This is a genomic window from Curtobacterium flaccumfaciens, assembly GCF_013359815.1.
GTDB classification, from domain to species: Bacteria; Actinomycetota; Actinomycetes; order Actinomycetales; family Microbacteriaceae; genus Curtobacterium; species Curtobacterium flaccumfaciens.
Genome location: NZ_JABMCF010000033.1, coordinates 225,825 through 321,433, shown reverse-complemented (window position 1 = coordinate 321,433; position 95,609 = coordinate 225,825). Strand labels below are relative to the sequence as shown.

Annotated in this window: 81 protein-coding genes and 2 tRNA genes (1 of these 83 only partly in view); 45 read left to right on the top strand and 38 right to left on the bottom strand. The window is 71.1% G+C overall.

From position 1 onward, the window contains the following. Positions 1 to 47: 47 nt before the first annotated feature. Entirely contained in the window at positions 48 to 1,046 is a 999-nt protein-coding gene (locus HP445_RS05970; RefSeq protein ID WP_128780859.1) for a LacI family DNA-binding transcriptional regulator, read from the bottom strand. Positions 1,047 to 1,210: 164 nt separating this feature from the next. Here HP445_RS05970 and HP445_RS05965 point away from each other — a divergent pair, with 164 nt between their 5' ends. The 4 genes from HP445_RS05965 (at position 1,211) to HP445_RS05950 (ending at position 6,526) form a co-directional block, all read left to right on the top strand. Then, positions 1,211 to 3,217 carry a glycoside hydrolase family 127 protein gene (locus HP445_RS05965; protein ID WP_128780858.1) on the top strand — a complete coding sequence of 669 codons (2,007 nt, stop codon included), beginning with the start codon at positions 1,211 to 1,213 and terminating at the stop codon, positions 3,215 to 3,217. Continuing rightward, complete coding sequence (locus HP445_RS05960; RefSeq protein WP_241660431.1) at positions 3,214 to 4,530, top strand: ABC transporter substrate-binding protein; 1,317 nt, start codon at positions 3,214 to 3,216, stop codon at positions 4,528 to 4,530. Before HP445_RS05965 ends, HP445_RS05960 begins: the two co-directional genes overlap by 4 nt. A gap of 69 nt (positions 4,531 to 4,599) precedes the next feature. Next, the gene (locus HP445_RS05955; protein ID WP_071247863.1) at positions 4,600 to 5,568 is read left to right on the top strand and encodes a carbohydrate ABC transporter permease; all 969 of its coding nucleotides are present in this window, start codon (positions 4,600 to 4,602) and stop codon (positions 5,566 to 5,568) included. A gap of 4 nt (positions 5,569 to 5,572) precedes the next feature. After that, positions 5,573 to 6,526 (top strand): carbohydrate ABC transporter permease, encoded by a 954-nt coding sequence (locus HP445_RS05950; protein ID WP_128780856.1) that lies wholly within the window; start codon positions 5,573 to 5,575, stop codon positions 6,524 to 6,526. Between the two features lie 252 nt (positions 6,527 to 6,778). On the opposite strand, the gene HP445_RS05945 is transcribed toward HP445_RS05950, so the two are convergent. Then, on the bottom strand, positions 6,779 to 7,828 hold the full coding sequence (locus HP445_RS05945) for a LacI family DNA-binding transcriptional regulator (protein WP_071404246.1): 1,050 nt from the start codon (positions 7,826 to 7,828) through the stop codon (positions 6,779 to 6,781). 179 nt (positions 7,829 to 8,007) lie between these two features. Here HP445_RS05945 and chvE point away from each other — a divergent pair, with 179 nt between their 5' ends. The 3 genes from chvE (at position 8,008) to mmsB (ending at position 11,959) form a co-directional block, all read left to right on the top strand. Continuing rightward, a complete protein-coding gene (gene chvE / locus HP445_RS05940; RefSeq protein ID WP_111029920.1) occupies positions 8,008 to 9,135 on the top strand; it encodes a multiple monosaccharide ABC transporter substrate-binding protein in 1,128 nt (375 codons plus the stop codon). 102 nt (positions 9,136 to 9,237) lie between these two features. Further along, on the top strand, positions 9,238 to 10,791 hold the full coding sequence (mmsA, locus tag HP445_RS05935) for a multiple monosaccharide ABC transporter ATP-binding protein (protein ID WP_027466161.1): 1,554 nt from the start codon (positions 9,238 to 9,240) through the stop codon (positions 10,789 to 10,791). Beyond that, on the top strand, positions 10,778 to 11,959 hold the full coding sequence (gene mmsB, locus HP445_RS05930) for a multiple monosaccharide ABC transporter permease (protein WP_027466160.1): 1,182 nt from the start codon (positions 10,778 to 10,780) through the stop codon (positions 11,957 to 11,959). The genes mmsA and mmsB overlap by 14 nt, the downstream gene beginning before the upstream one ends. A gap of 80 nt (positions 11,960 to 12,039) precedes the next feature. Here mmsB and HP445_RS05925 read toward each other — a convergent pair whose 3' ends face one another. After that, a complete protein-coding gene (locus HP445_RS05925) occupies positions 12,040 to 13,380 on the bottom strand; it encodes an alpha-amylase family glycosyl hydrolase (protein ID WP_241660430.1) in 1,341 nt (446 codons plus the stop codon). An 81-nt stretch (positions 13,381 to 13,461) separates the two neighbouring features. On the opposite strand from HP445_RS05925, the gene HP445_RS05920 reads away from it, so the two are divergent. Next, a complete protein-coding gene (locus HP445_RS05920; RefSeq protein WP_128780855.1) occupies positions 13,462 to 13,860 on the top strand; it encodes a DUF3253 domain-containing protein in 399 nt (132 codons plus the stop codon). Between the two features lie 22 nt (positions 13,861 to 13,882). Here the strand turns inward: HP445_RS05920 and HP445_RS05915 are convergent, their stop codons facing one another. Both HP445_RS05915 and HP445_RS05910 read right to left on the bottom strand, forming a co-directional pair. Next, the gene (locus HP445_RS05915) at positions 13,883 to 14,239 is read right to left on the bottom strand and encodes a hypothetical protein (RefSeq protein ID WP_128780854.1); all 357 of its coding nucleotides are present in this window, start codon (positions 14,237 to 14,239) and stop codon (positions 13,883 to 13,885) included. Between the two features lie 41 nt (positions 14,240 to 14,280). After that, on the bottom strand, positions 14,281 to 14,874 hold the full coding sequence (locus HP445_RS05910; RefSeq protein ID WP_164941202.1) for a nucleotidyltransferase domain-containing protein: 594 nt from the start codon (positions 14,872 to 14,874) through the stop codon (positions 14,281 to 14,283). A gap of 122 nt (positions 14,875 to 14,996) precedes the next feature. Between HP445_RS05910 and HP445_RS05905 the strand changes: the two genes are divergently transcribed. Next, positions 14,997 to 16,097 carry an SDR family oxidoreductase gene (locus tag HP445_RS05905; protein ID WP_128780852.1) on the top strand — a complete coding sequence of 367 codons (1,101 nt, stop codon included), beginning with the start codon at positions 14,997 to 14,999 and terminating at the stop codon, positions 16,095 to 16,097. A gap of 16 nt (positions 16,098 to 16,113) precedes the next feature. Here the strand turns inward: HP445_RS05905 and HP445_RS05900 are convergent, their stop codons facing one another. Beyond that, the gene (locus HP445_RS05900) at positions 16,114 to 17,187 is read right to left on the bottom strand and encodes a spore photoproduct lyase family protein (protein ID WP_128780851.1); all 1,074 of its coding nucleotides are present in this window, start codon (positions 17,185 to 17,187) and stop codon (positions 16,114 to 16,116) included. A 44-nt stretch (positions 17,188 to 17,231) separates the two neighbouring features. Here HP445_RS05900 and HP445_RS05895 point away from each other — a divergent pair, with 44 nt between their 5' ends. Then, positions 17,232 to 17,537, top strand: a complete 306-nt coding sequence (locus HP445_RS05895; protein ID WP_128780850.1) for a biopolymer transporter Tol — start codon at positions 17,232 to 17,234, stop codon at positions 17,535 to 17,537. A gap of 134 nt (positions 17,538 to 17,671) precedes the next feature. Here HP445_RS05895 and HP445_RS05890 read toward each other — a convergent pair whose 3' ends face one another. The 4 genes from HP445_RS05890 to HP445_RS05875 all read right to left on the bottom strand — a co-directional run bounded on the left by HP445_RS05890 (position 17,672) and on the right by HP445_RS05875 (position 22,950). Further along, positions 17,672 to 19,501: a glycoside hydrolase family 35 protein gene (locus HP445_RS05890; RefSeq protein ID WP_128780849.1), complete on the bottom strand. Its 1,830-nt coding sequence runs from the start codon at positions 19,499 to 19,501 to the stop codon at positions 17,672 to 17,674. A gap of 104 nt (positions 19,502 to 19,605) precedes the next feature. Further along, a complete protein-coding gene (locus tag HP445_RS05885; RefSeq protein ID WP_171907769.1) occupies positions 19,606 to 20,940 on the bottom strand; it encodes an ABC transporter substrate-binding protein in 1,335 nt (444 codons plus the stop codon). Positions 20,941 to 21,037: 97 nt separating this feature from the next. Then, complete coding sequence (locus tag HP445_RS05880) at positions 21,038 to 22,009, bottom strand: carbohydrate ABC transporter permease (RefSeq protein WP_111032862.1); 972 nt, start codon at positions 22,007 to 22,009, stop codon at positions 21,038 to 21,040. Then, entirely contained in the window at positions 22,006 to 22,950 is a 945-nt protein-coding gene (locus HP445_RS05875; RefSeq protein WP_027466150.1) for a carbohydrate ABC transporter permease, read from the bottom strand. The genes HP445_RS05880 and HP445_RS05875 overlap by 4 nt, the downstream gene beginning before the upstream one ends. Positions 22,951 to 23,146: 196 nt before the next feature. Between HP445_RS05875 and HP445_RS05870 the strand changes: the two genes are divergently transcribed. Beyond that, entirely contained in the window at positions 23,147 to 24,172 is a 1,026-nt protein-coding gene (locus HP445_RS05870) for a LacI family DNA-binding transcriptional regulator (RefSeq protein WP_164941222.1), read from the top strand. Between the two features lie 314 nt (positions 24,173 to 24,486). Here HP445_RS05870 and arfA read toward each other — a convergent pair whose 3' ends face one another. Next, positions 24,487 to 25,992: an arabinosylfuranosidase ArfA gene (gene arfA, locus HP445_RS05865; RefSeq protein ID WP_128780848.1), complete on the bottom strand. Its 1,506-nt coding sequence runs from the start codon at positions 25,990 to 25,992 to the stop codon at positions 24,487 to 24,489. Between the two features lie 295 nt (positions 25,993 to 26,287). On the opposite strand from arfA, the gene HP445_RS05860 reads away from it, so the two are divergent. From HP445_RS05860 to HP445_RS05850, 3 genes are all read left to right on the top strand, one after another. Further along, the gene (locus HP445_RS05860; RefSeq protein WP_027466147.1) at positions 26,288 to 27,643 is read left to right on the top strand and encodes an extracellular solute-binding protein; all 1,356 of its coding nucleotides are present in this window, start codon (positions 26,288 to 26,290) and stop codon (positions 27,641 to 27,643) included. An 84-nt stretch (positions 27,644 to 27,727) separates the two neighbouring features. Beyond that, the gene (locus HP445_RS18535) at positions 27,728 to 28,699 is read left to right on the top strand and encodes a carbohydrate ABC transporter permease (RefSeq protein WP_027466146.1); all 972 of its coding nucleotides are present in this window, start codon (positions 27,728 to 27,730) and stop codon (positions 28,697 to 28,699) included. A 1-nt stretch (position 28,700) separates the two neighbouring features. After that, positions 28,701 to 29,612, top strand: a complete 912-nt coding sequence (locus tag HP445_RS05850) for a carbohydrate ABC transporter permease (RefSeq protein WP_027466145.1) — start codon at positions 28,701 to 28,703, stop codon at positions 29,610 to 29,612. 685 nt (positions 29,613 to 30,297) lie between these two features. On the opposite strand, the gene HP445_RS05845 is transcribed toward HP445_RS05850, so the two are convergent. Continuing rightward, positions 30,298 to 31,128 carry a siderophore-interacting protein gene (locus tag HP445_RS05845; RefSeq protein ID WP_128780847.1) on the bottom strand — a complete coding sequence of 277 codons (831 nt, stop codon included), beginning with the start codon at positions 31,126 to 31,128 and terminating at the stop codon, positions 30,298 to 30,300. 28 nt (positions 31,129 to 31,156) lie between these two features. Between HP445_RS05845 and HP445_RS05840 the strand changes: the two genes are divergently transcribed. The 4 genes from HP445_RS05840 to HP445_RS05825 are packed head-to-tail and all read left to right on the top strand — an operon-like array spanning position 31,157 to position 35,389. Next, entirely contained in the window at positions 31,157 to 32,260 is a 1,104-nt protein-coding gene (locus HP445_RS05840; RefSeq protein WP_241660429.1) for a FecCD family ABC transporter permease, read from the top strand. Between the two features lie 11 nt (positions 32,261 to 32,271). Continuing rightward, a complete protein-coding gene (locus tag HP445_RS05835) occupies positions 32,272 to 33,426 on the top strand; it encodes a FecCD family ABC transporter permease (protein ID WP_128781077.1) in 1,155 nt (384 codons plus the stop codon). Continuing rightward, complete coding sequence (locus HP445_RS05830) at positions 33,423 to 34,358, top strand: ABC transporter ATP-binding protein (RefSeq protein ID WP_128780846.1); 936 nt, start codon at positions 33,423 to 33,425, stop codon at positions 34,356 to 34,358. Before HP445_RS05835 ends, HP445_RS05830 begins: the two co-directional genes overlap by 4 nt. A gap of 11 nt (positions 34,359 to 34,369) precedes the next feature. Continuing rightward, complete coding sequence (locus tag HP445_RS05825; RefSeq protein ID WP_111032867.1) at positions 34,370 to 35,389, top strand: ABC transporter substrate-binding protein; 1,020 nt, start codon at positions 34,370 to 34,372, stop codon at positions 35,387 to 35,389. 81 nt (positions 35,390 to 35,470) lie between these two features. Here HP445_RS05825 and HP445_RS05820 read toward each other — a convergent pair whose 3' ends face one another. Continuing rightward, positions 35,471 to 37,525, bottom strand: coding sequence for a transglycosylase domain-containing protein (locus HP445_RS05820; RefSeq protein WP_241660427.1), 2,055 nt, complete (start codon positions 37,523 to 37,525; stop codon positions 35,471 to 35,473). Positions 37,526 to 37,683: 158 nt separating this feature from the next. Here HP445_RS05820 and HP445_RS05815 point away from each other — a divergent pair, with 158 nt between their 5' ends. The 3 genes from HP445_RS05815 to HP445_RS05805 all read left to right on the top strand — a co-directional run bounded on the left by HP445_RS05815 (position 37,684) and on the right by HP445_RS05805 (position 38,812). Beyond that, the gene (locus HP445_RS05815) at positions 37,684 to 37,920 is read left to right on the top strand and encodes a hypothetical protein (RefSeq protein WP_071414700.1); all 237 of its coding nucleotides are present in this window, start codon (positions 37,684 to 37,686) and stop codon (positions 37,918 to 37,920) included. Positions 37,921 to 37,995: 75 nt separating this feature from the next. Further along, the gene (locus HP445_RS05810) at positions 37,996 to 38,565 is read left to right on the top strand and encodes a GNAT family N-acetyltransferase (RefSeq protein ID WP_206647618.1); all 570 of its coding nucleotides are present in this window, start codon (positions 37,996 to 37,998) and stop codon (positions 38,563 to 38,565) included. Between the two features lie 55 nt (positions 38,566 to 38,620). Then, positions 38,621 to 38,812, top strand: coding sequence for a hypothetical protein (locus HP445_RS05805; protein WP_111023553.1), 192 nt, complete (start codon positions 38,621 to 38,623; stop codon positions 38,810 to 38,812). Positions 38,813 to 38,842: 30 nt separating this feature from the next. On the opposite strand, the gene HP445_RS05800 is transcribed toward HP445_RS05805, so the two are convergent. After that, positions 38,843 to 39,337, bottom strand: a complete 495-nt coding sequence (locus HP445_RS05800) for a MarR family winged helix-turn-helix transcriptional regulator (protein ID WP_111038361.1) — start codon at positions 39,335 to 39,337, stop codon at positions 38,843 to 38,845. A gap of 103 nt (positions 39,338 to 39,440) precedes the next feature. Here HP445_RS05800 and HP445_RS05795 point away from each other — a divergent pair, with 103 nt between their 5' ends. Then, positions 39,441 to 40,373 (top strand): NADP-dependent oxidoreductase, encoded by a 933-nt coding sequence (locus HP445_RS05795; protein WP_128780845.1) that lies wholly within the window; start codon positions 39,441 to 39,443, stop codon positions 40,371 to 40,373. A gap of 55 nt (positions 40,374 to 40,428) precedes the next feature. Next, positions 40,429 to 41,418, top strand: a complete 990-nt coding sequence (locus HP445_RS05790) for an alpha/beta hydrolase (RefSeq protein WP_128780844.1) — start codon at positions 40,429 to 40,431, stop codon at positions 41,416 to 41,418. A gap of 32 nt (positions 41,419 to 41,450) precedes the next feature. Here HP445_RS05790 and bla read toward each other — a convergent pair whose 3' ends face one another. After that, entirely contained in the window at positions 41,451 to 42,395 is a 945-nt protein-coding gene (bla, locus tag HP445_RS05785; RefSeq protein ID WP_164941201.1) for a class A beta-lactamase, read from the bottom strand. A 60-nt stretch (positions 42,396 to 42,455) separates the two neighbouring features. Here bla and HP445_RS05780 point away from each other — a divergent pair, with 60 nt between their 5' ends. Next, the gene (locus HP445_RS05780) at positions 42,456 to 43,013 is read left to right on the top strand and encodes a GNAT family N-acetyltransferase (protein ID WP_128780842.1); all 558 of its coding nucleotides are present in this window, start codon (positions 42,456 to 42,458) and stop codon (positions 43,011 to 43,013) included. Between the two features lie 160 nt (positions 43,014 to 43,173). On the opposite strand, the gene HP445_RS05775 is transcribed toward HP445_RS05780, so the two are convergent. Next, entirely contained in the window at positions 43,174 to 44,655 is a 1,482-nt protein-coding gene (locus HP445_RS05775) for a mannitol dehydrogenase family protein (protein WP_128780841.1), read from the bottom strand. A 161-nt stretch (positions 44,656 to 44,816) separates the two neighbouring features. Between HP445_RS05775 and HP445_RS05770 the strand changes: the two genes are divergently transcribed. The 5 genes from HP445_RS05770 (at position 44,817) to HP445_RS05750 (ending at position 50,194) form a co-directional block, all read left to right on the top strand. Next, a complete protein-coding gene (locus HP445_RS05770; protein WP_027466131.1) occupies positions 44,817 to 45,455 on the top strand; it encodes a TetR/AcrR family transcriptional regulator in 639 nt (212 codons plus the stop codon). Between the two features lie 86 nt (positions 45,456 to 45,541). Beyond that, positions 45,542 to 48,193 carry an MMPL family transporter gene (locus tag HP445_RS05765; protein WP_128780840.1) on the top strand — a complete coding sequence of 884 codons (2,652 nt, stop codon included), beginning with the start codon at positions 45,542 to 45,544 and terminating at the stop codon, positions 48,191 to 48,193. A 134-nt stretch (positions 48,194 to 48,327) separates the two neighbouring features. Continuing rightward, positions 48,328 to 48,771 (top strand): MarR family winged helix-turn-helix transcriptional regulator, encoded by a 444-nt coding sequence (locus HP445_RS05760; RefSeq protein WP_128780839.1) that lies wholly within the window; start codon positions 48,328 to 48,330, stop codon positions 48,769 to 48,771. A gap of 51 nt (positions 48,772 to 48,822) precedes the next feature. Next, positions 48,823 to 49,035, top strand: coding sequence for a hypothetical protein (locus HP445_RS05755; RefSeq protein ID WP_027466129.1), 213 nt, complete (start codon positions 48,823 to 48,825; stop codon positions 49,033 to 49,035). A gap of 37 nt (positions 49,036 to 49,072) precedes the next feature. After that, on the top strand, positions 49,073 to 50,194 hold the full coding sequence (locus tag HP445_RS05750) for an alkene reductase (protein ID WP_111087305.1): 1,122 nt from the start codon (positions 49,073 to 49,075) through the stop codon (positions 50,192 to 50,194). 93 nt (positions 50,195 to 50,287) lie between these two features. Here HP445_RS05750 and HP445_RS05745 read toward each other — a convergent pair whose 3' ends face one another. Then, on the bottom strand, positions 50,288 to 51,370 hold the full coding sequence (locus HP445_RS05745; RefSeq protein ID WP_128780838.1) for a hypothetical protein: 1,083 nt from the start codon (positions 51,368 to 51,370) through the stop codon (positions 50,288 to 50,290). Between the two features lie 81 nt (positions 51,371 to 51,451). On the opposite strand from HP445_RS05745, the gene HP445_RS19125 reads away from it, so the two are divergent. From HP445_RS19125 to HP445_RS05720, 5 genes are all read left to right on the top strand, one after another. Beyond that, a complete protein-coding gene (locus HP445_RS19125) occupies positions 51,452 to 53,566 on the top strand; it encodes an acyltransferase family protein (protein WP_164941200.1) in 2,115 nt (704 codons plus the stop codon). A gap of 172 nt (positions 53,567 to 53,738) precedes the next feature. Beyond that, a complete protein-coding gene (locus tag HP445_RS05735; protein WP_128780836.1) occupies positions 53,739 to 55,409 on the top strand; it encodes a glycoside hydrolase domain-containing protein in 1,671 nt (556 codons plus the stop codon). A gap of 29 nt (positions 55,410 to 55,438) precedes the next feature. Then, positions 55,439 to 55,660 (top strand): hypothetical protein, encoded by a 222-nt coding sequence (locus HP445_RS05730; protein WP_071406470.1) that lies wholly within the window; start codon positions 55,439 to 55,441, stop codon positions 55,658 to 55,660. Next, positions 55,657 to 56,337, top strand: a complete 681-nt coding sequence (gene aroQ / locus HP445_RS05725) for a gamma subclass chorismate mutase AroQ (RefSeq protein ID WP_241660425.1) — start codon at positions 55,657 to 55,659, stop codon at positions 56,335 to 56,337. Before HP445_RS05730 ends, aroQ begins: the two co-directional genes overlap by 4 nt. 92 nt (positions 56,338 to 56,429) lie before the next feature. Beyond that, a complete protein-coding gene (locus HP445_RS05720) occupies positions 56,430 to 57,062 on the top strand; it encodes a TetR/AcrR family transcriptional regulator (RefSeq protein ID WP_128780835.1) in 633 nt (210 codons plus the stop codon). A gap of 158 nt (positions 57,063 to 57,220) precedes the next feature. Here the strand turns inward: HP445_RS05720 and HP445_RS05715 are convergent. The 3 genes from HP445_RS05715 to HP445_RS05705 all read right to left on the bottom strand — a co-directional run bounded on the left by HP445_RS05715 (position 57,221) and on the right by HP445_RS05705 (position 59,640). Beyond that, positions 57,221 to 57,293 (bottom strand) — tRNA-Arg (locus HP445_RS05715). A gap of 110 nt (positions 57,294 to 57,403) precedes the next feature. Then, positions 57,404 to 58,189, bottom strand: a complete 786-nt coding sequence (locus HP445_RS05710) for a dienelactone hydrolase family protein (protein ID WP_128780834.1) — start codon at positions 58,187 to 58,189, stop codon at positions 57,404 to 57,406. A gap of 29 nt (positions 58,190 to 58,218) precedes the next feature. Continuing rightward, positions 58,219 to 59,640 carry a glucose-6-phosphate dehydrogenase gene (locus HP445_RS05705; protein ID WP_128780833.1) on the bottom strand — a complete coding sequence of 474 codons (1,422 nt, stop codon included), beginning with the start codon at positions 59,638 to 59,640 and terminating at the stop codon, positions 58,219 to 58,221. Between the two features lie 76 nt (positions 59,641 to 59,716). Here HP445_RS05705 and HP445_RS05700 point away from each other — a divergent pair, with 76 nt between their 5' ends. The 4 genes from HP445_RS05700 (at position 59,717) to HP445_RS05685 (ending at position 66,227) form a co-directional block, all read left to right on the top strand. Next, on the top strand, positions 59,717 to 60,874 hold the full coding sequence (locus HP445_RS05700) for a Gfo/Idh/MocA family protein (protein ID WP_035808774.1): 1,158 nt from the start codon (positions 59,717 to 59,719) through the stop codon (positions 60,872 to 60,874). Beyond that, positions 60,871 to 61,797 carry a sugar phosphate isomerase/epimerase family protein gene (locus HP445_RS05695; RefSeq protein WP_111055161.1) on the top strand — a complete coding sequence of 309 codons (927 nt, stop codon included), beginning with the start codon at positions 60,871 to 60,873 and terminating at the stop codon, positions 61,795 to 61,797. The genes HP445_RS05700 and HP445_RS05695 overlap by 4 nt, the downstream gene beginning before the upstream one ends. Positions 61,798 to 61,931: 134 nt before the next feature. Beyond that, a complete protein-coding gene (locus tag HP445_RS05690) occupies positions 61,932 to 63,746 on the top strand; it encodes a thiamine pyrophosphate-requiring protein (protein ID WP_111029891.1) in 1,815 nt (604 codons plus the stop codon). 102 nt (positions 63,747 to 63,848) lie between these two features. Then, positions 63,849 to 66,227 carry a bifunctional metallophosphatase/5'-nucleotidase gene (locus tag HP445_RS05685; RefSeq protein WP_128780832.1) on the top strand — a complete coding sequence of 793 codons (2,379 nt, stop codon included), beginning with the start codon at positions 63,849 to 63,851 and terminating at the stop codon, positions 66,225 to 66,227. 321 nt (positions 66,228 to 66,548) lie between these two features. On the opposite strand, the gene efeB is transcribed toward HP445_RS05685, so the two are convergent. Genes efeB through efeU form a run of 3 tightly spaced genes read right to left on the bottom strand, consistent with a single transcriptional unit; the run spans position 66,549 to position 70,670 of the window. Next, complete coding sequence (gene efeB / locus HP445_RS05680) at positions 66,549 to 67,853, bottom strand: iron uptake transporter deferrochelatase/peroxidase subunit (RefSeq protein WP_128780831.1); 1,305 nt, start codon at positions 67,851 to 67,853, stop codon at positions 66,549 to 66,551. After that, entirely contained in the window at positions 67,850 to 69,073 is a 1,224-nt protein-coding gene (efeO, locus tag HP445_RS05675; protein ID WP_128780830.1) for an iron uptake system protein EfeO, read from the bottom strand. Before efeO ends, efeB begins: the two co-directional genes overlap by 4 nt. Then, complete coding sequence (efeU, locus tag HP445_RS05670; protein WP_128780829.1) at positions 69,060 to 70,670, bottom strand: iron uptake transporter permease EfeU; 1,611 nt, start codon at positions 70,668 to 70,670, stop codon at positions 69,060 to 69,062. Before efeU ends, efeO begins: the two co-directional genes overlap by 14 nt. Positions 70,671 to 70,739: 69 nt before the next feature. On the opposite strand from efeU, the gene HP445_RS05665 reads away from it, so the two are divergent. Together HP445_RS05665 and HP445_RS05660 are read left to right on the top strand one after the other, a co-directional pair. Next, entirely contained in the window at positions 70,740 to 71,501 is a 762-nt protein-coding gene (locus HP445_RS05665; protein ID WP_071406483.1) for a trimeric intracellular cation channel family protein, read from the top strand. Positions 71,502 to 71,747: 246 nt separating this feature from the next. Continuing rightward, the gene (locus HP445_RS05660) at positions 71,748 to 72,350 is read left to right on the top strand and encodes a TetR/AcrR family transcriptional regulator (protein ID WP_128780828.1); all 603 of its coding nucleotides are present in this window, start codon (positions 71,748 to 71,750) and stop codon (positions 72,348 to 72,350) included. Positions 72,351 to 72,460: 110 nt separating this feature from the next. Here HP445_RS05660 and HP445_RS05655 read toward each other — a convergent pair whose 3' ends face one another. The 5 genes from HP445_RS05655 to HP445_RS05635 all read right to left on the bottom strand — a co-directional run bounded on the left by HP445_RS05655 (position 72,461) and on the right by HP445_RS05635 (position 79,599). Continuing rightward, a complete protein-coding gene (locus tag HP445_RS05655; protein WP_128780827.1) occupies positions 72,461 to 74,812 on the bottom strand; it encodes a transglutaminase TgpA family protein in 2,352 nt (783 codons plus the stop codon). Between the two features lie 5 nt (positions 74,813 to 74,817). Beyond that, a complete protein-coding gene (locus HP445_RS05650) occupies positions 74,818 to 76,149 on the bottom strand; it encodes a DUF58 domain-containing protein (RefSeq protein ID WP_111032893.1) in 1,332 nt (443 codons plus the stop codon). Then, positions 76,149 to 77,153, bottom strand: a complete 1,005-nt coding sequence (locus HP445_RS05645; RefSeq protein WP_071406487.1) for an AAA family ATPase — start codon at positions 77,151 to 77,153, stop codon at positions 76,149 to 76,151. Before HP445_RS05645 ends, HP445_RS05650 begins: the two co-directional genes overlap by 1 nt. Before the next feature lie 161 nt (positions 77,154 to 77,314). Further along, positions 77,315 to 78,361, bottom strand: coding sequence for a sugar phosphate isomerase/epimerase family protein (locus HP445_RS05640; protein ID WP_128780826.1), 1,047 nt, complete (start codon positions 78,359 to 78,361; stop codon positions 77,315 to 77,317). Continuing rightward, positions 78,358 to 79,599 carry a Gfo/Idh/MocA family protein gene (locus HP445_RS05635; RefSeq protein WP_128781074.1) on the bottom strand — a complete coding sequence of 414 codons (1,242 nt, stop codon included), beginning with the start codon at positions 79,597 to 79,599 and terminating at the stop codon, positions 78,358 to 78,360. The genes HP445_RS05640 and HP445_RS05635 overlap by 4 nt, the downstream gene beginning before the upstream one ends. Before the next feature lie 116 nt (positions 79,600 to 79,715). Between HP445_RS05635 and HP445_RS05630 the strand changes: the two genes are divergently transcribed. Next, the gene (locus tag HP445_RS05630) at positions 79,716 to 80,720 is read left to right on the top strand and encodes a LacI family DNA-binding transcriptional regulator (protein ID WP_128780825.1); all 1,005 of its coding nucleotides are present in this window, start codon (positions 79,716 to 79,718) and stop codon (positions 80,718 to 80,720) included. A gap of 38 nt (positions 80,721 to 80,758) precedes the next feature. Here HP445_RS05630 and HP445_RS05625 read toward each other — a convergent pair whose 3' ends face one another. The 3 genes from HP445_RS05625 to HP445_RS05615 form a co-directional block, all read right to left on the bottom strand. Beyond that, the gene (locus HP445_RS05625) at positions 80,759 to 81,406 is read right to left on the bottom strand and encodes a hypothetical protein (protein ID WP_128780824.1); all 648 of its coding nucleotides are present in this window, start codon (positions 81,404 to 81,406) and stop codon (positions 80,759 to 80,761) included. 148 nt (positions 81,407 to 81,554) lie between these two features. Further along, the gene (locus tag HP445_RS05620) at positions 81,555 to 82,556 is read right to left on the bottom strand and encodes a type IV toxin-antitoxin system AbiEi family antitoxin (RefSeq protein WP_128780823.1); all 1,002 of its coding nucleotides are present in this window, start codon (positions 82,554 to 82,556) and stop codon (positions 81,555 to 81,557) included. 73 nt (positions 82,557 to 82,629) lie between these two features. After that, positions 82,630 to 83,079 (bottom strand): MarR family winged helix-turn-helix transcriptional regulator, encoded by a 450-nt coding sequence (locus HP445_RS05615; RefSeq protein WP_128780822.1) that lies wholly within the window; start codon positions 83,077 to 83,079, stop codon positions 82,630 to 82,632. A gap of 127 nt (positions 83,080 to 83,206) precedes the next feature. Here HP445_RS05615 and HP445_RS05610 point away from each other — a divergent pair, with 127 nt between their 5' ends. Beyond that, positions 83,207 to 84,397, top strand: coding sequence for an MFS transporter (locus HP445_RS05610; RefSeq protein WP_128780821.1), 1,191 nt, complete (start codon positions 83,207 to 83,209; stop codon positions 84,395 to 84,397). A 65-nt stretch (positions 84,398 to 84,462) separates the two neighbouring features. Here HP445_RS05610 and HP445_RS05605 read toward each other — a convergent pair. The 4 genes from HP445_RS05605 to HP445_RS05590 form a co-directional block, all read right to left on the bottom strand. Continuing rightward, a tRNA-Ser gene (locus tag HP445_RS05605) sits at positions 84,463 to 84,552 on the bottom strand. A 508-nt stretch (positions 84,553 to 85,060) separates the two neighbouring features. Continuing rightward, positions 85,061 to 86,362: an LCP family protein gene (locus HP445_RS05600; protein ID WP_254699451.1), complete on the bottom strand. Its 1,302-nt coding sequence runs from the start codon at positions 86,360 to 86,362 to the stop codon at positions 85,061 to 85,063. Positions 86,363 to 86,564: 202 nt separating this feature from the next. Continuing rightward, positions 86,565 to 87,245, bottom strand: a complete 681-nt coding sequence (locus tag HP445_RS05595) for a GntR family transcriptional regulator (protein WP_111029874.1) — start codon at positions 87,243 to 87,245, stop codon at positions 86,565 to 86,567. 169 nt (positions 87,246 to 87,414) lie between these two features. After that, entirely contained in the window at positions 87,415 to 88,869 is a 1,455-nt protein-coding gene (locus HP445_RS05590; protein WP_308201621.1) for an MFS transporter, read from the bottom strand. A gap of 224 nt (positions 88,870 to 89,093) precedes the next feature. Between HP445_RS05590 and HP445_RS05585 the strand changes: the two genes are divergently transcribed. Continuing rightward, complete coding sequence (locus HP445_RS05585; protein ID WP_128780819.1) at positions 89,094 to 90,479, top strand: MoxR family ATPase; 1,386 nt, start codon at positions 89,094 to 89,096, stop codon at positions 90,477 to 90,479. Continuing rightward, a complete protein-coding gene (locus HP445_RS05580; RefSeq protein WP_128780818.1) occupies positions 90,472 to 92,490 on the top strand; it encodes a vWA domain-containing protein in 2,019 nt (672 codons plus the stop codon). The genes HP445_RS05585 and HP445_RS05580 overlap by 8 nt, the downstream gene beginning before the upstream one ends. A 70-nt stretch (positions 92,491 to 92,560) precedes the next feature. Here the strand turns inward: HP445_RS05580 and HP445_RS05575 are convergent, their stop codons facing one another. From HP445_RS05575 to HP445_RS05565, 3 genes are read right to left on the bottom strand one after another with little or no spacing between them, the layout of a single operon-like run. Continuing rightward, positions 92,561 to 93,319 carry an SCO1664 family protein gene (locus tag HP445_RS05575; RefSeq protein ID WP_128780817.1) on the bottom strand — a complete coding sequence of 253 codons (759 nt, stop codon included), beginning with the start codon at positions 93,317 to 93,319 and terminating at the stop codon, positions 92,561 to 92,563. After that, the gene (locus HP445_RS05570; RefSeq protein ID WP_071406497.1) at positions 93,316 to 93,843 is read right to left on the bottom strand and encodes a DUF3090 domain-containing protein; all 528 of its coding nucleotides are present in this window, start codon (positions 93,841 to 93,843) and stop codon (positions 93,316 to 93,318) included. The genes HP445_RS05575 and HP445_RS05570 overlap by 4 nt, the downstream gene beginning before the upstream one ends. A 33-nt stretch (positions 93,844 to 93,876) precedes the next feature. Then, the gene (locus tag HP445_RS05565) at positions 93,877 to 94,656 is read right to left on the bottom strand and encodes an MSMEG_4193 family putative phosphomutase (RefSeq protein WP_128780816.1); all 780 of its coding nucleotides are present in this window, start codon (positions 94,654 to 94,656) and stop codon (positions 93,877 to 93,879) included. Positions 94,657 to 94,724: 68 nt separating this feature from the next. Between HP445_RS05565 and HP445_RS05560 the strand changes: the two genes are divergently transcribed. Continuing rightward, positions 94,725 to 95,609 carry the 5' portion of an MFS transporter gene (locus tag HP445_RS05560; protein WP_128780815.1) on the top strand. Its footprint extends 333 nt past the window's final position, so the window shows 885 of its 1,218 coding nt (coding positions 1-885); the start codon lies at positions 94,725 to 94,727; its stop codon lies beyond the right edge, outside the window.

Genomic DNA, 95,609 nt, shown 5'->3' with positions numbered 1-95,609 from the left:
CGCGACCTCGCGAGCCCCGAGCCCGAGCGCCGAGCGCCGACCGCGCCCTACGCGCCGACGGTGCTCTCGCGGATGACGAGCGACGGGGTGACAGCCGCCGACGACGCCGTCCCGCCGTCGATCAGAGCGAGGAGCGCCTGCCCCGCGACGCGTCCGAGCTCCTCGAGCCGCAGGTCCACGGTGGTCAGCGGCGGCCTCGAGGCGAGCGCCATCACGTCCCAGTCGTCGAACCCCGTGACCGCGACGTCTCCGGGCACCGAACGCCCGAGCTCCCGCAGCCGGTCGCACACGCCCCGGGCGATCTGGTCGCTGCCGCAGACGATCGCGTCGACGTCGGGCGACTCCCGAGCCAACACGTCCACGGCCTGCCGTCCCCAGCGCTCCGACCACTCGCCGTACAGCGGGTCGGTGACCAAGTGCGACCCGAGAACCGACGAGGCACCTGCCACCCGTCGCGCCGCGGACCGGTGTCGTGCCGGCCCCGTCACGATCGCGACCCGCTGCCGCCCGAGCGAGCGCACGTGCGAGGCGACCAGTGCCGACCCGGCGGCGTCGTCGAGGGTGATCGACACGTCGGCGTCGTCGGTCGAGGGCGTGAATGCGTAGACGACGGGGATCGACACGTCGATCGGGGGCCGGGCGTCGGCGGAACGGCCGGTCACGATGATGCCGTCGACGCCGCGGGCCGCCAGGGAGCGCAGGTAGTGGGCCTCGCGCACGTGGTCGTCGCGGGTGTCGCACAGCAGGACGGCCATGCGCCCGGCGGACAGGGCGTCCTCGGCGCCGAGCAGCACCGGGATCGAGAACCGGCCGAACGAGTCGGTGGTGATCATGCCGACGGTGTAGGTCCGCCCCGACGACAGCGCACGGGCCCGGGCATCGCCGACGAACCCGAGCTTCTCGGCGGCTTCCTTCACCCGCAGCCGGGTGGCGTCCCGCAGCTGCCCGGTGCCGTTCAGCGCCTTCGACGCGGTGCCGATCGACACCCCGGCGAGCGCCGCCACGTCGGTGATCCGGATCGGCTGTCCGGTGCGTTCGAGCGTCACGGCAACCACCTTTCCGACGACCAGGACGTGCCGATGACCTTACACAAAACCGCCGGAATGGTCTTGCGCGACGTGCGCCCCGTGTCGTAGCGTCCACCGCAGAAACCGTTTTCCGGATGGCCAGCTCCATCCGGACGGTGCCAGTCACATCGCAAGGAGGCGACATGACCACCACGCTCGCGACCGATCGCGGCGCGCACACCGCGACCCCGGTCCTCCCGACCGCCGACGCACGCCTGACGCTCCGGCCGCTGCCGACCGGCGACGCCCGGATCACCGGCGGCTTCTGGGCGCTCCGCCAGGAGCGCAACGGCCGTGACGCCGTCCGCAGCGGCTACCAGCAGCTCGAGACGGCCGGCAACTTCCGCAACCTCCGCATCGCCGCGGGACTCGAGGAGGGCGAGGCCGTCGGCCCGATCTTCATGGACTCCGACGTGACGAAGTGGCTCGAGGCCGTTGCGTGGGAGTACGGCCGCGCCCCTGCCGAGGACCTGCTCGACCTGCAGCGCGAGGTCACCGCCCTGTACGCCCGGGCCCAGGCAGACGACGGGTACCTGGACTCCGTGCAACAGGTGCGCGGGAAGGGTGAGCGGTACACGGACCTCAAGTGGAGCCACGAGATGTACTGCGCCGGGCACCTGTACCAGGCGGCCGTGGCCCAGCACCGTGCGACGGGCGACACCGGACTGCTCGACGTCGCGATCAAGAACGCCGACCACCTGGTCCGCACGTTCGGCGACGGCGCCGCACCGGACGGCACGCCGAAGACGCGCGACGTCGACGGCCACCCCGTCGTCGAGATGGGCCTGGTCGAGCTGTACCGCGAGACCGGCAACCGTGACTACCTCGACCTGGCGCACTGGTTCGTCGACGCCCGCGGGCACGGGATCATCGAGCGCGCCGGCGGCGAGCCGACGTACTTCTCCGACCGGGTGCCGAGCCGGCAGGCCACGACGGTCGAAGGCCACGCCGTGCGCGCCGTGTACCTGGCGGCGGGCGCCGTGGACGTCGCGATCGAGACCGGGGACACCGAGCTCCTCACCGCGAGCGAGACGCAGTTCGCGGACATGATGGCGACGAAGGCCTTCATCACCGGCGGACTCGGGGCGCGCTGGGACTGGGAGGCGTTCGGCGACCCGTACGAGCTGCCGACCGACCGCGGCTACGCCGAGACCTGCGCGGCCATCGGCGGGGTGCAGTGGGCCTGGCGGCTGCTGCTCGCCACCGGCAAGCCCGTCTACGCCGACGCGATCGAGCGTCTGCTGTACAACGCGTTCCTCGCCGGGGTGAGCCTGGCCGGCACCGAGTACTTCTACGTGAACCCGCTGCAGCAGCGCGACCACGCCCACCAGGACGAGAACCGCTCCCCCGCCCACGGGCGCCGTGGATGGTTCGACTGCGCCTGCTGCCCGCCGAACATCATGCGCACCTTCGCGAGCCTCGACGGCTACCTGGCGACCGCGACCGACGGCGGGCTGCAGGTCCACCAGTACGCCACCGCCGACCTCGGTCCGGTGCGGGTCGAGACCGACTACCCGCACGAGGGCCGCGTCCGTGTCACGGTCACCGAGGACGGCCCGCTCGCCCTGGGTCTGCGGATCCCGGCCTGGTCGGACACCACGACGGTCACGGGTCCGGACGGGTCCGCGAACCCCACGGCGGGGACGCTGCACGTCGTCGACCGCGAGTGGTCGGCGGGCGACACCGTCGAGCTCGTCTTCGACACGACGCCGCACCGCTACGTCGCCGACGCCCGCATCGACGCCGCCCGCGGGCAGGTCGCGGTCGAGCGCGGCCCGCTCGTGTACGCGGTCGAGCAGGCGGACCAGCAGGGCTTCACGGTCGACGACCTGACGGTCGACGCGGACGCGCCGATCACCGAGGAGCGCCGCGACGACCTGCTCGACGGCGTCGTCACGCTGCGGATCCCGGGGCACGCCCCGGCCGAGCACGTGCAGCCGGCCTGGCCGTACCAGCGGCTGGACGCGACCCGGTCTGGAGGATCGGATAACGCCGGAAACGCGGCCAACGTCGACGACGTGGCCGGTCCGCAGGGCGCCACCACGGGCCTCCAGGCCGGTCGCGACGTCACCGCGATCGCCGTCCCGTACTACGCGTGGGCCAACCGGGGAGCCGCGCCGATGCGCGTCTGGCTCCCGTTGGCTCGGTGACCGGCGTGGACCGCCGAGCGTTCCTCGTCGGCGGCGTCGCCGGCGGGGCAGCCCTCGCCCTGGCCGGGTGCTCCGGCACCCTGCCGAAGGTCGTCGCGAAGCCCGCGAGCTTCGGGAAGAACGCGACCGGCACCGTGCAGGTGTGGTGCCGGTCAGCGACCCAGGCCGGCCTGACGTCGGCCGTCGCCGGGTTCAACAAGGCGAACCCGGCGCTGCAGGTCCAGCTGACGCCCGTGCCGGACGCGCAGTACGTGACCAAGCTCGCGACCGCGATCCGCGGGGGTGAGCCGCCGGACGTCGTCGACATCGACGACATCAACTCGCAGCTGTTCATCTTCCGCGAGGCGTTCGCCGACCTGACCGATGTGGTCAAGGACCTGGACTACTTCGACGCGATCTCGCCGGGGCACCTGCGCCTGCTCGAGTACCGCGACCGGTACTACGGCCTGCCCTACCTGGCCGACAACTCGCAGCTGTTCGTGAACACCGAGCTGTTCGAACGTGCCGGGCTCGACGTCGAGGAGTCGACGAAGGACCTGTCCACGCTGCTCGACGCGGCGAAGGCCATCCGGAAGCTCGACGACGACGTGTACGGCTGGTCGATCTCCGGCAACGCCGCCGGCATCATCGGCTTCGTCACGCAGCCGCACGTCTGGGCGACCGGGGTCGACATGATGACCGGCGAGGTGGGCTCCCAGCGGGCGAACATCACCGGCAACGAGGCCCTCGAACGCATGCTCGAGTTCTACCGGCAGCTGTGGAAGGACGGCGTGCTGTCGAAGGCGACCTACTCCGACGCCGGCACCACGTGGGGTGCCGACTTCCGGGCCGGCAAGGTGGGGATCTTCCCGACCTCGTACGGGGCGACCGTGCCCGCGGCCACCAAGGCGATGCGGGCGAAGATGCAGACGGTGCTCATCCCGTCGTGGGACGGCCAGCGGTCGTTCTTCGACGGCGGCGACAACATGTGCATCCCGAACGGGGCGGCGAACCCGTCCGGTGGGTGGGCGTTCATGCAGTACGCGAACGGCCTCCAGCAGCAGCAGGCGCTGCCGGACGGCGGGTACTTCCCGACGCGGTCCGACGCCGCCACCCCGGAGTACCGCAAGCGGTTCCCGCTGGCGTACGGGCCGCTCGACGCCATCGAGAAGGGCTACGCACCGCAGACGCTGGCGTACAACCTGCTCAACAACCAGCCGTCGTCGCCGTACTTCGCGATGTTCCGCGAGGCCGTGTTCGGGTCGGGGAGCGCTGCCGCCATGCGGACGGCGCAGTCCGACTACCAGCGGATCCTCGACCAGGTGCAGGCCTGAGCCTGCCTGCCTGTCTTCTCCGCTCGTCCCGCTCGTCTCGCTCTTGTTGATGCACAGAGAGGTGCACGCATGTCGACCATCTCCACCCGGCGCCCCGCCGGCCGGACCGGCCCGGGCCGTCCCACCGTGGGCCGCGGCCCGGGGCGTGGCGGCTCCGTCCGGACCCGCAACTCGCTCACCCACCCGCCGCGCACCGGCGCCGTCCTCGTCGCCCCGGCGATCCTGTTCGTCGCCGTCTTCGTGCTCGTCCCGCTCGTGTTCGCGCTCTACATCTCGTTCACGAACTGGCCCCTGATCGGCCCGTACCGGTTCATCGGGCTGCAGAACTACCTGACGCTGTTCCAGGACCCGACGTTCGTGCACGCGATCGGCTACACGCTGCTGTACACGGCCATCGTGACCCTGCCGATCCTGGCGCTCGGGTACTTCCTGGCCGTGCTCGTCCGCGCACGACGCCGTGGCAGCACGATCCTGCGGACGGTGTTCTTCCTGCCGTACGTGGTCGGGCTGACGACGCTCTCGTTCATGCTCGTGCTCGAGGCGCAGCCGAACTCCGGGGCCGTCAACATGGTGCTCCGCTGGCTCGGGATCACCGACGGCAGCACCGCGTGGCTCGTGAACGGCCCGCTGGCGACGCTGCTCATCTGCGTGCTCGTGGTCTGGGCGGTGTCCGGGCTGACCATGGTGCTGCTCATGTCGGCGATGCAGGGCGTCCCCGACGAGGTCTACGAGTCGGCGCAGCTCGAGGGAGCCTCGTGGTGGCAGACCGAACGCCTGATCACGTTCCCGATGATCCGCTCGACCGTCGCGCTGAGCGTCATCATCTCGGTGATCGGCTCGCTGCTGGCCTTCAACCAGTTCTACATCCTGACCCAGGGCGGGCCGGGCACCGAGACCACGACGATCGTGAACGCGATCTACAACCGCGGGTTCGTGAACCTGCAGCTCGGGGCCGCGACGGCCCAGTCGATCGCCCTCGTCGTGGTGATCGCCGCCGTGACGGTGTTCCAGTTCTGGGCACTGCGAGAGAAGGACTGACGCCATGAGCACCACGACCTCCCGTGCGGCCCTCGCGGCGCCGGACCTGTCCACCAGGACCCTGACCACCACGGGCGACGGCCGACGTCGGCGCCACCAGCAGGGCAGCGTCCAGCACCCCCGCGACACCACCGTCAAGCGCACCCTGTACGCCATCGCCGGCATCGGTTCCGCGCTCGTGTTCGGCGTCCCGCTCATCTGGTCGATCCTGCGGGCGTTCCAGTCCGAGGCCGTCATCACGCAGGCCCCCGACCCGGCGACGTTCTTCCAGCTCGGGTGGCAGAACTTCGCCGCCGTGTTCGCCTCGTCGTCGCACCTGCTCACCGGCGTCGTGAACTCGCTCATCGTGTCGATCGCCACGGCGGTGCTGACCGCGGTGATCGCGACGATGGCCGGCTACGGCTTCGCCCGCTTCCGGTTCCGGGGATCCGGGCTCGTGTTCGGCCTGGTGCTGCTGACGATGATGGTGCCGTTCCAGGCCATCCTCACGCCGCTGTACCTCGAGATGAACGCCATGGGGCTGACGAACTCGCTGCTCGGACTCGTGCTGTTCTACACGACGGTGAACCTGCCGTTCGGGGTGTTCGTGATGCGGAACGCGTTCGAGTCGATCCCCACCGAGCTCGAGGACTCGGCCTTCGTCGACGGCGCCTCGCGCTTCCGGGTCGTCGTGTCGGTGCTCCGCCCGCTGCTCCTGCCCGGGGCGGCGACCGCGGCGCTCTACGCCTTCCTGGCGTCGTGGACGGAGTTCCTCGGAGCCCTGACGTTCCTGACGAAGGACTCGCTCTACACGCTGCCGGTCGCGCTGCTCAACCTGCAGACCGGGGCGTACGGGCAGGTGTCGTACGGCAACCTCGTCGCCGGGTCGGTGGTGGCGATGATCCCGTGCATCGCGCTGTACGTCGGGTTGCAACGGTTCTACGTCGCCGGGCTGTCGTCCGGGGCGTTGAAGGGCTGACGGTCGGGTCAGCTCGGGGTCGTGCACGGTCTCGCACCGTGCGCGGCCGCTCGGCCGGTGCGGGGTTGTGCGCGGCCTCGCACCGTGCGCGGCCCCTCAACCGGTGCGGGGTCGATCGCTCGGTGCGGGGTTGTAGCGCCGCACCGAGCGATCAACCTCGCACCGGCCGCACAACGCTGCACCGTGCGCCGCGGCCCCGCGCACGGGAGAACCTCGCACCACCTGCACACCGCCGCACGGTGCGAGGGGGCGCTACGTGCTGCGCCGCACCACCAGCTCGGGCGCGAGCAGCGTCTCGTCGCGGGGCTCCCCCTCGACCAGGGCCCGCACGGTGTCGAGCACCCGCTCCCCCATCGCCCGGAAGTCCTGCCGCACGGTGGTCAGCGGCGGCGTGAAGTGCGCGGCCTCGGGGACGTCGTCGAACCCCACGACCGCGATGTCGTCGGGCACACGCAGCCCCTCGTCGGCGAAGGCGTGCAGCACCCCGAGCGCCATCTGGTCGTTGCCCGCGAAGACGGCGTCGACCGTCCCCACGTCGATGTGCCGGGCGGCCGCGAAGCCGCTCGCCGGGGTCCAGTCGCCCTCGAGCACGACCGGTTCCAGCCCGGCGTCCTGCATGATCCGCACGTATGTCGCGCGGCGCACCTCGGACTCCTGCGACACGTGCGGCCCGGCGATGTGCACGATCCGGCGGTGTCCGCGGTCGAACAGGTGCTGCATGACGAGCGAGGTGCCGGCCGCCTGGTCGATGGCGACGGCGGCGACGCTCGGCGCGACCGGGGTCCGGACGGCGTCGCGCTGCACGGCGTTCGACACCACGACGGGCACCGTGACCGGCACGGTGAGCGAGGCGAGGGCGTCGAGCACCCGGTTGTCGGCGGCGACGAGCACGATCGCGGCGACGTCCTGCGCCAGCAGCGTGGTGAGCGCCCCGGACAGGTCGGACGGCCGCGGTTCCTCGGGCAGGGTCGACAGCAGCACGTGGTACCCGGCGGAGCGGGCGGCCCGTTCGAAGCCGATCGAGGTGCTCGACGGGCCGTACAGCGCGTCGCCGGCGGTGATGATGCCGAGCGCCTTGCTCCGCCCACCGGCGAGCGCCCGGGCGGCGGCGCGGGGCCGGTACCCGAGCTCGGTGACGGCGTCGGTGACCTGCGTCCGGAACTGCTCGCGGACGGTCGGGTCGCCGTTGATCACGCGGGAGACGGTCTGGTGGGACACGCCGGCGCGTTCGGCGACGTCGAAGATCGTCGGGGCCTTCCGGCGCTTGCCGCCCCTGCCCTCGGGGGCGGTCGTGGTGCTCACGCGCCAACCGTACCGCTCGGTCCGGTCGCCGCGGCAAGATCACGAAACGGCGGTGTTGAGTTGACACCCCGTCACGGAACCCACAAGATGTGAGCGCTCACACGAGCGCATCCCACGGGGCACAGCAGCCCCGGCACCCGACCGCGTCGAGGACGACGCGAAGGAACAGAGGTACTTCGATGATGAAGCGCAGGATCATCGCGGGCGTCGCAGCCGTCGGCATCGCGATCTCGCTGGCCGCTTGCTCGGCCGGCGGCCGTGCGTCCACCGATGGTGGCGGCAGCGGCGACAACAAGGGCGCCCTCGTCGGCGTCGCCATGCCCACCAAGGTCTCCGAGCGGTGGATCAAGGACGGCAACGCCGTCAAGAGCGACCTCGAGAAGGCCGGCTACAAGGTCGACCTCGAGTACGGCGACAACAAGGTCCAGCAGCAGGCCCAGCAGGTCAGCAACATGATCACCAAGGGCGCGAAGGTCCTGATCATCGCGTCGATCGACGGTGGCGCGCTCTCCGACCAGCTCGACGCCGCCGCCAAGGCCGGCATCAAGGTGATCTCGTACGACCGCCTGCTCACGGGCAACAAGAACGTCGACTACTACGTGTCCTTCGACAACGAGAAGGTCGGTGTCGACCAGGCGAACAGCCTGCTCACCGGCCTGGGCGTGCTCGACGCGGACGGCAAGAAGACCGGCGAGAAGGGCCCCTTCAACATCGAGGTCTTCGCCGGCTCGCTCGACGACAACAACGCCGGGTTCTTCTTCAACGGCGCCATGAAGACGCTCAAGCCGTACCTCGAGGACGGCACGCTGAAGATCCAGTCCGGCCAGGACGAGCTGTCCCAGGCCGCGACGCAGCAGTGGGACCCGGCCACGGCCAAGGCCCGCATGCAGAACCTGATCGCGAAGTCCTACTCCGGCGGCACCACGCTCGACGGCGTGCTCTCGCCGTACGACGGCATCTCGATCGGCATCATCTCGGCGCTCCAGGGCGCCGGGTACGGCACGAGCGACCGTCCGCTCCCGACGGTCACGGGCCAGGACGCCGAGGCAGCCTCGGTCAAGTCGATCATCGCCGGCCAGCAGTACTCGACGATCTACAAGGACACGCGCAAGCTCGCCAAGCAGTCCGTCACCATGGCCGAGGACCTGCTCACCGGCAAGGACCCCGAGGTCAACGACACGAAAAGCTACGACAACAAGGTCAAGGTCGTCCCGACCTTCCTGTTCCAGCCGACGGTCGTCACGAAGGACAACTACAAGGAAGTCCTCGTGGACTCCGGGTACTACACCGAAGCCGACCTGAAGTAGTCAGGCCCATCTCACGGACCGGAGGCGCGGTGCCAGCCCGCACCGCGCCTCCAGTCCGTCTCCACCAGCGCGCGCACGCGCGCACGACGGAAAGGCGTCCACATGGCGGACACCATCCTCGAGATGCGGGACATCACCAAGACGTTCCCCGGCGTCAAGGCCCTGCAGGGTGTCTCGATCGAGGTCGAGCGCGGCCAGGTCCACGCGATCTGCGGCGAGAACGGCGCGGGCAAGTCGACGCTCATGAAGGTGCTGTCGGGTGTCTACCCGGCCGGCTCCTTCGACGGCGAGATCCTGCTCGACGGCGAACCCGTGCGGTTCGCGAACATCAACGACTCCGAGGCTGCGGGCGTCGTCATCATCCACCAGGAGCTGGCGCTCAGCCCCTTCCTGTCGATCGCCGAGAACATCTTCCTCGGCAACGAGCAGTCCAAGGGCGGCTTCATCGACTGGAACAAGACGAACCTGACGGCCGCCGAGCTGCTCAAGCGCGTCGGGCTGAAGGACAACCCCGTCACCAAGGTCGTCGACCTCGGTGTCGGCAAGCAGCAGCTCGTCGAGATCGCGAAGGCGCTCTCGAAGGAGGTGAAGCTCCTCATCCTCGACGAGCCCACCGCCGCGCTGAACGACGACGACTCCGCGCACCTGCTCGAGCTCATCCGCTCGCTGCAGGCCGAGGGCATGACGGCGATCATCATCAGCCACAAGCTCAACGAGATCAAGGCGATCGCGGACAAGGTCACGATCATCCGCGACGGCAAGACCATCGAGACACTCGACATGCGGGCCGATGACGTGTCCGAGGACCGGATCATCCGCGGGATGGTCGGCCGTGACCTGTCGAACCGGTACCCCGAGCGCGAGAACCCCGTCATCGGCGAGGAACTGCTGCGGATCGAGGACTGGACCGTCCACCACCAGCTCGACTCGTCGCGCGAGATCATCCACCAGGCCAACCTCAACGTCCGCGCCGGCGAGGTCGTCGGCATCGCCGGGCTCATGGGCGCCGGCCGCACGGAACTCGCGATGAGCGTCTTCGGTCAGTCCTACGGCACCGGCATCAGCGGCACCGTCTACAAGCGCGGCACCCCGATCAAGACGCACACCGTCTCGCAGGCGATCGACAACGGCATCGCCTACGTCACCGAGGACCGCAAGCGCTACGGCCTGAACCTGATCGACGACATCAAGCGGAACATCTCCGGGTCGGCCCTCGGCAAGCTCGCCAACTGGGGCTTCGTGAACTCCTCGGAGGAGACCACCGTCGCGACCCAGTTCCTCAAGAGCCTGAACATCAAGGCGCCGAACGTCGACGTCGTGACGGGGAAGCTCTCCGGCGGGAACCAGCAGAAGGTCGTCCTGTCGAAGTGGATGTACGCCGACCCCGACGTGCTCATCCTCGACGAGCCGACCCGCGGCATCGACGTCGGCGCGAAGTACGAGATCTACACGATCATCAACCAGCTCGCCGACCAGGGGAAGGCGGTCATCGTGATCTCCTCCGAGCTCCCCGAACTGCTCGGCATCTGCGACCGCATCTACACCCTCTCCGAGGGCACCATCACGGCCGACGTCCCGCGCGCCGAGGCGACGCCCGAGGTCCTCATGCAGTACATGACCCAGGAACGGGAGACCCCTGTCAATGAACGCGCTTAAGTCCGCCGTCGGCTACCTCACCGGGCAGCTCCGACAGATCGGCCTGTTCATCGCGCTGATCGTCATCGTCATCTTCTTCCAGGTGACCACGAACGGCATCACGCTGGCCCCGATCAACGTCTCGAACCTGATCGTCCAGAACAGCTACATCCTCATCCTGGCCATCGGCATGGTCATGGTCATCATCGCCGGCCACATCGACCTGTCGGTCGGGTCGGTGGTCGCCTTCACCGGTGCCATGGCCGGCGTGATGATCACGCAGTGGAACATCCCGTGGCCGATCGCGGTCGTGCTCTGCCTGGTGGTCGGTGCACTCGTCGGCGCCTGGCAGGGCTTCTGGATCGCGTACTTCGGGATCCCGGCGTTCATCGTGACGCTGGCGGGCATGCTCGCCTTCCGCGGCGCGGCCCAGATCGTCCTGCAGAACCAGCAGATCTCGCCGTTCCCCGCCGGCTTCCGCTCGCTCGGCTCCGGCTTCCTGCCGTCCTTCGGCACCACCGGGTACGAGCCGCTCACGATGATCCTCGGCTTCGCCGCCGCGGCCGTCATGGTGATCGCGGCGTTCCGCGGTCGCATCACGCGTCGCAAGTACCAGCTCGAGAGCGAGCCGTTCGCCTGGTTCATCGTGAAGACGGCCTTCGGCGCCGTGCTCGTGATCTACGTGGCGCTCCTGCTCGCCAGCTACAACGGCACCCCGATCGTGCTCGTCGTGCTCGGCGCCCTCGTGGTGATCTACTCGGTCGTCATGCGGAGCGCGGTGTTCGGCCGTCACATCTACGCGATCGGTGGCAACGCCCTGGCCGCGCAGCTGTCGGGTGTGAAGACGAAGCGCGTGACGTTCCTGCTCTTCGTCAACATGGGTGTCATCTCGGCCCTGGCGGGCGTGGTCTTCACCGGCCAGCTCAACCTGGCGGCACCGGGCGCGGGCAACGGCTTCGAGCTCGACGCCATCGCCGCCGTCTTCATCGGTGGCGCGGCCGTCACCGGTGGCATCGGCACCGTGCCGGGAGCCATCGTCGGCGGTCTGATCATCGGTCTGCTGAACAACGGCATGTCGATCCTCGGTGTCGGCACCGAGTTCCAGTCCCTGATCAAGGGCCTGGTGCTGCTCGCCGCCGTCGCGTTCGACGTGTTCAACAAGCGCCGGGCGGCGTCCGCGCGCAAGTAGCGGGGCGCGCGTGCGCGTGCGCGTGTTCGCTTGGTGAGCAGAAACGGTCGGGTCCTCGATGGGGACCCGACCGTTTCTGCTCACGAACGCGACAGGACGGCCCAACCCCCGGCCGGGAGGCGCAGGGTCCCGTCCCCGAGATCGGCCCCGCCCGCCTCGACCTGCGTCGCGTCGGCCACGGGCACCTCGACGGGGTCGTCCGACAGGTTCAGGGCGGTCACCACGGCGGCGTCCGCCGTCGCGGTCCGCAGCACCACGGCGGTGTTGGTCAGGTGCACGACGTCGGTGTGCGCGCGGTGCAGCCACGGGTTCCGACGGCGCAGGGCGATGAGCGCCTCGTGCGCGTGGGTCAGGTCCGTCGGCGCCGGCACCTCGGCTGGGAACTCCGGGCGGACCGCGTCGTCGCCGCCCTCGCGTTCCTCCTTCACCCCGGTCCAGCCGTACTCGTCGCCGGCGTAGACCACCGGGGTCCCCGCCACCGTGAACAGCACCGCGGCGGCGTGCCCGGCGAACCGCTCCCCCACCGCGCTCGCGATCCGGGTGACGTCGTGGTTGCCGACGAACGTGGTCGGGGCGAAGGTCGACAGCAGCGCGTCGTGCCGCTCGACCGCGTGTGCGAGCTCGTGGCCGTTGCGGTCCGCGATGCCGTGCCAGATCCCCTGCCACAGCTCGTACTGGGTCAGCGAGTCCATCGTCGAGTCGCGTGCGATCGCGGCCGCGTCGCCGTGGATCACCTCGCCGCTGAACCAGGCGTCCGGGAAACGCTCCCGCACCCGCGGCAGGACCCGCGCCCAGAACGCCGGCGGCACCGCGTACGCCGCGTCGAGCCGCCAACCGTCGACGCCGCGGGCCAGCCAGTGCGTCATCACCTCCACCACGAGGTCCTCGGTGGCACGGCTGCCGTGGTCGAGCGCGACGAGGATGTCGTGGCCCTCGAACAGTCCGACGGGCACGGGCTGCCCCGACTGCCACCCGGACCAGTCGATGGCGAACAGGTCGGCGGTGGGCGCCTCCGGGCCCTGGTCCGACAACGCACGGAACGCCGGGTGCTCACGGCCGACGTGGTTGAACACCCCGTCCAGCAGCACCCGCACGCCCCGCTCGTGCGCCGCGGTGACCAGGGCGTCGAAGTCGGCGTCGTCGCCCAGGCGCGGGTCGATGCGGAAGTGGTCGACCGTGTCGTACCCGTGGGTCGAGCTCGCGAACACGGGGCCGAGCAGCAGGCCGTTCAGACCGAGGTCGACGACGTGGTCGAGCCAGCCGGTCAGGCGGTCGAGGCGGTGTTCGAGCGGACGCTCCCCCACCGGTGACGCGGGGCGGACCTCGGCGCCGACGAAGCCGAGCGGGTAGACGTGCCACCACATGACGTGCTGGACCCAGGCCGGCTCGGACGGACGGGCGGGGGCGGTGTCGGGATTCACTGCTCCGATGCTGCCAGGCGCACCTGGACCGTGCGCGTGGTGGCTGTGGACCGCCCTGCCGAGCAGGACGAGGATGGGGCCATGGGACGGGCGATCAGGACGGAAGCCGATGCGTCGGCATCGGAGTCGGCACACGCCGAACGGACCTGCGCCTCGTGCGGGCGACGGATGCCGTCCTCGGCGGCACCGGAGGCGAAGCGGTGTTCGGCAGCCTGCCGCCGACACGGTCTCGACGACACCGACCGGGCCCTCGAGCAGCGCATCGACGAACTGCTCGCGGCACGGGCGCGGACCTCGAGCATCTGCCCGTCCGAGGTCGCACGCTCACTCGCCCCGGACGACTGGCGACCGCTGATGGAGCCGGCACGTCGAGCCGCCCGGCGCATGGTCGCGCGCGGCGAGGTCGAGATCACCCAGGGCGGGTCCGTCGTCGACCCGTCGACCGCCAAGGGCCCGATCCGCATCCGCCGTCCGCGGTGATCCGGGTCGCGGCGCGCCTGTTTCAGGTGCGCTCGTGAACCGTGCGGATGAGCCGCTCGAGCGCGGTCACCAGCGCCCGTGTCTTCTCCTGGGTCACGCGCGACGTCGAGTACTGGAAGTTCGTCTTCTCATCGGTCAGACGCTTGAAGTGCAGGCCGGGTCGCGTGTCCGGTGCGCAGGCCTGGTCGAGCAGCCGACGAGCGGCGGCGTGGTCGTCACCGAGGTGGTGGTAGCCGAGGATCGCACCGCAAAGAGCGTCCGACGCCGCGATCCCGCCGAGCACAGCGTTCGCACCGGCGGCCTTCCAGTCCGCGTGACTCGTCGACTCGACGGAGAGGAGCGCGACCTCGAGGTAGGACTGCGCTTCGTCTCGGCGCATCGCGACTGCGGCCCTGTCGACGGCGCGCACGCGGGCGCCCATCAGAGGTACGTCCTGATCTCCTCGCCGAAGACTGTTCGGGCTTCTTCTCGCCACGACCCGACGAGCGGGTCTCCCTCGGCCACGAACCGACGGAGATCAGCGCGGGTCACGTCGAACACCTGGCACTCGTTGCCGGTCCACCGCCGGACGAGGTCACCGAGGCGGACGACGACGTCGGTGTCGACGGTCTGCTCGAAGACGACGAGGAGGTCCAGGTCGGACGCCGGCGTCGCGGTGCCCCGGGCGACTGACCCGAAGATCGAGACCGAGAGGACCCCGGCCTCCGCCGACTCGACGTAGGCGCCGATCCGACGTTCGAGTTCGTCGCCTGCTTCGAGGCCGAGTTCCACCGCTGGCCAGAGCAGGTGTTCCCGGTTGACCCGGTAGGCCGAGTGCTGCAGACCGCGCTCGACCTGCACGAGCCCTGCTGCCTCGAGCTTGTCGAGCGCGCGTTTGATGCCGGTGTGCTGCGCAGCGCCCGCGACCCGCGCCACCTGGCGTCCGGTCATGCCGGAATCGGTCCGGGCGAGGACGCGGAGCGCGTCAGCTTGCGTGGCCCCCAGCAGTGTGGCGAGTGGTTTCACGAGTTGCATGTCGATGCCTCCGCAAGAAGTGTACCGATCAGCGGTACACATGGGGCGTTTTTGTGCACACTCAGCGCGCGACGGTACGTGAGGAGGGAACACGTGTCGTCCAACGTCGGTTGCATCGAAGGATGACTGCAACCGGATCGACCGCACAGACCTCTGCCCGCCGCGAAGCCCTGGTCGTCGGAGCCAGTGGCATCACCGGTTCCGCCCTGGTGCGCCACCTGCTCGACCTCGGCTGGGCAGTGACGGCACTCTCCCGCCGACCGCTCGCTGAACAGGGCGTCCGGACCGTCGCAGCCGACCTGCGCGACCCGGAGAGCCTGGCGGCCGCACTCGCCGACGAGCACCCGACCCACGTCTTCTTCACCGCCTGGCAGCGGCAGGACACCGAGGCGGAGAACATCCGCGTCAACGGCGGCATGGTCCGCGACCTGCTCGCGGCGCTGTCGCACGCTCCGCTCGAGCACGTCGCCCTGGTCACCGGCCTGAAGCACTACCTCGGCCCGTTCGAGGCGTACGCCGCGGGCGAGATGCCCGACACCCCCTTCCACGAGGAGGAACCGCGCCTCGACACCCCGAACTTCTACTACGCGCAGGAGGACGAGCTCTTCGCCGCTGCCAAACGCCAGGGGTTCACCTGGTCCGTGCACCGCTCGCACACCGTGATCGGGCACGCGGTCGGCAACGCCATGAACATGGGCCTCACACTCGCCGTGCAGGCCACGCTGGCGAAGGAACTCGACCTGGACTTCGTGTTCCCGGGCAGCGAGGCACAGTGGAACGGGCTGACCGACATGACCGACGCCGGCATCCTCGCCGAGCACATGGTGTGGGCCTCGACGTCACCCGAGGGTGCGGACGAGCCGTTCAACATCGTCAACGGTGACGTCTTCCGGTGGCGCTGGATGTGGCCGCGCCTGGCCGCGCACCTCGGCGTCGACCCCGCGCGCGTGGTGGGCTACGAGGACGCTCCGCGACCGCTCGAGGAGCAGATGGCGCCGTATGAGTCCGAGTGGGCCGGCATCGCCGAGCGCCACGGTCTCGCCGAAGCCGACATCACCCGGCTCGCCTCGTGGTGGCACACCGATGCCGACCTCGGTCGTGCGATGGAGGTCGTCACCGACATGGGGAAGAGCCGCGACGCCGGGTTCACGGCGTTCCGGCGGACCGAGCAGGCCTTCGCGGACCTGTTCGCCCGGTACCGGGCCGACCGCCTCATCCCCTGATCGGTCGGGGGGCCGGTCAGAAGGCGTACCGGATCCGGCAGGACGGCAGGTGCTCGGCCACGAGTTCGCGGAAGCGCTCGACGAGCTGCCCCTTCATGCCGGACCGGTAGCGCACGTTCACGGCACCGTTCTGGGACACCTTCTGCTCCTGCAGGTCCGGACGCCAGAGCAGCTCCTCGGCCTTGGGGTGCCACCCGAGGTTGACCTCGTGCAGGGGCTGGTTGTGGGTCAGGAAGATCACCTCGGCCGCGATCTGCGCCTTGGCGGCCGGGGACAGCACGTCGTCGACCTGCCGGAGCAGCTCGGCCCAGTCCGACTCCCACGTCGGCGTGAGGATGACCGGCGAGAAGTTCAGGTGGACCTCGTAGCCGGCGTCGACGAAGTCGTTCACCGCGGCGATGCGCTCGGCGATCGGGCTCGTGCGGATGTCGGTGACCTTCGCGGTCTCGTGTGGCATCAGCGAGAAGCGGATCCGGGTCCGGCCCATCGGGTCCCAGTCGAGCAGGTCGCGGTTGACGTACTTCGTGGCGAACGAGGCCTTGGCCGTCGGCGTCATCCGGAACAGGTCACAGAGGTCGCGGACGTTGTCGCTGATCATCGCGTCGACCGAGCAGTCGCTGTTCTCGCCGATGTCGTAGACCCAGGCTTCCGGGTCGCACTGGTTCGGTTCGGTCTTCGGCCCCTGCTTGGCGATGTTCCGCGCCACGTGCTTGGTGATCTGGTCGATGTTCGCGAACACCGTCACGGGGTTGCTGTAGCCCTTGCGCCGCGGCACGTAGCAGTAGGCGCACGCCATCGCGCAGCCGTTCGCGGTGGACGGTGCGATGAAGTCGGCGGAGCGACCGTTCGGCCGGGTCACCAACGACTTCTTCACGCCGAGCACGAGCGCCTCGGTCTTGATCCGCACCCAGCGCTGGACGTTCCGTTCGTCGCCGTGCACCTCGGGGATGTTCCAGTGCGACTCGACCGGGACGATCTCAGCGTCCGGCCAGCGCCCGACGATCTCCTGCCCGCGCTGGAGTTCGAGGGCGGCCGGCTCGGCGTAGATGCGTCGGACGTCGAGCATCGGGCGGACGCGTTCGTGGCTCATCGGCTCCTGTCTACCCGGCACCACCGACGGTGCAGACTCGGACCATGACCGCCGAACCCGACGACCACTTCTTCGTCGTGGACGGCCGACGCTGGCGCCGCACCGACCCCGCCCTGCCCGAAGAACTCGCCGCCGCACTCCGCTCCCACCTGGGACGCGGGCGCAACGCCGTGAAGACCGCGAAGCGCGCGGGCGACGAGGAGGCCCTGGCGGCGGTCCGGCACCGGAACGGCCTGGCCAAGCACGGCCTGGGCGAACGCGGCCCCGAGTGGTGGACCCGCCCCGAGGCCGACCGGATCGCCGATGCCGAGCAGGCCCTCGCCGACCTGGACGCCCTCGACCACGACTGATCCTTCCCATGACGCCCGCGATGGAAAGCAGAATCGGGCGTACCTGGTCGAAACTTCCGACCGGGTACGCCCGATTCGACCAGGGACGCCCGATTCGACCAGGTACGCCCGATTCGACCAGGCCGCGCGCCCGACTAGGCCTCGGTGTGACCCAGGTCGGGCTCGACGAGCAGGCACGCGGTGCGGGACGCGGCGGCGTGCAGCTCGAGCACGACGAGCTCGTTGCGACCGTGGCGGAGCACCGGCCCCGGGATCGCCAGGGTCTGCTGCGGGCCTCGCGACCAGTACCGACCGAGGCAGAACCCGTTGACCCAGGCGACACCCTTCCGGAACCCGTCGAGCGACAGGTACCGGTCGTCCACGGTGTCGAGGTCGAACGAGCCAGCTGCGAACGTCGGCCCGGCGAGCACGTCGCCGCCGGTCGGAGCGACCTCGGACAGCGCGGTCACGGCGGCCGGTGCGATGGGGTCGAGGGCGAGCGGCGACGCCGTCCACCGGGCAACCGGGACGCCGTCGATCGAGACGCCCCCGATCAGGCCCTTCGGCTCACCGATGCGGACGCCGTAGTCGACGCGCCCCTGGTCCTCGACGAGGAGCTCGAGCGTGCCGGTCACCGGCGGCAGGGTGATGGCGCGGTCGTGGTGCTCACGCTCCAGGACCCCGACGACGACACCGTCGGCCGACACGATCGCTCGGTCGCGCACCTCGGTGCCGACGGTCAGCACCCCTCCGGTGGGCAGGTCGACCTCGGCACGGTAGGCGACGAAGCCGCTCGCGGCTCCGAGGGCGTCGAAGGTCGGCGGCTCGTCGTGCGCGGACCACGTCGTGAGCGTGGGCAGCAGGGAACGGAGCGACGCGACGCGGTCCAGCCGGACGGCGAGGTCCGTGGCGGGGGTGATCCGGGCCTCCAGGCCGTCGCCGGACGCGGCCACGGGACCGAGGCGACCCGATCCACCCGGCTCCATCGTCGCGGGCAGCGGCGGGACGGGCGCGTAGCGCGCGATCACCGCGCGGAAGGCGTGGAACTTCTCGGTCGGCCGACCGGCCTCGTCGAGCGGGGCGTCGTAGTCGTACGACGTCGCGATCGGACGGTAGACACCCTTGTCGTTCGCGCCGTTGGTGAAGCCGAAGTTCGTGCCGCCGTGGAACATGTAGATGTTCACCGAGCCGCCGGCGGCGAGCAGGACGTCCAGGTCCTCGGCGCTGGCGGACGCCGGCGTGGTGTGGTGGTGCTCGCCCCAGCTGTCGAACCAGCCGTCCCAGAACTCCGAGCACATCAGGGGCCCGGTGGGCTGTGCCTGCCGCAGGCGCTCGAGGCGGGCGGCGGAGCGTGAGCCGAACGAACCGGTCTTGTGCAGCGAGGGCAGGGAGCCGTCCTCGAGCATCGTGCCCATCGGCTGGTCGACGCTCGTGAAGGGGACGGTCAGCCCGATGTCGCGGTGCATCTGCTCGAGTGCGCGCAGGTATTCGGGGTCGGACCCGTAGGCGCCGTACTCGTTCTCGACCTGCACCAGGACGATGGGCCCGCCCTGGTCGATCTGCCGCGGGACCAGCACGGGGGCCAGGTGCTGCAGGTACGTCTCGACCGCTGCGAGGAACCCGGGCTCGTTGCGCCGGACACCCACGGAACCGTCGGCGAACAACCAGTACGGCAGGCCGCCGTTCGTCCACTCGGCACAGATGTAGGGGCCGGGGCGGACGATGGCGTGCATGCCCTCGGCGGCGACGAGGTCGAGGAAGCGGCCGAGGTCCAGGCCACCCGACAGGTCGAACACCCCGGGCGACGGCGCGTGCGCATTCCAGGCGACGTAGGTCTCGATGGTGTTGAGGCCCATCAGCTTCGCCTTGCGGATCCGGTCGGCCCACAGGTCGGGGTGGACGCGGAAGTAGTGGATCGCGCCGGACAGGACCCGGTGCGGCTCGCCGTCGAGCAGGAAGTCGGTGTCGCCGATGGCGAAGCGCATGGTGTCATTCTCTCGTTGCCGGCCGGGCCGGGCGTGGAGCCGGGCCGGGCGTGGAGCGGGGCCGTGCGGACGTGTCCGCACGGCCCCGCGGGGATGCTGTCGAACTACTTCGACGAGACCGTGAAGCCCTGGTCCTTGCCGTACTTGGCGAGGGCCTTCTGCCATGCCTGCAGGCCGGCGTCGAGCGAGGTGCCGTTCTCGTACGCCTGACCGACGGTGTCGGCGTAGACGCTGTTCGCGTACACCTGGTACGGCAGGTAGGTGAAGTCGTTGTCCGAGGACTTCGACGCGTCGACGAGCACCTTGTTGATCTGCTGGCCGCCGAAGTACTCCGGCTTCTCGTCGAGGAACGCCGATGAGTCGAGGTCAGCGGTGGTCGACGGGAAGCCGCCGGACTCCATGAAGACCTTCGTGGACTCCTTCGAGGAGTTCAGCCACTTGAGGAAGCCCGCGGCGAGGGCCGGGTTCTTCGACTGCTTCATGACGACCTGGGCGCTGCCGCCGTTGTTCGCGGTCTGGGCGGTGCCACCGTCGTAGGTCGGCATCGGGGCGACGCGCCAGTCACCCGAGGCCTGGGCGACGCCGGACTCCAGGTTGCCGGGCATCCAGGCGCCGGTGATCATCGTGGCGATCTCACCGTTGCCGAGCTGCTTGTACCAGTCGTCGGTCCAGCCGACCGTCTTCGACAGCAGGCCCTGCTCGACGAGCTCGTTCCAGGTGCTCGTCCACTTCTTGGTGCCCTCGTCCTGCAGGTTGATGGTCACCTTGTCACCGTCGGTGGTGAAGGGGGTGCCACCGGCCTGGGCGATCATGCTCGTGGTGAAGCCGGCGTCGCCGGAGTCCGCCGCGATGTAGGCCTTCGGGTCCGCCTCGTGCAGCTTCTTGGCCGCGGTGACGTACTCGTCCCACGTCTTCGGCACGGCGATGTCGTGCTTGTCGAAGACCTTCTTGTTGTAGAACAGCGCCATGGGGCCGGAGTCCTGCGGCAGGCCGTAGACCTTGCCGTCGATCGACACCGAGCTCCAGGTGCTCTTCGCGAAGTCCTTCTCGAGCGAGTCGAAGCCGTAGCTCGACAGGTCCAGCAGCGACTCCGACAGCGCGAACTGCGGCAGGGCGTAGTACTCCACCTGGGCGACGTCGGGGGCACCCGAGCCGGCCTTGATCGTGTTCTGCAGCTTCGTGTACTGGTCGGCACCGGTGCCGGCGTTGACGAGCTTGACCTTCACCTTGGGGTACTGCTTCTCGAACGCGGCGACCTGGGCCTTCGCCGACGGGGTCCACGACCAGTAGGTCAGGGTGCCACCGTCCTGCAGGGCCTTGTCGATGTCGTCGGCCGATCCGCCGGAGCCGGAGCCGCCGGAGGCGCACGCGGCGAGGGCGATCGCGGCGGTGACGCCGATGGCGAGGGCGCTGAGCCCACGCCGGAGACGCTTGTTCATGGGAGTGCCTTTCACTTCTTCGTGGAGGGGGTGGTGCTGCTGTGTGCCGGACCAGGCGGCGCGTGGCGGGGTCGCCGTGCGCCTGGTGTCCGAGGGGTCAGGCCTTGACCGACCCGGCCGCGAGGCCGGACTGCCAGAAGCGCTGGAGGAAGAGGAACGCGACCACGATCGGGATGATCGTGAGGAGCGATCCCGTGACGACGAGGTTGTAGATCGGCTGCGCGCCGGACCCGGTGGCCTGCGCGTTCCACTGGTTCAGGCCGACCGTCAGCGGGTACCACTTCGGGTCGCTCAGCATGATGAGCGGCAGGAAGTAGTTGTTCCAGGTGGCGACGACCGCGAACAGCAGGACGGTGACGACACCGGGCGCGAGCAGGCGGAGCGCGATCGTGAAGAAGATCCGGAACTCACCGGCGCCGTCCATGCGGGCGGCCTCGAGCAGTTCGGCCGGGATCGCGTCGACCGCGTAGGTCCAGATCAGGTACATGCCGAACGGGCTGATCAGCGAGGGCAGGATGATCGCCCACGGGGTGTTGGTCAGGCCGACCTGCGAGAACAGCAGGAAGGTCGGGACCGCCAGGGCCGTGCCGGGGACCGCGATGGCACCGAGGACGACGGCGAAGACCGCGCGGCGACCGGGGAACTGGAACTTCGCCATGCCGTAGCCCGCGACGGTGGCGAGCAGGGTGGCCCCGCCGGCACCGACGACGACGTAGAGCAGCGTGTTGCCGAACCACTGCAGGAAGATGCCGTCGTTGTACGTCAGCGTGTCGACGATGTTCTGCCAGAGGTTGAAGTCCCCGCCGAACCACAGACCGAACGTCGAGAGCAGCGACGCCTGCGTCTTCGTGCTGTTCACGAGCAGGTAGAACAGCGGCGCGAACGAGTACACGACGAAGACCACCATGACCGCGGTGAGCAGGCCGGAACGCTTCGGCTTGCGTCCGCCTTCCGTGGTGCGGAGCTGCCTGGAGGCGCGGATCGAGCGGGTGCGCGGCGCACGTTGCGTCGTGGTCGCCTCGGTCACCGTGGCCGCTGCGGGCCCGGCAGGGTGCTGGATGGTGCTCATCGGTTCTCCTCGCGGGTGCCGCGGACCTGGACGACGTAGGCGATCACCGCGGTGATCACGCCCATCACGATCGCGACCGTGGCGGAGTAGTTGAACTGCTGACCGCTGAAGGACAGCGAGTAGGCGTACATGTTCGGGGTGAAGGCGCTGCCGATGACGTTCGGTGCGAGCGTCTTGAGCAGGTTCGGCTCGTTGAAGAGCTGGAAGCTGCCGATGATCGAGAAGATCGTGGCGATGACCATCGGGCCGCGGAGCGCCGGGAGCTTGATCGAGAAGACCGTGCGCATCGGGCCGGCACCGTCGAGCTCGGCCGCCTCGTACAGCTCACCGGGGACGGTGCGGAGTGCGGCGTAGAAGATCAGCATGTTGTAGCCGAGGAACTCCCACGTGACCACGTTGCCGATCGACGTCAGGACCCAGCTCGGGCTGAACGGCTGCAGCAGGTCGATGCCGAGCGCGTCGTTGGCGGCGCCCGTCAGCCCGAACTGGTTGCCGTAGATGAAGCCCCAGATCAGGGCTGCGACGACCCCGGGGACGGCGTAGGGCAGGAACACCGCGATGCGGAAGAAGCTCGTCCCCCACAGTCGGGCGCTGTCCAGGGCGAGGGCGGCGACGAGCGCGAGGCCGAGCATGATCGGCACCTGGACGACCAGGAAGATCGCGACCCGACCGAACCCGGACCAGAACTTGGCGTCCTGGAAGAGCTGCACGTAGTTGGCGAACCAGACGAACTGGTTGCCGCCGATGAGCTGGTCGCGGAACAGGCTGAGCCAGAGCGCGTAGCCGATCGGCACGATGAGCATCAGGACCAGGACGACGACGAACGGGCCGACGAACAGCCATCCGGTGAACCGTCCCCGCGGCTTGGGGCGGCGACCGGCCGGGCGCTCGGCGGTGGGGCGCGGTGCTGCCTCACCGGGGCGCGCTGCGAGCGTGCTCATGTGACTCCTTCGTCTGCTGCGTTCGGGTGGTCGATGTCGGCGGCTCGGCCCGGGCCGGATCAGGGTGTCCGGGCGGTCACCGATGTTGACGTCAACATCGAACGACGCGACGATAGCATGGCAACGTCAACATGCGCTAGCGTCCGGGGAGGCCGACCGCTCGGCCCCTCGATCCGGAAGGAGCGCCAGCGTGACGATGGAGTCCCCCGCCGGCACCCGCCGCGCCCCCTCGATGGCCGCAGTGGCCGACGCCGCCGGGGTGTCGATGCAGACGGTCTCGCGCGTCGCCCGGGGCTTCGACAACGTCAGCCCGGAGACCCGCGACCGCGTCCAGCGCGCGATGGAGTCCCTGGGCTACCGACCCAACCGTGCCGCCCGTGCCCTGCGCTCGGGCCGCTTCCGCACCATCGGCGTGATCATGTTCACGCTCGCGTCCTTCGGCAACATGCGCACGCTCGAGGCGATCGCCGACGCAGCCGGGGTCGCCGACTTCACGATCACCCTGCTGCCGATGGCATCGCGCACCGAAGCAGGCGTCCGCTCCGCGTTCTCGCGCCTGCACGAACAGGCCGTCGACGGCGTCGTGATCATCATCGAGTCGCACATCATCGACACCGCCGAGGTCGTGCTGCCCGACGGCGTGCCGATGGTCATCGTCGACTCCACGGGCAGCACCGACCACCCCGCGATCGACACCGACCAGGCCGACGGCGCCCGGCAGGCCACGCAGCACCTGCTCGACCTGGGGCACGAGACCGTCTGGCACGTCGCCGGTCCGGAGTCCTCGTACTCGGCAGCCCGTCGCCTCGCCGCGTGGCAGGACACCCTGACGCGCGCCGGTCGACCGGTCCCCCCGGTGTTCCGCGGCGGCTGGACGACCGAGCACGGCTACGAGGCCGGGCTCGAGATCGCTGCACGCCCGGAGATCACCGCGGTGTTCGCCGCGAACGACCAGACCGCCCTCGGTGTCCTGCGCGCCGCACACGAGTCCGGACGCCCGGTGCCGTCGTCGCTCAGCGTGGTGGGGTTCGACGACTCCCCCGAGTCCGACTCGTTCTGGCCGCCGCTGACCACCGTGCACCAGTCCTTCGACGAGGTCGGCCGCCGAGCGGTCGCGAACCTGCTCGCCCAGATCGACGGCGAGCGGGTCAGCGTCGCGGCCGACCTCGTGCCGGTGCGGCTCGTCGAGCGGGCGAGCACGGCGGCGCCGCCGGCGCGCTGACGCGGCGCGCGTTTCGCGCTCACCGACACCTCACGCTCGCACGGCCCCGTGAACTGTCGTCCAGCCCGTGAACTCGCGCCCGGGCCGGACAGGAGGCCCGGTGCCAGGCCGCCACGCGCCTCCCGGCCGCCGCGCCGGCCGCGTCACGGGCCCAGCGACAGTCCACGCGCCCGTCGCCCCGCGAACTGTCGCCCAGCACGTGAACTCGCGCCCGGCCGCCGCGCCCCCACAACGAGCAGAGGACGTCGGGCGCGAGCGCCCGACGTCCTCTGTGCTCACTCGACGCCCGCCGTGGCGTGCGCCGAGGCGCCTTGTCAGCCGATCGAGACGGCGGTCCAGGAGACCGGCGGGAGCTCGATCGTGACGGTGTCGCCCTCGCGGCGGACCGACTCGTTCGTGCGGAGCCCCACGCGCGAGGTGTTCTCCAGGTCGTTCACGGCGTGCAGGTCGTCGTCCCAGACGCCCTCGGCGTGGACGTCACCCGTCGCACCGATGCCGGCCAGGTCGATCGTCACCGTGGTCGGCTCGGACGGGTGGCGGTTGATCAGGAAGACCGCGGCCTTGCCGTCCTCGGACACGGTGGCGGCGGAGTCCACGACCGGGACCTCGCCGTGCTTGCCGCCGTCGACCGTGTCACCAGAGGCCTTGACCTGCAGCGAGGTGCCCTGCGCCAGGCGCGAGGTGACCGAGAACGGGAAGAAGGTCGTCTGGCGCCAGGCCGGGCCGCCGGGCTCGGTCATGATCGGGCCGATCACGTTGACGAGCTGGGCGAGCGAGGCCGAGGCGACGCGGTCGGCGTGCCGGAGCAGCGAGATGAGCAGGCCACCCACGACGACGGCGTCGGCGACGGTGTAGACGTCCTCGAGCAGACGCGGGGCGACGGGCCACTCGTCGAGCGTGAAGGTCTTGGCCTTCGCTTCCCACTTCTTGATCGACCAGACGTTCCACTCGTCGAACGAGATGTCGATGCGCTTGTCGGACTTCTTCTGCGCCTGGACGTGGTCGGCGGCCGTGGTGACCGTCTTGATGAAGTGGTCCATGTTGGCGCCCGAGGCGAGGAACGACGGCAGGTCGTCGTCCTCCTCGTAGTAGGCGTGCGCGGAGATGTAGTCGACGTCGTCGTAGGTGTGCTCGAGGACGGTGCGCTCCCACTCGCCGAACGTCGGCATCGACGCCCCGGAGGAACCGCAAGCGACGAGCTCGAGGTCGGGCTGGATCTGCCGCATGGCCTTGGCGGTCATGGCGGCGAGCTTGCCGTAGTCGTCGGCGTTCTTGTGGCCGAGCTGCCACGGGCCGTCCATCTCGTTGCCGAGGCACCACATCTTGATGGCGAAGGGTTCCTGGCGACCGTTCGAACGACGGTATTCGGACAGTGCGGTCCCGGCGTCGATGTTCGCGTACTCGAGGAGCTCGATCGCCTCCTGCGTGCCGCGGGTGCCGAGGTTCACGGCGAGCATGAGCTCCGAGCCGACCTGGTCGAGCCAGTGCTGGAACTCGTGCAGGCCGACCTCGTTGGTCTCGGTCGAGTGCCAGGCCAGGTCGAGGCGGCGGGGGCGCTGCTCGACGGGGCCGACGCCGTCCTCCCACTTGTAGCCGGAGACGAAGTTGCCACCGGGGTAGCGGATGGCGGAGACGCCGAGTTCCTTGACGAGTTCGACGACGTCCTTGCGGAAGCCGTGCTCGTCGGCGCTCTCGTGGGTGGGCTCGTGGATGCCGTCGTAGACGTGGCGGCCGAGGTGCTCGACGAACCCGCCGAACAGGCGACGTCGCACCGGCCCCACGGTGAACGCGGCGTCGAGGACGAGGTGTGTGCGGGGCATGGATCTCCTTCGATCGTGGCAGTGCGGTTCGTGCGGGGAGCGGGTGGGGCCACGGACGGGAACCGAAGCGGGCCGTCACGAAAGTGAGCGCTCACCTGACGGAAACGCTACCGGGTTCCACGCCGTCGCGAAAGGGGTGGCGGATGCCGGGAGCGAGCGCTAATGTGAGCGCTCACGGAGCACCGGAAGGTCGTTCCGTGTCCGGAGCAGCAGTGCTCCGGGTCCGGAGCAGCGATGCTCCGGCGGGAGCACCGACCCTGTTCCCGAGCCCGGCCCATCCCGATGGAGTGATGCCATGCCGATCCCACCCGCAACACCCGCGTCGCGCCTCTCGCGCCGGGGCTTCCTCGCCGCCGGTGCAGCGGCCGCGACGGTCCTGCCGCTCGCCGCCTGCTCGAGCCCCCTCGCCGCCGGCCTCGCCGGCAGCGCACTCAACCCCGAGACCCTCGTCTTCTGGAACCTGTTCGGCGGCGGCGACGGCGTCCGCATGCAGGCCATGGAGGACGGCTACGCGAAGCAGCACGGCGGCTCGAGCGCGCTGCAGGGCACCACGTTCGCGTGGGGCAACCCGTACTACTCGAAGCTGACACTGGCGACCGTCGGGAACAAGCCGCCGGACGTCGCGGTCGCGCACCTGACCCGCGCGAAGCCGCTCTGGGACGGTGACCTGCTCGACCCGATCACGTCGGACGACCTGGCGAGCGTCGGCCTGAGCGCCGCCGACTTCAACCAGAAGGCCTGGGCGGCGCAGAAGACCGACGGCAACAACATCGCGGTCCCGCTCGACACACACCCCTTCGTCCTCTTCTACAACGTCGACGTCTGCAAGAAGGCCGGCCTGATCGACGGCGACGGCAACCTCGTCGACCTCAACGGCATGGACAACTTCGAGAAGGCCCTCGCCGCGGTCGCCAAGGTCACCGGTGGCACGGCGCTCAACGTCGCGAACGTGGTGCCGGAGACGGCCACCCCGTGGCGCTTCTTCTGGACGATGTACAACCAGCTGAAGGACGCCACCCCCTTCATCAGCGACGGCGGGTCGAAGCTCACCGTCAACGAGGACGCCTACAACGAGGTCACGAGCCGCACCCAGAAGTGGGTGAAGGAGGGCTGGCTGAACAAGGCCCTCGACTACGCCACCGCGCAGTCGCTCATGTTCGACGGCAAGGCCGGCTTCTTCATGCAGGGCGAGTGGGAGATCAGCACCGCGCAGTCGATCAAGGGCCTGAACTTCGGCATGGCGCCGATCCCCCAGCTCTACGACAAGCCGGCGACCCAGGCGGACTCGCACACGTTCGTCCTGCCGAAGAAGGCCCGCACGCCGGAGCAGCGCAAGCAGCACATGCTCTTCATCAAGCAGATGCTCGAGCAGAGCCTGACGTGGGCCGAGGGCGGGCACGTGCCGGCCTACATCCCGACGTTCGACAGCGCGGCGTACAAGAAGCTCACGCCCCAGTCGAACTACGCGGCCGCAGCCGAGACCGCCGTGTTCGACGACGCCGCCTGGTACGGCGGGTCGGGTTCGACGTTCGAGGGCACGGTGGGCGCCCAGCTCGCCCTCGTGCAGCAGGGCAGCTCGTCCCCAGCGCAGGCCCTCAGCGCCATCAAGTCGCAGCTCGCGACGTACCTCAACACCCCGAGCCCCCTGTGACCCGGCACGCAACCGCCCGGCCGGACCACGCCGGGCAGACGACCCCCGCGATCGCCGTGAACACCGCGCGAAAGGCACGATGACGTGACCACAGCACCTGTCCTCGACCGGCCGACCGACGCGGCCACCGCGCCGCGTCTCCGCCGGAACCGCTCCTACGGCTCCAGCGTGAACCGCGGCCAGGGCCGCAGCGGCTGGCTGTTCCTCGCCCCGTTCGGCCTGTTCTACGTGGCCTTCCTGCTCGGCCCGACGGTCTGGATGATCGTCACGAGCTTCTTCAACACCTCGACCGTCCGCACCGGGCTCGGCAGCTTCGCCGGGTTCGCGAACTACGCCGAGATGCTCGGGCGCAGCGACTTCTGGTCGTCGCTCTGGCACACGCTGCAGTTCACGCTGTACACGACCCCGCCGCTCGTCATCCTGGCGTTCGTGTTCGCCGTGCTGACGAACCGGATGAACCGCGGGCAGTGGTTCTTCCGTCTGGCGTTCTTCCTGCCGTTCATCCTGCCGTCGGCGACGATCTCGCTGATCTGGGTGTTCATCTTCACGCCGAGCACCGGTCTGTGGGCGAGCCTGCAGTCGGCGATCGGCATGACGCCCGGCTCCGGCATGCTGTCGAGCCCGAACACGGCCATGATCGGTGTCGCGATCGCCACCGTGTGGTGGACCCTCGGCTTCAACTTCGTGCTCTACCTGGCCGGTCTGCAGGAGATCCCGCGCGAACTGTACGAAGCAGCCGCCGTCGACGGTGCGTCGAACTGGCAGCAGATCAAGTCGATCACGCTCCCCCTGCTCGGCCGCACGACGACGCTGGTCGTCCTGCTGCAGATCATCGCGAGCCTGAAGATCTTCGACCAGGTCTACCTGATGACGAACGGCGGGCCGGGCATCTCGACCCAGGTCTCGCTGCAGCTCATCACCGGGGTCGGCTTCACCGACAACCGGCTCGGTGCCGCATCGGCCGCGTCGGTCCTCCTGTTCATCGTGATCGTGGCGATCGCGGTCATCCGGCAGCTCGTCGAGCGCGCTGCCGCCAAGCGAGAGATCGGGGCCTGACATGACCGCCACCGAGAGCATCACCACCGGCCGCAAGCTCCGCACCGGCGTCTCGTCCGCCGCTCCGACGAGCGCCGCGAAGATCGGCGTCAGCGGTCGCGGCTTCACGATCGCGTCGGGGATCGTCCTGACGATCTTCGCGATCATCTGGCTCATCCCGAGCGTGTTCGCCCTGAAGACGTCGCTGTCCGACAACGGCGTCGCCGCACTCGGCGCGAACGCGATCCTGTCGAACTGGAACCCGACGCTGCACTCGTACTCGTCGCTGTTCCAGGCCGGCGACATCTGGAACTGGTACCTCGCCAGCGCCATCACGAGCGTCGTCACGGCGGCACTCACCGTGCTGTTCGCGTCGATGGCGGCGTTCGCGCTGTCGCGGCTGGTGTTCCGCGGCCGCAACATCGCGTTCCTGCTCATCATCCTCGGGATCATGATCCCCACCCAGGTGCTGATCATCCCGATCTTCCAGGAGCTCAACGCGGTCGGCCTGCTCAACACCTACTGGTCGGTGATCTTCCCGCAGGTGCCCGCCGTGATCGCGGTGTTCATCTTCAAGCAGTTCTTCGACGGCATCCCGAAGGAGCTGGAAGAGGCGGCGCGCATCGACGGCGCCGGCATCTGGAAGGTCTACTGGTCGGTCATCCTGCCGCTGTCGCGTCCGGTGATCGCGGCCGTGACGATCCTGACCTTCGTCGGGGTGTGGAACAACCTGCTGCTGCCGCTGTTCGTGCTGTCCAATCCGGACCTCATGACGATCCCGGTCGGGCTCGCCACGGTCCAGGGCAGCTTCGGGCAGCGCTACGCCGACATCCAGGCCGGTGCGATCCTCGCGGCGCTGCCGCTGATCATCCTCTACCTGATCTTCCAGCGGCAGATCGTGGAGGGCGTGACGGGCTCGGGCCTCAAGGGCTGACGCGACCCCACCACGGACGGGAGGCCCGGTGCCAGCTGGCACCGGGCCTCCCGCCCGTCCGTCCGTCCGTCGCGGGCGCGGCGCGGCTGGCGCTTTCGGGCGTCCCTGGCGGAACCGGGCGTACCCGGTCGGAAGTTCTGTGGCGGTACGCCCGAAAGCACCAGGCACCGCGCCCGCCAGTGGAAGGACCGGGCGTAGCGGGCGGAACCGGGCGTGCCTACCGGAACCGGGCGCACCGGGCGGAACCGGGCGCACCTGGCCGGAACGGGCGTAGCTAGGGGGAACCGGGCGTACCTGCCGGAACCGGGCGTACCTGGCGGAACCGGGCGTACTCGGTCGGAAGTTCTGTGGCGGTATGCCCGAAAGCACCAGGCATCGCGCACGCCAGGGGAAGAACCGGGCGTACCTGGCGGGAACGGGCGTACCTAGGGGGAACGGGCGCGCCTGGCGGAACCGGGCATACCCGGTCGGAAGTTCCGTGGTGGTACGCCCGAAAGCACCAGGCATCGCGCACGCCAAAGGAAGGACCGGGCGCACCTGGCCGAACCGGGCATACCTGGCGGAACCGGGCATACCCGGTCGGAAGTTCTGTGGCGGTACCCCCGAAAGGACCAGGCATCGCGCGCGCAAGGGGAAGGATCGGGCGTACCTGGCGAGAACGGGCATACCTGCCAGGCAGCGCGGGTCAGGCGGGGATGGAGACCTTCGTCTCGTGCTTCCAGAAGCCGGAGAACGTGATGCGCGACTTCGGCAGGCCCGCACGGTGCAGGTGGCGGCGGCCCTCCGTTGCGAGTCGTGACTCCCCCACGACGAACGCGTACCCCTGGTCGTCGGACGGCACGTGCCGCTGCAGTTCGGCGAGGGCGCCACTGCCGGGGACGGCGCCGGGCTGCCGGACGATCCACGTCACCTGCACGCCGGTGGGGGCGTCGAGGTCACGGATGTCGGCGGGGGTCGGGACCTCTTGGATGATGCGGCCGACGGTGTCGCGCGGCAACGACGCGGCGATGCCGACGACGCCGGGCAGGCCGGTCTCCTCTGCGGCGACGACGACCTCGCTGGTGCCGGCGGGGACGTCGAAGATGCAGCCCTGGTCGAGCATCGCGAGCTCCTCGCCGGGGCGTGCGGCGCAGGCCCAGATCGCGGCGCGGCCCTCGAGCTCGCCGCGGTGGTCCAGGTGCACGACGAAGTCGATGTCGAGCTCGGCGGTGCCGTCGGCGAGCAGGCGGTAGGCGGCGACGGTGTAGTTCGCGCAGTGGGGGCGGATGTCCTCGGGGATGCCGAGGAACGTCGGCCACCACTTCTTGCCGTCCAGGTCGGGCATCCGGAAGGTGTCCTGGTCGGGGCGTCGGACGAACAGGCGGAACCAGTGGTCGAAACCGAGGTAGCCGAACTCGTGCAGGTCGTCGCCTGTGACGGTGACGCGCTGCATCGAGGGGGTCACCCGCTGGGTCCGGAGGACACGGGCGCGGAAGAGCCGGGGGTTCGTCGGCAGGAGCCGCGGGGTCTTCGCCATGAGGCAAGGCTAACCTAAGATGACTTCCGTGCCAGCCCCCAATCCCGTTCTGGCTTCCGGTCCGGAGGCCCCCGAACCCGTCGCGTCCAGCGCCCGAGACGGCGACGCGTCCCGCGCCCTCGGTGTGCACCGGACCGCGATGCGGCGACGGACCGCGGTCATCATCGGCCTCGTCGTCGCCCTGGTGCTCGTCGCCGTGGCGAGCATGCTGCTCGGCAGCAACCGCATCGGTGTCGCCGAGGTGTGGGCTGGGCTCACCCGCTCCGGGTCGAGCACCGACGAGGCGATCGTGTGGGGGTCCCGCATCCCGCGCACGCTCATCGGTGCTGCGGTCGGGGCGGCCCTCGGCATCGCCGGGCTGCTCATGCAGGGACACACCCGAAACCCACTCGCCGACCCCGGCCTGTTCGGGGTCTCCTCGGGTGCGGGACTCGCGGTGGTGCTCGGCGTCTACGTGTTCGGGGTGACGAGCACGAGCGCGACCGTGTGGTTCGCGCTGGTCGGGGCCCTGGTCGCCAGCGTCGTCGTCTTCTCGGTGACCATCGCCGGCAGTGGCACCGCCAGTCCGGTGCCGCTCGCCCTCGCCGGGGCCGCGGTCTCGGCGCTGCTCGCCGCCCTGACCTCCTTCGTCGTGCTGACCGACCAGGCCTCGCTCGACGCGTACCGGCTCTGGGTCGTCGGGTCCCTCGCGGCACGGCAGCTCGACATCCTCGGGGCGGTGTGGCCGTTCCTGGCCGCCGGGCTCGTGCTCGCGGTGCTGAACGTCCGCGCCCTCGACGCCCTCGGGCTCGGGTCCGAACTGGCGAAGGGGCTCGGCGAGAACGTGCTCGTCGCCCGGCTCGTCGGCCTGGGCGGGATCACGCTGCTCGCCGCCGGGGCGACCGCTGCTGCCGGCCCGATCGGCTTCGTCGGCCTGACGGTGCCGCACGTCGCCCGCGCGCTCGTGGGCACCGGACACCGCTGGACCCTGCCCGTGTCCGGTCTGGTCGGCGCAGCCCTCGTGCTGCTCGCCGACGTCATCGGTCGCCTGATCGGCGGGTTCTCCGAGGTCGAGGTCGGCATCGTGCTCGCCGTCATCGGTGGCCCCGTGTTCGTCGCCGTGGCCCGTCGCCGATCGCTGGTGTCGCTGTGAGCGGGGCAGCGGTGCGCAGCACCGGCAGCACGCCCGGCAGCGCGCCCAGCAGCACGCCCAGCAGCACGCCCGAGACCACCACGCCGAGCACGCCCGCCCCGGCTGCACGAACCCCCGGCCGCGCCGGCATCCGCATCGGCCCCGTCGGCCTCGCCTGGCGCCCCCGGGTGTTCTGGTACACGGTCGGGTCGCTCGCCACAGTCCTGGTGCTCATCGTCCTCGGCACGGCGGTCGGATCGACGTGGATCGCACCCGGGGTCGTCATCCGGTCCCTGCTCGGCCTGGAGTCCGGGCCGGACGCCTTCATCATCACCACCCTGCGCCTGCCCCGCGTGCTCACCGGCGCACTCGTCGGCCTGACGCTCGGGGTGGCCGGCGCGCTCACCCAGACCTTCACCCGCAACCCCCTCGGCACCCCGGACATCATCGGTGTCACGGCGGGCGCCAGCGTCGGTGCCGTCGCGGCGATCGTGCTCGGCGGCGGGACGTACTCGGTGTCGTCCCTGGTGCTCGGCGGCGGGATCCCGGTGGCCGCGACGATCGGCGCCCTGGTCGCCGCGGTCCTGGTGTACGGCCTGGGCTGGCGCGGCGGCGTGCAGAGCTACCGGCTCGTGCTGGTCGGCATCGGCGTGAGCGCGACGCTCGACGCGGTGACGAGCTACCTGCTCGTCCGCGCGAAGATCACCGTCGCCACCGCGGCGTCGCAGTGGCTCGTCGGCAGCCTGTCGAGCACCTCGTGGGAGAGCGTCTGGCCGCTGCTCGTGGTGGCCGTCGTCGCGGTGCCGATCGCGCTCGCGACGAGTGCCGCGCTCGGCATCGGGCAACTCGGCGACGAGGTCGCGACGGGCGTCGGACTCGGCGTCCAGCGGCACCGGCTGCTCGTCATCGCGCTCGCAGTCGTGCTGACCGCCGCCGCCGTGGCCGCCGCGGGACCGGTCGGCTTCGTCGCGTTCGTCGTGCCGCAGGTCGGGCTCCGGCTCGCCGGCACGAACCGGCCGCCGCTGCTGCTCGCCGGTGCCCTCGGCGCCGTGCTCGTGCTCGCCGCCGACCTGCTGTCGCGTTCCGCGTTCCCGTGGCAGGTGCCGGTCGGCATCATCACCACCGTGATCGGGGCACCGTACCTGATCTGGCTCCTCGTCCGTCACCGCAAGGAGATGTCCCGATGACAACAACGCACCCGCAAGACAGCGTGCTCGAAGCCACGGGCCTGTCCGTCGGCTACGACCGCCAGCCCGTGCTGCGCGACCTCGACCTGCGCATCGAACGCGGCACCGTCACGACGTTCCTCGGGGCGAACGGCTGCGGCAAGTCGACCCTACTCAAGGCGTTCGGCCGCGTGCTCAAGCCGCAGGCCGGCGAGGTCATGCTCGACGGCACCCCGATCCGCAGGGAGCCGAACCGCCAGGTCGCCCGCAAGCTCGCGATCCTGCCGCAGTCCCCCGTCGCGCCCGCGGGCACCAGCGTGCTCGACCTGGTGATGCGCGGCCGGAACCCGCACCAGTCGTGGGCGAAGCCGTGGACCGCCGAGGACGCCGCCGTCGCCGAAGATGCCATCGCCGCCACCGGCCTGACCGAGGTCGCGCACCGCGACGTCACGAGCCTGTCCGGCGGGCAGCGCCAGCGCGCCTGGATCGCCATGGTCGTCGCGCAGCAGGCCCAGACGCTCCTGCTCGACGAACCGACCACCTACCTCGACCTCGCGCACCAGCTCGAGGTCCTGCGGCTCGTCCGGCGGCTGAACCGCGAGCAGGGGTCGACGATCGTGATGGTGTTGCACGACCTGTCGCTCGCGGCGCGGTACTCCGACCGGCTCGTGGTGCTGCACGACGGCGGGGTCGTCGCCGACGGCACACCGCACGAGGTCCTCACCCCGGCACTGCTCGAGCACGCGTTCGGCCTGCACGCCCGGGTGTTCCCCGACCCGGTGACCGGTGCACCGATGATCGTGCCCGAAGCAGACGAGCACGACCCCGTCCCGAGTGCCCCGCCGGAGCACCCGAGTGCCCCGACGGAACACACGGCTCCCAGCGCCCCGACCGAGCACACGGTCCCGACGAAAACCGAAGACGTGCTGGCGAGTACCGCGAACTTAGGTTAGCCTCTCCTAACGTGAAGACCTCCCGACGTGGCCACCTGCGCGCCGCCCTCCTGACCTCCGTGACCGTCTCGGCACTCCTCCTGACCGGCTGCTCGAGCACCGGCAACTCGAACGACTCCGACTCCGACGGCGGCACCGCCGCGTCGAAGGCATGGTCGTACGAGGACGCCACGGGCGCCACCGTGAAGGTCGACCACACGCCGAAGCGCGTCGTCGTGCTGAACGACATCGCCCTGTCGTTCATCGAGTACGGCCTGAAGCCCGTCGGCACCTTCGGGCAGCTGACGATGGCGAAGGACGCCCGGTTCAAGGGCCTCGACACCGACGGCATCACGCAGCTCGGCACGGCCTACGGCGACATCGACCTCGAGCAGCTCGCCGCGCTCAAGCCCGACCTCGTCGTCACCTCGGTCTACCCGACCGACGCCAAGGGCACGCTCGACACGAAGCAGCCCGGCTACGGCTTCAAGGACAAGGCGCAGGAGAAGCAGATCGAGGCCATCGCGCCGGTCGTCCAGGTGAAGTGGGGCGGCAAGGGCGAGGACGTCATCGAGAAGATCGCCGAACTGTCCGAGTCCCTCGGCGCGAAGGAGTCGACGGTCGACGCCGCCGAGGAGCGCTTCGACACCGCGGCCGACGAGCTCGAGAAGGTCTCGAAGGAGAAGGACCTGTCGGTCGTCTCGATGTACGCCGACGGTGACGGCGCGTACGTCACCCGCCCGACCGACGAGCCGTCGCTGCAGATGTACGCGTCGTACGGGGTCGACTTCGTCAACCCGAAGCCGGAGGGCTTCTACTGGGGCATCTACTCGTGGGAGAACGCCGGCCAGATCACCGGTGACGTGCTGCTGCTGTCGCAGCAGGGCTACCAGGTCGCCGACCTCGAGAAGCAGCCGACCTTCGCCGACAACGCCGCGCTCGAGGCGGGCCAGGTCCACAGCTGGACGTTCCCGGCCCTCGACTACGCGTCGCAGGCCGACTACATGACCAAGCTCGCGGGCTGGCTCGAGGACAGCAAGAAGCTGTCGTAGGACGCAACCGAGAACCGGCCTGGAGGCGCGGTGCCAGCTGGCACCGCGCCTCCAGGCCGTTGGTGGTTGCGTTCCGGGCCGTCAGCCGACCGGCAGCGCCGCGTTCACCGCGGTCTGCGCGTAGCGCCAGACGGCCGCGCGCGACCCCGCGTAGGTGCCGCCCTGACCGTTGGAGAACGACCGCAGGTTGTGCTTCGCGCCGTCCGTGTTGCCCTGCCAGTAGGCGGTGACGGCACGCGAGGTCCCGCCCACCAGCCACACCTGGTCGGCAGCGTCCGTGGTGCCGGTCTTGCCGAACAGGGTCGCGCCGTCGGGGGTCTGCCCGCCGCTCGCCGTGCCGCCGCGGAACGCGCCCTGCATGACGTCGAACGCGGTGGCCGCGGTCTGCGGCGACACCGCCTGCGTGCACGTGCGGGGTTGTCCGCCGAGTTCCTCGCCGTCGGGTGCGACGACCTGGTCGATCACGACGGGTGCACAGAACCGCCCGCCGTTCGCGATGCCGGCGTAGGCCGACGCCATCGTCAGCGGGGCGATGCTCTCGGTGCCGAGCAGGGACCCCGGGTTCCAGGGCAGCTCGCCACCGGTCGCCAGGTGCACCCCCAGCCGCTCGGCCACGTCGCGGATGTCGCACAGGTCGAGCTGTTCGGCCATCGACTGGTACGCCGCGTTCACGGACTGCGCCGTCGCCGACCGGACCGAGTACGGACCACGCTGCCCGGGTGAGTCGTTCTTCGGCTGCCAGAACGCCGAGGCGGGTCCGCCGCAGGCGGTCCACTCGCTGTGCGGGTGCGGGGTGCCGTTGACGACGGTGTCCGGGCTGCGGCCGGCCTCGATCCACGCCAGCAGGGTGAACATCTTGTAGGTCGACCCGGTCTGGAACCCCGTCGAGCTGCCGTCCGCCTGGTCGGTGGCGTAGTTCAGCGAGGTCGCGGTGCGGGGCGCGTCGGACGACCGGTCGTGGTCGGTGTTCTGCGCCATCGTCAGCACGCGGCCCGTCCCGGCCTCGACCGTGTTGAACGTGGCCCCCAGCGCCAGCCGGGTCTCGGTCTTCGGGTCGTACTGGTCGAGCAGCCGCTTCTGTTCCGCGTTCAGGTCGAGGTCGAGCGTGGTCTGGATCCGGTACCCGCCGGTGCGCCAGGCGTCCGCCCGCTGCTGCTTCGTCGCGCCGAGCTGCGGGAGCCGCTGGGCGATGGTCTCCGCGTGGTCACAGAAGAACTCCGCGCCCACCTCGACCGCCTCGCACCCCTGCTGCGGGGCCGTCAGGTGGACGGAGTCGGCGACACGGGACAGCCGAGCCGTGCGGTACTCCTCGGTCGACAGGTGCCCCTGCTCGTGCATCGACCGCAGGATCACGTTCCGCCGGGCGGCGTTGTCGCGGTGGTGGTCCGGCGTCGACAGGTCCCGTCGCTCCGGCCACTGCACGATCGCGATGAGGGACGCCGCCTCGGCCGGGGTCAGGTCGGTCGCCGACTTGCCGTAGTAGTGCTGCGCCGCCGACTGCACCCCGTAGGTCTGGTCGCCGAAGTAGGCAATGTTCAGGTACGCCGCCAGGATCTGCTGCTTCGTGTACTGCTTCGCCAGGCTGATGGCGAGCTTCATCTCGGCGAGCTTGCGCTGCGGTGTCCGCCGGGTCGCATCCTTGTACGCGGCCTCGCGCTCCTCGGCGGTGGGCAGTTCGCTCGCCTGCTGGATCTTGATGTTCCGCACGAGCTGCATCGTCAGGGTCGAACCACCCGACCCGCCCTCGGTCCCGGACGTGGCGACGCTCACGAGCGACCGGACGACGGACGTCGCGTCGACACCGCCGGTCTCGTAGAACCGCTTGTCCTCGCCGTCCACCGCGGCGTGCTCCAGGTGGTCGCTGATCTGGTCGAGCGTGAGCTCCTGCCGGTCCTGGTCCCACACGTTCGCCAGGTGCACCGGCTCGCCGCCGCGGTACGCCCAGATCTGGTTCCGCTGCGGCAGCTGCCCGATCTCGATGTCCTCCGGCAACGTCTCGAACACCCCGATCGCCGAGGTCGTGCCGACGCCGGCGACCGCGATCACCGGTGTCACCCCGACGCTCACCAGTAACCCGGCGAGCACACTGCCACCCACGAAGCCGAGCGCGGCTCCCCCTGCACGTCGCATCGTCATGTCGTCCGTTCCCCCTCGGTCGCACCGCCATCGGCGCGGTCCGGAGAGGCTCCCAGTCCTGCTCGGGCGGTCGCCGTGACTTCCCCGCGGAACACCGTCGTGTCCGCTGGGAAAGTGCCGGTGCGATCCGCTCCCCGCCGCCGCGCTACGATCCGGGCATGACCCCGATCGCGCCGCGTGTGCTGCACATCCTCTGCACGGCGTTCCTCGTCGTGGCGTTCCTGGCCTCGTTCGTCGGTGGGTACGCGAACGCGAACGACTCCGGCGAAGGCGGCGCGAACATCGGTGCCGGGGCGCTGATGTTCTTCGGTGCACTCGCCGGCGTGGTCGGCATCGGGCTCGGCGTCGCGGCGCTCGTCTCCGGCCTCGTCGCCGCCCGGCGCAGCGCGGCCTGACACCGGTCCCGCGCCGATACGAGCACCACGGTCGCGGTGGTGGCGGGATCGCCAGGACCGGAGGATCATCGGCCCATGGAGTACTCGACGGCGATGCTCACCGAGGAGACGTGGCCCGACTTCGCCGCGCTCGTGACCCGCAGCAACGGTGTGTGGGGCGGGTGCTGGTGCATCGGGTTCCACCCGGACGGCCCACGCGGGACGCCCGACCCGACGGTGTCCCACCAGGAGGCGAAGCACCGCCACGTGCGGAACGGCACGAACCACCAGGTGCTCGTCTATGCCGACGGCACGGCGGTCGGCTGGTGCCAGTTCGGGCGGCCGGTCGAGCTGCCGACGATCCTGAACCCCGGCGCGTACGCCCGCGACGCCTCGACGCCGCCCGACTGGCGGATCGGCTGCGTGTTCGTGGAGTCCCGGCACCGCGGCCAGGGGGTCGCACGCGCCGCGGTCACGACCGCACTCGACCAGATCCGGCGGGCCGGCGGCGGGACCGTCGAGGCCTACCCGGAGCAGACGGTCGAGCGGAAGCCGCAGCGCGGGGCCTACCTGCACACCGGGCCGGAAGCACTGTTCACGCAGTTCGGGTTCGTGCGCGACCGCCGCATCGCCAAGTGGCGGTGGGTGATGCGCACGACGGTGTGACCGGCGCACCCGCTCGACGCCGCACTGCCAGCCCGTCGCGCGTACCGTGGGAACCGTGACACGCACCGCTCCGGTACGACCGCACCGCCTCGCCCTCATCGGCGCCGCCGTGGCCCTGGTGATCGGGGTCGGACTGCTCTTCACCCCCTGGGACGGGCCGGTCATCGTGCTCGCCTGGGCGCTCATCGTCGCCGCGGTCGTCCTCGGCGCCATCACGCTGTTCCTGGTGCGGGCGCCCCGCAGCTAGGCCGCGCTCACCCGCCGGCGCGACCGCCGGTCAGCCGCGCCGCCGCGCGCCCGCGGAGCGTGGCGGGTTCGCGCGCAGGTGCTCCGCCGCTCCCCCGAGGATCCGCGCCAGGTCGTCGACGTCCGCGCCCGACATCGACGCGAACAGCAGGGTGTGCAGCGCCTCGATGTGTCCGGGGAAGACCGCGGCGAGGACGTCACGACCAGCCCGGGTGATCTTCACGACCGTGCTGCGTTCGTCGTCGGGCGAGGGCCCACGGGTGACCAGCCCACGCTGCTCGAGCAGTTGCGCCTGGTACGTGAGCCCGCTGCGGCTGTAGACGACCCCGTCGGCGAGGTCGGTCATGCGCTGCTGCCCGCCCGGAGCGTCACCGAGCCGGGCGAGCAGCTGGAACTGCACGTAGCTCAGGCCGCCCACGTCGCGCAGCTGCCGCTCGACCGCGTGGCGCAGCAGGCTGCTCACCTCGGTGAAGGCGAAGTACGCCCCGAGCTGCGTCGGGGTCAGGGAGTTCGGCGCATCGGTCACGAGATCCATCCTACCTGTTGCTTCGAGTTCGAAGCAGTGCTAGCGTCACCGTCGGTTGCTTCGAACTCGAAGCACACGAGCAACACCGACGAAGGGCACGATCATGCAGGCAGTACGGTTCCACGAGGTCGGCGGTCCCGAGGTGCTCCGCACCGAGGACGTCGAGCAGCCCACCCCGGGCGCCGGGCAGGTGCGACTCCGCGTCGCCGCCTCGGCGTTCAACGCGGCGGACAACGGGATGCGGGGCGGGTTCCTGCCGATCCCGGTCCAGCTGCCGCACGTCCCCGGCTACGACGTGTCCGGCACCGTCGACGCGCTCGGCGACGGTGTCGAGGGGATCGCGGTCGGGGACGCCGTCGTCGCGTTCCTGCCGATGGAACTCGACGGCGGGGCGGCCGAGTACGTCATCGCCCCGGCGGACGCGGTGGTCGCGGCACCGACGAGCATCCCATTGGCCGACGCGGCGGCGCTGCCCTCCGTGGCACTCACCGCGTGGCAGGCACTGTTCGACGACGGGCGGCTCGAGGCAGGCCAACGCCTGCTGGTCGTGGGAGCCGGCGGCGTGGTGGGCAAGTACGCGATCCAGCTCGCCGTCCGCACCGGGGTCCACGTGATCGCGACGGCGAGCCCGCGCAGCATCGAGGCCGTCCGGGCAGCCGGCGCGCACGAGGTCATCGACCACACCACGACCGACGTCCGTGCCGCCGTGACGGAGCCGGTCGACGTGCTGCTCAACCTCGCCCCGATCGACCCGCAGGACTTCGCGGCACTCGTCGACGTCGTGCGTGACGGCGGCGCGGTCGTCAGCACCACGGCGTTCATGGCCACGCCGGACGACGAGTCCCGCGGGGTCCGGGCGGCGACGGTGTTCGTCCTGCGCAACCGCGAACGCCTGGCGGAGCTGGTGTCCCTGGTCGACGCCGGGGCGCTCACGGTCGAGGTCACCCGGCGCATCCCGCTGACCGAACTGCCGTCCCTGCACGCCGAGGCGGCCGCGGGACGGATCAGCGGCAAGGTCGTGGTCCTGGTCGGGTGACGGCCGCACACCCCACACCAGCACCGCCCGCACCAGCGCCGGATACGCTCGGCGCATGACGGACCAGGGGTGGCACGAGGACGTGCTCGGAGCACCGTACGAGCGGCTCGAACTGCCGCTCGGCACCGACTCCGAGGGGCCCGTCGTCGCCACCCTGGTCCGCCGCCGGCACACCCCGACGGACCTGCTGCTGCACGGTCGCGGGCCACTGCACGGGGTCGACGTGCTCTACGTGCACGGCTGGTCGGACTACTTCTTCCAGGTGGAGCTCGCCGAACGCCTCGAGCGGCTCGGTGCCCGGTTCCACGCGCTGGACCTGCGGAAGTACGGTCGGAGCCTGCGTCCGTACCAGACCCCGGGCATGGTCGACGACCTGGCGGTGTACGACGAGGACATCGCCGCAGCGCTCGACGCGATCTCGGCCGAGCACCCCGGCTCGGACCGCCGCCGACTCGTCCCGATGGGCCACTCCACCGGCGGCCTGACCCTGTCGCTCTGGGCAGCTCGGCACCCGGAGCTCGTGCACGGCCTCGTGCTGAACAGCCCGTGGCTCGAGTTCCAGGCCACCGCGGTCGGCCGGGCCATCGTCGCACCGGTCATCAAGCTCGGTGCCCGCCGGAACCCCCTCGCACCGATGCCCGCCGTCGACCCCGGCTTCTACACCCGCACCGTCTCGGCTGAGGGCGAGGGGTCGTGGACCTACGAGCAGCAGTGGCGGCCGGAGCGTGGCTTCCCCCTGCACCCCGGATGGCTCGCAGCGGTCTTCGACGGCCAGGCACAGGTCGAGAAGGGCCTCGGGATCGGGGTCCCGACCCTGGTGATGCTGAGCGACAAGAGCATGCTCCAGCCGCGGTGGGACCCGGGCATGGCGCGGGCCGACGTCGCCCTGAACGTCGACACGGTGGCGCACCGCTCGCTCTCCCTCGGCGAGGAGGTCACGGTCCGCCGACTCGCCGGCGCCCTGCACGACGTGGTGCTGTCCGCGCCGGACGTGCGGGAACGGGCGTACGACGCCATCGGGCGCTGGGCGACTACCCTCCGGTAGTCCCGCGACGACAGTCCCGCGACGCTGGCGACTCAGTCGGACAGCCCGGCCACCGCGGTGCGGGTCGCCGCGGCGACGAGCGCGTCCGACGGCTCCGCACCGGGATCGGCGCGGCTCGTCATCACCACGAGCACGACGGGGTCGCGCCCCGGCGGCGTCACGACCGCGATGTCGTTCCGCACCCCGTAGGACGCCGTGCCGGTCTTGTCGGCGACCCGCCACGACGGGTCCACCCCGGCACGGATCGTCGCGTCCCCGGTCGTGTTGCCGAGCATCGCCTCACGGAGCACCCGCCGGTCGGCGGCGTCGAGGGCGTCCCCGAGCAGCACGGTCCGGAGGTCCGCCGCGAACCGCTCCGGCGTCGTCGTGTCCCGTGGGTCGCCCGGGGTCGCCTCGTTCAGGTCGGGTTCGACCCGGTCGACACGCGTCGTCCGGTCCCCGATGCCGCGCAGCCACCGCTCGACGGCGTCCGGCCCGCCGAGCTGCTCCACCAGCAGGTTCGCCGCGGTGTTGTCGCTGGAGCGGAGCGCCGCGTCGACGAGCTCGCGCACCGTCATCCCGGTGTCGACGTGCTCGCTCGTCACGGGCGCGTACTCGAGCAGGTCGCCGCGGTCGTAGTGCACCACGGTCGCCAGGTCGGCGTCGGAGGAGGCGTCGAGGACCGCGGCCGCGATGAACACCTTGACGGTCGACGCGAACGCGAACCGCTCCCCCGCACGGTGTGCGATCGTCCGACCGCTCCCGGTGTCGATCGCGGCGACCCCGAGCCGTGCGTCGTACCGCCGCTCCAGCGCAGCGAAGGCCCGCGCGGTGGCGGGGTCGGTCGCCGGATCGGTCGACGGCGCCACCGAAGCCGACCCAGACGCAGAAGCCGACACTGACGTGGACGACGTCGGCCCGGTCGTGTCACCACCCGGCGCACCGGAGCACGCCACCAGCCCGACCAGCACCAACGCCGTCAGAGCAGCGGCCGTCATCCCCGTCACACCTCGCACGCCCCGAGCCTGCCCGACGACCGTGCAACTACCCTGAGCGGCATGCCAGCCCCCGCCGTCCGCCTCACCCGCCTGGACCCCACCGGCACCGACCGCCAGGAGCTGCTCGCGTTCCTGACGTCCGAGGAGTTCCCGTTCCACGTCCGACGGCGCATCAGCGCGGCCGACGCGGCGAGCGCCGTCGACTCCGGCGCCTACCGCGACGACGAGCACGACACCTCCTGGCTCGACCACGACGAGCACGGGCGGATCGGACTGGTCCGCCTCGAGGACCTGGCCGACCCCGTCCCCCTGTTCGACCTGCGCCTGGCCGGTCGCTTCCGGGGCCGCGGCCTCGGGGTCCCCGCCCTGCGCGCGGTGACCGACCACGTGTTCACGACGATGCCGGCGATCACGCGCTTCGAGGGCCAGACCCGCGAGGACAACACCGCCATGCGCCGGGTCTTCATCCGTGCAGGCTGGGTGCAGGAGGCCCACTACCGCGAGGCGTGGCCCGTCGACGGCGGCCCGGCCGTCGGGTCGGTCGGCTACGGCGTGCTGCGCCGCGACTGGGAAACGGGCGAGACCACTCCGGTGCCGTGGGACGACGTTGCGCGGTGAGCGGCTGACGGTTCTGGTTCACGATCCTCGGGGTTCGCGAACCGGAACCGTCATCGCGCGGACACGAACCGCCGTCCCGCGCCCGTCCCGTGGGCAGCAGGCGGACGGGAGGCCCGTGGCGGCGCCGCCACGGGCCTCCCGTCCGTCGGTCGGTCGCGTCTCAGGACCGTGACAGGCGCTCCACGGTGGCGTTCGCGCCGTCCGCGATGAGCCCGTCCAGGGCGTCGCGGTACGCGGCGACGAACCGTTCGTCGTCGACCAGGTCGCCGAAGACCTGGCGGTTCGCGATGAAGGCGAGGCGGTCGTCGCGCTGGGTGAGGGCGATGCGCTGCAGGGGCTCGGCGAGCCGGTCGACGATCTCGATGCGCTCGCCGGACTCGTCGGTGCCCTCGTCGTAGCGGGCCCACGACGCGACGATGCCGGCGGACAGCGTGACGGGTCGGCCGGCGGCCAGGTTCTCGCGCACGACGGGGAGCAGCCACTTCGGGATCCGGTCGCTCGACTCGGCGCAGAGCCGGGCGAGGGTGTCGCGCACCTCGGGGTTCTGGAAGCGCTCGATCAGGGTCGACTTGTAGTCCTCCAGGTCGATGCCGGGCACCGGGTGCAGCGTCGGTGTGCCCTCTTCGTCCATGTAGCGGCGCAGGAAGGTCGCGATCGCCGGGTCCTGCGTGGCCTCGTGCGCGTAGCGGTACCCCGACAGGTACCCGAAGTAGCAGAGCCCCTGGTGGCTGGCGTTGAGGAGCCGGAGCTTCATGAGTTCGTACGGCTCGACGTCGTCGACGAGCTGGACGTCGGCGTCCTCGTAGGGCGGGCGGCCGGCGGGGTGGGCGTCCTCGAGCACCCACTGGAAGAACGGTTCGGCGACGACGGGCCAGGCGTCGTCGATGCCGAGCTCGTCGCGGACCCAGGCGCGGTCCTCGTCGGCGGTGACCGGGGTGATGCGGTCGACCATCGAGTTCGGGAACGCCACGTGCTCGTCCATCCAGTCCGCGAAGGCCGGGTCCTGCAGCCGGGCGTAGGCGGTGAACATCGACCGTGCGACGTGCCCGTTGCCCTGGATGTTGTCGCAGGACATCACGGTGAACGGGTCGAGGCCGCGGTCCCGTCGGCGGCGCAGTGCCTCGACCACCAGGCCGAAGACCGTGCGGCGCGGGCCGTCGCCGCGCAGGTCGGCCGCGACGCCGGGCTCGTCGGCGACGAACTCGCCGGTGACGTGGTCGAAGTTGTAGCCGCCCTCGGTGATGGTCAGGCTGACGATCCTGGTGTCCGGGTGCGCCATCTTCTCGACGACGGCGTCGGGGTCGTCGACCGCGAGCAGGTACTCGACGATGCTGCCGACGACGCGTGACTCACGGGTGCCGTCCGGGTGCTTGAGGACGAGCGTGTACAGGCCGCCCTGCTCGGCCATCGCGGTCGCCATCCGACGGTCCTGCTCGAGCACGCCCACGCCGCAGATGCCGTACTCGCGGGCCTCGCCTCGCTGCAGGAGCCGGTCGATCACCATCGCCTGGTGCGCGCGGTGGAACCCGCCGACGCCGAAGTGGACGATGCCGGCGGTGATGCCGTCGCGGTCGTAGGTGGGCACGGCGACGCCGCTCGCGGCGATCTCGTCGAGGGTCTCCGGGGACAGGCGGACGGGCATCGGTACTCCTTCGTACGGTGGCGGTTCGTCCGGCCAGTCTGGCACCCGGTACCTCCGACTGAACAGCGGTGCAGCACAGACGTTCTGCACCGGGGGACGAACCTGGGGATGCACTCAACCTCGTTGCACCGAGTGCATCGATGCACCTAGTGTTCCATCTCGTGACCATCGCGACCGACCGCCGTGCTGCCCTCAAGGCGAAGCACCGTGCGGCGATCCTGCAGGCCGCTCGCGACTTGATCGACGAGCGCGGCGGCCGCGACTTCAGCGTGGACGACCTCGCCGCCCGGGCCGACATCGCCCGGCGCACCGTGTTCAACCACTTCGCCTCGCTCGACGAGGTCCTGCTGGCCGTGTGCGAGCAGGAGCTGTCCGTCATCATCGACCGGTTCCTCGCCGACATGGCCCGGACCCCGGTGGGCGACGGCAGCCGGGCCTCGATGTTCGACGAGCTCGAGTCCGCCGCCCGCGGTGCCGACCTGGCTCCGGCGATCGCCAGCATGTACCGGATCCTCGGCGACCCGGGCAAGGACGACCCGAAGGCCGCGGTGCTGACCCAGACGGCGTTCTCGCGGGTGACCGAACGGCTCCGGCACGAGGTCGCCCGGCGATACCCGGCCGCCGACCCCCTCGATGCCGCACTGCTCGTCGAGTCGCTCATGAGCGGCATCGTCGTCATCGCGGAGCACTGGCTGGCGACGTCCGGCCCCGAGCTCGACCAGCCGGCGCTCGACGCCTGGGACGACCTGCTCGCACGACTCGTGCACAGCGTCCGCAGCGGCTACATGGCCGACGACTGACACCGCCCCACCTCCTCATCCCCCAGGGGTCCACCGGCGCACCCCGCACCACCAGCACCTGACACGAAAGGACCGCAGGCAACCGCATGGCCGGTCTCCTCTACCGTCTCGGACGGTTCTCCGCACGACGCCACTGGCTCGTGATCATCACCTGGGTCGTGATCATGGCCGTCGCGGGCGTCACGTACACGCTCTTCGCCGGCACCATCTCGTCGTCGATCACGATTCCGAACACCAAGACCAGTCAGGTGCAGGACCAGCTCGCCGACAAGTTCCCGTCGGCGAACGGCGGCAACGGCACGATCGTCTTCGAGACGAAGGACGGCAAGGCGTTCTCGTCGTCGCAGCAGTCCGAGATCGACGACTTCCTGACCAGCCTCGAGAAGCTCGACGGCGTCAAGGGCACGACGAGCGGCTTCGCCACCCAGGACCAGCTCGACGACCAGCGGCAGAAGATCGTCGACGGCCGTGACCAGATCGAGTCCGGTCGCGCGAAGATCGAGACCGGCCAGGACCAGCTCGACGCCCAGAAGGCGCAGCTCGAGTCCGGCAAGCAGAAGATCGAGGACGCCCAGGCGCAGCTCGACGCGCAGGAGGCCCAGGCGCAGGCAGCCGGTGGCGCAGCCGTCCCCGCCGCACAGGCGCAGGCAGCGGCCGCCCAGCTCCAGCAGGCGCAGGCGCAGATCGACGCCCAGCAGGCCCAGATCGACGCCGGTGAGCAGCAGATCGCCGACGCCCAGAAGACGATCGACACGAACAAGCAGAAGCTCGACGACAACGAGCAGGAGCTCGAACAGGGCTCGGACCTGCTCGACCTGTCGAAGGACATCCGCTTCGTGTCGGACAACGGCAGCGCCGCGATCGGCACCGTGCAGTTCACGAAGTCGACCTACGAGGTCCCCGCGGACACGAAGACCGCCATCGCGGACGACGCCGAGTCGGCCGACATCCAGGGCGTCAACGTGTACGTCTCGAACGACATCGCACAGGGTGTGCCGTCGATCCTCGGCCCGGGTGAGATCGGTGGTGTCATCATCGCCGCGATCGTGCTGCTCCTGATGCTCCGCACGGTCATCGGCGCCGCGGTCCCGCTCGTCAGCGCCGTGCTCGGCGTCGGCGTCGCCTCGCTCACCGCCCTGTCGTTCTCGAGCGTCGTCGAGTTCATCTCGGTCACGCCGGTCCTGGGGGTGATGCTGGGCCTGGCGGTCGGCATCGACTACTCGCTGTTCATCCTGAACCGGCACCGGACCCAGCTGAAGCAGGGCATGCAGGTGCACGAGTCGATCGGGCTCGCGAACGGCACCTCGGGCAACGCCGTGGTGTTCGCCGGTGCGACGGTCATCGTCGCGCTGCTCGCGCTGAACATCACCGGCATCCCGTTCCTCGGCCTGATGGGCACGGTCGGCGCGGTCGCGGTGCTCTTCGCGATCCTCATCGCGACGTCCTTCACCCCGGCCCTGCTGTCGCTCATCGGCATGCGGATCCTGCGGAAGAAGGAGCGCACGAAGATCGGCAACACCGACTCCACGCGGATCCCGAACAAGCCGATGTCGAGCTGGCGCGCGGTCATCACGCTCGTCCTCGGCGTCGCGGTGCTCGGCACCATCGCCCTGCCCGCGACCCAGATGCGCCTCGGCCTGCCGAGCGGTTCGTCCGAAGCCGTCGAGTCGAGCCAGTACAAGGCCTACAAGACGCTCGAGAAGGAGTTCGGCGCCGGGCAGAACGGCCCGCTGCTCGTCGTGGCGACCCTGCCGGAGTCGATCAGCAAGAGCGACGTCACCGCGACCGAGGTCACCATCGGCCAGGCCATCGCGAAGAACGACGACGTGGAGGCCGTGCTGCCCATCGGCGCCTCGAAGGACCGTGACATCGTCGCGTTCCAGGTGAAGCCCGCCGGCGGCCCGGACAGCGTCTCCACCGAGAACGTCGTGAAGGACCTGCGCGAGCAGACCGTCTCCACCGACGACGGCAAGGTCACCCTCGGCGTCGCCGGCAACGCGTCGGCGAACATCGACGTGTCCGAGAAGCTCTCGAACGTGCTGCCGCTCTACCTCGTGGTGGTCGTCGGGCTGTCGCTGATCATCCTGATCATCGTGTTCCGGTCGTTCCTCGTGCCGATCACCGCCACCGCCGGGTTCATCCTGTCCGTGCTGGCGTCGTTCGGTGGGCTGACCGCGATCTACCAGTTCGGCTGGCTCGGCTCGGTCTTCGGTGTGCACGACCCGGCACCGATCCTGAGCTTCCTGCCCATCATCGAGATCGGCATCCTGTTCGGTCTGGCGATGGACTACCAGCTGTTCCTGGTGTCCGGCATGCGTGAGGCCTACGCCCACGGCGCGAGCGCGAAGGTGGCCGTCCAGCGCGGTCTGCACGCGGGTCGCGCGGTGGTCACGGCGGCGGCGATCATCATGATCTCCGTGTTCGCGGGCTTCATCTTCTCGGACTCGTCCACCATCAAGCCGATCGGCTTCGGGCTGGCGTTCGGCGTGCTGATCGACGCCTTCGTCGTCCGCATGCTGCTCATCCCGTCGGCGATGCACCTGCTCGGCAAGAGCGCCTGGTGGTTCCCGAAGTGGCTCGACCGCATCGTGCCGGACGTCGACGTGGAGGGCGCGAAGCTCGAGCGCACCCACCCGGTCGCCGGCCACGAGGACACGCACACCGGCACCCACGCGCTCCCCGTGGAGCCGGACGCGAACGCGCACGACTCGGGCCACCCGCCCGCGCACCGCGCGTAGTCGACGCAGCAGCGCAACCACCCTGGAGGCCCGGTGCCGGTCCACGAGACCGGCACCGGGCCTCCAGGCCGTTGCGCCCACCGCCCCGGGTCGCGACCACACCACTTCGTGCACGAACGAAGTACCCTGAGGGCATGACCCAGACCGCACCGGAACCGCTCGCGCTCGACCGGCAGCTCTGCTTCGCACTCGCGGCGACGAGCCGCAGCGTCATCGGGCTGTACCGCGACCTGCTCGAACCGATGGGCCTGACTCACCCGCAGTACCTCGTGATGCTCGCCCTGTGGGAGCGTGACCCGCGGTCGGTGCGGGAGATCGCCGGCGAGCTGCGACTCGACTCCGCAACACTGAGCCCGCTGCTCAAGCGGCTGGAGGCCTCCGGCTACGTCCGCCGCACCCGCAGCGCCGCCGACGAACGCCAGCTCGAGGTGTCCCTGACGACCGCCGGGCACGCCCTGCGCGACCGGGCGCAGGCGGTGCCGCTCGCCGTCGCCGACCGGCTCGGGTGGCCACTCGCCCGACTCGAGTCCCTGAAGGACGAACTGACGGAGCTGCTGGAGCGCGTCGACCAGGTGTGATCCGCGGCCATCAGTGCCATAATGGTTCGTGCACGAACGAAAGGATGCACCGTGGGACGCTTCGGCCAGTGGTACGAACGGTGGAACACGACGCTCATCAACAAGATGGGCCCCTCGCAGATCGGCGCCGGTCGCCCCGAGGGCATCGACGACCGGACGATCGACCGGGGCTGCCCCCTGTGCGGCAAGCCCCTCTCCCAGCACCAGGTGATCCGGCCCGAGGGCCAGGTGCGTTCGTCGACGCTGGTGTGCCCGCGCGACTGACCGCGCTGCCTGAAGAAGTGCTCCGAGGCGGAATTGCATGGGACAACTCGTCGTTCGCCTTGACGTGAAGCTCTTCGAACCCGCCTCCATCGGCGCCCTGTCCCTGTCGAACCGCGTCGTCATGGCCCCGCTCACGCGCACCCGCGCCGGCGAGCACGGCGTCCCGAACGACCTGCTCGTCGAGCACTACCGGCAGCGCGCCGGACTCGGCATGATCATCACCGAGGGCACCTGGCCCGTGCAGGAGGGCCGCTCGTACCCCGGGCAGCCCGGCATCGAGACCGACGACCAGATCGCCGGCTGGCGCCGCGTGACCGACGCCGTGCACGCCGCCGGCGGCACGATCGTCATGCAGCTCATGCACGGTGGCCGTGTCTCGCACACCGACATCTCGCAGACCCCGCGCATCGTCGCCCCGTCCGCCATCGCCGCCCCCGGGCAGACGCACCTGGCCGACGGCTCGAAGGCCGACATGCCCGTCCCGCACGAGCTGACCACCGCAGAGGTGCAGGAGGCCGTGCAGGGCTTCGTGCAGGCCGCCCGCAACGCGATCGCCGCCGGACTCGACGGGGTCGAGGTCCACGGCGCCAACGGCTACCTGGTGCACGAGTTCATGTCGCCGGTGTCGAACACCCGCACCGACCAGTACGGCGGCTCCCCCGAGAACCGCGCACGCTTCGCGATCGAGGTCACCACCGCCATCGCCGAGGCCATCGGCGCCGACCGCACCGGCATCCGCCTGTCGCCCGAGCACGGGATCCAGGGCGTCATCGAGGACGACGCCGACGACGTGCGCGCCACCTACACCGCCGTCGCCGAGGGCCTCGCGCCGCTGGGCCTCGCCTTCGTCGACGTCCTGCACGCCGAGCCGACCGGTGACCTGGTGCAGCACGTCCGCCGTACCGCGGGCGCGCCGTTCATCGTGAACTCGGGCTTCTCGTCGCTCACCACGCGCGACGAGGCCATCGCGATCGTCGACGGCGACCACGCCGACGCCGTCGCCGTGGGCCGCGCCGCGATCGCCAACCCGGACCTCGCGCACCGCTGGGAGCACGACGCCGAGCTCAACGAGCCGCGTCCGGAGCTCTTCTACGGCGCGACCGCCGAGGGCTACACCGACTACCCGTCGCTGGCCGAGGCGCGCGCGACCGTCGCGTAGTCGACGCACCACCTGACGGACGGGAGGCCCGTGGCGACACCGCCACGGGCCTCCCGTCCGTGCCGGGGCCACGTCGCAGGCGTGCGCCGACGGTCAGTGGTCGAGGACCGACATCGAACCGACCACCGCGACGGCCAACGGTCCGCTGTAGGAGACGCAGACGACGCCCATCCACACGGCCCCCGCCCACGTCGCTCGCAGACGGCTCTTCCGCCGGTCGCGGAGCACGAGGCGACGCCCCGCGGCGGCGATCGCGTCGGCGTGCCCGTCCTCGAGCAGCGAGCGGTCGTCCTGGTACCGGGAGGCGGCGCGCACGATGCGCGGCACGACCTCGCCCAGGACTGCCTCGACCTGCATCCACGGCGCAGGGCGCGACCAGTCCGCGGTCCCCGGCGCCGAGAAGACCAGCCGGTCGTCGACCATCTCGACGTTCCAGCCGGCCGCGTGGTCGACGAGCGCTGCCATCACGTCAGGGGTGAGGACGTACAGCGCGTCCTGGCCGTAGTCCTCCGGCGCCCAGACCCGGAAGTGCCGGTCGAAGTCGCCCTCCAGCGACATCCGTTGCCGGTGACGGAGCACCACCGGCAGGTCGCTGCGACGACCGTCGTTCGCCGTGGCGTCGAGGAGCAGGTGCGGCAACGTGCCGGGCAGCCGGACGGTCAGGTACGTCCAGTCCCGCGAGACCATCCAGCGCCGCAGGACGCAGCCGAACTCGACGTCCGGGACGCCGTCGACGTGCACGGGGGCGGCGCCGAACCGGGGGTGGACGCGGATGCCGGAGTAGCGCGGGGTGATCATCGAGTCGAGCGGCTTCGGACGGACCGGACGCGCCGGGTACCCACTGGCCTCCCCCGTCAGCACCGCCCGAACCTCGTCCGGACGCAGGGTCCGAGGTCGTTCGCCCCGGACCAGGAGCACGACGAGCCCGACCACACCGGCGACGAGCACCACGAACCAGGCCACCCAGTGGACGACGTCGCCGACGCCCGCACCGTTGTGGACGAGCCCGGTGCCCCAGACCACGAGCGCGGACGCGAGCCACGCGAGCGGGACCTCGATCGCCAGGAGCAGCGCGTTCCACCACCGCGGAGCCTGTCGCGGGCGGCGCATCCGCGGTCGTCGCGCCGTCTCCGCCGCGAACTCGTCGTCGGACGCGGTCAACCAGCGCAGGTCCATCGGCCCCCCTCTGGAGAAGGATCGTAGCGTCCGCGTCGAGAACGCCCGGCGGAGCCGTCCACGTCTCCTAGGATCGACGCAGTGAGTACAGCAACGCCGGGCGAGCGGGGCCCCGCGCACCGAGCGCGCGACACCACGCGGTGGGACATCCAGGGCCTCCGCGCGTTCGCCGTCCTCGCGGTCGTCGTTTACCACCTGTGGCCGGGCGCCCTGCACGGCGGGTTCGTCGGCGTCGACGTCTTCTTCGTGATCTCCGGCTTCCTGATCACCGGGCTCCTGCTGCGGGAACAGCTCGCGACCGGCACGATCCGGCTCGGACGGTTCTGGTCGCGCCGGGCCAAACGCCTGCTGCCGGCCGCGTTCCTCACCATCGTGGTCACGGGCGTCGCGGTGCTCGTCGCCGTGCCGAGCGCGCTGTGGGGGCAGTACGGGCGCGAGCTGATCGCCTCGACGGTGTACCTGCAGAACTGGGAGCTCGCGGCGAACGCCGTCGACTACCTGGCGTCGGCCGACGCCCCCTCACCGTTCCAGCACTTCTGGTCGCTGTCGGTCGAGGAGCAGTTCTACATCCTCCTGCCGCTCCTGCTGCTCGGCGTCGGGGCGCTCGCGCGCCGGCGGTTCACGCCGCTGGTGACCGCGCGGCTGCTGCTCGGCAGTGTCGTCGTGCTGTCCCTCGTGTGGAGCATCGTGCAGACGGCCACCGACCCCGGCGTCGCCTACTTCTCCACCGGCACCCGCGCGTGGGAGTTCGCACTCGGCGGTCTCGTCGCCACCGTGCACCTGCCCGAGGTCCGCACCGAGGTCGCCCGACGGGTCCGCCTGGTCGCCACCGGCATCGGCGTCGTGGCCCTCGCACTGTCCCTCGTCGTGATCACCCCGGAGACGGCGTTCCCCGGGATCGCGGCGCTGCTGCCGGTCGCCGGTGCGGCACTCGTGCTGCTGTTCGGCGCGGGGACCGAGTTCGAGGACGTCGGGGCACTGCGGCCCGTCGCCTTCTTCGGTCGGATCTCGTACGCGCTCTACCTCTGGCACTGGCCGCTCGTCGTCATCCTGCCGATCATGCTGGGCCGTCCGCTCGACTGGGCGACGAGTTCGGCGGTGCTGCTCGTCGCGATCGGTCTGGCCACCGCGACGACGATCTGGTTCGAGGAACCCGTCCGGTTCTCGACGTGGCTGCGGGACCTGCATCCCCGGGGCGTCGTCTCGCTCGCCGTCATCTGCAGCTTCACCGTCGTGACGCTCGGGGCAGCCACCCTGACCGCCGTCTACGTGCAGGAGGTCAACGCGACCACGGTCACGAAGCAGGTCACCGCGGAGCAGGAGGACGACGACGAGTCCTGCTTCGGTGCGGCCGCGCGCATCGGGTTCGCGGACCCCTGCGTCGACCCCGAGCTCGCCGACGTCCGTGTGCCCGCTCCGGCCGTGGCCAAGGACGACGACGACAACCGCGCCGAGTGCTGGAGCGGCACGTTCCGGCCCTGCGTCCTCGGCAAGACCACCGGCTGGTCGAAGCACCTCATTGTCATCGGCGACTCCCACAGCAACGCACTGCTCGGTGCGTACGAGAAGATCGCCGACGACAACGGCTGGCGGATCGACCTGGCCGGCGCCGGCGGGTGTTACCTCACCACCGCGCAGCAGGACTCACTGAGCCCCTCGTCGATGCGGGGCTGCAACTCGTGGAAGCACGCCGCCATCGACTACGTCCGCGAGCACCGCGACGCCGACGCCCTGGTCGTCACCCACTCCACCACGCAGATGCCGGTCAGCCTGCCGCCCGGAACGGCCCGCGACAAGGCCACCCGCAACGGCCTGGTCGACGCGTGGGAGCAGGCGGCCGGTGACGAGCTGCCCGTCATCGCCGTCCGTGACAACCCCGTGCCCCGCCCCGACGTCGTCGCCTGCCTGAGCACGATGTCCGGGCCGACGACGGACGCCTGCGACCGGTCGCGCGCCGAAGCACTCGGCCTGACGGACTCGTCGGTCGAGGCCGTCGCCGCGTTCCGGGCGGCCGGGGGCAGGGCAGCGTCGATCGACCTGAGCCGCTACTACTGCACCGACACCACGTGCCCGGCGGTCGTCGGGGGCGTCCTGGTCTACCGGGACAGCACGCACATCACGGCGACGTGGGCGTCATCGCTCGAGCCGTACCTGGAACGTGCGCTGCAGGACCGGTTGGCGGCCTTCGCGCGCTGAGCCGGACGCCCCGGAAGGGGCGGACTGAGCGCTTCATCAGACGATCGTCTGCCGAATTGCAGGACCGTCCCAAGTTGAGGGACGAAGTTGCTCGGACCATGCCGCGGCCATCAGCATCGCACAACGCGATCGACGGCCAGCGGACGCTCGAGGCAACTGAAGGGGCACCCCCGTGCACATCTCGCGCCGAACTGCGCTCATCGGCATCACCGCCACCGTCCCGCTCGTCACGACCGCGCTCGCGGCCCCGGCCGACGCCGCCACCCCGTCCGGCGAGGCCGGCTCCACCGGGCCGACCGGCTCGACCGCTTCGTCCGGCTCCGCCGACTCGGGCGTGCTCGCCGTGCAGCGCTGGCTCAACACGACCTTCGGGCACCTGCACGGGTGGGTGCACGTGGACGAGGACGGGCTGACCGGCAGCGGCACCGTGCTCGGGATCGTGCAGGCCACCCAGTCGCTGCTCGGCATCTCCCCCGTGGTCGCGACGTTCGGGCCGACGACCCGTCGGAAGCTCGAGCAGCACGGCGACGTCGGGGCCGAGACGGGCGACGACGCCGCGACCTGGCGCCGGCTGGTCCAGGCCGGACTGGTCTGCAAGGGCGCCTCGACCGTCACGCTCACCGGCGAGTACGACGCGGCCACCGTCGCGGCCGTGCAGGCGCTCCGGTCCGACCTGGGTGCCGAGCCCGGCGCACTCCCGCTGTCGGCCCACCTGTTCGGAGCGCTCCTGACCGTCGACCCCGTGCGACTCGCCTCCGGCGGGTCCCGAGCGGTGCGCGCGGTGCAGCAGTACCTCAACCGCACCTACGCCGAGGCGACCGGCGGCGCGTACGGCAGCACGAGCGGACTCGCCGACACGAGCACGTACTCGGCGGCGATCCGCGCGGTGCAGGTCGCGGTGGGCGTCACGGTCGACGGTGCCTGGGGCCCGGGGACGGCCGCCGCGCTCCGTGCCGCGGGGCCGAGCGTCGTCGGGGTCGGGGCCACCGGCGCCTGGGTGCTGCTCGTCAAGGCGCTCCTGGTGCTGAACGGCGAGCGCGTCGTGTTCAGCAGTGCCTACTCGGCGGCGGACGCCGCGGTGGTCCGTGCGTTCCAGCAGTTCCAGGCGTTCCCGCCCGCCGAGCAGACCGGGACGTGCGACGCCGGCACCTGGGCAGCCCTGGCCGCGAGCACGGGTGACCCGGACCGCGCCACGACCGGTGCCGACACCGCGGTGCGCCTCGACGACGCCCGCGCGGCGGCCGTCCGGGCGTCCGGTGCCACCAGCGTCGGCCGGTACCTCACGAACCACCAGCGTTCCGGGGCACTCGACAAGGCCCTGACCCCCGAGGAACTCCGTGTGATGGCGAGCGCCGGGCTCGGGCTGTGGCCGATCTTCGAGGAGGGCGGGTTCGCTGCCTCGTGGTTCACGGAGGAACAGGGTGTCCGCGACGCCCACCGTGCCCACGACGCCGCCCGGAAGCTCGGGATCCCGAAGCAGACCACCGTCTACTTCGCCGCCGACTTCGACGCGACCTCGGCGCAGGACGAGGCGCTCGTGGTCCCGTACTTCCGTGGCGTCGCCGCCGGCCTGCGGGACCGCGGGAACCTGTACAAGGCGGGCGTCTACGGCTCCCGCGCCACGTGCACCGCCGTGAGCAGCGCCGGACTGGCGCACTTCTCCTTCGTCGCCGGGATGTCGCCGGCCTGGTCGGGCAACCAGCTCGAGCCGCTGCCGGGCAACTGGTCGCTCAACCAGATCCAGAACCGCACGGTCGGGTCGGGCAACGGGTCCACCGAGATCGACGCCGTGGTGGACTCCGGGCGCGACCCGGGCGTCCCCGCGGCGCTGCTGGCCGACTGACCGGCCGCCGACCGGGATCGAGCACCGCCGTGACCACCACGACCCCGCGTGACGACGAGCCGCACGCCGTGTTCCCGCACCGCGCCACCTACGTCTTCTCGAACTTCGAGGAGGCGATCTCGATGGACTGCTACTGCGACGAAGGCGCCGACCACTTCGGCGTCTACCCGTTCTACGACGAGGTCATCAAACCGATCATCGACGATCTGACCCGACGCGTCCGGCGCCGGTTCGGGAAGGAAACCCCGTGAACACCGCACACCCCACCACCCCGACCACCGCCCGGCACCGCACCCGCCGGACCGCCGCGACGGCCCTGGCCTTCGGGCTGCTCGCGGCGGGCATCGCCCTGCCGACCTCGGCGGCGAACGCCGATCCCCTGCCCACGTCCGCCGAACCGACGGGTTCCACGATGACCATCTCCCACGACGGTTCCCGTCCCACGGCGTCGACGGCGGAGCTCGACACCATCGGCACGCTGATCCTCCGACGGCTCGAGCTCGCCGACCCGGTGGCGGAGTCGAAGTGGCTCAGCGGCAAGCCGGTCGCCGACCCCGTCCGCGAACAGGCCGTCGTCGACGAAGCGGTGACCCTGGCAGAGCAGCAGGGCGTCGACCCCGTCCTGGTGACCCGGGTGATCCGCGCACAGATCGCCGCGAGCAAGGTCGTCCAGCGCGGCCTCATCAACCACTGGACGCACAACCCGTGGACCGCACCCACGACGGCACCGGACCTGACGACCATCCGGCCCCAGCTCGACGCCATCGACACCGACCTGGTGACGGCGCTCGGCCAGGCCCAGACCGTCGCCCAGGACCACCGGTGCGCACACCTGGTGGACGCGGAGCGGAAGCACCTCGACGTCGGACTCGACTCGCTGCACCGGAAGGGGATCGACGTGGCCTGGCACACGTTCTGCGCCGCCTGACGCGGGCAGGGGACGGGCCGTCATCATGAGCGGCCCTAGGATGTGGTGTTCACTGATCGCTCAGCTCCGGGCGAGGAAGGACACCGCGCCAGATGAACCAGCGGCAGCTCGCCATGGAGGCCTCTCGTCGAGCAATCATCGACGCCGCAGGGCAGCAGTTCGCGGCCTTCGGCTACGAGGCGACCACGTTCTCCCGTGTCGCCGAGGCGATGGGGAAGCCGAAGTCGGCGATCGGGTACCACCTGTTCCCGTCGAAGAAGGACCTGGCGACGGCGGTCATCGAACTGCAGCAGCAGCGCTGGCGTGCACTCTTCGACGCACTCCCCGCGCAGCCGGGCATCGAGCGACTGACGGTGTTCCTCCTGACCACCGGGATGGACGTCCGCCGGGGCTCGGTCGCGGGCGGCGCGGTCCGGCTCCTGCACGAACTCGGCAAGGCCGGCGTGCCGGTGCCGCGCGGCTTCGACTGGTTCGAGATGACGCGGGGCGAACTCGTCAGCGCCGGTGTCGCGGCGACGGACGTCGACGCGGCCGCGGTCCAGCCGTCCGTCCTGCTGCTCCTCAACACGACGCTGGGCATGGTGGACGGTTCGACGCAGCTGACCGACGACGAACTCGTGGCGCAGCTCAAGGCCCTGTGGGCACCGCTCTTCACGTCGTTCGGCATCGCCGGTGCATCCGAGGTCATCGAGGCGGCCCAGCCGTACACGCCCGCCACTTCGTGAGCAGGAACGGTCGAGTCCGTCTCGGGGACTCGACCGTTCCTGCTCACGAAGTCGCACGGAGCTGACGCGCGACGGACGGACCCGTGCGCGCACGCTGGCTGGAACGACGAAGGGCCCCGGTGGAATCCACCGGGGCCCTTCGTCGTTCTGCTTGCCTGTGCGCTCGAAGGGACTCGAACCCCCAACCTTCTGATCCGTAGTCAGATGCTCTATCCATTGAGCTACGAGCGCGTGGCCTTGCGGCCGTGGAAGACTCTACAACAGGTGCGGCCCGGGCGCCAATCGAGGCGCTCCGGCCCCCGTGCTCGGCGTGTCGCGAGTGGTCTCCGACGGCCGCACCGTCACAGCGCCGCGGGCTCCTCGTCGAACACCTCGGCCAGGAACACCCGGAGTGCCTGCCACGACCGGCGGTCGGCACGTTCCTGGTACTGCGCGCCGTGGCCCGGGGCGTCGGTGCCCGGCACCGCGAACGCGTGCATCGCGCCCGAGTACGTCACGACCTGCCAGTCGACGTCCGGCGCCGCCCGCATCTCGTCCTGCCACGCGTGCACGGCCTCGTCCGGCACGACGGGGTCGGCGCCCCCGGTGAGGACGAGCAGCTTCGCCCGGATGTCCGCGGCGTCCGAGGGGTCGTGCGCGATGAGGCCGCCGTGGAACGCCACGGCACCGACCAGGTCGGCCCCGGTCCGTGCGAGTTCGAGTGCGGTGGAGCCGCCGAAGCAGTACCCCATGACGACGACGCGGGCGGGGTCGACGTCCGGGTCGGCGAGCAGTCGCTCGAGCCCGGCGGTGGCGCGGGCGCGCAGCAGGGGCAGGTCCTGGTAGAAACCGCCGGCGACCTGGGCCGCGGTGTCGTCACCGGGGCGGACGCCGGCTCCGTAGATGTCCGCGCCGAACGCGACGTAGCCGAGCCGGGCGAGCATCGTCACCCGGGCCTCGACGTGCTCGTTCACGCCGTGCCAGTCGTGCACGACGAGGACGGCCGGACGACGGCCCGCGATCGCGGCGTCCTTCGCGAGCACACCGAGCAGTTCGGTCCCCTCGTGGTCGTAGGGGACGTCGTCGACACGGATGTCGGCGCCGGCGGGTTCGGGAACGGTCTGCAGGACGTCGTCGGTGGTGTTCACGTCGCCCGACGCTACGCCGCCGCTCGGGCTCAGGCCTCGATGTTGTCCCAGCCGTCCGGGCCGACGGACCCGGCGGCGTACTCGTCGAGGGGAGCCCTGCCGGCCTTCCACGCGTCGAGGAACGGCCCGACGACCTTCCAGCCCTGCACGGCGCTGTCGCCGCGGACCGACAGCGTCGCGTCGCCCTCGAGCACGCCGGCCAGCACCTCGCCGTAGGCACTCAGGCGCCCGGGGTTGAACGTCACCTCGAGGCTCGTGTGGTCGATCGTGTACGGGTCACCCGCGCCGTTGACGTTGAGCTCGAGCTGCATCTCGTCCGGGGCGATCCAGATGCGCAGCCGGTCGGGCAACTCGGTGCCGGTGAGTCCCTCGGGCACGTGCGGGGAGTCCTTGAACGTGATGACGATCTCGCGGCGCTGCGCGGCGAGCGCCTTGCCGGACCGCAGGGTGAAGGGGACGCCGGCCCAGCGCCAGTTCGCGATCTCCAGGGTGAGCTGGGCGAGGGTCTCGGTGCCGAGCGACGGGTCCACGCCGTCCTCGTCGACGTACGACGGCAGCTGGCGGTCCCCGACGGTGCCGGCGGTGTACCGGGCGCGCTTGCCCGCGGTGACGACGTCGCCGCCCCACGGTCGGACCGCCCGCAGCACGAGCTCCTTCTGGGTGCGCAGGTCGTCGGCCTTGATCGAGGCGGGGGCCTCCATCGCGACGACGGCCATCACCTGCAGCAGGTGGCTCTGGATCATGTCGGTGAGCGCCCCGGCCTTGTCGTAGTAGCGCGCCCGGCCCTCGAGCCCGAGGGTCTCGTCGTAGACGATGTCGACGCGCTCGACGTGCTGCGACGAGAGCAGCGGTTCGATGATGCGGTTGGCGAAGCGCATCCCGAGCAGGTTCAGCACGGTGGAGCGGCCGAGGAAGTGGTCGACGCGGTGGATGCGCTCCTCGGGGATGAACGAGTGCAGCAGGTCGTTCAGGTGCGAGGCGCTGTCGGCGTCGGTGCCGAACGGCTTCTCGAGCGCCAGGCGGGTGCCGGCGGGCAGGTCGAGGTGGGCGAGCTGCTCGCAGCTCTTCTCGGTGACCGCGGGCGGCAGCGCGAAGTAGATCGCGGGGTCGTGCTCGCACACGGCGAGCAGTGCCCGCAGGTCGTCGGGGTCGGTGACGTCGGCCTTCCGGTAGGTCGAGGCGTCGACCACGGCCTGCAGTCGCTCCGGCAGCGCTGTGTCACCCGAGGCGCCCTCGTCCTCCTCGTTCTTCGACGCCTGCGCGTTCTCGAAGGACTCGCGCACCTGCGCCTTCCAGTCGGCGTCGGACAGGTCCTCGACACCGGCCCCGACGAGCTGGACGTCCCAGTCGTCCTTCACCTGGAGCAGGGTGGCGAGGCCGGGCAGGAGCAGGCGCTTGGACAGGTCGCCGCTGGCTCCGAGGATGAGCAGGCTGGTCTGGAGGCTCGACATGCAGCAGACGGTACTCATCGGCCCCGGTGGATGACCGGGCCGCTACGGTGGTGTCATTCCGGCGCGAGGGAGCACCATGAGCAGTGGGTACGAAGGGCGACGCCTCCGTGTCGCCGTGGTCGGGACGGGCATGATCGCCGGCGTCCACGCCCGGGCGGCCCGGGCCTCCGGTGCCGAGGTCCTCGGTGTGCTCGGCCGGAACGCCGCCCGCTCCGAGCAGGTGGCGGCGCAGCTCGACCTGCCCCGTGGCTACGCCTCCCTCGACGAGGTCATCGCCGACGCCCCCGACGTCGTGCACATCTGCACCCCGAACGACCAGCACCACCCGCAGGCGCTCGCGGTGATCGCGGCCGGCATCAACGTGGTGTGCGAGAAGCCCCTGGCGATCGACCCCGCCCAGGCCGCCGAGCTCGTCGCCGCCGCAGCCGAGGCCGGCGTCGTGGCCACCGTGCCGTTCGTGTACCGGTACCACCCGATGGTCCGCGAGATCCGGGCGCGCATCGCCGACGGTGAGCTCGGCCGGCTGCTCGCGGTGCACGGTCACTACCTGCAGGACTGGATGCTCGACGAGGACGCCTCGAGCTGGCGGGTCGACCCGACCTCGAGCGGCCTGTCCCGCGCGTTCGCCGACATCGGCTCGCACTGGTGCGACCTGGTCGAGTTCGTCACGGGTGAGCGCTTCGCCTCGGTGTCCGCGGCGACCGACATCGTCTACCCGACGCGGCCGGCGGCGTCCGGCCCGTCGTTCTCCGGTTCCCCCGACCCGGACCCGGTGGCCGACGCGGCCGAGCGTGCCGAGGTCACCACCGAGGACACCGCCGTCGCCACCTTCCGCACCGCCACGGGCCGCATCGGGAACGTCGTGATCTCGCAGGTCGCGTCGGGCCGGAAGAACCGCCTGTGGTTCGAGGTCGACGGCACCCGCGGCAGCGCGGCGTTCGACCAAGAGCAGCCCGAGTCCGCGTGGTTCGGCAACGAGCGCGGCGCCCAGATCGTGGTCCGCGACCCGTCGCAGGGGTACCCGGACCAGCGCCGGCTGGCGATCGTGCCGGCCGGGCACCCGCAGGGGTACCTCGACGCCTTCGCGGCCTTCGTCGCCGACACCTACACCGCGGTCCGCACCGGGGTGGCCCCCGACGGACTGCCGACGTTCGCGGACGGCGCCCGCTCCGCCGACATCATCGAGGCCGTGATCGGCAGCGCGGCCGAGACGACCTGGCGGGAGATCCGGTGAAGCTCGGCATGCTGACCGCCTGCCTGCCCGGTTGGTCGCTCGACCGGATCGCCGGGTTCGCCCAGCAGCAGGGCTACGAGCGGCTCGAGGTCGCCGTCTGGCCGGGCACCGGCGGCCGCGACTTCGAGGCGGCGCACCTGCCGGTCGCCACGTTCACGGACGAGGACGCCCTGGCCACCCGCGCCCTGCTCGACCGCACCGGCCTCGAGATCTCCGCGCTCGCGTACTACGAGAACAACCTGCACCGGGACCCGGAGCACCGGGCGGCGGTGCGGACCCACCTCAAGCACGCGATCGACACCGCGCAGACGCTCGGCATCCCGTACGTCGGCACGTTCATCGGCCGCGACACCACGAAGTCCGTCCGCGAGAACATGGCCGAGGGGAACCGGGTCCTGCCCGAGCTCGTCGACTACGCCGGCGAGCGGGGCGTGCGGCTCGTCATCGAGAACTGCGTGATGGAGGGCTGGCACCCCGACGGGTACCCCGGCAACATCGCGTACTCCCCCGAGCTCTGGGGCTGGGTCACCGGCCTGGGCTTCGGCCTGAACTGGGACCCGTCGCACCTGACGTGGATCGGCATCGACCCGGTCGAGACGATCCTGCCGTTCGCCGAGCACATCGTGCACGCCCAGGCGAAGGACCTGGAGCTGTTCCCCGAGCGGCGCAACGAGTACGGGTTCTTCGGCAAGGTCGACAAGGGCGACGACCCGTGGGACATGGGCTGGTGGCGGTTCCGGGTGCCGGGCCGCGGTGTCGTGGACTGGCCGCGCGTCGTCGACCGCCTCTACGAGGCGGGCTTCGACGGCACGCTGAGCGTCGAGCACGAGGACCCGCTCTGGGGCGGCACCGACGACCGGGTGCTCGAGGGGCTGCGCATCGCGCACCGCACGCTGCGACCGTTGATCGCGCAGGAGCAGTAGCGAGCACCCACCGGCAACGAGCACAGGGCCCTGGTCTGGAGGCCCGGATCACGTGACCGACGTCGGTCACGTGATCCGGGCCTCCAGTCCGGTGCCTGTGAACGGACCCGTGCGCGCCCGCGCACGCTGGTGCCATGAGCACGACCGTGAGCGACTTCGTCATCGACCGCATCAAGGCGTGGGGGGTCTCCCGCGTGTTCGGGTACCCCGGCGACGGGATCGGCGCCTTCGACGGCGCGCTCGGCAAGGCGGCGTCGAAGGGCGACGGCCTGGAGTACGTCCGCCCCACGCACGAGGAGATCGCGGCGCTGATGGCGACCGCGCACGCGAAGTTCACCGGCGAGGTCGGGGTCTGCGTCGCGACGTCGAGTCCCGGTGCCTTCCACCTGCTGAACGGTCTGTACGACGCGCAGATGGACAACCAGCCGGTGGTGGCGATCGTCGGCCAGCAGGGGCTCGCGGCGATGGGGTCGTTCACGCAGCAGGAGTCGAACCTGGAGCGCGTGTTCGCCGACGTCGCCTGCTACGTGCAGACGGTGGCCACGCCCGAGGCCGTCGGTGTGGTGCTCGACACCGCGTTCCGCACGGCGTCGCTGCGCAAGCAGCCGGCCGTCGTCGTGCTGCCCCACGACGTGCAGGCGATGGCGTACGACGCACCGCCGCTGGAGCACTGGGCCTCGCGGTCGAGCGACGTCCCCGCGTCGACCAGGATCACGCCGCCCGCCGACGAGGTCCGGAAGATGGCGGAGATCATCAACGCCGGGTCGAAGGTGACGTTCCTGGTCGGTGCGGGTGCGCGCGGTGCGACGGCCCAGGTGCTCGCCGCCGCCGAGAAGGCGGGTGCGGGGATCATCACGGCACTCCGCGGCAAGGACGTGATCCCGTCCGACGTGCCGTACCACTCGCAGCAGCTCGGGCTGCTCGGGTCGCTGCCGTCGCTGCACCAGATCCGCGACTGCGACACCCTCGTGCTGCTCGGCACGAACTACCCGTACGGCGAGTACATGCCGAAGACGGGGCAGGCCCGGGGCATCCAGGTCGACATCAAGCCGGAGCAGCTCGGCCTGCGGTACCCGACCGAGCTGAACCTGTGGGGCGACGTCGGCTCGACGCTCGACGCGGTGCTCCCGCTGCTCGAGCAGAAGACCGACAAGTCCTTCCAGCAGACCGTCGCCGACGAGATGCGCGAGTGGGAGTCGGAGATGCGTGCGCAGTCCGAGGTCGCCTACGACGACGGCGTGAACCCGCGCCGGGTGATCCAGGCCGTGAACGACCGGCTGCCCGACGGCGTCACGGTCACCGCGGACGCCGGCACGACGGCCGACTGGTACGGCCACCACATCCGGCTGCGCGAGGGCATGCGCGGCGACATGTCCGGCCGCCTCGCGACGATGCTCGCGGCGATGCCGTACGCGGTGACGGCGAAGTTCGCGTTCCCGGACCGTCCGGCGGTGTGCACGATCGGCGACGGGGCCTTCCAGATGCTCGGCATGAACGAGCTGATCACCGTGAAGAAGTACCTGGCGGCCTGGCCGAACCAGCAGCTCGTCATCGTGGTCATGCACAACGACGACCTCGGCCAGGTGTCGTGGGAGATGCGCACCGAGGACGGCAACCCGATGTGGCGCGGCTCGCAGGACGTCGAGTCGATCGACTACGCCGGGTACGCGACGCTGCTCGGGTTCCAGGGCATCGCGGTGCACGAGGACTCCGAGGTCGAGGCGGCGGTCGAGCGGGCCTTCGCCCACCAGGGGGTGACCCTCATCGACGCGTACGTCAGCCGGAGCGTCCCGCCGCTGCCCCCGCACATCACGAAGGAGTACGCGATCAACACGGCGAAGAGCCTGCTGAAGGGTGACCCGGTCGAGTTCGACGTCGTGAAGGACTCCGCCAAGGCGATGGCGACGGAGGTCACCGAGCGGGTGAAGGGCGCCCTCGGCCGCGACTGAACCAGGTCGGGCGGGCCCAGGGGGACGGCCGTGTGAACGTCGTGTGACGACTTGCGACGGGGTCTGGCGGGTCGCCTGTGCGTCTTCGTAGGTTCGACGGCGATGAACACTTCCCACACCACCGGAACCGCCGGTGCGACGACCCGACGACGCCTCGGCGCCGGCGCGGCCCTCGCCACCGCCGGGGTCCTGGTCGCACTGTCCGTCCCGTCCGCAGCCGTCGCCGCCGAGGGCGACACGACGATCGACATCATCGACGTCAACGACTTCCACGGTCGCATCGAGTCCGAGGGCACCGCCGCCGACAAGGCCGCCGGCGCCGCGAAGCTCGCCGGCGTCGTGCAGTCGTACCGCGAGGCCAACCCGAACACGATCTTCGCCAGCGTCGGCGACAACGTGGGCGCCTCGACCTTCACCTCGCTCATCCAGCAGGACTCCCCCACGATCGACGCCCTGAACGCCATGGACCTCGACGTCAGCGCGATCGGCAACCACGAGCTCGACAAGGGCCAGGACGACCTGACCGGCCGCATCGAGGACCGCGCCGACTGGCCGTACGTCTCGGCGAACATCGTCAAGGCCGGCACCACCGACCCCGCGTTCACGCCGTACTCCATCGTGGAGAAGGGTGGCGTCAAGGTCGGCTTCATCGGTGCCACCACCGAGGACCTCATCCCCGGGCTCGTCAGCCCCGGCGGCGTGAAGGGCCTCGCGATGGCCCCGATCGTCAGCCAGGTCAACCGGTACGCCGAGCAGCTCACCGACGGCAAGGACGACAACGGCGAGGCCGACGTGCTCGTCCTGCTCGTGCACGAGGGCGCCACCACGAGCGCGCTCTCCGACGCCACCGGCACCGGCGCGTTCGGCAAGATCACCTCGGGCGTCTCGTCGAAGGTCTCGGCCATCGTGTCGGCGCACACCCACGCGACGTACAACCACTCCATCGCCGGCCCCGACGGCACGAAGCGTCCGGTGATCCAGGCCGGGTCCTACGGGGTGAACCTCGGACACCTGCAGCTCACCGTGGACGCCGACAAGCAGCTCACCGGCATCACGTCCTCGGTCACCTCCGTCAACGAGGACAAGCGTGTCCCCGCCGACACCACCTCGGTCAACGCCGTGAGCGACATCGTGACCGCCGCGAAGGCCGTCGCCGACGTCAAGGGCGGCGAGAAGCTCGGCGAGATCACGGGTGACCTGCGTCGCGCCGTGCAGTCCGACCGCAAGGCCGAGAACCGCGGCGGCGAGTCCGTCCTGGGCAACTACATCGCCGAGGTCCAGCGCAGCGCCACCGAGCGGAACGGCTCGCAGGTCGCCTTCATGAACCCGGGCGGTCTCCGCACCGACATGGTCTACGCGTCCAGCGGCGCCGGCGACCCGGACGGCACCGTCACCTACAAGGAGGCCGCGCTCGTCCAGCCGTTCGCCAACACCCTGGTGACGAAGGACATGACCGGCCAGCAGATCAAGAACGCCCTCGAGCAGCAGTGGCAGCCGGACGGCCTCGAGCGTCCGTTCCTGAAGCTCGGCGTCTCGGACGGCTTCGCGTACACCTACGACCCGTCGAAGGGTCGCGGCGAGCGCATCACCGGCATGACCCTCGACGGCAAGGCGATCGCGCTGACCGACACCCTCAAGGTGACCGTCAACTCGTTCCTGTCGACCGGTGGCGACAACTTCGCCGCCTTCGCGACCGGCACGAACGTCGCCGACTCCGGCCAGGTCGACCTGCAGGCCCAGGTGGACTACTTCCTCGCCAACCCGAAGGTCACGCCCCCGGTCGACCAGCGCGCCGTCGGCGTCACGGTCACACCGACCCCGGCCGGTGGCTTCCAGCCCGGTGACGCAATCGAGCTCGACCTGTCGTCGCTCGTGTTCAGCAGCGAGGACCCGGCGAAGGCCGGCTCCGTCTCGGTCACCGCGGACGGCAAGGAGCTCGCATCGTCGGCGATCGACCCGACGATCACCGACAAGAACGACGAGCAGGGTCGCGCGACCCTGACCGTCACGGTCCCCGAGATCGAGGCGCCGGCCGCACGCGCTTCCGCCCGCACCGCAGGTTCCGTCTCGCTCGCCGCGGTGGCCGAGCCGGTCGCCACGACGGACGCGCCACTCGTCGTCACCCTGCCGGGTGGCCAGACCGTCACCCTCGCCGTGACGATCCCGGTCGCCGCAGCGGTCGACCCGACCGACCCGACGGACCCGACCGACCCCACGGACCCGGTCGACCCGACCCCGGCTCCGACCCCGAACCCGGGTGGCGGGGTCATCCCCGGCGCGGGTGACGGTGACGACGCGGGCATCGGTGGCGTCGGCGGGACCGACGACGACCCGCGCGCCGGTGGCGACCTCGCCTACACGGGTGCGGACCTGACCGCTCCGGCGATCGCGGCGGGCCTGCTCCTGCTCGCCGGGATCGCGGCACTCGTGGTCCTCCGCCGCAACCGCGCACGACGTGCCGCGACGGTCCTGACGGACTGACCCAGAGCCTCCGGGCACACACGCGAACGGGCCGTCTCACCCTGGTGAGGCGGCCCGTTCGCGTCGGCCAGGAGGCCCGGAGCACGTCCGGCGCACACCTCGCGCGACCCGGCGGTCACGGTTGCTGTCCCATCCCGGTCGATCACTGCGGAACCGCGGATCCGCGGGGTACTCTCGGGGTTGTCGCACCGCGACGCGTCGTGCCGGGTCGCTTTCAGCAAGTCGACGGTGGTTCCGTTCGGCGAGACTCCGCGACGCGGGCGTCCTCCGCCTCCAGGGAAACGGCGGAGGGCGCCCACCCCTTCGGGTCAGCGACTCAGGTCAGCGGAAGAGCTGCTCGCCGATGTACGACCCCTTGCGCGGTGCCGGCGGCACGGCGAACACCGCGGAGCCGATGTGCGAGACGTACTCGTTCAGCCGGTCCGAGGCGCCGAGCTTCCGCTGCAGGCGCGTGAAGTGGTCCGGGTCGTTCACGTAGGCGATGAACAGCAGCCCGGCGTCGAGCTGGCCGTACTCGTTGAGCCCGTCGGTGTAGTTGTACGGCCGGCGCAGGATCTTCACGCCGCCGTTCGCCTCGTGCGCGGCGAGGGCGATGTGCGACGTCGCGTCGATCTTCGTCGCACCGTCGTCGTCCTTGGCGTGGAAGTCCGGGGTGGTGTGCTCTTGCCCGCCGGAGAGCGGTGCGCCCTGGATCTTCGTCCGCCCGAACACCCGCTGCTGGTCGCTGACGACGTCGGCGTCCCAGGTCTCGATGTTCATGCGGATCTTCCGCACCACCTGGTAGCTGCCGCCGGCCATCCACCCGGCGTCGCGGTCGAGCCAGACGAAGCGGTCGTGGTCGGCGTCGGTCGTGATGTTGCGGGTGCCGTCCTTGAACCCCATCAGGTTGCGGGGCGTGCTCTGGTGCGGCCCGGCCGATGCCCGGCCGAAGCCGAGCACGGTCCAGCGGACGGTCGCGGTGCCGCGGGCCATCCGTGCCAGGTCGCGCACCGCGTGGTACGCCACCTGGGGGTCGTCGGCGCAGGCCTGCAGGGACAGGTCCCCACCGGTCAGGCCCTCCTGCAGGTTGTCGCTCGGCAGCGTCGGGATGTCGGCGAGCGAGGCCGGACGGCGGTCGGACAGCCCGAAGCGCTCGTCGAAGACACCGGGGCCCAGGCCCACCGTGACGGTCAGGGACGCCGGCCCGAGGTCGAGCGCCTCGCCGGTGTCGGCGCCGACCCCGTTGCCGTGCGCGGGTTCGACGCTGCCGACGGTCTTGCCGGCCTGCAGCTGGGCGATCGCGGCCGACCATCGGGCGAGGAGCACCTGCAGCTCGGTCGTGACGGTCGTCGACAGGTCGAACGTCATGTAGACGCAGTACCGCTGCGGGGTGGTGCGGATCCCGCCCTGCGGCTGCCGTGCCGCGGTGGCGTAGAACGGCTGGCTCTGCGACAGGTCGATCGACTCGTCGCCGTTCGTCGCCGCCGTGAACGGGTTCACGCCGGTCGCCGCGGTGGCGCCGCCGATGCCCGCAGCCGCGCCGACCCCGGCGCCGGCCACGGCCAGGCCGGCGCCGAACAGACCACGGCGGGAGACGTTCGCCCGGGGTGCCTCGTCCGCGCGGGGTGCCTCGTCCGGCTCGGTCACGCGGTCGCGACCTTCTCGGCCAGACGGGACAGCGGGTCCTGCAGCGCCTGGATCTGCTGCGAGATCGTGTTCGCGTCGGACTTCTTGGTGGCGGCGTCCCACGTGGCGAAGCCGCCCAGGTCGTCGGCGTCGCGGTAGCCGTCCATCATCGTGTTCGTGGCGTCGAACTGCTTCGCGATCTGCTTCGTCAGGGTCGGGTCGAGCTTGGTCAGCCCCGGCTTGAGGTACGCGAAGGCCTGACGGGCACCCTCGACGTTGGCGGCGAGGTCGACGAGGTCGATGTGGCTGTACGCCTCTTCCTCGCCGGTGATCTTGTTCGACTGCACCTCTTCGAGCAGGCCGGCGGCACCGTTCGCCAGGTCCTCCGGCTTGTAGTCGAGCGTCGGCACGAGCTTCGCGAGCAGCTGCACGTCCTCGGTCAGGTCCGCGGCGGTCCGCTTGGTCGACGCGGTGATCTTCCCGGCCTGGAACAGGTCCTTCTCGACGGCGTGGAACCCGCTCCAGCCGACGGCGGGGTCGAGGTTCGAGGCACGCATGTCGATCAGGTAGTCGAGGTTGCCGGCGTTGTCGGTGGCCTTGAACCCCTTCTTGACGAAGCCGTCGACGTCGCTCTCGACGTGCTCGTAGAACGGACGGGCGTTCGCGTAGTCGGTCTTCGCCGCGTCGAGGTCGCCGGCGTCGATGTGCTTCTGCATCTGCTCGACCGCGGCGACCATGTCGGTGACCTGGCCGTCGACGTAGGTCGCGTAGCCCTTCGTCCCGTCGCGGAGCAGGGTCGAGGCGCTGCTGTTCGCGGTCGACGCGGCCTTGCCGGTGACGGTGAAGTCCGTCAGCTCGGTCTCGGCACCGGGGCAGTACACCTGGTACTCCCCGCCGGTCAGCGTGGCGGTGAAACGGACGGCGTCGAGGCCGGGCGCCAGGTTCTCCTTCTCGCCGAGGATCCGCTGGTCCTGCAGCAGCTCGACCTCGGTGATCGCGGTCGACGACTCGTTCTTCACCGTGAAGGTGACGGGGCCCGCGGGGACCTTCGTCGAGGACACCGCGCAGGCGTCCTGCCCGTCGTTGGTGAGCGTGATGGTGACGCGGGAGACCTTCGCGTCGCCGGAGCCGGAGCCGTCGGCTCCGGTGGACCCGCCGGCGCACCCGGTGAGTGCGAGGGCGGTGACGGCGCCGAGGGCGCCCAGGGTGATCAGGGGTCGGACGGGCTTACCGAAGGACATGGTCGGTGCTCCTTGCAGGGTCCGCGGCCGGAGGGCCACGAGCGGGGACGGGTTCGGGGGTGGGGGTGGTGGGGAGTCGCCGGCGACGGCGGTCACGGAGGGCCAGCAGCGCCTGCGCGGCGGCCGCGATGCCGAGGGCGATCGGCAGCCAGGCCTTCCAGAGCAGCAGGTCGGCGGACCGCGAGTCCGCTGCGGCCACCGAGGCGGCCGACCGCTCGACGCGGGCGTCGGGGACGGACCAGACGGTGCGGTCCAGGGTCGTGGTGCGCGCGGACGGGAGGCCCCCACCGCTCAGCGTCAGCACCTCGCGTTCGTCGCGGGTCGCGTCCAGGACCCCACCGCGGACGGTCCACAGGGTCACCGTGTCGCGCACGGCCCAGCGCGCCGCGAAGGGGCCGGGGTTCGTCGACGGGGAGACCCCGACGGGCAGGCGGCCGAACAGGGTGACGAGGTCGTCGAGCGTCAGCGTCGACGGACGGTCGGCACCGCTCCCCTGCTCACTGGTTCCGTCCTGCACGACGCGCCACCGGTCGGCGGCCACGCCCGCGCGGGTGACGCGGCGGTGGGCCGACGTCGGCAGGGTGATCCGGGCCTCCTGGCCGGTTCCGGTGCCGGCCACGCGGAGGACGCCGGACGCACCGTCGACGCTGGCCGAGACGGAGCTGGCGTCGCCGCTGACCGCGGTGGTGTGGGGCAGGTCGACCCCGCCCGTCGGCACGGCGATCGCGAGTGCCGCTGCGGCCACGGCGAGTGCGCCGGCGACGACGGCGCGCACCCGGGGCACGCGGTCCGGCGACGGACGCCAGGCGCGCGGCCAGAGCGTCAGGGCCAGCACCGGGACGACGTAGAGGACCCAGCCGAGCACCTCGATGACCCGCGGGTCCGGCGGGATGCCGAGCACGCCGGTGACCAGGGCGCCCTGCACCGAACCGTTCGGGGCGAGCCACGACAGGTCGACGGTGCGCTGCTGGCCGATGACGATCCAGCCGGCCTCGTGCGCGCGGCGGAGGACGGTCAGCACCAGGCCGCCCGCGACGAAGACCAGGAAGACCCCGGTGCCGGTGAAGAACCGCGACAGGTTGAGGCGGACGCCACCGGTGTAGATGCCGAAGCCGACGACGACCGCGGCCGCGATGCCGATCACGGCACCGAGTGCGGCGAGGCCGGTGTCCGACGATGCCTGGAACGTGGCGAGGAGGAACACCGAGGTCTCGAAGCCCTCCTTCAGGACGGCGAGGAACGCCATGCCGGCGAGGGCCCAGGCGGTGCCACGGCCGAGCGCTGCAGTCGCACTGGCCTCGAGGTCGGCGGTCAGGGTGCGCGCGTGCGTGCGCATCCAGACGATCATGCCCGTGACGAAGACGACGGCGATGATGCCGATGACCGTCTCCATGCCCTCCTGCTGGGCCTGCGGCAGCGCCTGCTCGACGGCCTGCAGCCCGAAGCCGACGGCGATGCTGAGCAGCACCGCGAGCCCGACGCCCGACCACATCGGGGCGAGCGGGACGCGGTTGCGACGCAGGAACGCGGCGATGATGCCGACGATGAGCGTGGCTTCGAGGCCTTCACGGAGACCGATGACGAGAGTGGCGAGCATGACGAAGGTGAGGCTAACCTAACCGCCGAACGGCCCGCCAGTCGTGCGACGTGATGTTTGATGGTTCTCATGAACCTGCTGTCCGTCGACGGCCTGGCGTCGGTCACGAACGTGCTCGACCTCGCCGGGGTCTTCGCGTCCGCCCTGCTCGGCGGCTCCATCGCCCGCGCGATGGACTTCGACCTGTTCGGGTTCCTGGTCGTCGGGTTCGTCTCCGGACTCGGCGGCGGGATGCTCCGCGACACCCTGCTGCAGAACGGACCACCCGTCGCGCTCGTCGACCCGCTGTACGTGCCGGTCGCCGTCGCCGGGGCGCTCATCGCGTTCCTCGTGTCGTTCTCCGAGCTCACCTGGGACCGGCTGTTCACCGTGCTCGACGCCGCCGTGATCGGGTTCTGGGCCGTGGTCGGCGTGCAGCGCACCTACGACGCCGGGCTCGACTGGCCCGCCGCGATCATCATGGGGACCATCACCGCGGTCGGCGGCGGGGCCATGCGCGACCTGCTCCTGCGGCGGGTGCCGGCGGTGTTCGGCGGGAACGCGCTGTACGCCACCGTGGCCGTCGCGGCGTCGGCCGTGATGGTGATCGCCTCGGCGCTCGGGTCGCCGTCCCTCGGCATCCTGCTCGCGATCACGCTGTCGCTCGGGCTCCGCTGGGGAGCGGTCCGCCGGGGTTGGGGGCTGCCGAACGGCCGTGACTGGCAGCCGAAGTCGACCCTCGGTTCGCTGCTGCGGCGGGGTAGGAGCCTGCGACCGGACGCGCTCCGGTTGCTCCGGCGTCCGGGCCGTCGGACCGGTGCCGGCAGTGTCCGAGAAGAGCACGAGGACTGAGGGGCTGTCCTCCGCGGCTCCGCGACGGTACGATCAGTACCGCCGGGTATCGACCTGGCTGTTCTGCCGGGCACGTCCCGGTGAACGCTGTCCGCACAGCACCGACGCGACCCGAACGCGGCGGTTCCGAGCAGACGTGGGGATGGGGGCTTCGCTGATGCCGCGCGGGATCAGACGCGCGGCGCGGCAGGTCTCCACCACGATGCTCTCCCCGACGACCACCGGCACAGGTCGGAGCAGCAACCGATGAGCGACGACGCTTCCCCCACCCAGCGCATCCCGCGGGCCGAGGTCCGGGAACGCCTGCTCGCCGCCGGAGCCGCGGTCTTCGCCGAACAGGGTGTGTACGGAGCGCGGCTCGACGACGTCGCCGCGCGCGCGGGGTTCAGCAAGGGTGCGGTCTACTCGAACTTCTCGTCGAAGGAAGACCTGCTCGCCCAGGTCATGCAGCGGTCCACGAACGTCGTGCTCAGCTCACTGCAGGAACTCGTGCACGCGGACATCGCCGCCGTCGACGTCGGGGACGTCCTGCGCGCCGCGTTCGGGCAGAACGACCAGAGCGAGCAGTTCGCGCTGCTCTCGGCGTTCCGCGGGTACGCCGTCCGGCACCCCGAGTTCCTGCCCGAGTTCATCCGGCAACGCCGGATCCTGCAGGACGGGGTACTGGAGCTGGTGCGGTTGTGGCTCGGGGCGCACCCCGAGGTCGAGGTCGGCATGACCCCGGAGGAGTTCGCGACCGTGCTCATCGGGGCGAACGTCGGCCTGGTGTTCGACGCGCCGGCGCTGCCCGGAGTCGACCCCGGCGAGCGCATCGCGACCCTGGTCGAGGCGGTCATCCGCCGGCGCTGACGCTGGCGGCGCCGCGCCCGAACGGTGCGAGGTTCCGTAGTCCGTGCGAGGCCGCGCCGGTCGCACGGAGTACGGAACCTCGCACCACTCGGCGCACCCTCGCGCCCGCGTCAGGCCGTGCGACGATCCCGACGGCGGGGCTTCGGCCCGTCGTGGGACCAGGCGGACGACGGCAGCAGGCTCGGCGGCAACAGGCGCGACCGGACGACGCGCACCGTGGGGACCGAGGCGTCGAGAGCCCCGCGAGCGTCGCGGACGTGACGTTCCAACGCCGCCGTGTCCACCGATGCAGCCCCGCCGGCGGCGAAGCGCTCGCGATCGACCGCGTCGACCGCGGCCTCCAGGTGCGGCACGACCGACTCCGGCAACCCGGGCCGCAGGCGTCCGAGCACGGCTCGGGCGGTCCGGGCCACGGCGGCGGCGTCACCCGGCGGCGCGAGGCCCGGGGCGTACCCGTGGTCGGCGACGTCATCGAGCAACTCGCGCCACGCCTGCACGGCGGGTGACCGACCGGCAGCGATCGCCGACAGCCTCGACCGGCGGCGGACAGCACGCACGAGGCCCGGGGCGACGAGGACCGCGAGCACGAGCAGCAGGCCCACGAGCAGCCCGACCGGTCCTCCGCCGCCGCCGGTGCCGGACGCACCCGTGGCACCCGGAACCGGGGACGCCGACGGGGTCGGTGACGCTGACTCGTCCGCCGGGGTGGTCTGCTCGGGTGCCGGCAGCGGGGTCTCCGGTGCCGCCGCGGTCGGCGAGGCCGAGGGCTCCTCGGACGGAGCGGCCTCGTCGGAGTCGGGCGTCGGCTCGAAGGCGACCCACCCGGCGCCCTGGATGTACAGCTCCGGCCAGGAGTGCAGCTGCCGGTTCGACACCGCGTACTCGCCGTCGGGCTGCGGCGACCCGGCACGGTACCCGACCGCGATGCGCGAGGGGATGCCGAGCGTGCGGGCCATCACGGCCATCGCGGACGAGAAGTGCACGCAGTACCCGTCGCGGACCTTCAGGAACGTCGAGACGACGTCCATGCTGTCGCCGTCGTAGCCCTGCTCGACGGGGGCGGTCTCGGAGTAGGTGAACAGGTCGCTGCGGAACCACTGCTCGAGGGCCCGCGCCCGCCCGTAGTCGTCGGTCGCGGCGGCGGCGACCCGGGTCGCGGTGGTCGAGATGTTGGCGGGCAGGTCGTCGGGCAGGGCGAGGTCGGTGCGCAGCTGCTCGCGGCTGGGCTCCCGGAAGCCGCGGCCGTCGGAGCGGGCGAGCACCCCCGAAGCGGCGACCGCGTCGAGGTAGTCGTTGGCGAACGTCGAGGCCCCGTAGACCTCGTACATCGCGCCGCGGGCGGTGGCGGCACCCGTCGACCGGACGGTGCTCGAGTTCCCCATCCACCGCCACTGCGACAGGTCGAGGTTGGTGGACTGCGACTCGATCGACACCGCACCCGACGGCACCGGCAGGTAGGTGCTGGACAGCCCGGTGATCCGGACCGTCACGTCGCCACGGCTCGCCAGGCGCGGGTTGACGCCCTCGGCCCACTGCTGCTCGTCGGCGGTGTCGGCCTCGGCCGCGTTCGTCACGGTCGGCACCCAGTCCCCCGTGCCGAACTCGTCCAGGTCGGCGAGCTTGAGGTACTCGGGCTGCCCGTCCGACGAGCGGTACCGGAACACCTCGAGCTCGCTCGGACGGCGCAGGTCGTTGCCGAGTTCGAGCAGGGTGCCGGGCCGTCCGGGCTGGATCGGCGACTGGATCGCACCGGTCACGCCGGACAACCAGCTGGCATTCAGCGGCACGATCGTCGGCAGCCCGATGGCCACGACGAGCCCGATCGCCCCGACGACCGCGGCCGGCAGTGCACGCTGCACCGGGCGCACCGACAGCCAGAGCAGCGCGAGGAACGCCACCGCCGTGGCGATGACGAGCGGGGTGCCGGCGGGCTGCCCGGTGATGACGCCCGGCACGATCAGGATGACGAGGGCCGGGGCCGCGGCGAGCGACGGGATCCGCGCGATGGCGGCGAGGAACAGCGAGACCGCAGCGACCCAGCCGATCGACGCGGTGACGACGAGCCGGATCGCGTCGGTCTGCGGCAGTGGTGCGGGGTTCAGGCGGATCGCGGCGAGCGTCTCTCCGAGGGCCCCGTCGGCGTCGAGCCACCCGAGCGGTTGGATGTCGTTGACCAGTGCGGCGGCGCACGAGCAGGCCATGACCGTGCCGACCAGGACGACGAAGCGGATGCCGGGCGTCTGGCGGCGCACCGCGAGCATCACGGCGACGAGCACGGCGACGACGACGACGCCCGATGCCCACCAGGCGATGCCCTGCACGAGCGGCCGGATGGCGAGGGCGGCGAGGAGCACGGGCACCGGCGCGAGGGCAACGACCCAGGCGCTCGGGACGTCACGCAGGTCGTCGTCGCGGTCGAGGATCTCGCGCACGTCGGCACGGCCACGCGCCGGCGCGCTCACCCCGGTCACCGTGCGGCTCCGGACGGCGTCGCGCCGACGACCGGCACCACGAGGGTCCGCCAGCCGCCGCGGTCGAGGATGCCCCGCACGGCCGGGTCCGGCGGCACGATCGTCGCCAGGATGCCGCGGCTCGACCCGCTGGTCGCGCTGACGAGTTCGGCGGCTTCCTCCGCGGTGCAGGTGCCCGTCACGACGGCGGTCATGCCGTGCACGTCGCGGCCACGGACCTCGGGCAGGACGTCGGTGACTTCGCGGGCATCGGAGCGGAGCCGGACGTCGGCGAGCCCGACCAGCACGTCGGTCAGCCCGCCGACGTCGCCCGCGTGCCGGGTCGCGCCTTCGGGACCGTCGAACACGAGCACGACACGGGAGGTCCGGGCGGCGAGCGCACGGGCGACACTGGCGGCCACCACGACGGCGTGCTCGAAGGCCTGGTCGCCGCCCAGGTCGGAGAGCTCGGCGAGGTCCTCTCGCCCGAGCCGCTGGTAGGACTCGCGCCGGACATCGAGGGCGATCACGGCCTCGGGCGGCTGGGCCTGGGTGGTCTGGCGGACGTGGAGTTCACCGCGCCGAGCACTCTGGGCCCAGTGCACCCGGCGGATCGGGTCGCCCGGTCGGTACGGGCGGAGTTCGCTGTCGTCGGCCGAGCCACCCTGTCCGACCCGGCCCTCGTCGGCCGAGACCGCACCGGCGAGTGCCCCGGCGTCGATCGCCCCGAGGGGTGCCGAGGCCGGGACGACGACGACCTCTTCCGCCGGGACGACGGGACGGTCGATGCGGAGCAGGCCGAACGGGTCCTCGACCCGGATCGTCACGGGGCCGACCAGCGAGCGGCCACGGTGCATCGCAAGTGCCTCGACGTCGAGCACGGCCGGCGGCAGGTTCGGCCCGACCTCGGCGTAGGTCTCCGCCTCGGCCAGGCTGGCGAAGGCGTCCTCCAGTTGTTCACGCACGAGCAGCGTCGCCCGCGGGCCGATCGGCAGGCTGGTGCTGCCGAGGGTGATGCGTTCCCGGTAGACCTCGCCCACCTGCACGATCGCCCGTGCGGTGCTGCGGCTGCCGCGGAGCGGGGTGGCGACGACGAACGCCATCACGATGCCGAGCACGACCAGCACGAGCAGCAGCAGGCCTGCCGTGACGGCGACGCTCGTGGTGCCGACCAGACCGCCGCCGACCAGGCCGATGCCGACGGCGATGACCGTCCAGCCCCGGATCGTCGGGCGCGGGAACGGGGTGCGTCGGGCCAACGACAGCCCCCGGCGGCCGAACCGGGCCGCCGTGGACCGCGCGGCACCGACGCGTCGCAGCAGCGACGGCGGTGCCGATGGACCGGCCATCAGGAGCGGACGGGGGTGGCCGTGAACGGGATGGCGGTGTCGGAGACGATGCGGACGACGATCTCGCGCACGGTGTCCTCGCCGGTGCCGCCGAGCCCGCGGGCGACCGGCACGAGCCGGTGCGCGAGCACGATCGGGGCGAGCGTCGCGACGTCGTCGGGGGTGACGAACGGGCGGCCGAGCAGGGCTGCGTGCGCACGGGCTGCCTGCGCCAGGTGCAGCGTCGCGCGGGGGCTCGCACCGAGCACGAGGTCGGGGTGGGTGCGCGTCGACCGGACGATCGCGATGATGTACGCCTCGACGTCGGGGGCGATGTGCACCCCGGCGACGGTCTCGATGATCGCCCGCAGCGTGGTGACGTCGACGATCGGCCGCAGGCGCGACAGCGGGTCGCTGCCGCCGCGGTTCGCGAGCATCTGCCGTTCGGCGTCGACGCTCGGGTAGCCCATCGCGATGCGCGCCATGAAGCGGTCCCGCTGCGCCTCGGGCAGCGGGTACGTGCCCTCCATGTCGATCGGGTTCTGCGTCGCGACGATCATGAACGGCCGGTCGAGCGGACGCGTCACACCGTCGACGGTGACCTGCGACTCCGCCATCGCCTCGAGCAGGGCGGACTGGGTCTTCGGGCTGGTGCGGTTGATCTCGTCGCCGATGACCACGTTCGCGAACACCGGGCCGGGCGAGAACCGGAAGGTGCCCGACGACTGGTCGAAGATGTTCACGCCCGTGACGTCGGACGGCAGCATGTCCGAGGTGAACTGGATGCGGTTCACGGACCCGCCGACCGAGGCGCCGAGCGCCTTGGCGAGCACGGTCTTGCCGACGCCGGGGACGTCCTCGACGAGCAGGTGCCCCTCGGCGAGCATCACCGTCAGGGCCGTGCGGATGGCTTCCGCCTTGCCGTCGATCACCGTGGCGACGGAGGCCACGATGTCGTCGCCCACCGCCCGCACGTGTTCGAGCGGGAAGGCGGGGTGGGTCGGCTCCGGCACGCAGGGCTCCATCGTCGGGGACAGGTGTCGTGCATGCTACATCGGGCCGGTGACAGCACCCGGTACGGGTGCACGGACTGGTCGTTCCGCGCACCGGTGGCCGATCCGCGTGTGGTGGGGCCGGGAGGCACGGCCCACCACACGCCGATCCGTCACCCGGTGCGCGGAACGGTTCACGGGCCTCCAGGCAGTGTCCGGGTCGGCTGACGGACCGTCAGGACCGTAGGCGCCAGCGCCGCATCCGCGGCGCGCAGCACGCGTGCGGCGACCGCGACTCCTTCCTCGCGCCCGAGCTCGGTGTCCTCGTGCTCGATGTTCACCCACATGTCCGGGTCGATCGCACGCAGGGCCTCGAGGAACGTCGTCCAGTACGCCTCGTCGTGGCCCTTGCCGAGCGCGACGAAGTCCCACGCCGACGGTTTCGGCCACTCGTTCGCCCACTCGTCGCCGCCGAGGTTCGTCCGTGATTCGTCCGGCGACAACCGGCGGAACGAGTTGTCGAGCACCCCGTTGATCGCGGCGTGCGGGTTGATCCGGACGTCCTTCGCGGCGGCGTGGAACACGAGCGGGCCGAGGTCGTGGGCGACCGCGACCGGGTCCATGTGCTGCCAGAACAGGTGCGAGGCGTCGAGCTCCACCCCCACGTTGGTCAGCCCGCCGCGCTCGACGAGCTCCCGGATCGACGCAGGGTTGAACACGAGGTTCTGCGGGTGCAGCTCGAGCGCGACCTGCACACCGTGCTCCCGGGCCAGGGCGTCGATCTCCTGCCAGAACGGCACCGCGACGCTCCACTGGTGCTCGAGGACGTCGAGCGCGGCCGAGTTCCAGGCGTTCACGATCCAGTTCGGCCGCGTCCCGCCCGGCTCCCCCGCCGGCAGTCCGGACATCGTGACGACGCGGTCCTGCCCGAGGCGGGCCGCGAGGCGGATGCTGCGCCGGACGTCCTCGGCGTGCGCGGGACCGATCGCCGGGTCGGGGTGCAGCGGGTTGCCGTTGCAGTTGAGCCCGGCGATCTCGACGCCGGTCCCCGCGAACTGCGCGAGGAACGCGTCACGCGCCGCATCGTCCTGCAGGATCGCGTCGATGTCGGGCACGTGCACCGGGGGCAGGAACCCGCCGGTGTTCAGCTCGATGCCGGTGAGGCCGTTGGCCGCGATGACCCGGAGTGCGTCCTCGAGGGGCCGGTCGTGCAGGATCGCGTTGTAGAGACCGAGTTTCATGCGCGGACACCACCCTCCGTGGTCGGGACGACGGCGTCGGCAACGTCGACGGACGTGCCCCCTGCCGCGGCGGACCGTGCCACCGCGTCGAGGACCTCCATGTTGTGCACGCCGTCGTCGAACGTGGCGTTCGCGGGCAGGGCATCGGGCACGGCGCCGGTCAGCCCGGCGATCTCGTCGAGGAACGCCCGCGCCTGGTACTCGAACATCTGGTTCTGCCCCCAGCCGACGCCCGGGGCGTCCATCGCCATGCCACCGGCGACGTAGGGGTGGTCCGGGCCGAGCACGACCTGGCGGTACCCGCCCAGACGCGAGCCGTCGGACTGCAGCGCGAGGCCGATCTCGGAGGCGCGCTCCTGGTCCCAGCGGGCGGCGCCGCGCTCGCAGAACACCTCGATGACGAGGCCGTTCGGGTGCCCGGCCGCGACGCGGGAGGCCTCGAGCGACCCGACCACCGTGCCGTCGCCGAACCGTGCGCTGAACGTGGCGTAGTCGTCGTTGCCGACGGCCGCGGTCTCTCCGGTGAGCGGGACTGCCTGCCCCCGCAGCGCGTGACCGGCCGCCACGGGTCGCTCGGTGATCGACGTGGTGAACGTCCCACCGCTGACGCTCCGGACCGGGCCGGCCAGGAACTCGGCGACGTAGGACAGGTGCGAGCCGACGTCGGCGAGCGCGCCGGATCCCGGCTCCCCCGCGAACCGCCACGAGAACGGGACGTCGGGCGAGGCGCCGTAGTCGGTCCAGTACCGGCCGGAGACGTGCAGGACCCGGCCGAGCGTGCCGTCCTCGACGAGCTCCTTGATGGCCGCGAGGCCGGGAGCCCGGCGGTAGGTGAACCCGATGCGGCCGAGCACTCCGCGCTGCTCGGCCTCGGCAGCGGCGGACGCCATCGCGCGTGCGTCGTCGAGCGAGTCGGACAGCGGCTTCTCGCACAGCACGTGCTTGCCGGCGGCGAGCAGCCCCTCGACGATCTCGCGGTGCAGGGTGTTCGCGACGACGACGCTCACCACGTCGATGTCGTCCGCGGCCGCGATGGCCCGCCAGTCGGTGTCGTGCCGCTCGTAGCCGAAGCGCCGTGCGGCCTCGGCGGCGAGGGGCTCGTAGACGTCGCCGACCGAGACGAGCCGGACCGGCGGCAGCGTCGAGGTGAAGAGGGAGGGTGCGTTCCGCCACGCAGCCATGTGGGCCTTGCCCGCCATGCCCGCGCCGATGACGGCGACGCCGATGCTGTCGCTTATGTTCTCTCCTTCGAGAAGGTCGCTGGATCCGGATTCTGGAACGTTCCAGAACGTGTCGGTAGACTGTAGCCGCACCAGCCCATGTCCTGTCAAGCACCGTGCCGGAAAGGCTCAGCGTGACCCCTCGCCCGCCGACGATCATCGACGTCGCCGCACGCGCAGGCGTCTCGAAGTCCCTGGTGTCGATGGTGCTGCGCGACGATCCCGGGGTCTCCCCCGCCCGCCGCGCCGCGGTGCTCGCCGCCGTCGCGGACCTCGGCTACCGCCCGAACCGCGCCGCCGCCATCCTCGCCGGCACCCGGACCCGCACCATCGGCGTCATCGTCGACGACTTCCGGAACCCCTGGTACGTCCCGATGCTCGACGGCATCCGCGAGGCCCTCGCCCCGCACGGCCTCCGCCTCACCCTGGCCGACACCCGCGCCAACGCTCACCTGGGCTCCTCGCCCTTCGACGACCTGGTCTCCCTGCGGGTCGACGGCGTGGTGCTCGCCGCCGAGGGCTTCCCCGACGTCGTCGTCCCCGCCGACACCCCGATCGTGGTCGCCGGCGCACGCGAGGACGTCCCCGGCGGACTCGACGTGGTCGCCTCCGACGAAGCCGCCGGCGGACGGTTGGCAGCGGATCACCTGATCGGCCTGGGTCACCGCCGCATCGCCCACGTCACCGGCTCGGGAGGCCCGGCTGCCGTCCGCCGTCAGGCCACCGTCGCGCAGCTGGTCGCGTCCGGCATCGAGCCGCTGGTCTACGGCTCCGGCCCGACCTCGGAGACGACCGGCTACGAGGGCATGCGACTCGCCCTGCGGGAGCACCCCGATCTGACCGCGGTGTTCGCCGCGAACGACGTGATGGCGATGGGCGCGATCGCCGCCGTGCAGGAAGCCGGACTCCGCGTGCCGCAGGACGTCTCGGTGATCGGCAACGACGAGACCCCGCTCGCCGCCTCCCCCTTGCTGCGCCTGACGACGGTCGACCCGCACAACGACGAGGTCGGGCGCCTGGCGGCCGCGCGGTTGGTCGAGCGGATCGGTGCCGCAGCGGGAACGCCGGCCGCTCCCCTCCGGACGCTCGTGCCGCCGACGCTCGTCGTGCGCTCGACGACGGGGCCGCCGCGCCTCTGAACTCCGCTACTCGGTCGAGCGTCTGCGCCTCCGTCGGGTCAGGACCGAGCGACCTCAGCGAACCCGGCGGAGAGCGCACCGACCCGAGCCTCGCGCTCGGCGAGTGCCATGTTCCGAACCGAGGAGAACACGAACTGCTTCGCTGCGATCGGGCGCCGTTCGAGGAGTGCGTCGAGCTCGCGTGCGCGGGGTCGCGACACGATCACGGCGGCTTCGCGCCCGAGTACACGAGCGGCGACGTGGTCCGTGTTGGAGCCGTACTCCTCCATGAGCTCGATCCGATCGTCGTTCCAGGATGCCTCCCGGACCCGTTCGTCTTCGCAGTACCAGTCCACCGCCAGCGCAAGGTCCTGTGCGTCACGGTCGTTGGCGTGTCCACGGTCCACCCAGGCTCGCAGCTTGAGCAGCGTGTACCCAGCCGCGGTGGGGAAGCGGACACGGTGCCCGCTCGGCAGGTCGACCCACGTCCCTGCGCTGAAGACATCGGCCATCCCGAACACGCTCATCTGCTCGCGGCGGCGGGCCGGTGTCACCACGCCGTCGGGGTCCTCGACCCGGCCGAACGGCATGAAGTCCACTTCCATGTCGGCGACCACGAAACGCACGCCGTTCGAACCGGTCCGCGTGTACGTCGCAACGACGTCCTCGTACGTCTGCCAGTCGTCTGTGGCGATAGCGATGTCCACGTCGGAGGTCGCACGCACGGTGTCAGTCCGGCCGAACTGGACGTGATGGAGTCGGTCGCGAGCCTCCGCGCCGATGATCATGAGGCGCGCGGGGTCGACCTGTCGACCCACGAGGTCTCGGACGACGTGATCGACGACGTCGAGACGTTCATCCGAGTGCATCGACGAGTCCCGTCTCCGCGCGGACTCTGGCCGCTGCTTCCTGCGAGCGAGAATCACCAGCAGCCATGAGCTCCGCGTACACGAGCAGTGGCGGCGCCGTCCTCACTCCGGACGGATAGGGCCGCGGGTCGGTCCAGAAGGCTTCCCGCACCCAGATGTTCGGCGTGGCCCCGGCACGCCAACGGTTCTCGAGCGCGAGCGCCGACGACCATGGCCGAACCCACAGTGACAGTGTCTCGGGCCGCAACCACGCGGTTGCCGCTTCACCGCTCCGGAACACCTCCACCCCGTCCACCGCCTGGACCTCGAGGGTCTGGCCGGCGAAGGCCCGCGCTCGTTTCTCAGCTCCGAGACCCGAGGCGAACGCAGCGGACCACTGGTCGATGAGCTGCTCGCGGGCTGCACCTCCGGGTCGGAGGTCCGCCTCGTCCGTCCCGGATGCCCTCAGCGAGTCGACGACCTCGCTGGCGAGCCCGACGGACACACCTGCGACCCTTGCGATGGTCCGACGCGGCGCTGACATCATCCCCGGCCAGGTCAGCAGGACGAACAGGACCTGCGCTCGTCGGTTGCTGAAGAGGTTCACGTTTCGACTGCTCACACCGCGCTCCTCGGGCGCGCCCGGTCTCGTCCGGCCCCGCACGTCCACGAGTACCCCGTCGTGCCGGATGAACGCGTTGCCAGCGACGTCGACGAAGCAAGTCCCGAGCGATCGGAACTGCTCTGCAGTCCGGGCTGAGATCTTCGCTCCGACCAGCAACGTCGGTGTCGACTTCACGTTCCAAGGTGCCCGTCGCAGGGACTCCATCGTGAGCGGCTCGAGGAGTGCGATGTCCACCGGCCACCGCCAGCTCGGGTCGCCCTCACGGGTGAGTACAGCGTCCCAGAGAGCAGAGCCATCGAACCCCTCAGGCTCCCTCGAGGCTGCTAGGTCGAAGCCGTACTCGCGGAGCCGCGCGGTGGTCTCGTACACGATCCGGTCGTCCATGCCGCTCCTCGTTCAATTTTTCCTGATGTTCAATCTAATTGAACGAGTCGGAAAAATGAACACCAGAAGCGGATCAGGCCGGAACACCTTCGAGCCGCTCGACGGACTCGGCCAGGTCGGCGAGTTCGGGGACGTCGTGCGCCTCGGCGAGGGCGCCCTCGAGCGCCTCGGCGTGGATCGGTGTCGCACGCTCGAGCAGGACCTGCCCGGCGTGCGTGAGCTCCGTGTAGAGCCCGCGACGGTCGTCGGCGCACAGGACGCGGGTCAGCAGGGCACGCTCCTCGAGCCGGTTCACCAGTCGGGTGGTCGCACTCGGGCTGAGGGCGGCCGCGCGGGCGAGCTGCTGCATGCGCATGTGGAAGCCGTCCTGGCGGCGCAGGGCATCGAGCACCGTGAACTCCACGACGGACAGGTCGACCTGCCGGAGGGCCCGCTCCAGGCGCGTCTCGATCAGGCCGTGCAGCGCTGCCAGGGTGCGCCAGCCGTGGGCGCGGACGGCGGTGGAGGTGTCGTCGACGGACATCGGGGCTCCTTCGGTCGGTGCAGACGACGACAGTTGCTTGCGCGGATACCCCGCGTGTGCAACTATCGATATCCCGCGTCTGCAACAACCAGCGTACGCGGCACAGCTGCACAACGGAAGGACATCCATGCCCGCGGGACTCATCGCCCTCGCACTCGGCGGATTCGGCATCGGCCTGACCGAGTTCGTCATCACCGGCCTGCTGCCCGAGGTGGCGGCCGACTACGGCGTCACCGAGACCACCGCCGGCTGGCTCGTCACCGGGTACGCCCTGGCGGTCATCGTCGGAGCCCTCGGGCTCACCGCCGCGACCACGCGACTCCCCCGCAAGCCCGTCCTGCTCGGGCTGCTCGTGCTGTTCATCGTCGGCAACACCCTGTCCGCGATCGCCCCGACCTACGGCGTGATGATGACCGGCCGCGTCATCGCCGCCCTGTGCCACGGAGCGTTCTTCGGCATCGGCTCGGTCGTCGCCGCGAACATGGTCGAGCGGTCCAAGCGCGCCTCGGCCGTCGCGCTGATGTTCACCGGGCTCACCGCGTCGAACGTACTCGGCGTGCCGTTCGGCACGTTCCTCGGCCAGGCCGCCGGTTGGCGTGCGACGTTCTGGGCGATCGCGGCCATCGGCATCGTCGCCCTGATCGGCGTGCTCGTCCTCGTCCCGGCGGTCCGCTCCACCGAGGTTTCGTCCCTCGCCCGCGAGCTCGGCGCCTTCCGGTCCGGGCAGGTCTGGCTGTCGCTCGGCATGACCGTGCTCGGCTACGGCGGGATGTTCGGCGCCTTCACCTACATCGCGTACACGCTGACCTCGGTGTCCGGATTCCCGTCGTCGGCGGTGCCGTGGCTGCTCATCGTGTTCGGCATCGGGCTGTTCGTCGGCAACTTCGCCGGCGGCAAGCTCGCGGCCCGCTCGATCGACCGCACGCTGCTCGTGGTGCTCGTCGTGCTGACCGTGGTGCTCGCGGTGTTCGCCCTCGTCGCGACCTCGCCGGTGCTCACCGTGATCGCCCTCGTGCTGATGGGGGCATTCGGGTTCGCGACCGTCCCGGCCCTGCAGACGCGGGTGATGCAGTACGCCGACCACGCGCCGACCCTGGCGAGCGGGGCGAACATCGCCGCGTTCAACCTCGGCAACGCGCTCGGGGCCTGGATCGGCGGCCTGACCATCGCCGCCGGGCTCGGGTACACGTCGCCGATCTGGGCGGGGTCGGGGATCACCCTGGCGGCCGTGGTGCTGACGCTCGTGGCGATGGGCGCCGTCCGTCGTGGTCGCTCGGGCGTGGGGACCACGACGACGGGGAGCATCGCGACCGTCTGACGCGGGCGCTTCGGGCCCGAGAACGACGAAACCCCGGTCCGATCGGACCGGGGTTCATCGTCGCGCGGAGACGGAGGGATTTGAACCCTCGGTCCCCTCAAAGGGGACTCCACCTTAGCAGGGTGGTGCACTCGGCCGGACTATGCGACGTCTCCAAGCACTCTCGCGAGCGCTGCGACCACCATACAGGAGGACCGCGCCACTCTCGACCCGACGCACACCCGCGCGTGGCACGACGCATCGCACTCGGTCCCCCGAAGTGGGGACACGTTGGGGTTGTCGGGGCGTACCCCACTGCATAGCATCATCGGGACGCGGCAATCACGTTCCGGGGCTCGTCCCCGTCGTCGCGACACAGCACCCGACGTCGTTCCCCGTGCGGGCCCGGCGCGCCCGATCGCGTGGCGCCCGGCGGGGAGCGGCTTCCCCTGGGGGCGCGGCCCACCACCGCGCCCCCGTTTCTGCGTTCGGGGCGGGGCGGGTGCACTGCTGACGTCCGGGCGCACGCACGCACGGCATCGGTCGGGCCCACGAAAGCGACACTGTGCCGCCGAGCTCAGCCGTCACTGGCGCCAGGGCGACAGAGTGCCGCGGATGTTCGGCGGCAGACTGTCGCTTTCGCGAAGGCGGGCGAGCGACCAGTCGCAGCCGTCCGCCCGCGCCTCAGTACCCGAACGCCTTGGAGCAGGTCTGCTGGTCGGCGGACTGGCCCTCGAGTCCGTCGATGGTCTCGGGCGTCGCCGAGGGGGTGCGCGGTGCGGCGGACGACGGCGCCGCCGGTGTCGCGGGGGTCGCGGGCTCCGGCGCAGCGGCCGGCGACGACGGTGCAGCGGTCGGCTGCGTCGGGTTCGGCTGCGTCGGACTCGTCTGCGTCGGGTTCGTCTCCGACCCGATGCCCGTGCTGTCCGCCCCGAGGGAGAACGACTGGTCGGCCTTGATCTTCGCGAACAGCCGGTCGGCCAGGTACGTGGTCGGCTCGACCTTGCCCTCGTAGACACCGGTGCCGCCCGTGGTGCCCGGGTACTGCACGAAGTTCACCTGCGCCAGCGGCAGGTCGCGCAGCGCAAGGCCCATCTGCACCATCGTCCCGATGTCGTTCAGGCTCTGGGACAGCTGCATGTTCGACGCCGCCGCCCGGGCCAGCTTGTACAGGCGGGCCGGCGAACCGAGGGTGTCGTTCGACTTCACGGTGCGGAGCAGCGACGACAGGAACACCTGCTGGCTCGAGATCCGGCCGAGGTCGGATCCGTCACCGACCCCGTGCCGGGTGCGCAGGAACGCCAGGGCCTCGTCGCCCTGCAGGGTCGAGGTGCCGGCGGGCAGGTTCAGCCCGGTGTACGAGTCGGTGATCGGCTGGGCGACGCAGACGGGCACGCCGCCGATCGCGTTCGACATCTCGATGACGCCCTTGAACGACACCGCGGCCGAGTACTGAATGTCGAGCCCGGTCAGCCCGGCGACGGTCTGGGTGACGCAGTTCAGGCCGCCCTCGCCGAACGAGGTGTTGATCGGCTGCGCCGCCATCGCCGGGGCCGTGCCCGTGCCGTCGGTCTTCTTGCAGGCCGGGATCGGGGTGACGAGGTCGCGCGGGATGCTCACCGCGGTCGCGTTGGTGTGGTCGGCCGAGACGTGCAGCAGGATGTTGACGTCGTTGAGGGTCGCATCGCGCTCCCCGAAGGCCGCACTCTGCTCGGGGTCGTTGTCGGTGCCGACGACGAGCATGTTGAACCCGCCCTTGAAGGCACTGATCGGCTTTGCGCCGCCCTTCGCCTGCGGTGCGGGCTGGCCCTGGATCTCAACGCCGTCACCGAGGTCGTCCGTGACCTGCTTCGCCGCGATCGCCGTGACGGAGACCGAACTGACCAGGGCCACTGCGACGACGGCGGAGACCGTCTTGGCAGCGGTCGCGAAGGGGCTCGAGCGCCGCAGACGTCCGTGCCGTGCGATCCCGGACGCTCGGTTCAAGCGGTGGGATCGATCGCGGACGTCGTTCACGGGCACTCCTGTCGTCGGTGGACACGCCGGGGACGGCAACCGGTCAAGGCTGCCACGACGTTGCCTGACGATCCAGTGCGAGGGACATCGGTGGCGCCCACTGCTCGGTGCCGCGACCTGCGGATCCACGGCGGTCGGCGCGGACCTGAGCGAATCCGCAGCCGAGGTCGGTTCAGGCCGACACGACCACCCGGAAGCGGTCGGGCAGGGCGATCAGGGCGGACGACAGGTCGAGGAGCGCCGCGGCACAGTCGTCGAGGGCGTCTCGCTCAGCAGCAGCCACGGCCCGCTCGACGATCTCGACCCGTCGTCGCCGGTCGACCACGGCATCGATCCCGTTCGCCAGGGCGACGTCGTCGGTGAAGAACATGTCGAGCACGATGCGCTGCGACAGCAACCAGTCGCCGCTGACCGACGACCCGCGGCGCCGCAGGTACCAGGCGCCGAGTTCGACGAAGGCACCGGCTTCGGTCCAGCACTCCCGCAGCCACACCTTGTCGAACCGGTCGTGGTACCCGACGGAGTTCGACGGCGGATCGACGAGCAGAGCCTGGGCGATCCGCAGTCGCTCGATCATCTGGTCGACCGACCACTGCGAGATCACGACACCGACGTAGCGCTGCACGCTGGCCAGCTGCAGCGACTCGAGGGTCACGAGGGCTTCGCGCACCGGTGTGCGCGACACCCGCATGTCCGATGCCAGGGTGTCGAGCCGCAGCCGCTGTCCGCGGCGGTACTCCCCCCGCAGGACGTTGTCGAGCAGTCGCAGGAACACCGCGTCGCGCAGCAGGCTGCGACGCAGGCCGTGGGGATCGAGGCCGCCGGCGCCTGCTCGGATGGGGGTGTGCTCCATCAGCCCAGGCTCACGCACGGACGGCACCCCCGAGGCGAGGGCGGTCGCTGCCGTGGATCGTGGTCGCCGGTGTCGCGCTGTGGAGGAGTGCCATGCAGGCACAGTGACAGCGCTGCGACGGCGGCGCTAAACACTCTGAATACAGAATGTCAGGCCGCCGCCGCAGGGCTCACCTCCGGTCGGACTTCGCGTCCCCGGTGAGCACCGAGAGCGGTTGGGTGACGTCCTCCAGCCCCTTCCGCGCGGCGTCGACCCCGAATACCAAGGCCACCACGCCGCCGCCGATCATCACCGCGGATCCGAGCAGGTACCCCCAGAACAGCGGCTCCCGCGACGAGCCGTCACCGATGAAGGCACCGTAGATCGCCGGCGCGACCGCACCGAAGATCTGCGCCAGGGCGAAGAAGTACGAGATCGCCTGCGACCGCAGCTCGAGCGGGAAGATCTCGCTGACGGTCAGGTAGGCGCTCGACGCACCGGCCGAGGCGAAGAAGAACGACACGCACCAGAACGCGACCTGCACCGTCGCCGAGATCGCGTCCGCCCGGAACAGGAACGCGGACGTGGCGAGCACGAGGCCGGACACCAGGTACGTCAGGAAGATCATCTGGCGACGACCCCAGGTGTCGAAGAAGCGTCCGAGGATGATCGGGCCGAGCAGGTTGCCGATCGCGAACGGGAAGAAGTAGACCGCCGTCTCCGCCGTCTTCAGGCCGAAGAAGTTCGTGAGCACCAGGGCGTAGGTGAAGAAGATCGCGTTGTACAGGAACGCCTGCGTGATCATCATCGTCGCGCCGACGAGCGTGCGGGTCGGGTACTGCTTCAGCAGGACGCGCGCAATGGCCAGGAACCCGACACGGTCGGTCGGCGTGACGGTCATCGCCTTCGACTGGTCGACCTCCGGCAGGGGCTTGCCGGTCGCCTTCTCCACCGACGCCTCGATGCGGGAGACGGTGGCCTCGGCCTCTTCCTCGCGCCCGTGCGTCATCAGCCACCGCGGACTCTCCGGGATGTGGCGTCGCAGGAAGATGATGGCGATGCCGAGCACCGGGCCGAGGAAGAACCCGATGCGCCAGCCGATGTTCTCGGCGAAGTAGGACGTGTCGAGCAGGTAGATGTTCGCGAACGCGCCGAGTGCGGCACCGCCCCAGTACGTGCCGTTGATGGCGATGTCGACGTGCCCGCGGTACTTCGCCGGGATGAGCTCGTCGATCGCCGAGTTGATCGCCGCGTACTCGCCGCCGATGCCCAACCCCGCGACGAACCGGAAGGCCGCCAGGAACCAGAAGTCCTGCGCGAGGCCCGCGATGCCCGAACCGATCAGGTAGATCGCGAGCGTCAGGATGAACAGCTTGCGCCGCCCCAACCGGTCGGACATGCGCCCGAACACCAGGGCACCGACGACCTGGCCGACCAGGTAGATCGTGCCGAGGGACGTCACCTGCTGCGTCGACAGGTTCAGGTCCGCCTGGAAACCCGCGTTCGAGACGATCTGGATCTCGAGACCGTCGAGGATCCAGGACACGCCGAGTCCGACGACGACGCTCCAGTGGAACCGGGTCCACGGCAAGCGGTCCATCCTGGCGGGCACCAGGCTCTTGATGGTTGCGTTCGCGCTGCTCACGGAATGGGACCGTACGCCGAGATCGCCGATGTGGTTCAGATGCGGAACGAGCAACCGGGGGCGGAGCCGGATCCCCCTACTTCGAATCCGGCTCCGTCGCCGGGATCTCAATGATCGCAAGTGCGATGGAAACCCACAAGCGGACGGGAGGCCCGGTGCGGGCCCGCCACGCGCCTCCAGTCCGACCCTGGTCGCCGTCGCGAACGCGGCGTAGCGTCGGAGAGGTGACCCGACCTGACATCCGCACGGTCGGCGAGCTCCGCACCTCTGGTCACGTCCAGAAGACGGTCCGCGCCGAGATCCGCGACAACCTGCTCACCGCCCTGCGCCAGGGCACCGATCCGTGGCCCGGCCTGCACGGCTTCGAGACCACCGTCATCCCCCAGCTCGAACGCGCCCTGATCGCCGGGCACGACGTCGTCCTGCTCGGCGAGCGCGGCCAGGGCAAGACCCGCCTGCTCCGCACCCTGCAGGGCCTGCTCGACGAGTGGACGCCGGTCATCACCGGCTCCGAGCTGGGCGAGCACCCGTACGAACCGATCACCACCGCCAGCATGCGGCGCGCCGACGACCTCGGCGACGCCCTGCCGATCAGCTGGCGGCACCGCGACGACCGCTACGTCGAGAAGCTCGCGACGCCGGACACGAGCGTCGCCGACCTGATCGGCGACGTCGACCCGATGAAGGTCGCCGAGGGCCGCAGCCTGGGCGACCCGGAGACCATCCACTTCGGACTCGTCCCCCGCGGGCACCGTGGCATCGTCGCGATCAACGAGCTGCCCGACCTGGCCGAACGCATCCAGGTCGCGATGCTCAACGTGATGGAGGAGCGCGACGTCCAGATCCGCGGCTACGTGCTGCGGCTGCCGCTCGACGTGCTCGTCGTGGCGAGCGCGAACCCCGAGGACTACACGAACCGCGGCCGGATCATCACGCCGCTGAAGGACCGCTTCGGCGCCGAGATCCGCACGCACTACCCGATCGAGCTCGACGACGAGATCGCCGTCATCCGGCAGGAGGCCCAGCTGACGGCCGAGGTCCCCGACGCCCTGATCGAGATCCTCGCCCGGTTCACGCGGGCACTGCGTGGTTCGAGCGCCGTCGACCAGCGCAGCGGTGTGAGCGCCCGGTTCGCGATCGCCGGTGCCGAGACGGTGTCCGCGGCCGCGGTGCACCGCGCAGCGCGCCAGGGCGAGGACGAGGCGGTCGCCCGGCCGATCGACCTCGAGACCGCGGTGGACGTCCTCGGCGGCAAGATCGAGTTCGAGAACGGCGAAGAGGACCGGGTCGACGAGGTCCTCGAGCACCTGCTCCGCACCGCGACCGCCGAGACCGTGCGCTCCCGCTTCAAGGGTCTCGACTTCGCGGTGCTCGTGGACGCGCTCGACGGCGGCACGATGGTGACCACGGGCGAGCAGGTCAGCGCCCGGGCGTTCCTCGAAGGCCTGCCGTCGATCGGCGAGTCCGACCTGTACGACCAGGTGTGCGACCGGACGGGTGCCACGAACGACGGCGAACGGGCCGGCGCGATCGAGCTCGCCCTCGAGGGCCTGTTCCTCGCCCGGCGCATCAGCAAGGAGTCCGGCGGGGGCGAAGCCGTCTATGGCTAGGCAGAACCGGCGCCTGACGCGCGACACCCGGTACGGCCGGTACACCGACGGACCCGACCCGCTCGCCGCCCCGGTCGACCTGGCCGAGGCGCTCGACGCCATCGGGCAGGACGTGATGGGCGGCACGTCGCCCGAGCGCGCGATGCGGGAGTTCCTGCGGCGCGGCGGCCGGACGCAGCGCGGTCTCGACGACCTGGCCCGCCGGGTGGCCGAGCGACGCCGCGAGCTGACGAGCAAGAACAACCTCGACGGCACCCTGCAGCAGGTGCGCGAGCTCCTCGACCAAGCGCTGCTCGCCGAGCGGGGGGAGCTCGCCCGCAACGTCGACCTCGACGACGGCGACCGTGCCCTGGCCGAACTGCAGCTCGACAGCCTGTCGCCCTCCCCCGCCGCCGCCGTGCAGGAACTCGGCGACTACGACTGGACGAGCCCGACCGCGCGGCAGAAGTACGACGAGATCAAGGACCTGCTCGGCCGCGAGGTGCTCGACCAGCGCTTCGCCGGCATGAAACAGGCGCTCGAGGGTGCCACCGACCAGGACCGGGCCGCCGTCAGCGCGATGATGCAGGACCTCAACGCCCTGCTCGAGGCGCACGCCCGCGGCGAGGACACCCAGCAGCAGTTCGACGACTTCATGGACCAGCACGGCGAGTACTTCCCGTCGAACCCGGCGAACGTCGACGAGCTGCTCGACGACCTGGCAGCCCGCGCGGCCGCGGCGCAGCGCATGCGCAACTCGATGACCCAGGAGCAGCGGGACGAACTCGACGCCCTCGCCCAGCAGGCCTTCGGTTCCCCCGACCTGATGGGGCAGCTGTCCCACCTCGACCGCACCCTGCGCGCACTGCGTCCCGGCGAGGACTGGGGCGGATCCGAGCGCATGGAGGGCGAACAGGGGCTCGGGCTGGGCGACGGCACCGGGGTGTTCCAGGACATCGCGGACCTCGACGCCCTCGCCGACCAGCTCGCCCAGTCCGGACCGGGCTCGGAGCTCGACGACCTGGACCTCGACGCGCTGTCCCGGCAGCTCGGCGACGAGGCTGCGGTCGACGCGAAGACCCTGCAGCGCCTCGAGCAGGCGCTCCGGAACTCCGGGGCGATGCGCCGCGGTGCCGACGGGCAGCTCCGGCTCACCCCGAAGGCGATGCGGCAGCTCGGCAAGAGCCTGCTCAAGGACGTCGCCCAGCGGATGTCCGGTCGCCAGGGCGCGCGGGACCTCCGTCGCTCGGGTGCCGCGGGCGAGCCGTCGGGGGCGTCACGGCAGTGGGCGTTCGGTGACACCGAGCCCTGGGACATCCCCCGGACGATCACGAACGCCGTGGTGCGGACGGCGGCGAGCGGACGACAGGGTGCGGGCGTGCACCTGAGCATCGAGGACGTCGAGGTGCAGGAGACCGAGGCGCGCACCCAGGCCTGCGTCGCGCTGCTCGTCGACACGTCGTTCTCGATGGCGATGGAGGACCGCTGGGTCCCGATGAAGCGCACCGCCCTGGCGCTGCACACCCTGGTGTCGACCCGGTTCCGCGGCGACGACCTGCAGCTCATCGCCTTCGGTCGCGAGGCCGAGGTGATGGACGTCGAACAGCTCGTCGGTCTCGACGCGATGTGGGACAAGGGCACGAACCTGCACCACGCCCTGCTGCTCGCCAACCGGCACTTCCGGAAGCACCCCACGGCCCAACCGGTGCTCCTCATCGTCACCGACGGCGAGCCGACGTCGCACCTCGAGCCGAACGGGCAGGTCTGGTTCGACTACCCGCCCGACCCGGTGACGATCGCGCTGACCGTGCGGGAGCTCGAGAACGCCGGACGCCTCGGCGCCCAGACGACGTTCTTCCGGCTCGGCGAGGACCCGGGGCTCGCCCGGTTCATCGACGCGATGGCGAAGCGGGTGGACGGCAGCGTCGTGGCGCCGGAGAACGACGACCTCGGGGTCGCCGTGGTCGGTTCGTACCTCGGCTCGCGTCGCGGGGCCGGCGGCGCGCTCTTCCGCGACGACTGGGGGCTCTGAAGCCCACACGAGACGGACGGGAGGCCCGTGGCGACACCGCCACGGGCCTCCAGTCCGTCCCTGGGTGCGTCTAGAACAGCGGCCAGGGCACGGCGGGGCCGTGACCGGGCGGCGGCGGGAAGATCCCGACGGCGCGCAGGGCCGCGCAGCGCGCCCGGAGCGTGTCGATCTCCTCGTCCGTCAGGTGCTCGGCGAGCTCGTCGCCGAGACCGCCGCGCAGGGCTTCGGACACCCGGTCGAGGCCCTCGAGCTCGTCCGGCCCGAGCGGCTCCCCGATCCAGCCCCACAAGACAGTCCGGAGCTTGTGCTCGACGTGGAAGGTGAGCCCGTGGTCCACGCCGAAGCGGTGGCCGTCGGGCATCGCGAGCACGTGCCCGCCCTTGCGGTCGGCGTTGTTCACGACGACGTCGAAGACGGCCATCCGGCGCAGGGCCTCGGAGTCCTCGTGCACGAGCGTCACGGGCTGGTCGTGTTCGTCGATGGCCTCGAGCACGGGCAGCCAGGGCGAACCGTCCGCCTCGGCGAGCTCCGGCGTCACCAGGTCGACGGCGTCCTGCTCGGGGTCGACGTCCTGCCAGCGCTGCACCATGCCGGGCCCGAACGGACCGTCACCCATCCACGTGGGTGGGACGACACCCCAGCCGAACGCCTCGGAGACCAGGTGCGCGGCGATCTCGCGGCCGGCGAGCGTGCCGTCCGGGAAGTCCCACAGCGGGCGCTCGCCCTCGACGGGCTTGTAGACGACGGCCGCGCCGTCGAGTTCGGCGAGGAAGGTGGCGTTGGACGCCTCACGGATGCGCGCCCGGACGGACAGCGAGCCGTCGCTCATGCGTCGCCGGGCGGACGACCGGCGGCGACGACCTCGCGCGTGCGCTCGACGAAGGCCCGGGCGGTGCCGACCGGGATCTTCACCTGGAACAGCTCGGCGGGCTCGGGGATCTCGACGACGGCCTCGATCTCGATGCCGTCCTCGCTCTCCTCGGACACGATCTCGACCTCGTCGTCGATCGGGTACGCCTCGATGACGACCTGCGCGGTGGACGGGTCGAAGCCCAGGCTCAGGGCCCCGGCGCGGAACTCGGCCTCGACGGGCTGGTCGAGCGGCTCCGGGTCGCGGAGTTCGACGGGCACCGACGGCGGCACGCTGAAGCGGTTGTCGTCGACGGTCGCCACCTCGTCGAGGAGCTCGTCGATCTTGTCGGCGAGCACGGCGGTCTGCTCCTTCTCGAGCGCGACGCTGGTGACGCGCCGACCGGAGCGGGCCTGGATGTAGAAGGCGCGCTCACCCGGACGGCCGATGGTGCCGACGACGAGGCGGTCCGGCCAGTCGAAGCCGTGGACGATGGTGGGCATACCCGCATTGTAGGAGCGCTCGGCTCCGGCCGTTCAGGGTCCGGCAGGTCCCACGGGCGCGTCGGGTGCCGGACGCCCGGTGCCGGTGTGCGCATCGGGTTCCGGATGGCCCGCGCCGCCGCCGACCGCGGCGTCCCCGCTGGGTGCCGGGGCGGTGCGCAGCCAGGACAGATCGCCCGACTCGGTGTTCGTCGCGACGACCTCGGGGCGGTGCTCGCCGTAACGCACGACGGACACCGAGGCCGGGCCGACGCCGATGCGCTGGAACAGGTCCAGGTGCATGCCGAAGGCGTCGGCGAGGACGCTCTTGATGATGTCGCCGTGGCTCACCGCGACCCAGACGGCGCCGGGTCCGTGCTCCGCCTCGATCTCGGCGTCGATGCGCCGGACGGCCGCGACGGCCCGGGACTGCATCGTCTGCATGGACTCACCACCGGGGAACACGACGGCGCTCGGGTTCGCCTGCACCGTGCGCCAGAGGGGCTCCTTCGCCAGGTCGGCGAGCTTCCGGCCCTGCCACTGCCCGTAGTCGGCCTCGGTGATGGCCCGCTCGATCAGCGAGGCGGGTGCACCGGTCTGCCGGTCCGTCTGCCGGTCCGTCTGCCGGTCCAGGATCGCGCGGGCGGTCTGCCGGCAACGCTCGAGCGGACTCGACACCACGGCGACGACGGGCACCGCGGCGATGCGCTCCGCGGTCCGCTCGGCCTGGGTGCGGCCGACGGCGTCGAGTCGCACGCCGGCGGTGCGTCCGGCCAGGACGCCGGTGGCGTTCGCGGTGGTGCGTCCGTGACGGACGAGGAGGACGGTCGCCATGCGCCCGATCCTAAGCGCGGGACGCGGTCGCCCTTGACGGGCCGCCCGGGGACCGATCAGATGGGGCCATGGCCGGGCGGCATCGACTCGCACTCTTCGCCACGTCGACGGTGACCGGGTTCGGGATCGCGACGTGGATCACCCGGACGCCTGCGATCCGCGATGAGCTCGGAGCCTCGATCGAGGCGATGGGCCTCGTCCTGCTCGGGCTGTCGATCGGGTCGATGATCGGCATCCTCGGCGCCGGAGCGCTGGTGCGACGGACCGGCAACCGCCCGCTCATCCTGCTCGGGGGCGCGCTGCCCGTCGTCGGCATGGTGCTCGTCGCGCTGCTCGCCCCGGCGCAGGTCGCCGCCGGGGTCTGGGCCGGGCTGTTCCTGATCGGCTTCGGGGCGGGCGTCGCCGAGATCGGGCTGAACGTCGAGGCCGCCGCGGTCGAGCGGCAGATCGGACGACCGGTCGTGCCGGTACTGCACGCGTGCTTCAGCCTCGGCAGCGTGGTGGGTGGGGTCGTCGGCATCGCCATGACGGCGGCGGGGACCCCGGTCCGGGTGCACCTGCTCGTCGGCGCCGCGGTGATGGCCGCGCTGGCGGTGTTCGCGGCGCTGAACCTGCGGCCGGTGCCTCGTGAGACACCGACCGATGCGCCTGCCGTTGCCCGCGGCACCCGTCGGGGAGCCCGCCGCTCCGTCCTCACCGTGCAGCTCGCCATGATCGCTGTCATCACGCTGGCGATGGCCTTCGCCGAGGGTGCCGCGAGCGACTGGCTCCCGCTGCTGATGACCACCGACCACGACGCCCCCGAGTCCGTCGGGTCCCTCGTGTTCACCGGGTTCGCCCTCGCCATGCTCATCGGTCGTGCGGCCGGCACCCCGCTCGTCGCCCGGTTCGGTCGCGCCCCGGTCGTCCGGGTCTGTGCCGCGGTCGGTGGGGTGGGGGTCCTGCTCGTCGTG

Coding starts and splice junctions, on each gene's coding strand:
- HP445_RS05965 (WP_128780858.1), top strand. CDS start 1,211: ATGACCACCACGCTCGCGACCGATCGCGGCGCGCACACCGCGACCCCG.
- HP445_RS05955 (WP_071247863.1), top strand. CDS start 4,600: ATGTCGACCATCTCCACCCGGCGCCCCGCCGGCCGGACCGGCCCGGGC.
- HP445_RS05950 (WP_128780856.1), top strand. CDS start 5,573: ATGAGCACCACGACCTCCCGTGCGGCCCTCGCGGCGCCGGACCTGTCC.
- chvE (WP_111029920.1), top strand. CDS start 8,008: ATGATGAAGCGCAGGATCATCGCGGGCGTCGCAGCCGTCGGCATCGCG.
- mmsA (WP_027466161.1), top strand. CDS start 9,238: ATGGCGGACACCATCCTCGAGATGCGGGACATCACCAAGACGTTCCCC.
- mmsB (WP_027466160.1), top strand. CDS start 10,778: ATGAACGCGCTTAAGTCCGCCGTCGGCTACCTCACCGGGCAGCTCCGA.
- HP445_RS05920 (WP_128780855.1), top strand. CDS start 13,462: ATGGGACGGGCGATCAGGACGGAAGCCGATGCGTCGGCATCGGAGTCG.
- HP445_RS05915 (WP_128780854.1), bottom strand. CDS start 14,239: ATGCGCCGAGACGAAGCGCAGTCCTACCTCGAGGTCGCGCTCCTCTCC.
- HP445_RS05910 (WP_164941202.1), bottom strand. CDS start 14,874: ATGCAACTCGTGAAACCACTCGCCACACTGCTGGGGGCCACGCAAGCT.
- HP445_RS05905 (WP_128780852.1), top strand. CDS start 14,997: ATGACTGCAACCGGATCGACCGCACAGACCTCTGCCCGCCGCGAAGCC.
- HP445_RS05900 (WP_128780851.1), bottom strand. CDS start 17,187: ATGAGCCACGAACGCGTCCGCCCGATGCTCGACGTCCGACGCATCTAC.
- HP445_RS05895 (WP_128780850.1), top strand. CDS start 17,232: ATGACCGCCGAACCCGACGACCACTTCTTCGTCGTGGACGGCCGACGC.
- HP445_RS05890 (WP_128780849.1), bottom strand. CDS start 19,501: ATGCGCTTCGCCATCGGCGACACCGACTTCCTGCTCGACGGCGAGCCG.
- HP445_RS05885 (WP_171907769.1), bottom strand. CDS start 20,940: ATGAACAAGCGTCTCCGGCGTGGGCTCAGCGCCCTCGCCATCGGCGTC.
- HP445_RS05880 (WP_111032862.1), bottom strand. CDS start 22,009: ATGAGCACCATCCAGCACCCTGCCGGGCCCGCAGCGGCCACGGTGACC.
- HP445_RS05875 (WP_027466150.1), bottom strand. CDS start 22,950: ATGAGCACGCTCGCAGCGCGCCCCGGTGAGGCAGCACCGCGCCCCACC.
- HP445_RS05870 (WP_164941222.1), top strand. CDS start 23,147: ATGGAGTCCCCCGCCGGCACCCGCCGCGCCCCCTCGATGGCCGCAGTG.
- arfA (WP_128780848.1), bottom strand. CDS start 25,992: ATGCCCCGCACACACCTCGTCCTCGACGCCGCGTTCACCGTGGGGCCG.
- HP445_RS05860 (WP_027466147.1), top strand. CDS start 26,288: ATGCCGATCCCACCCGCAACACCCGCGTCGCGCCTCTCGCGCCGGGGC.
- HP445_RS05850 (WP_027466145.1), top strand. CDS start 28,701: ATGACCGCCACCGAGAGCATCACCACCGGCCGCAAGCTCCGCACCGGC.
- HP445_RS05845 (WP_128780847.1), bottom strand. CDS start 31,128: ATGGCGAAGACCCCGCGGCTCCTGCCGACGAACCCCCGGCTCTTCCGC.
- HP445_RS05830 (WP_128780846.1), top strand. CDS start 33,423: ATGACAACAACGCACCCGCAAGACAGCGTGCTCGAAGCCACGGGCCTG.
- HP445_RS05820 (WP_241660427.1), bottom strand. CDS start 37,525: ATGACGATGCGACGTGCAGGGGGAGCCGCGCTCGGCTTCGTGGGTGGC.
- HP445_RS05815 (WP_071414700.1), top strand. CDS start 37,684: ATGACCCCGATCGCGCCGCGTGTGCTGCACATCCTCTGCACGGCGTTC.
- HP445_RS05810 (WP_206647618.1), top strand. CDS start 37,996: ATGGAGTACTCGACGGCGATGCTCACCGAGGAGACGTGGCCCGACTTC.
- HP445_RS05795 (WP_128780845.1), top strand. CDS start 39,441: ATGCAGGCAGTACGGTTCCACGAGGTCGGCGGTCCCGAGGTGCTCCGC.
- HP445_RS05790 (WP_128780844.1), top strand. CDS start 40,429: ATGACGGACCAGGGGTGGCACGAGGACGTGCTCGGAGCACCGTACGAG.
- bla (WP_164941201.1), bottom strand. CDS start 42,395: ATGACGGCCGCTGCTCTGACGGCGTTGGTGCTGGTCGGGCTGGTGGCG.
- HP445_RS05780 (WP_128780842.1), top strand. CDS start 42,456: ATGCCAGCCCCCGCCGTCCGCCTCACCCGCCTGGACCCCACCGGCACC.
- HP445_RS05775 (WP_128780841.1), bottom strand. CDS start 44,655: ATGCCCGTCCGCCTGTCCCCGGAGACCCTCGACGAGATCGCCGCGAGC.
- HP445_RS05765 (WP_128780840.1), top strand. CDS start 45,542: ATGGCCGGTCTCCTCTACCGTCTCGGACGGTTCTCCGCACGACGCCAC.
- HP445_RS05760 (WP_128780839.1), top strand. CDS start 48,328: ATGACCCAGACCGCACCGGAACCGCTCGCGCTCGACCGGCAGCTCTGC.
- HP445_RS05750 (WP_111087305.1), top strand. CDS start 49,073: ATGGGACAACTCGTCGTTCGCCTTGACGTGAAGCTCTTCGAACCCGCC.
- HP445_RS05745 (WP_128780838.1), bottom strand. CDS start 51,370: ATGGACCTGCGCTGGTTGACCGCGTCCGACGACGAGTTCGCGGCGGAG.
- HP445_RS05720 (WP_128780835.1), top strand. CDS start 56,430: ATGAACCAGCGGCAGCTCGCCATGGAGGCCTCTCGTCGAGCAATCATC.
- HP445_RS05705 (WP_128780833.1), bottom strand. CDS start 59,640: ATGTCGAGCCTCCAGACCAGCCTGCTCATCCTCGGAGCCAGCGGCGAC.
- HP445_RS05700 (WP_035808774.1), top strand. CDS start 59,717: ATGAGCAGTGGGTACGAAGGGCGACGCCTCCGTGTCGCCGTGGTCGGG.
- HP445_RS05690 (WP_111029891.1), top strand. CDS start 61,932: ATGAGCACGACCGTGAGCGACTTCGTCATCGACCGCATCAAGGCGTGG.
- HP445_RS05685 (WP_128780832.1), top strand. CDS start 63,849: ATGAACACTTCCCACACCACCGGAACCGCCGGTGCGACGACCCGACGA.
- efeO (WP_128780830.1), bottom strand. CDS start 69,073: ATGTCCTTCGGTAAGCCCGTCCGACCCCTGATCACCCTGGGCGCCCTC.
- efeU (WP_128780829.1), bottom strand. CDS start 70,670: ATGCTCGCCACTCTCGTCATCGGTCTCCGTGAAGGCCTCGAAGCCACG.
- HP445_RS05665 (WP_071406483.1), top strand. CDS start 70,740: ATGAACCTGCTGTCCGTCGACGGCCTGGCGTCGGTCACGAACGTGCTC.
- HP445_RS05660 (WP_128780828.1), top strand. CDS start 71,748: ATGAGCGACGACGCTTCCCCCACCCAGCGCATCCCGCGGGCCGAGGTC.
- HP445_RS05650 (WP_111032893.1), bottom strand. CDS start 76,149: ATGGCCGGTCCATCGGCACCGCCGTCGCTGCTGCGACGCGTCGGTGCC.
- HP445_RS05645 (WP_071406487.1), bottom strand. CDS start 77,153: ATGGAGCCCTGCGTGCCGGAGCCGACCCACCCCGCCTTCCCGCTCGAA.
- HP445_RS05640 (WP_128780826.1), bottom strand. CDS start 78,361: ATGAAACTCGGTCTCTACAACGCGATCCTGCACGACCGGCCCCTCGAG.
- HP445_RS05620 (WP_128780823.1), bottom strand. CDS start 82,556: ATGGACGACCGGATCGTGTACGAGACCACCGCGCGGCTCCGCGAGTAC.
- HP445_RS05615 (WP_128780822.1), bottom strand. CDS start 83,079: ATGTCCGTCGACGACACCTCCACCGCCGTCCGCGCCCACGGCTGGCGC.
- HP445_RS05610 (WP_128780821.1), top strand. CDS start 83,207: ATGCCCGCGGGACTCATCGCCCTCGCACTCGGCGGATTCGGCATCGGC.
- HP445_RS05595 (WP_111029874.1), bottom strand. CDS start 87,245: ATGGAGCACACCCCCATCCGAGCAGGCGCCGGCGGCCTCGATCCCCAC.
- HP445_RS05580 (WP_128780818.1), top strand. CDS start 90,472: ATGGCTAGGCAGAACCGGCGCCTGACGCGCGACACCCGGTACGGCCGG.
- HP445_RS05575 (WP_128780817.1), bottom strand. CDS start 93,319: ATGAGCGACGGCTCGCTGTCCGTCCGGGCGCGCATCCGTGAGGCGTCC.
- HP445_RS05570 (WP_071406497.1), bottom strand. CDS start 93,843: ATGCCCACCATCGTCCACGGCTTCGACTGGCCGGACCGCCTCGTCGTC.
- HP445_RS05565 (WP_128780816.1), bottom strand. CDS start 94,656: ATGGCGACCGTCCTCCTCGTCCGTCACGGACGCACCACCGCGAACGCC.